Source organism: Citrobacter sp. Cpo103 (assembly GCF_030332605.1).
Taxonomy (GTDB): domain Bacteria; phylum Pseudomonadota; class Gammaproteobacteria; order Enterobacterales; family Enterobacteriaceae; genus Citrobacter; species Citrobacter portucalensis.
Genome location: NZ_JAOWHO010000019.1, coordinates 57,672 through 172,049 on the forward strand (window position 1 = coordinate 57,672; position 114,378 = coordinate 172,049).

At 52.4% G+C, this 114,378-nt stretch carries 111 protein-coding genes, 2 tRNA genes, 1 other RNA gene and 1 pseudogene (2 of these 115 running past the window's edge); 61 read left to right on the forward strand and 54 right to left on the reverse strand.

From position 1 onward, the window contains the following. From codB to gltB, 3 genes are all read right to left on the reverse strand, one after another. Positions 1 to 679 carry the 5' portion of a cytosine permease gene (gene codB / locus OGX89_RS01370; RefSeq protein ID WP_063941617.1) on the reverse strand. It extends 572 nt beyond the left edge of the window, so the window shows 679 of its 1,251 coding nt (coding positions 1-679); the start codon lies at positions 677 to 679; its stop codon lies beyond the left edge, outside the window. 247 nt (positions 680 to 926) lie between these two features. After that, the gene (locus tag OGX89_RS01375) at positions 927 to 2,345 is read right to left on the reverse strand and encodes a glutamate synthase small subunit (RefSeq protein ID WP_126956968.1); all 1,419 of its coding nucleotides are present in this window, start codon (positions 2,343 to 2,345) and stop codon (positions 927 to 929) included. A gap of 12 nt (positions 2,346 to 2,357) precedes the next feature. Next, positions 2,358 to 6,818 carry a glutamate synthase large subunit gene (gene gltB / locus OGX89_RS01380; RefSeq protein ID WP_126956970.1) on the reverse strand — a complete coding sequence of 1,487 codons (4,461 nt, stop codon included), beginning with the start codon at positions 6,816 to 6,818 and terminating at the stop codon, positions 2,358 to 2,360. A gap of 684 nt (positions 6,819 to 7,502) precedes the next feature. Between gltB and mnmL the strand changes: the two genes are divergently transcribed. The 4 genes from mnmL to mtgA all read left to right on the forward strand — a co-directional run bounded on the left by mnmL (position 7,503) and on the right by mtgA (position 12,563). Next, a complete protein-coding gene (gene mnmL / locus OGX89_RS01385) occupies positions 7,503 to 8,432 on the forward strand; it encodes a tRNA modification radical SAM protein MnmL/YtqA (protein WP_008785937.1) in 930 nt (309 codons plus the stop codon). Between the two features lie 195 nt (positions 8,433 to 8,627). After that, entirely contained in the window at positions 8,628 to 10,964 is a 2,337-nt protein-coding gene (gene arcB, locus OGX89_RS01390) for an aerobic respiration two-component sensor histidine kinase ArcB (protein ID WP_003828775.1), read from the forward strand. A gap of 229 nt (positions 10,965 to 11,193) precedes the next feature. Continuing rightward, positions 11,194 to 11,847 (forward strand): isoprenoid biosynthesis glyoxalase ElbB, encoded by a 654-nt coding sequence (elbB, locus tag OGX89_RS01395; RefSeq protein WP_003828774.1) that lies wholly within the window; start codon positions 11,194 to 11,196, stop codon positions 11,845 to 11,847. Continuing rightward, complete coding sequence (gene mtgA, locus OGX89_RS01400) at positions 11,844 to 12,563, forward strand: monofunctional biosynthetic peptidoglycan transglycosylase (RefSeq protein WP_003828772.1); 720 nt, start codon at positions 11,844 to 11,846, stop codon at positions 12,561 to 12,563. The genes elbB and mtgA overlap by 4 nt, the downstream gene beginning before the upstream one ends. A gap of 66 nt (positions 12,564 to 12,629) precedes the next feature. Here mtgA and npr read toward each other — a convergent pair whose 3' ends face one another. From npr to OGX89_RS01455, 11 genes are all read right to left on the reverse strand, one after another. Then, entirely contained in the window at positions 12,630 to 12,902 is a 273-nt protein-coding gene (gene npr, locus OGX89_RS01405) for a PTS phosphocarrier protein NPr (protein ID WP_003828770.1), read from the reverse strand. Then, positions 12,899 to 13,753, reverse strand: coding sequence for an RNase adapter RapZ (gene rapZ, locus OGX89_RS01410; RefSeq protein ID WP_003025085.1), 855 nt, complete (start codon positions 13,751 to 13,753; stop codon positions 12,899 to 12,901). Before rapZ ends, npr begins: the two co-directional genes overlap by 4 nt. A gap of 45 nt (positions 13,754 to 13,798) precedes the next feature. Further along, the gene (gene ptsN / locus OGX89_RS01415) at positions 13,799 to 14,290 is read right to left on the reverse strand and encodes a PTS IIA-like nitrogen regulatory protein PtsN (protein WP_003025083.1); all 492 of its coding nucleotides are present in this window, start codon (positions 14,288 to 14,290) and stop codon (positions 13,799 to 13,801) included. A gap of 83 nt (positions 14,291 to 14,373) precedes the next feature. Further along, the gene (gene hpf, locus OGX89_RS01420) at positions 14,374 to 14,661 is read right to left on the reverse strand and encodes a ribosome hibernation promoting factor (RefSeq protein WP_003025078.1); all 288 of its coding nucleotides are present in this window, start codon (positions 14,659 to 14,661) and stop codon (positions 14,374 to 14,376) included. A gap of 22 nt (positions 14,662 to 14,683) precedes the next feature. After that, positions 14,684 to 16,117, reverse strand: coding sequence for an RNA polymerase factor sigma-54 (gene rpoN, locus OGX89_RS01425; protein ID WP_032934192.1), 1,434 nt, complete (start codon positions 16,115 to 16,117; stop codon positions 14,684 to 14,686). Positions 16,118 to 16,163: 46 nt separating this feature from the next. Next, positions 16,164 to 16,889: an LPS export ABC transporter ATP-binding protein gene (gene lptB, locus OGX89_RS01430; protein WP_003828761.1), complete on the reverse strand. Its 726-nt coding sequence runs from the start codon at positions 16,887 to 16,889 to the stop codon at positions 16,164 to 16,166. Positions 16,890 to 16,895: 6 nt separating this feature from the next. Further along, positions 16,896 to 17,444 carry a lipopolysaccharide ABC transporter substrate-binding protein LptA gene (lptA, locus tag OGX89_RS01435; protein ID WP_003828759.1) on the reverse strand — a complete coding sequence of 183 codons (549 nt, stop codon included), beginning with the start codon at positions 17,442 to 17,444 and terminating at the stop codon, positions 16,896 to 16,898. Further along, positions 17,413 to 17,988, reverse strand: coding sequence for an LPS export ABC transporter periplasmic protein LptC (gene lptC / locus OGX89_RS01440; protein ID WP_003828757.1), 576 nt, complete (start codon positions 17,986 to 17,988; stop codon positions 17,413 to 17,415). Before lptC ends, lptA begins: the two co-directional genes overlap by 32 nt. Next, entirely contained in the window at positions 17,985 to 18,551 is a 567-nt protein-coding gene (kdsC, locus tag OGX89_RS01445; protein ID WP_003828755.1) for a 3-deoxy-manno-octulosonate-8-phosphatase KdsC, read from the reverse strand. Before kdsC ends, lptC begins: the two co-directional genes overlap by 4 nt. 20 nt (positions 18,552 to 18,571) lie before the next feature. Next, positions 18,572 to 19,558 (reverse strand): arabinose-5-phosphate isomerase KdsD, encoded by a 987-nt coding sequence (kdsD, locus tag OGX89_RS01450; RefSeq protein WP_126956972.1) that lies wholly within the window; start codon positions 19,556 to 19,558, stop codon positions 18,572 to 18,574. Between the two features lie 13 nt (positions 19,559 to 19,571). Then, positions 19,572 to 20,549: a calcium/sodium antiporter gene (locus OGX89_RS01455; RefSeq protein WP_003828751.1), complete on the reverse strand. Its 978-nt coding sequence runs from the start codon at positions 20,547 to 20,549 to the stop codon at positions 19,572 to 19,574. A gap of 215 nt (positions 20,550 to 20,764) precedes the next feature. Between OGX89_RS01455 and mlaF the strand changes: the two genes are divergently transcribed. The 7 genes from mlaF (at position 20,765) to murA (ending at position 25,613) form a co-directional block, all read left to right on the forward strand. Further along, entirely contained in the window at positions 20,765 to 21,577 is an 813-nt protein-coding gene (gene mlaF / locus OGX89_RS01460; protein ID WP_003828749.1) for a phospholipid ABC transporter ATP-binding protein MlaF, read from the forward strand. A gap of 7 nt (positions 21,578 to 21,584) precedes the next feature. Continuing rightward, the gene (gene mlaE, locus OGX89_RS01465) at positions 21,585 to 22,367 is read left to right on the forward strand and encodes a lipid asymmetry maintenance ABC transporter permease subunit MlaE (protein ID WP_003025053.1); all 783 of its coding nucleotides are present in this window, start codon (positions 21,585 to 21,587) and stop codon (positions 22,365 to 22,367) included. A 4-nt stretch (positions 22,368 to 22,371) separates the two neighbouring features. Continuing rightward, a complete protein-coding gene (gene mlaD, locus OGX89_RS01470; RefSeq protein WP_003828747.1) occupies positions 22,372 to 22,929 on the forward strand; it encodes an outer membrane lipid asymmetry maintenance protein MlaD in 558 nt (185 codons plus the stop codon). 18 nt (positions 22,930 to 22,947) lie between these two features. After that, positions 22,948 to 23,583, forward strand: coding sequence for a phospholipid-binding protein MlaC (gene mlaC / locus OGX89_RS01475; protein ID WP_003025047.1), 636 nt, complete (start codon positions 22,948 to 22,950; stop codon positions 23,581 to 23,583). Then, a complete protein-coding gene (gene mlaB, locus OGX89_RS01480; RefSeq protein ID WP_003828745.1) occupies positions 23,583 to 23,876 on the forward strand; it encodes a lipid asymmetry maintenance protein MlaB in 294 nt (97 codons plus the stop codon). Before mlaC ends, mlaB begins: the two co-directional genes overlap by 1 nt. 169 nt (positions 23,877 to 24,045) lie before the next feature. Beyond that, positions 24,046 to 24,300: a BolA family iron metabolism protein IbaG gene (ibaG, locus tag OGX89_RS01485; protein WP_003025040.1), complete on the forward strand. Its 255-nt coding sequence runs from the start codon at positions 24,046 to 24,048 to the stop codon at positions 24,298 to 24,300. 53 nt (positions 24,301 to 24,353) lie between these two features. Continuing rightward, on the forward strand, positions 24,354 to 25,613 hold the full coding sequence (murA, locus tag OGX89_RS01490) for a UDP-N-acetylglucosamine 1-carboxyvinyltransferase (protein WP_003828741.1): 1,260 nt from the start codon (positions 24,354 to 24,356) through the stop codon (positions 25,611 to 25,613). A gap of 56 nt (positions 25,614 to 25,669) precedes the next feature. Here murA and sfsB read toward each other — a convergent pair whose 3' ends face one another. Then, positions 25,670 to 25,954, reverse strand: a complete 285-nt coding sequence (sfsB, locus tag OGX89_RS01495; RefSeq protein ID WP_079938265.1) for a DNA-binding transcriptional regulator SfsB — start codon at positions 25,952 to 25,954, stop codon at positions 25,670 to 25,672. A gap of 220 nt (positions 25,955 to 26,174) precedes the next feature. After that, complete coding sequence (gene ispB / locus OGX89_RS01500) at positions 26,175 to 27,146, reverse strand: octaprenyl diphosphate synthase (protein ID WP_003839953.1); 972 nt, start codon at positions 27,144 to 27,146, stop codon at positions 26,175 to 26,177. Positions 27,147 to 27,404: 258 nt separating this feature from the next. Here ispB and rplU point away from each other — a divergent pair, with 258 nt between their 5' ends. From rplU to cgtA, 4 genes are all read left to right on the forward strand, one after another. Beyond that, complete coding sequence (gene rplU / locus OGX89_RS01505) at positions 27,405 to 27,716, forward strand: 50S ribosomal protein L21 (RefSeq protein WP_003025032.1); 312 nt, start codon at positions 27,405 to 27,407, stop codon at positions 27,714 to 27,716. A gap of 19 nt (positions 27,717 to 27,735) precedes the next feature. Continuing rightward, positions 27,736 to 27,993, forward strand: coding sequence for a 50S ribosomal protein L27 (gene rpmA / locus OGX89_RS01510; protein WP_003025030.1), 258 nt, complete (start codon positions 27,736 to 27,738; stop codon positions 27,991 to 27,993). 125 nt (positions 27,994 to 28,118) lie between these two features. Continuing rightward, on the forward strand, positions 28,119 to 29,084 hold the full coding sequence (locus OGX89_RS01515; RefSeq protein ID WP_032945110.1) for a DMT family transporter: 966 nt from the start codon (positions 28,119 to 28,121) through the stop codon (positions 29,082 to 29,084). A gap of 15 nt (positions 29,085 to 29,099) precedes the next feature. Further along, on the forward strand, positions 29,100 to 30,272 hold the full coding sequence (gene cgtA, locus OGX89_RS01520) for an Obg family GTPase CgtA (protein WP_126956974.1): 1,173 nt from the start codon (positions 29,100 to 29,102) through the stop codon (positions 30,270 to 30,272). Between the two features lie 105 nt (positions 30,273 to 30,377). Here the strand turns inward: cgtA and dacB are convergent, their stop codons facing one another. Continuing rightward, a complete protein-coding gene (gene dacB / locus OGX89_RS01525) occupies positions 30,378 to 31,811 on the reverse strand; it encodes a serine-type D-Ala-D-Ala carboxypeptidase (RefSeq protein WP_032945109.1) in 1,434 nt (477 codons plus the stop codon). Between the two features lie 248 nt (positions 31,812 to 32,059). Here dacB and greA point away from each other — a divergent pair, with 248 nt between their 5' ends. Beyond that, positions 32,060 to 32,536 carry a transcription elongation factor GreA gene (greA, locus tag OGX89_RS01530; RefSeq protein WP_003025019.1) on the forward strand — a complete coding sequence of 159 codons (477 nt, stop codon included), beginning with the start codon at positions 32,060 to 32,062 and terminating at the stop codon, positions 32,534 to 32,536. Between the two features lie 153 nt (positions 32,537 to 32,689). Here the strand turns inward: greA and yhbY are convergent, their stop codons facing one another. Next, complete coding sequence (gene yhbY / locus OGX89_RS01535) at positions 32,690 to 32,983, reverse strand: ribosome assembly RNA-binding protein YhbY (RefSeq protein WP_003025016.1); 294 nt, start codon at positions 32,981 to 32,983, stop codon at positions 32,690 to 32,692. Between the two features lie 125 nt (positions 32,984 to 33,108). Here yhbY and rlmE point away from each other — a divergent pair, with 125 nt between their 5' ends. The 4 genes from rlmE to glmM all read left to right on the forward strand — a co-directional run bounded on the left by rlmE (position 33,109) and on the right by glmM (position 38,049). Further along, positions 33,109 to 33,738, forward strand: a complete 630-nt coding sequence (gene rlmE, locus OGX89_RS01540; protein ID WP_003025015.1) for a 23S rRNA (uridine(2552)-2'-O)-methyltransferase RlmE — start codon at positions 33,109 to 33,111, stop codon at positions 33,736 to 33,738. A 99-nt stretch (positions 33,739 to 33,837) separates the two neighbouring features. Beyond that, positions 33,838 to 35,772: an ATP-dependent zinc metalloprotease FtsH gene (ftsH, locus tag OGX89_RS01545; RefSeq protein WP_003025013.1), complete on the forward strand. Its 1,935-nt coding sequence runs from the start codon at positions 33,838 to 33,840 to the stop codon at positions 35,770 to 35,772. A gap of 98 nt (positions 35,773 to 35,870) precedes the next feature. Further along, entirely contained in the window at positions 35,871 to 36,719 is an 849-nt protein-coding gene (gene folP / locus OGX89_RS01550) for a dihydropteroate synthase (protein WP_048225717.1), read from the forward strand. Then, on the forward strand, positions 36,712 to 38,049 hold the full coding sequence (glmM, locus tag OGX89_RS01555) for a phosphoglucosamine mutase (protein WP_008785919.1): 1,338 nt from the start codon (positions 36,712 to 36,714) through the stop codon (positions 38,047 to 38,049). The genes folP and glmM overlap by 8 nt, the downstream gene beginning before the upstream one ends. Positions 38,050 to 38,094: 45 nt before the next feature. Here the strand turns inward: glmM and dcuC are convergent, their stop codons facing one another. After that, complete coding sequence (dcuC, locus tag OGX89_RS01560; RefSeq protein ID WP_126956976.1) at positions 38,095 to 39,561, reverse strand: C4-dicarboxylate transporter DcuC; 1,467 nt, start codon at positions 39,559 to 39,561, stop codon at positions 38,095 to 38,097. 10 nt (positions 39,562 to 39,571) lie between these two features. Beyond that, entirely contained in the window at positions 39,572 to 40,705 is a 1,134-nt protein-coding gene (iadA, locus tag OGX89_RS01565) for a beta-aspartyl-peptidase (protein WP_003828718.1), read from the reverse strand. Positions 40,706 to 40,853: 148 nt separating this feature from the next. Here iadA and OGX89_RS01570 point away from each other — a divergent pair, with 148 nt between their 5' ends. The 3 genes from OGX89_RS01570 (at position 40,854) to OGX89_RS01580 (ending at position 42,343) form a co-directional block, all read left to right on the forward strand. Further along, positions 40,854 to 41,747 (forward strand): LysR family transcriptional regulator, encoded by an 894-nt coding sequence (locus OGX89_RS01570; protein ID WP_003828716.1) that lies wholly within the window; start codon positions 40,854 to 40,856, stop codon positions 41,745 to 41,747. Positions 41,748 to 41,914: 167 nt separating this feature from the next. Continuing rightward, positions 41,915 to 42,247: a preprotein translocase subunit SecG gene (secG, locus tag OGX89_RS01575; RefSeq protein WP_003025000.1), complete on the forward strand. Its 333-nt coding sequence runs from the start codon at positions 41,915 to 41,917 to the stop codon at positions 42,245 to 42,247. Positions 42,248 to 42,256: 9 nt separating this feature from the next. After that, positions 42,257 to 42,343, forward strand: a tRNA-Leu gene (locus OGX89_RS01580). A 196-nt stretch (positions 42,344 to 42,539) separates the two neighbouring features. Here OGX89_RS01580 and argG read toward each other — a convergent pair. Continuing rightward, positions 42,540 to 43,883, reverse strand: a complete 1,344-nt coding sequence (gene argG, locus OGX89_RS01585) for an argininosuccinate synthase (protein WP_003828714.1) — start codon at positions 43,881 to 43,883, stop codon at positions 42,540 to 42,542. 334 nt (positions 43,884 to 44,217) lie between these two features. On the opposite strand from argG, the gene OGX89_RS01590 reads away from it, so the two are divergent. From OGX89_RS01590 to mtr, 12 genes are all read left to right on the forward strand, one after another. Beyond that, positions 44,218 to 44,294 (forward strand) — tRNA-Met (locus tag OGX89_RS01590). Between the two features lie 207 nt (positions 44,295 to 44,501). After that, positions 44,502 to 44,954: a ribosome maturation factor RimP gene (rimP, locus tag OGX89_RS01595; RefSeq protein ID WP_003024996.1), complete on the forward strand. Its 453-nt coding sequence runs from the start codon at positions 44,502 to 44,504 to the stop codon at positions 44,952 to 44,954. Between the two features lie 28 nt (positions 44,955 to 44,982). After that, positions 44,983 to 46,470 (forward strand): transcription termination factor NusA, encoded by a 1,488-nt coding sequence (gene nusA / locus OGX89_RS01600; RefSeq protein WP_003024992.1) that lies wholly within the window; start codon positions 44,983 to 44,985, stop codon positions 46,468 to 46,470. A 24-nt stretch (positions 46,471 to 46,494) separates the two neighbouring features. Then, positions 46,495 to 49,185 carry a translation initiation factor IF-2 gene (infB, locus tag OGX89_RS01605; RefSeq protein ID WP_126956978.1) on the forward strand — a complete coding sequence of 897 codons (2,691 nt, stop codon included), beginning with the start codon at positions 46,495 to 46,497 and terminating at the stop codon, positions 49,183 to 49,185. Between the two features lie 149 nt (positions 49,186 to 49,334). Then, positions 49,335 to 49,739, forward strand: a complete 405-nt coding sequence (gene rbfA / locus OGX89_RS01610; protein WP_003024988.1) for a 30S ribosome-binding factor RbfA — start codon at positions 49,335 to 49,337, stop codon at positions 49,737 to 49,739. Then, a complete protein-coding gene (gene truB, locus OGX89_RS01615; protein ID WP_003828704.1) occupies positions 49,739 to 50,683 on the forward strand; it encodes a tRNA pseudouridine(55) synthase TruB in 945 nt (314 codons plus the stop codon). The genes rbfA and truB overlap by 1 nt, the downstream gene beginning before the upstream one ends. Before the next feature lie 273 nt (positions 50,684 to 50,956). Then, a complete protein-coding gene (gene rpsO, locus OGX89_RS01620) occupies positions 50,957 to 51,226 on the forward strand; it encodes a 30S ribosomal protein S15 (protein WP_000059465.1) in 270 nt (89 codons plus the stop codon). 246 nt (positions 51,227 to 51,472) lie between these two features. Further along, positions 51,473 to 53,605: a polyribonucleotide nucleotidyltransferase gene (gene pnp, locus OGX89_RS01625; protein ID WP_008785911.1), complete on the forward strand. Its 2,133-nt coding sequence runs from the start codon at positions 51,473 to 51,475 to the stop codon at positions 53,603 to 53,605. Positions 53,606 to 53,714: 109 nt separating this feature from the next. Then, complete coding sequence (gene nlpI, locus OGX89_RS01630; protein ID WP_003024982.1) at positions 53,715 to 54,599, forward strand: lipoprotein NlpI; 885 nt, start codon at positions 53,715 to 53,717, stop codon at positions 54,597 to 54,599. 106 nt (positions 54,600 to 54,705) lie between these two features. Then, entirely contained in the window at positions 54,706 to 54,786 is an 81-nt protein-coding gene (yrbN, locus tag OGX89_RS01635) for a protein YrbN (protein WP_010723222.1), read from the forward strand. After that, the gene (locus tag OGX89_RS01640) at positions 54,779 to 56,707 is read left to right on the forward strand and encodes a DEAD/DEAH family ATP-dependent RNA helicase (RefSeq protein ID WP_003828643.1); all 1,929 of its coding nucleotides are present in this window, start codon (positions 54,779 to 54,781) and stop codon (positions 56,705 to 56,707) included. The genes yrbN and OGX89_RS01640 overlap by 8 nt, the downstream gene beginning before the upstream one ends. A gap of 146 nt (positions 56,708 to 56,853) precedes the next feature. Further along, positions 56,854 to 58,098, forward strand: coding sequence for a tryptophan permease (gene mtr / locus OGX89_RS01645; RefSeq protein ID WP_003828642.1), 1,245 nt, complete (start codon positions 56,854 to 56,856; stop codon positions 58,096 to 58,098). An 87-nt stretch (positions 58,099 to 58,185) separates the two neighbouring features. Here the strand turns inward: mtr and OGX89_RS01650 are convergent, their stop codons facing one another. The 3 genes from OGX89_RS01650 to ubiU all read right to left on the reverse strand — a co-directional run bounded on the left by OGX89_RS01650 (position 58,186) and on the right by ubiU (position 61,254). Then, positions 58,186 to 59,193: a luciferase-like monooxygenase gene (locus OGX89_RS01650; protein ID WP_126956980.1), complete on the reverse strand. Its 1,008-nt coding sequence runs from the start codon at positions 59,191 to 59,193 to the stop codon at positions 58,186 to 58,188. A 178-nt stretch (positions 59,194 to 59,371) separates the two neighbouring features. Continuing rightward, positions 59,372 to 60,250 (reverse strand): U32 family peptidase, encoded by an 879-nt coding sequence (locus OGX89_RS01655; RefSeq protein ID WP_412098584.1) that lies wholly within the window; start codon positions 60,248 to 60,250, stop codon positions 59,372 to 59,374. 8 nt (positions 60,251 to 60,258) lie between these two features. Next, positions 60,259 to 61,254: a ubiquinone anaerobic biosynthesis protein UbiU gene (gene ubiU / locus OGX89_RS01660; RefSeq protein WP_003024971.1), complete on the reverse strand. Its 996-nt coding sequence runs from the start codon at positions 61,252 to 61,254 to the stop codon at positions 60,259 to 60,261. A gap of 220 nt (positions 61,255 to 61,474) precedes the next feature. Between ubiU and ubiT the strand changes: the two genes are divergently transcribed. Further along, positions 61,475 to 61,999 (forward strand): ubiquinone anaerobic biosynthesis accessory factor UbiT, encoded by a 525-nt coding sequence (ubiT, locus tag OGX89_RS01665; RefSeq protein ID WP_286559802.1) that lies wholly within the window; start codon positions 61,475 to 61,477, stop codon positions 61,997 to 61,999. Next, the gene (locus OGX89_RS01670; protein ID WP_003024966.1) at positions 61,993 to 62,496 is read left to right on the forward strand and encodes a GNAT family N-acetyltransferase; all 504 of its coding nucleotides are present in this window, start codon (positions 61,993 to 61,995) and stop codon (positions 62,494 to 62,496) included. Before ubiT ends, OGX89_RS01670 begins: the two co-directional genes overlap by 7 nt. Here the strand turns inward: OGX89_RS01670 and OGX89_RS01675 are convergent. Further along, on the reverse strand, positions 62,483 to 62,782 hold the full coding sequence (locus tag OGX89_RS01675; RefSeq protein WP_003828636.1) for a GIY-YIG nuclease family protein: 300 nt from the start codon (positions 62,780 to 62,782) through the stop codon (positions 62,483 to 62,485). The two genes, OGX89_RS01670 and OGX89_RS01675, sit on opposite strands and share 14 nt — an antisense overlap. A gap of 52 nt (positions 62,783 to 62,834) precedes the next feature. Between OGX89_RS01675 and OGX89_RS01680 the strand changes: the two genes are divergently transcribed. Together OGX89_RS01680 and OGX89_RS01685 are read left to right on the forward strand one after the other, a co-directional pair. Next, positions 62,835 to 63,263, forward strand: a complete 429-nt coding sequence (locus tag OGX89_RS01680) for a YhbP family protein (protein ID WP_126956982.1) — start codon at positions 62,835 to 62,837, stop codon at positions 63,261 to 63,263. Between the two features lie 37 nt (positions 63,264 to 63,300). Beyond that, positions 63,301 to 63,936 carry an NAD(P)H-binding protein gene (locus OGX89_RS01685; RefSeq protein ID WP_003828632.1) on the forward strand — a complete coding sequence of 212 codons (636 nt, stop codon included), beginning with the start codon at positions 63,301 to 63,303 and terminating at the stop codon, positions 63,934 to 63,936. Positions 63,937 to 64,019: 83 nt separating this feature from the next. Here the strand turns inward: OGX89_RS01685 and dolP are convergent, their stop codons facing one another. The 4 genes from dolP to OGX89_RS01705 are packed head-to-tail and all read right to left on the reverse strand — an operon-like array spanning position 64,020 to position 67,634. Then, positions 64,020 to 64,595 (reverse strand): division/outer membrane stress-associated lipid-binding lipoprotein, encoded by a 576-nt coding sequence (dolP, locus tag OGX89_RS01690; RefSeq protein WP_003024954.1) that lies wholly within the window; start codon positions 64,593 to 64,595, stop codon positions 64,020 to 64,022. 9 nt (positions 64,596 to 64,604) lie between these two features. Beyond that, positions 64,605 to 65,195 (reverse strand): DnaA initiator-associating protein DiaA, encoded by a 591-nt coding sequence (diaA, locus tag OGX89_RS01695; protein WP_003024948.1) that lies wholly within the window; start codon positions 65,193 to 65,195, stop codon positions 64,605 to 64,607. A gap of 34 nt (positions 65,196 to 65,229) precedes the next feature. Continuing rightward, on the reverse strand, positions 65,230 to 65,625 hold the full coding sequence (locus tag OGX89_RS01700; RefSeq protein WP_003828625.1) for a YraN family protein: 396 nt from the start codon (positions 65,623 to 65,625) through the stop codon (positions 65,230 to 65,232). After that, positions 65,583 to 67,634 carry a penicillin-binding protein activator gene (locus tag OGX89_RS01705; protein WP_126956984.1) on the reverse strand — a complete coding sequence of 684 codons (2,052 nt, stop codon included), beginning with the start codon at positions 67,632 to 67,634 and terminating at the stop codon, positions 65,583 to 65,585. The genes OGX89_RS01700 and OGX89_RS01705 overlap by 43 nt, the downstream gene beginning before the upstream one ends. Positions 67,635 to 67,697: 63 nt before the next feature. Here OGX89_RS01705 and rsmI point away from each other — a divergent pair, with 63 nt between their 5' ends. From rsmI to OGX89_RS01720, 3 genes and pseudogenes are all read left to right on the forward strand, one after another. Next, positions 67,698 to 68,561, forward strand: coding sequence for a 16S rRNA (cytidine(1402)-2'-O)-methyltransferase (gene rsmI / locus OGX89_RS01710; RefSeq protein WP_003024942.1), 864 nt, complete (start codon positions 67,698 to 67,700; stop codon positions 68,559 to 68,561). Between the two features lie 2 nt (positions 68,562 to 68,563). Then, positions 68,564 to 68,677: pseudogene (locus tag OGX89_RS23815) on the forward strand (Fic family protein); the annotation flags it as partial. A 52-nt stretch (positions 68,678 to 68,729) separates the two neighbouring features. Continuing rightward, complete coding sequence (locus OGX89_RS01720; protein WP_232397729.1) at positions 68,730 to 68,921, forward strand: winged helix-turn-helix transcriptional regulator; 192 nt, start codon at positions 68,730 to 68,732, stop codon at positions 68,919 to 68,921. 1 nt (position 68,922) lies between these two features. Here the strand turns inward: OGX89_RS01720 and OGX89_RS01725 are convergent, their stop codons facing one another. The 8 genes from OGX89_RS01725 to garD all read right to left on the reverse strand — a co-directional run bounded on the left by OGX89_RS01725 (position 68,923) and on the right by garD (position 77,076). Further along, positions 68,923 to 69,696: a DeoR/GlpR family DNA-binding transcription regulator gene (locus tag OGX89_RS01725; RefSeq protein WP_003828620.1), complete on the reverse strand. Its 774-nt coding sequence runs from the start codon at positions 69,694 to 69,696 to the stop codon at positions 68,923 to 68,925. Between the two features lie 111 nt (positions 69,697 to 69,807). Then, positions 69,808 to 70,851, reverse strand: a complete 1,044-nt coding sequence (gatD, locus tag OGX89_RS01730; RefSeq protein WP_126956986.1) for a galactitol-1-phosphate 5-dehydrogenase — start codon at positions 70,849 to 70,851, stop codon at positions 69,808 to 69,810. A gap of 44 nt (positions 70,852 to 70,895) precedes the next feature. Continuing rightward, positions 70,896 to 72,269 carry a galactitol-specific PTS transporter subunit IIC gene (locus OGX89_RS01735; RefSeq protein WP_003828618.1) on the reverse strand — a complete coding sequence of 458 codons (1,374 nt, stop codon included), beginning with the start codon at positions 72,267 to 72,269 and terminating at the stop codon, positions 70,896 to 70,898. Positions 72,270 to 72,273: 4 nt separating this feature from the next. Beyond that, entirely contained in the window at positions 72,274 to 72,558 is a 285-nt protein-coding gene (gene gatB, locus OGX89_RS01740; protein WP_003828616.1) for a PTS galactitol transporter subunit IIB, read from the reverse strand. A 29-nt stretch (positions 72,559 to 72,587) separates the two neighbouring features. Then, positions 72,588 to 73,052, reverse strand: coding sequence for a PTS galactitol transporter subunit IIA (gatA, locus tag OGX89_RS01745; protein WP_003828615.1), 465 nt, complete (start codon positions 73,050 to 73,052; stop codon positions 72,588 to 72,590). A 14-nt stretch (positions 73,053 to 73,066) separates the two neighbouring features. Then, entirely contained in the window at positions 73,067 to 74,338 is a 1,272-nt protein-coding gene (gene gatZ, locus OGX89_RS01750) for a tagatose-bisphosphate aldolase subunit GatZ (RefSeq protein WP_003828612.1), read from the reverse strand. A gap of 133 nt (positions 74,339 to 74,471) precedes the next feature. Further along, positions 74,472 to 75,326 (reverse strand): tagatose bisphosphate family class II aldolase, encoded by an 855-nt coding sequence (locus OGX89_RS01755; protein ID WP_063941601.1) that lies wholly within the window; start codon positions 75,324 to 75,326, stop codon positions 74,472 to 74,474. 178 nt (positions 75,327 to 75,504) lie between these two features. Next, positions 75,505 to 77,076 carry a galactarate dehydratase gene (garD, locus tag OGX89_RS01760; RefSeq protein WP_126956988.1) on the reverse strand — a complete coding sequence of 524 codons (1,572 nt, stop codon included), beginning with the start codon at positions 77,074 to 77,076 and terminating at the stop codon, positions 75,505 to 75,507. Positions 77,077 to 77,481: 405 nt separating this feature from the next. Here garD and garP point away from each other — a divergent pair, with 405 nt between their 5' ends. The 14 genes from garP (at position 77,482) to OGX89_RS01830 (ending at position 95,677) form a co-directional block, all read left to right on the forward strand. Next, complete coding sequence (gene garP / locus OGX89_RS01765; protein WP_003828604.1) at positions 77,482 to 78,816, forward strand: galactarate/glucarate/glycerate transporter GarP; 1,335 nt, start codon at positions 77,482 to 77,484, stop codon at positions 78,814 to 78,816. A 15-nt stretch (positions 78,817 to 78,831) separates the two neighbouring features. After that, entirely contained in the window at positions 78,832 to 79,602 is a 771-nt protein-coding gene (gene garL, locus OGX89_RS01770; RefSeq protein WP_063941599.1) for a 2-dehydro-3-deoxyglucarate aldolase, read from the forward strand. Positions 79,603 to 79,632: 30 nt separating this feature from the next. Then, entirely contained in the window at positions 79,633 to 80,523 is an 891-nt protein-coding gene (garR, locus tag OGX89_RS01775; protein WP_003828600.1) for a 2-hydroxy-3-oxopropionate reductase, read from the forward strand. Positions 80,524 to 80,588: 65 nt separating this feature from the next. After that, entirely contained in the window at positions 80,589 to 81,734 is a 1,146-nt protein-coding gene (gene garK / locus OGX89_RS01780) for a glycerate 2-kinase (protein ID WP_032934186.1), read from the forward strand. Between the two features lie 32 nt (positions 81,735 to 81,766). Next, positions 81,767 to 82,143, forward strand: an RNA gene (rnpB, locus tag OGX89_RS01785) — RNase P RNA component class A. Positions 82,144 to 83,216: 1,073 nt separating this feature from the next. Then, on the forward strand, positions 83,217 to 84,155 hold the full coding sequence (gene tdcA / locus OGX89_RS01790; RefSeq protein ID WP_126956990.1) for a transcriptional regulator TdcA: 939 nt from the start codon (positions 83,217 to 83,219) through the stop codon (positions 84,153 to 84,155). Positions 84,156 to 84,253: 98 nt separating this feature from the next. Further along, the gene (tdcB, locus tag OGX89_RS01795; RefSeq protein WP_003828594.1) at positions 84,254 to 85,243 is read left to right on the forward strand and encodes a bifunctional threonine ammonia-lyase/L-serine ammonia-lyase TdcB; all 990 of its coding nucleotides are present in this window, start codon (positions 84,254 to 84,256) and stop codon (positions 85,241 to 85,243) included. A 22-nt stretch (positions 85,244 to 85,265) separates the two neighbouring features. Next, on the forward strand, positions 85,266 to 86,597 hold the full coding sequence (gene tdcC / locus OGX89_RS01800; protein ID WP_003828591.1) for a threonine/serine transporter TdcC: 1,332 nt from the start codon (positions 85,266 to 85,268) through the stop codon (positions 86,595 to 86,597). A gap of 31 nt (positions 86,598 to 86,628) precedes the next feature. Then, positions 86,629 to 87,837, forward strand: coding sequence for a propionate kinase (gene tdcD / locus OGX89_RS01805; protein ID WP_003828589.1), 1,209 nt, complete (start codon positions 86,629 to 86,631; stop codon positions 87,835 to 87,837). A gap of 28 nt (positions 87,838 to 87,865) precedes the next feature. Next, positions 87,866 to 90,160 carry a 2-ketobutyrate formate-lyase/pyruvate formate-lyase gene (gene tdcE, locus OGX89_RS01810; RefSeq protein ID WP_003828587.1) on the forward strand — a complete coding sequence of 765 codons (2,295 nt, stop codon included), beginning with the start codon at positions 87,866 to 87,868 and terminating at the stop codon, positions 90,158 to 90,160. A 13-nt stretch (positions 90,161 to 90,173) separates the two neighbouring features. Then, positions 90,174 to 90,569 carry an enamine/imine deaminase gene (locus tag OGX89_RS01815; protein ID WP_003828585.1) on the forward strand — a complete coding sequence of 132 codons (396 nt, stop codon included), beginning with the start codon at positions 90,174 to 90,176 and terminating at the stop codon, positions 90,567 to 90,569. Positions 90,570 to 90,656: 87 nt separating this feature from the next. Beyond that, on the forward strand, positions 90,657 to 92,021 hold the full coding sequence (gene tdcG, locus OGX89_RS01820; protein WP_003828583.1) for an L-serine ammonia-lyase: 1,365 nt from the start codon (positions 90,657 to 90,659) through the stop codon (positions 92,019 to 92,021). Positions 92,022 to 93,010: 989 nt separating this feature from the next. Then, positions 93,011 to 94,342: an SLC5/6 family protein gene (locus OGX89_RS01825; RefSeq protein WP_126956992.1), complete on the forward strand. Its 1,332-nt coding sequence runs from the start codon at positions 93,011 to 93,013 to the stop codon at positions 94,340 to 94,342. 24 nt (positions 94,343 to 94,366) lie between these two features. After that, a complete protein-coding gene (locus tag OGX89_RS01830) occupies positions 94,367 to 95,677 on the forward strand; it encodes an L-cysteine desulfidase family protein (RefSeq protein WP_126956994.1) in 1,311 nt (436 codons plus the stop codon). 54 nt (positions 95,678 to 95,731) lie between these two features. On the opposite strand, the gene OGX89_RS01835 is transcribed toward OGX89_RS01830, so the two are convergent. Together OGX89_RS01835 and OGX89_RS01840 are read right to left on the reverse strand one after the other, a co-directional pair. Then, the gene (locus OGX89_RS01835) at positions 95,732 to 95,881 is read right to left on the reverse strand and encodes a protein YhaL (RefSeq protein WP_003828578.1); all 150 of its coding nucleotides are present in this window, start codon (positions 95,879 to 95,881) and stop codon (positions 95,732 to 95,734) included. Between the two features lie 26 nt (positions 95,882 to 95,907). Beyond that, on the reverse strand, positions 95,908 to 96,609 hold the full coding sequence (locus OGX89_RS01840; RefSeq protein ID WP_003024860.1) for a pirin family protein: 702 nt from the start codon (positions 96,607 to 96,609) through the stop codon (positions 95,908 to 95,910). A gap of 104 nt (positions 96,610 to 96,713) precedes the next feature. Here OGX89_RS01840 and yhaJ point away from each other — a divergent pair, with 104 nt between their 5' ends. After that, positions 96,714 to 97,610 (forward strand): DNA-binding transcriptional regulator YhaJ, encoded by an 897-nt coding sequence (gene yhaJ, locus OGX89_RS01845; protein WP_003024855.1) that lies wholly within the window; start codon positions 96,714 to 96,716, stop codon positions 97,608 to 97,610. A gap of 64 nt (positions 97,611 to 97,674) precedes the next feature. Here yhaJ and OGX89_RS01850 read toward each other — a convergent pair whose 3' ends face one another. The 11 genes from OGX89_RS01850 to OGX89_RS01900 form a co-directional block, all read right to left on the reverse strand. Then, entirely contained in the window at positions 97,675 to 98,040 is a 366-nt protein-coding gene (locus OGX89_RS01850) for a DUF805 domain-containing protein (RefSeq protein ID WP_003828575.1), read from the reverse strand. Positions 98,041 to 98,165: 125 nt separating this feature from the next. Next, positions 98,166 to 99,152, reverse strand: a complete 987-nt coding sequence (gene yqjG / locus OGX89_RS01855; protein WP_003828572.1) for a glutathionyl-hydroquinone reductase YqjG — start codon at positions 99,150 to 99,152, stop codon at positions 98,166 to 98,168. 71 nt (positions 99,153 to 99,223) lie between these two features. Further along, on the reverse strand, positions 99,224 to 99,616 hold the full coding sequence (locus OGX89_RS01860) for a DoxX family protein (RefSeq protein ID WP_003024847.1): 393 nt from the start codon (positions 99,614 to 99,616) through the stop codon (positions 99,224 to 99,226). A gap of 173 nt (positions 99,617 to 99,789) precedes the next feature. Beyond that, a complete protein-coding gene (locus tag OGX89_RS01865; RefSeq protein ID WP_003828569.1) occupies positions 99,790 to 100,089 on the reverse strand; it encodes a YqjK-like family protein in 300 nt (99 codons plus the stop codon). Continuing rightward, positions 100,089 to 100,484, reverse strand: coding sequence for a phage holin family protein (locus tag OGX89_RS01870; RefSeq protein ID WP_003828567.1), 396 nt, complete (start codon positions 100,482 to 100,484; stop codon positions 100,089 to 100,091). The genes OGX89_RS01865 and OGX89_RS01870 overlap by 1 nt, the downstream gene beginning before the upstream one ends. Positions 100,485 to 100,486: 2 nt before the next feature. Then, positions 100,487 to 100,792, reverse strand: coding sequence for an ElaB/YgaM/YqjD family protein (locus OGX89_RS01875; RefSeq protein WP_003024832.1), 306 nt, complete (start codon positions 100,790 to 100,792; stop codon positions 100,487 to 100,489). A gap of 33 nt (positions 100,793 to 100,825) precedes the next feature. After that, positions 100,826 to 101,194 carry a DUF1090 domain-containing protein gene (locus OGX89_RS01880; protein WP_032934183.1) on the reverse strand — a complete coding sequence of 123 codons (369 nt, stop codon included), beginning with the start codon at positions 101,192 to 101,194 and terminating at the stop codon, positions 100,826 to 100,828. A 148-nt stretch (positions 101,195 to 101,342) separates the two neighbouring features. After that, positions 101,343 to 101,711 carry an EnvZ/OmpR regulon moderator MzrA gene (gene mzrA, locus OGX89_RS01885; RefSeq protein WP_162623447.1) on the reverse strand — a complete coding sequence of 123 codons (369 nt, stop codon included), beginning with the start codon at positions 101,709 to 101,711 and terminating at the stop codon, positions 101,343 to 101,345. An 18-nt stretch (positions 101,712 to 101,729) separates the two neighbouring features. Beyond that, positions 101,730 to 102,392 (reverse strand): DedA family general envelope maintenance protein YqjA, encoded by a 663-nt coding sequence (gene yqjA / locus OGX89_RS01890; RefSeq protein ID WP_003828561.1) that lies wholly within the window; start codon positions 102,390 to 102,392, stop codon positions 101,730 to 101,732. Positions 102,393 to 102,740: 348 nt separating this feature from the next. Further along, positions 102,741 to 103,517, reverse strand: a complete 777-nt coding sequence (gene exuR / locus OGX89_RS01895; RefSeq protein WP_003828559.1) for a transcriptional regulator ExuR — start codon at positions 103,515 to 103,517, stop codon at positions 102,741 to 102,743. A gap of 133 nt (positions 103,518 to 103,650) precedes the next feature. Continuing rightward, positions 103,651 to 104,952: an MFS transporter gene (locus OGX89_RS01900; protein ID WP_003828557.1), complete on the reverse strand. Its 1,302-nt coding sequence runs from the start codon at positions 104,950 to 104,952 to the stop codon at positions 103,651 to 103,653. A gap of 471 nt (positions 104,953 to 105,423) precedes the next feature. Here OGX89_RS01900 and uxaC point away from each other — a divergent pair, with 471 nt between their 5' ends. The 3 genes from uxaC (at position 105,424) to OGX89_RS01915 (ending at position 109,032) form a co-directional block, all read left to right on the forward strand. Next, on the forward strand, positions 105,424 to 106,836 hold the full coding sequence (gene uxaC, locus OGX89_RS01905) for a glucuronate isomerase (protein WP_003828556.1): 1,413 nt from the start codon (positions 105,424 to 105,426) through the stop codon (positions 106,834 to 106,836). A 15-nt stretch (positions 106,837 to 106,851) separates the two neighbouring features. Continuing rightward, positions 106,852 to 108,339: a UxaA family hydrolase gene (locus OGX89_RS01910; protein ID WP_279892605.1), complete on the forward strand. Its 1,488-nt coding sequence runs from the start codon at positions 106,852 to 106,854 to the stop codon at positions 108,337 to 108,339. Between the two features lie 138 nt (positions 108,340 to 108,477). Continuing rightward, positions 108,478 to 109,032, forward strand: coding sequence for a YgjV family protein (locus tag OGX89_RS01915; protein WP_063941813.1), 555 nt, complete (start codon positions 108,478 to 108,480; stop codon positions 109,030 to 109,032). Between the two features lie 16 nt (positions 109,033 to 109,048). Here the strand turns inward: OGX89_RS01915 and sstT are convergent, their stop codons facing one another. The 4 genes from sstT to OGX89_RS01935 form a co-directional block, all read right to left on the reverse strand. Next, the gene (gene sstT / locus OGX89_RS01920) at positions 109,049 to 110,293 is read right to left on the reverse strand and encodes a serine/threonine transporter SstT (protein WP_003828553.1); all 1,245 of its coding nucleotides are present in this window, start codon (positions 110,291 to 110,293) and stop codon (positions 109,049 to 109,051) included. A gap of 242 nt (positions 110,294 to 110,535) precedes the next feature. Continuing rightward, positions 110,536 to 111,504 (reverse strand): TerC family protein, encoded by a 969-nt coding sequence (locus OGX89_RS01925; protein WP_003828551.1) that lies wholly within the window; start codon positions 111,502 to 111,504, stop codon positions 110,536 to 110,538. Positions 111,505 to 111,774: 270 nt separating this feature from the next. Further along, positions 111,775 to 112,773 (reverse strand): Gfo/Idh/MocA family protein, encoded by a 999-nt coding sequence (locus OGX89_RS01930; RefSeq protein WP_126956998.1) that lies wholly within the window; start codon positions 112,771 to 112,773, stop codon positions 111,775 to 111,777. A gap of 72 nt (positions 112,774 to 112,845) precedes the next feature. After that, positions 112,846 to 113,346 (reverse strand): M48 metallopeptidase family protein, encoded by a 501-nt coding sequence (locus OGX89_RS01935; protein ID WP_126957000.1) that lies wholly within the window; start codon positions 113,344 to 113,346, stop codon positions 112,846 to 112,848. Between the two features lie 82 nt (positions 113,347 to 113,428). Between OGX89_RS01935 and rlmG the strand changes: the two genes are divergently transcribed. Next, positions 113,429 to 114,378 carry the 5' portion of a 23S rRNA (guanine(1835)-N(2))-methyltransferase RlmG gene (gene rlmG / locus OGX89_RS01940; protein WP_003828544.1) on the forward strand. It continues 187 nt past the right edge of the window, so 950 of the gene's 1,137 nt are visible here — the first part of the coding sequence; it begins with the start codon at positions 113,429 to 113,431; the stop codon falls past the right edge of the window.

A 114,378-nucleotide genomic window follows, 5' to 3' on the forward strand; every position in this document is an offset into this window, starting at 1 on the left:
TCAGCACCGCACCTTTGGCGTTGCGACCAAAACGGACGAAGTCAGCGGTTAACGTCCCTGCGCTGACAAACGAGCCGACTACCAGCGCCAGTGCGGTGGAGAAATCCAGCGGCGTTTGCGGCACTATCGCTTTTAAATGCTCCAAACCGCCGACATCGCTCACTGCCAGCCAGACAGAGTAGCTGCCAAGAATGACGATGGCAGGTACGGCGATGATAGATAAAATGGTCAGCGCTGAGATGCCAAAAAAGATGGTCAGGGTCATCAGCAGACCGGAAACCGCAATCAGGATATTGACGTCAATTCCCGTCGCTTTGCCAACCGGGATAGCAAACATGGCCACACCAACGCCAAACCAGCCTACCTGTGTGCCGCCTAACAGCAGAGAGGGAAGCCATGAACCTTTCACACCAAATGAGTAACGCGCCAGAAGGTGGGTTGAGAGCCCTGTTTTTGCGCCGATAAAACCGAGAAATGCAGTGTAAATACCGAGGAGAAGATTACCGAAGAGAACTGCCAGGAAGAAATCATTATAAGAAAGACCGGTACCGAGTGTGCCACCGGTCCACATACTGGCGGAAAAAAATGTGAGCCCCAACATCACAAATGTTAGTGGAACTACGCCTTTTCGCGCCGCCAGAGGGACGGGGCCCTGGCTATAATTGTTGTCTTGCGACACAACGCCTCCATGAATTTTGCCCAAAAAATCCGCCGCATAATATACAGTTCTCAACGTAAAGCAAACGTTTTCGTCTGATTTTTACATGGTTATTATTCATGATGTTGATGTGTTTGGGGTGTTAAGGTTATTTGCCCTGTTTACTAAAGGTGTTGTCAGACTGGCTTAATCGGCAGGTTTGGCGGTATTGCGGCAGGAATTTGGCATCTCACCCACCAGGGCAGATGAGATGCCTTAAGAGGCTGTATTACACTTCCAGGTAGTTCAGGATGCCGTCCGCCGCTTTACGACCTTCGGCAATCGCGGTGACTACCAGATCCGAACCGCGCACGATGTCACCACCGGCGAAGATTTTCGGGTTGCTAGTCTGGAAGGCGTTGTCGCTGCGCTCTGGAGCAATAATGCGGCCCTGAGAATCCAGTTCGACGCTGTGTTTTGCCAGCCACTCCATACTGTGCGGACGGAAGCCAAACGCCAGTACCACCGCATCTGCCGGAACAACGTGTTCGGAACCGGCGACGATCTCCGCACGGCGACGGCCCTTCGCATCCGGTTCACCCATTTCAGTACGCGCCATTTTCACACCGCATACCTTACCGTTGGCGTTCACTTCCACGCCTAAAGGCTGGACGTTGAACTGGAATTCGACGCCTTCTTCACGCGCATTTTTCACTTCGCGTTTGGAACCCGGCATGTTCTCTTCGTCACGACGATAAGCACAGATAACGTGTGCTGCGTTCTGGCGAACCGAGGTCCGCACGCAGTCCATCGCGGTATCGCCGCCGCCGAGAACGACGACGCGTTTGCCTTCCATGCTGATGTACGGCTCGTCGCTGTTTTCGCCAAAGCCCATCAACTGTTTGGTATTGGCGATCAGGAACGGCAGGGCATCAAATACGCCGGAAGCGTCTTCGTTTTCCAGCCCACCGCGCATAGACTGATAGGTACCTACGCCAAGGAACACGGTGTCATAATCTTTCAGCAGATCGTCAAGCTGTACATCGCGGCCCACTTCCACGTTCAATTTGAACTCAATGCCCATACCGGTGAAGATTTCACGACGGCGGGTCATCACCTCTTTTTCCAGTTTGAAGGCTGGAATACCGAAGGTCAGCAGACCGCCGATTTCCGGGTGGCGGTCAAATACCACCGCCTTCACGCCGTTGCGGGTCAGCACATCAGCACAGGCCAGGCCTGCCGGACCGGCACCGATGATCGCCACGCGCTTGTCGGTTTGACGCACGCCGGTCATATCCGGGCGCCAGCCCATTTCGAATGCTTTATCGTTGATATAGCGCTCGATGTTGCCGATAGTTACCGCGCCAAACTCATCGTTCAGTGTACAGGATCCTTCACACAGACGATCCTGCGGGCACACGCGGCCACAGACTTCCGGCAGAGTGTTGGTCTGGTGCGACAGTTCTGCTGCTTCAAAAATACGCCCCTCGTTCGCCAGTTTCAGCCAGTTCGGGATGTAGTTATGCACCGGGCACTTCCACTCGCAGTACGGGTTACCGCAGGACAGGCAGCGGTCTGCCTGTGCTTTGGCCTGGCCTTCGGAAAACGGCTCGTAGATCTCGATAAACTCGATCTTACGGATCTTCAGCGGCTTCTTAGGCGGATCAACGCGCTGCAGGTCGATAAATTGGTATACGTTCTGACTCATTGCTGCTACCCCTTACTGCGCCTGCACACGCAGCTCTGCTGCGCTACGACTACGGTGACCCAACAGTGCTTTCACATCACTGGATTTTGGTTTTACCAGCGCGAATTTCGCCGAGAATGCTGGCCAGTTAGCCAGGATCTCTTCGCCGTGTGAAGAGCCGGTATGCTGTACGTGCTCGGTAATCAAACCGCGCAGGTGTTCCTCGTGGATAGCCAGCGAGTCCACGCTCAGCACTTCTACCAGTTCCGGGTTCACGCGTTTGCGGAACTCACCGTCTTCGTCGAGCACGTAGGCAAATCCGCCCGTCATACCCGCTCCGAAGTTGACGCCCGTTTTTCCGAGAATACAGACGATGCCGCCGGTCATATATTCGCAGCCGTTGTCGCCAATACCTTCAACCACGGTGATTGCGCCGGAGTTACGTACTGCAAAGCGCTCACCCGCACGACCCGCGGCAAACAGGCGGCCACCGGTGGCGCCATACAGACAGGTGTTACCAATGATGCTCGCCTCATGGCTACGGAAAGCAGAGCCAACCGGAGGACGCACTGCCAGCAGACCGCCCGCCATACCTTTACCGACATAGTCGTTGGCATCACCGGTCAGATACAACTCCACGCCGCCCGCGTTCCACACGCCGAAGCTCTGGCCTGCGGTACCGCTGAAGTGCGCTTTGATTGGGTCAGACGCCAGCCCCTGATCGCCATGTGTTTGCGCGATATAGCCCGACAGCGACGCGCCAACAGAACGGTCGGTGTTGCGGATATCGAACCAGAAGGTTTTGCTCTGGCGCTCGTCGACAAACGGTTTCGCTTGCTGTAACAACTGAGCGTTCAGCACGCCGTTATCAAACGGCGGGTTGTTCTCGGTGCAATGCAGCGCTTTACCCGGATGCGGTTCGGCGGTTTCCAGCAGACGAGACAGTTCCAGTTTCTGTTGCTTAGCGGTAAACCCTTCCAGCTCTTTGAGCAGGTCGGTACGACCAATCAGATCCACCAGACGCTTCACACCCAGTTGCGCCATCAGCTCACGGACTTCGCGGGCGATAAATTCAAAGTAGTTAGTCACTTTGAACGGCAGGCCGTGATAGTGGTTCTTACGCAGTTTGTCATCCTGAGTCGCCACGCCGGTTGCGCAGTTGTTCAGGTGGCAAATACGCAGGTATTTACAGCCCAGCGCCACCATTGGACCGGTACCGAAGCCGAAGCTTTCCGCACCCAGAATCGCCGCTTTAATGATATCGACACCGGTTTTCAGACCGCCATCAACCTGCAGACGAATCTTGTGACGCAGACCGTTAGCGACCAGCGCCTGCTGGGTTTCCACCAGACCGAGTTCCCACGGGCAGCCCGCATATTTCACCGAGGAGAGCGGGCTTGCGCCGGTACCGCCATCGTAGCCAGCAATGGTGATCAGATCCGCATAGGCTTTTGCCACGCCTGTGGCGATAGTGCCGACACCCGGTTCGGAAACCAGCTTCACGGAGATCATCGCTTTCGGGTTGACCTGTTTGAGGTCGAAAATCAGCTGTGCTAAGTCTTCGATAGAGTAAATATCGTGGTGCGGCGGCGGGGAGATCAACGTCACGCCCGGTACCGAATAGCGCAGTTTAGCGATGTACGGGGTGACTTTATCACCCGGTAACTGACCGCCTTCGCCAGGCTTCGCGCCCTGAGCGACTTTAATCTGAATGACATCGGCATTGACCAGATACGCCGGGGTTACGCCAAAGCGACCGGAGGCAACCTGCTTAATGCGCGACACCTTGTTAGTGCCGTAGCGCGCCGGGTCTTCGCCGCCTTCACCGGAGTTCGAGTTGCCACCGATGCTGTTCATGGCTTCGGCCAGCGCTTCGTGTGCTTCGGGGCTTAATGCACCGATGGACATCGCCGCGGTATCAAAGCGTTTAAACAGTTCGGTTGCGGGTTCTACATCGCTAATGCTTACGGCTTCATCGCCAGGCGTAATCGCCAGCAGATCGCGCAGCGTGGCCGCCGGACGCTCATTGACCAGCTTGGCATATTCCAGATAGTCGCTGTACTCACCGCTTTGTACCGCCTGTTGCAGCGTGCGCACCACGTCCGGGTTGTAGGCATGGTATTCGCCGCCGTGGACGTATTTGAGCAAACCGCCCTGACTGATAGGCTTACGTGCCAGCCATGCATGTTTGGAGAGGTTCAGCAGATCCTGCTGGAAGTCGGTAAACCCTGCGCCGCTGATGCGGCTGACTACGCCCTGGAAGCACAGCGCCACGACATCATCATGCAGACCAACCGCTTCAAACAGCTTCGAGCAGCGGTAAGAGGCGATGGTCGAGATGCCCATTTTGGACATGATTTTGTACAGACCTTTGTTGATGCCGTTACGGTAGTTCAGCATCACGGTCCGGTAATCTTTGGCAATCGCCTGAGTGTCGATCAATCGTCCCAGCGTTTCATACGCAAGATACGGATAAATGGCCGTCGCGCCAAAGCCGAGCAGGACAGCAAAATGGTGCGGGTCACGGGCGCTGGCGGTTTCAACGATGATGTTGGCGTCGCAACGCAGACTTTGTTCTACCAGACGCGTTTGCACTGCGCCCACGGCCATCGGTGCCGGAACCGGCAAACGGTTTTTCGCGATGTTACGGTCAGAGAGCACCAGCAGCACCGTACCGTTACGCACCATCTGTTCGGCTTTATCGCACAATGCTTTGACGGTCTCTTCGAGCGTGGTTTCGGTCACGTCGAAGGTGATATCCAGGCGATCGGCGCGGTAATGTTCCTCTTTCATGGTGGTGAGCTGGGTGAAATCGGAGTACAGCAGGATCGGCGATTTAAAGCTCAGGCGGTGTGCCTGACCTTCGGCTTCGCAGAAGACGTTCATCTCACGACCAATGCTGGTGGCCAGCGACATAACGTGCGCTTCACGCAGCGGGTCGATCGGCGGGTTAGTCACCTGCGCGAACTGCTGGCGGAAGTAGTCATAAATGATGCGTGGCTGGCTTGAGAGCACCGCAAACGGGGTATCATCACCCATTGAGCCGACCGCTTCCTGACCGTTTTCACCGAGCACGCGGATCACGGAATCCAGCTCTTCGGCGCTGTAGTTAAACTGTTTCTGATAGCTGGCGAGCGTGTCATCGTCCAGTTCGCGGCTGCCGACCTGATCGTCTGCGAGGTCTTCGAACGGCACCAGACGGCGGACGTTCTTCTCCATCCACTCTTTGTACGGATGGCGGCTTTTCAGATCGTCATCGGTTTCGGCGGAGTGCAGAATGCGCCCGCTGCGGGTATCGATAACCATCAGCTCGCCTGGGCCGACGCGACCTTTCTCGACGACTTCATCCGGCTGATAATCCCAGATCCCGACTTCAGAGGCGCAGGTAATCAGCTTGTCTTTGGTGATGACATAGCGCGCCGGACGCAGGCCGTTACGGTCAAGGTTACAGGCGGCAAAGCGGCCGTCGGACATAACAATGCCCGCCGGGCCATCCCACGGCTCCATGTGCATGGAGTTAAAGTCAAAGAACGCGCGCAGCTCCGGGTCCATATCCGGGTTGTTCTGCCAGGCCGGCGGCACCAGTAAACGCATGGCGCGGATAATGTCCATCCCGCCAGCCAGCAGCAGTTCCAGCATGTTATCCATTGAGCTGGAGTCGGAGCCGGTTTCGTTAACGAACGGTGCGGCGTCGTGCAGGTCAGGGATCAGCGGTGTCTGGAATTTATAGGTACGTGCGCGTGCCCACTGGCGGTTGCCGGTGATGGTGTTAATTTCACCGTTATGCGCCAGGTAGCGGAACGGTTGCGCCAGCGGCCAGCGCGGTACGGTATTAGTGGAGAAGCGCTGGTGGAACAGGCAGATGGCCGATTCCAGACGCAGATCCGCCAGGTCCAGGTAAAAGCGCGGCAGATCCGCCGGCATACACAGACCTTTATAGATATTGACCAGGTTCGACAAGCTACAGACGTAGAAGTCTTTATCGTCCTGGAGGCGTTTTTCGATACGACGGCGCGCGATGAACAGGCGACGCTCCATATCACGCGGACGCCAGCCCGCAGGGGCGTTGACAAAAATTTGCTCGATACGAGGCAGGGAGGATAGGGCGATTTCACCGAGAACACCTTCGTTGGTCGGCACGTCGCGCCAGCCGACAATCGACAGGGTCTCCTGCTGTAATTCTTCTTCGACAATGCGACGAGAAGCCGCAGCCAGTTCAGCGTCTTTATTTAAAAAGATCATGCCGACGGCGTAGTTTTTAGCTAAACGCCAGCCGCGCTCTTGCGCCACGATGCGGAAAAAGCGGTCAGGTTTTTGTAACAGCAAACCGCAACCATCGCCGGTTTTACCATCGGCAAGAATTGCGCCACGGTGCTGCATGCGGGCCAGTGCGTGTATGGCGGTACGCACTACCTTGTGGCTAGGTTCGCCTTCTATGTGGGCGATCAGGCCGAAACCACAGTTATCCCTCTCAAGGGATTTATCGTACAACATATCAGTGAACCTCCCCAGGCTCTGCGGGATTCCCATCTGGACCGTTGCGCACGGGCACACCAAGAGCATGGCGACGGGGTTTGCGTGTCATACGCTTACCTCGCATTCGCCCTCTTTATCCTTTTCGCATAGGTCAAACAAGTTTGAGGACTTGCTTCAGAGGGAATCTCAATTACTGCATAAATATGATGAGCAGACTGCTCATCCAGAAAGCTTCCAGCGGATTTCCACGTTATCGGGAATCCACACACAGGTCAAATGGCAATCTTATTTATGCAAAAATGTGCTATAGGGCGATTAACTTTATGAATATATTGAAATTTAAGGCTTTTTTACATTGATTTAACGCAAGGGGAATGGAGTGCGAAGTGTGATCTGTCTCACTGTCAGAAAGGCTGTATATCCCCCGTCCTCCCTTTGTTTATCGCTATGCTTGGCATTTTATGCTGGTTTTTAGAGTTTTGGCGTCTTAAAGATACTGTTTTTATGCTGAGAGTATAAGAAGATAAAAAAAACAGTCGGATATAAGGAAAAGTAATTTCATTTTGAATGAATGAAATTTCGATTATTTTGATTCGTTATGCAATAAATAAAGGCACGCCAGGGCGATTGATCCAGGTCATCGCCGACTGGGGCAAAAAATGGCAGGCTTTGGCCTCTTTTCAAGGCGCGGTCTACCAGATTATGCAGTTACAGAAATTAGTCAATATGTTTGGTGGGGATCTTTCTCGCCGTTACGGGCAAAAGGTTCATAAACTCACGCTTCACGGCGGCTTTAGCTGTCCAAATCGTGATGGCACCATCGGACGTGGTGGATGTACTTTCTGCAATGTCGCCTCGTTTGCCGATGAAGCACAGCAGCACCATTCTATTGCCGAGCAGCTTGAGCATCAGGCGCATCTGGTCAATCGCGCGAAACGCTATCTGGCCTATTTCCAGGCCTATACCAGCACCTTTGCTGAAGTGCAGGTGCTGCGTTCGATGTATCAGCAGGCGGTCAGCCAGGCCAGTATCGTCGGGTTATGCGTTGGGACGCGCCCCGACTGCGTGCCGGATGCGGTACTTGATCTGCTTTGCGAGTATAAAGACCTCGGCTATGAGGTATGGCTGGAACTCGGTTTGCAAACTGCGCATGACAAAACCTTGCACCGTATTAACCGCGGCCATGATTTTGCCTGTTACCAACGCACTACGCGACTGGCACGCGAGCGCGGGCTGAAAGTGTGCTCACACCTGATTGTCGGTCTGCCGGGAGAAGGGCAGGCAGAATGCCTGCAAACCATGGAACGTGTGGTGGAGACGGGTGTTGATGGTATTAAGCTGCACCCGCTGCATATTGTGAAAGGCAGTACGATGGCGAAAGCCTGGGAAGCCGGGCGGCTGAACGGAATTGAACTGGACGACTATACGGTTACCGCCGGGGAGATGATCCGTCATACGCCGCCAGAGGTGATTTATCATCGAATTTCCGCCAGCGCGCGCCGCCCAACGCTGTTGGCACCTCTATGGTGTGAAAACCGCTGGACCGGCATGGTCGAACTGGATAAGTACCTTAACAAGTACGGTGTGCAAGGCTCGGCGCTCGGTACGCCATGGGTGCTGCCTGAGAACTAACTCTCCGTAGGCCGGATAAGGCAAAGCCGACATCCGGCAATCTGCGCCTACTTACCTGATGGCGCTTTGCTTATCAGGCCTACGATGGCCTCTCCGCGGTCATTTCACCGATAACCTCCGCATTTCTTGCACAATCTTCAACGTCACGCTGAGAATTGAGTATTATTGTGCCAAGTTGTCGTGAAGGAACCCTCTATGAAGCAAATCCGTATGCTGGCGCAATATTACGTCGACCTGATGATGAAGTTAGGTCTGGTGCGCTTTTCGCTGCTGTTGGCGCTGGCTCTGGTCGTGTTGGCAATTGTGGTGCAGATGGCTGTCACCATGGTGCTGCATGGCCAGGTAGAAAGCATTGATGTCATCCGCTCTATCTTTTTTGGTCTGTTAATTACCCCCTGGGCCGTCTATTTCTTGTCCGTGGTGGTGGAGCAACTTGAGGAGTCCCGGCAGCGCCTGTCACGACTGGTACAAAAGCTGGAAGAGATGCGCGAGCGCGATCTCAAGCTCAATGTGCAGCTGAAAGATAATATTGCCCAGCTCAATCAGGAAATTGTTGAGCGTGAAAAAGCCGAAGCAGAGCGCCAGGAAACATTCGAGCAACTGAAGGTTGAAATCAAAGAGCGCGAAGAGGCGCAGATCCAGCTTGAGCAACAGTCTTCCTTTTTACGCTCTTTCCTTGATGCCTCGCCGGATCTGGTTTTTTATCGCAATGAAGATAAGGAGTTTTCCGGCTGTAACCGTGCCATGGAGCTGCTGACTGGCAAAAGCGAAAAGCAGCTGGTGAACTTAAAACCGGCTGACGTTTACTCTCCTGAAGCGGCTGAAAAGGTGATTGAGACCGACGAGAAGGTGTTCCGTCATAATGTTTCGCTCACCTACGAACAGTGGCTGGACTACCCGGATGGGCGCAAAGCCTGCTTTGAAATTCGCAAAGTGCCTTACTATGACCGCGTAGGTAAGCGACATGGTCTGATGGGCTTTGGACGCGATATTACCGAGCGTAAGCGTTATCAGGATGCGCTTGAGCGCGCCAGCCGCGATAAGACCACCTTTATTTCTACCATCAGCCACGAGCTGCGCACCCCGCTTAACGGCATTGTAGGCTTAAGCCGGATCCTGCTGGATACGGATCTAACCGCGGAGCAGGAAAAATACCTGAAAACAATCCACGTCTCTGCTGTGACGCTGGGGAATATATTCAACGATATTATCGACATGGATAAGATGGAGCGACGTAAAGTCCAGCTCGATAACCAGCCGATCGATTTCACCAGTTTTATGGCGGATCTGGAAAACCTCTCTGGCCTACAGGCGCAGCAAAAGGGTCTGCGTTTTGTGCTTGAGCCGACGTTACCCCTGCCGCATAAGGTCATTACCGACGGAACGCGTCTGCGTCAGATCCTGTGGAATCTGATCAGCAACGCCGTGAAGTTTACCCAGCAGGGGCAGGTGACCGTGCGGGCGCGCTATGACCAGGGGAATATGCTGCATTTCGAAGTTGAAGATTCCGGCATCGGCATTCCGCAGGATGAGCAGGATAAAATCTTCGCTATGTATTATCAGGTGAAGGACAGTAACGGCGGTAAACCGGCAACGGGGACAGGGATTGGTTTGGCCGTGTCGAAGCGTCTGGCGAAAAACATGGGCGGTGATATTACGGTTTCCAGCCAGGCAGGAAAAGGGTCTATCTTTACGCTGACCGTGCATGCCCCTGCGGTAGCGGAAGAGATTGAAGACGCGTTTGAAGACGATGAACTGCCGCTGCCAGCCCTGAATGTGCTGCTGGTGGAAGACATTGAGCTGAACGTTATTGTTGCGCGCTCCGTGCTGGAAAAATTAGGCAACAGCGTGGATGTCGCGATGACCGGGAAAGCCGCGCTGGAAATGTTTACGCCGGGTGAATATGACCTGGTGTTGTTGGATATTCAGCTACCGGATATGACCGGTCTGGATATCTCGCGGGAGCTCACGCAAAAATACGCCCGTGAAGATCTGCCACCGCTGGTCGCACTCACCGCCAACGTACTGAAAGATAAAAAAGAGTATCTGGACGCAGGCATGGACGACGTGCTGAGTAAGCCGCTGTCGGTTCCGGCACTAACCGCCATGATCAAAAAATACTGGGATACCCGAAACGAAGAGGAGAGCACTGTGACATCTGAAGAAAGCAGTAAATCGCAAGCGCTGTTAGATATTCCTATGTTGGAACAATACCTCGAGCTGGTGGGACCGAAGTTAATTACCGACGGGCTGGCGGTGTTTGAGAAGATGATGCCGGGATATTTGAGCGTGCTGGAGTCCAATCTGACGGCACGGGATAAAAAAGGTGTTGTTGAGGAAGGCCATAAAATTAAAGGCGCAGCAGGTTCAGTGGGGCTGCGTCACCTGCAACAGCTAGGTCAGCAAATCCAGTCGCCGGATCTTCCTGCCTGGGAAGATAACGTTGCTGAATGGATTGAAGAGATGAAGCAGGAGTGGCAGCACGACGTGGCAGTATTAAAAGCCTGGGTGGCGAGCGTGGAAAAAAAATGACCCCGGCTTGACCGGGGTGCGCGAATACTGCGCCAACACCAGGGAAATCGTGGCTGCGCCGTAAATTATTATCATTGTTTACAAGGGCGCAGCCCTAATTTTCAGGCCGCACGCAGTTAAGATAGCAAATCTTAAATAATTTGTTACATGAATCAGTTAAATGTGTGAAGCGTAGCATTTAAATCATAATAACTAATATGTTTCAGCCAGTTGAGAAAGGAGTATCACGATGAAAAAAGTGGGTGTAGTGCTCAGCGGATGCGGCGTGTATGACGGTGCAGAGATCCATGAAACTGTTCTCACGCTTCTGGCCATTGCCCGCAACGGCGCTCAGGCTGTCTGTTTCGCACCAGATAAACAACAAGCGGATGTGATTAATCATCTGACCGGCGAGCCGATGCTGGAAACTCGCAATGTGCTGATTGAAGCCGCGCGCATCACACGTGGCGATATTCGCCCACTTGCGCAGGCAGTCTCATCGGAACTGGATGCGTTGATCGTGCCGGGTGGGTTTGGTGCGGCCAAAAATCTGAGCAATTTTGCCAGTCAGGGCAGCGAATGCCGGGTTGACAGCGATTTAGCCGCGCTGGCGGTGGCCATGCATCAGGCGGGTAAGCCGTTGGGATTTATGTGCATTGCGCCTGCCATGTTACCTAAAATTTTTGACTTCCCGCTGCGTCTGACCATCGGCACTGATATCGACACGGCAGAGGTGCTGGAAGAGATGGGCGCTGAGCATGTGCCTTGTCCGGTTGATGACATTGTCGTCGATGAAGACAACAAAATCGTCACCACGCCTGCCTATATGCTGGCGCAGGACATCGCTCAGGCTGCGAGTGGCATCGATAAACTGGTATCGCGTGTGTTGGTGCTGACTGAATGAGAAAAGGAGTAACCGCCTTTCTGCGACGTATTTTTCTGCGGGTGGTGGTTGTCCTCGCCGTATTCTGGGGCGGAGGTATCGCACTTTTCAGCGTGATGCCTGTGCCTTTCTCGGCGGTGATGGTCGAGCGACAGCTGGGCGCATGGCTGTCCGGTGATTTCGGCTATGTGGCGCACTCGGACTGGGTGAGTATGGATGAGATCTCACCGTGGATGGGACTGGCGGTGATTGCTGCGGAGGATCAGAAGTTTCCCGACCACTGGGGGTTTGACGTCACCGCCATAGAGAAAGCGCTGGCGCACAATGAACGCAATGAAAACCGCATTCGCGGGGCGTCGACGTTATCGCAACAGACGGCGAAAAACCTGTTTTTATGGGATGGACGCAGCTGGGTGCGTAAAGGTCTCGAAGCCGGGCTAACGCTGGGTATGGAAACCGTCTGGAGTAAGAAACGTATTCTGACCGTCTATTTGAATATCGCCGAGTTTGGCGATGGGATATTTGGCGTGGAGGCGGCGGCGCAACGGTATTTTCATAAACCGGCCAGTCGGTTGAGCCTGTCTGAAGCGGCCTTGCTGGCGGCAGTATTGCCCAATCCTTTGCGTTTTAAGGCGAATGCGCCTTCTGGTTATGTGCGTAACCGCCAGGCTTGGATTATGCGCCAAATGCGTCAGTTAGGTGGTGAGTCGTTTATGCGGGAAAATAAGCTGTATTAGCGTAGTTATTGCCGGATGCGGCGTAAACGCCTTATCCGGCCTACTGGCTACGTTCTGTGTACTCGATTAATCTTCATCAAACCCTGAATTAAACAGGGCAATCACTGCGGCCAGGGCTTCTACTTCCTGTGGTCCCGTGGCTTCGACTTCTATCTGACGCCCTTTGGCTGAATCCAGCATCAGCAGGGCGATAACGCTGTTGGCCTCGGCCTCCGTTCCTTCATCATTACGCAGCAAAACTTCTGCTTCGAAACCCTGCATCAATTCAAACAGTTTCATCGCTGGGCGGGCATGCATGCCCAGCTTATTGGTGATTTCAACGGTTTGCTTCACGGTCATGATTTACGTTTTTCCAGCGTACGATGGCGTGACTGCACGTTTTTACCGCGTGAGCGGAAGTAGTCTGCCAGCTGCTCTGCAATATACACCGAACGGTGTTTCCCGCCGGTACAGCCGATGGCTACGGTAAGGTAGCTACGGTTGTTGGTCTCCAGCATGGGTAACCATAGCTCGAGATAGCTGCGAGTCTGGTAGATAAAATTGTGTACTTCTGTGTGCCTGTCGAGGAATGCGGCGACAGGGCGGTCAAGACCGGTCATTGGGCGCAGCTTCGGATCCCAGTGTGGGTTAGGCAGGAAGCGCACGTCAAAGACGTAATCCGCATCAATCGGGATACCGTGTTTGAAACCAAAGGATTCGAATACCATCGTCAATTCACGTTCACGTTTACCCAGCAGTCGGGTACGTAACATTTCCGCCAGTTCGTGTACGGACATTTCGGAGGTATCAACGATCAGATCAGCGCGAGAGCGCAGAGGCTCCAGCAAATCGCTTTCCTTATCGATAGCGCTTTCCAGAGACAAGTTCTTGCTGGAGAGCGGGTGTAAACGGCGCGTGTCGCTGTAGCGACGAATCAGCGTGTTACGGTCTGCATCAAGGAACAGCAGCTGTGGTGAGAAACCCTCGGGCAGATTATTCATTGCCTGCTCGAAAATTTCCGGGGACTCAGGCATGTTGCGCACATCAATGCTGACGGCCGCAGAAATCTGGCGATCGGCCAGTGTACGAGCCAGATCGGGCAACAGCACTACGGGAAGGTTATCCACGCAGTAAAAACCCATATCTTCCAGCGCACGCAGGGCGACAGATTTACCTGACCCTGAACGGCCGCTGACGATCATCAGTACCATGTACTGTTTCTCCTCACAACGACAAAAAAGGATGCCATTGGGTTGTTATGCTTCATCCTGTCCACCTTCGGTGTCCGTGATGATTTGATACAACTCCTGGTCACTCTGCGCGGCGCGCAGACGACGACAGATGGTTTTATCTGCCAGACGTTTTGCGACCAGTGACAACGTATGCAAATGCGTCTTGGTTTGGTCTGCCGGGACCAGCAGGGCGAAAAGCAGATCGACAGGTTGATTATCAATGGCGTCGAAGGCGATGGGTGTTTCGAGTTGAACAAACACACCAACCGCGCGCATCGTGTCTTCTTCCAGCTTTCCGTGCGGGATAGCAATACCATTACCGATGCCGGTACTGCCCATTTTTTCACGCGTCAGAATGGCTTCAAATACCACCTGAGAAGGCAAGCTAAGCTGTTTTGCCGCAAGTTCGCTGATGATTTCCAGTGCGCGTTTCTTGCTTTGGCAGTGAACGCCTGCGCGCGTACATTCCTGGTTAAGAACAGTGCTCAGTTGTAGAGTCGTATCGTTATTTGTCATAATTTCACCTAAGCGCTAACTGTACAAATGGCCCGTTGTGCTACACAACAGGCCGTCCTGCACCCGCTAACTGCCCGGACAAGTTAGTGCTGTTTCAGTTTATCTTTATGTTTTGTTAACTGCCGAGCCAGTTTATCAATTAAACCGTCAATGGCGGCGTACATATCCTGACCTTCCGCGCTGGCATGAATTTCGCCACCGTTCACATGCAGTGTTGCATCCGAGATATGTGTAACCTTCTCCACTTTCAACACAATATAGACCTGATTAATCCGGTCGAAATATTGTTCGAGCTTGGCAAATTTTGTATTCACAAAATCGCGCAGGGCTTCGGTGATTTCGACGTTGTTTCCAGTGATGTTGAGCTGCATAGTGTCTTCCTTATCGGTTGGGTCACACCAGCTGTTTGCGCTGGTTAGACGGCGGAATGGATAAAGACTCTCGGTACTTCGCAACGGTGCGGCGTGCCACCATGATACCCTGTTCTGACAGCATAGAGGTTAACTTGCTGTCACTCAGCGGTTTCGCGGGGTTTTCCGCAGCAATTAATTTCTTCACCAGCGCACGGATAGCTGTGGATGAGGCTTCACCTCCGCCTTCAGTGTTAACGTGACTGGAAAAGAAATACTTCAATTCAAAAATGCCGCGCGGACTGTGCAGATACTTTTGCGTGGTCACACGGGAAATGGTCGATTCGTGCATCTCGACGGCCTGGGCGATATCCGCCAGTACCATCGGTTTCATATACTCTTCGCCTTGTTCAAAGAAAGCTTGCTGCTGCTCAACGATGCAGCGGCTGACGCGCAGCAACGTATCATTGCGGCTTTCCAGGCTTTTAATCAGCCACTTCGCATCTTGCAGATTGCTACGAATAAACTGGCTGTCGGCATCGTTGCGCGCGCTATTGCACATCGCGGCGTAGTGCTGGTTAATCTGTAAGCGCGGAATGCTGTCGCCGTTGAGTTCGACCACCCAGCGATCGTTATGCTTACGCACCAGCACATCCGGAATGACGTACTCCGGCTCGCCAGTCTGGATCGACTGCCCTGGGCGGGGATCAAGCGACTGGATGAGGTTGACGGCTTCTTTCAGCACGTCTTCTTTCAGTCGGGTCACGCGCATCAGCGTGCGGAAGTCATGGTTGGCTAACAGATCGAGATGATCGCTGATGATCAGGCGCGCTTCATCCAGCCACGGTGTGGCTTTATCAAACTGCGAAAGTTGGATCAGTAAGCAGTCACGGAGATCTTTGGCGGCCACGCCAACGGGATCAAAGCGCTGAACGCGTTTAAGCACGGCTTCGATTTCGTCCATACCGACGTCGTCATCGCCCATGCTTTCGAGAATATCGTCCAGGGTCACGGTGAGATAACCGGTTTCGTCTACCGCATCCACAATGGATGTCGCAATGGCGCGATCGGTATCCGAGAACGGGGTCAGTTCCACTTGCCACATCAGGTAATCCTGTAGTGATTGCGTGGTCTCACCCTGATAGACAGGCAGTTCGTCGTCGATGTAATCTCCGCTGGTGCCCGAAGGCGTCCCGGCGGTGTAAATTTCATCCCAACTGGCGTCAAGCGGCAACTCCTCAGGCATCTCTTTTTGTTCGAGTGCATCTGCGGTGTCGAGGGTTTCGCTGTCCTGTTTTTCCTGGGTATCAATTTCGTCGTGAAGATCGGTTTGCTCGAGCAGTGGGTTACTTTCCAGCGCTTGCTGAAGTTCTTGCTGAAGTTCCAGCGTGGACAACTGCAACAGACGGATAGCCTGTTGTAGCTGAGGCGTCATCGCCAGTTGTTGGCTAAGCCTGAGTTGCAAACCTTGCTTCATGTTCAGAGTTGTTTTCTCCTGCAGTGACGTGAAGTCTTCTACCCTATCAGAGTCTGAAGTCTTCCCCAAGGTATACGCGCTTAACGTGCTCATCCTGCAGTATTTCTGTTGGCGTGCCGTGCGCGATCAGGTGTCCCTGACTTACGATATAGGCGCGCTCACACACTGCCAGCGTTTCGCGGACGTTGTGGTCGGTAATCAGCACGCCAAGGCCGCTGTCGCGCAGGTGTTCGATGATCCGTTTGATATCAATAACGGAAATTGGGTCAACACCGGCAAACGGTTCATCCAGCAGGATAAATTTCGGATTGGCGGCCAGTGCGCGAGCGATCTCCACGCGGCGTCGTTCACCACCGGAGAGCGACTGACCTAAGCTGTCGCGCAGGTGCTCGATGTGGAATTCTTCCATCAGCTCGTTAGCGCGATCTTCCCGCTGCTCGCTGGTCAGATCGTCACGAATTTGCAGCACCGCCATCAGGTTATCAAACACGCTCAGGCGACGGAAAATCGATGCTTCCTGCGGTAAGTAGCCGATGCCGCGACGCGCGCGCGCATGCAGAGGCAGCAGACTGATGTCTTCGTCATCAATGATAATGTTACCCGCATCGCGCGGGACAATGCCGACTACCATGTAAAAGGTTGTTGTCTTGCCTGCACCGTTAGGACCGAGCAGACCGACGATCTCCCCGGAGTTGACGGTCAGACTGACATCTTCAACCACACGACGGCCTTTATAGGCTTTTGCAAGGTTCTTTGCAGTTAATGTTGCCATAACGAATCAGTTACCTTTTTTCTCTGCCGGAGCCTTGTTTTTGTCCTGCAACTGCGACGGAACCAGAACGGTGGTGACGCGTTTGCCTTTATCGCTGAAGGCCTGCATTTTCTGCTCTTTTACCAGATAAGTGATCTTATCGCCCGTGATGTTGCTATCGAGCTGTTCCAGATACGCCTTGCCGGTGAGAACGACAAAGTCTTTCGCCAGTTCATAGTGCATCTGAGAGGCGTGGCCTTTAACCGGTTTACCGTTGTCCTGCATCTGGTAAAACGTTGCTGGATTGCCATAGCCATCAATCACTTCTTTGCCGTCTTCACCGCCAGGACGGGTCACGACGACTTTATCGGCGTTAATTTTGATGGTGCCCTGAGTCACAATCACGTTGCCAGTAAACGTCACCACGTTGCCCTGCATATCCAGGGACTGCTGGTCCGATTCAATGTGAATCGGCTGCTCGGTATCGCCGGTGACGGCAAATGCCGGAATGCTGGCGGCCAGAAGTGAGCTGGCAAGTACAAGATTAAGGCTGAGTTTGTTTGTTTTGGATTTCATATGAGGTTCTAACCTTTTCAATCAGCTCGGCGTTCTTGCTGCGTAAGTTGCCGCGCATCTTCAGTCCGCTGGAGTTAAATGTTGTGCCATACAACGTCACCAGATCATCGGAAGTGACGTCTTGTGTCACCAGGTTAATCTGCGCGTTATCGGTCGTAATTCTGCGTAGTTGAGAGTCAGGCACCAGGGCGTTAACCTCAACATGGCCGTACAGATACAGCATCCGATCGTTGGTCAATTTGGCTTTATCGGCCTTGATCGTCCAGGTCGGTACTTTATCCTTATCAAACGTGGTTAATACCGGTTGAGTAAACCACGAAACCGCTTGTTCCGAATAATATTCAACGTGTTGTGCGATCAAGTGATAGCTCAGCGCGCCTTCCGGACTATACACGACGGTATCAGTATGTTCGCTCTTATAGGTTGGCTCGTTGTTATTGACGACGACCTGAGCGGTGTCATCTTTGTCTGCCAGATTAATACCAATCATCACAAGGACAGCCAGCGACAGTAGAATGATAACCCAACGTCTGGTTTTGCTCATATCGATTGCCCTTTGGCCTCGTCCAGTTTGCCCTGCGCCAGGAGTAATAAATCGCAGACTTCACGCACAGCGCCACGTCCCCCATCAATGCGGGTGACATAATCAGCTCGCGGGATCAGCAAAGGGTGGGCATCTGCCACCGCGACGCTTAATCCCACTTTAGCCATCACCGGCCAGTCGATCAGGTCATCGCCAACATAGGCGACATTCTCCGGCGCGATCGCCAGTTTGCTAAGGAGATCGCCAAAGGCAACCAGTTTGTCTGACTGCCCCTGATACAGGTGGGTGATCCCCAAAGTGGTACAGCGATCTTCTACAAGTTTAGCCTTTCGTCCGGTAATAATGGCAACCTCAATACCGGAAGTGAGCGCACAGCGAATTCCGTAACCATCACGGACGTTAAAAGCCTTCAGCTCTTCACCGTTGTTGCCCATATAAATCAGACCATCAGACAGTACGCCATCCACATCCAGGATCAGCAAACGGATGTTTTCTGCCCGGGTGATAACGTCTGCGCTGACGGGTCCATAACAGGTCGCAAGCGACGCACCTGCTTTACTCATTTTCGTTATCCTTGAGTTTCTTACACTACACCTGCACGCAGCAGATCATGCATATGTAACACACCGAGTAACTGGTCGCCATCAGCAACCATTACCGAGGTGATATGACGGGACTGCATTAAGTTCAGGGCATCGACGGCAAGAATGCCCGGACGCACGCGAATGCCTCCAGGGGTCATCACATCGGCAATGCCTAACTGGCGTACATCAACGCCCATATCGAAGACACGACGTAAATCGCCATCGGTGAAAATACCGTCAATCTTCATGGCATCATCGCAAATGACGGTCATGCCGAGATTTTTACGCGTGATCTCAAGTAAGGCGTCACGCAGGCTGGCGTTTTTGGTCACATGCGGGATCTCGTCGCCCGTATGCATAATATCGTTAACGCGCAGTAAAAGCTTACGGCCCAGTGCGCCACCGGGATGAGACAACGCAAAATCTTCCGCGGTAAAGCCGCGCGCTTTTAATAACGCCACCGCCAGGGCATCGCCCATCACCAATGTTGCTGTCGTACTGCTGGTCGGCGCCAGGCCTAACGGACAAGCTTCCTTGGGCACTTTAACACACAGATGCACATCTGCCGCACGCGCCATACTGCTTTCAGGACGACCGGTCATGCAGATAAGCGGTACATGAAGACGTTTTAATACCGGGATCAGCGCCGCTATCTCATTGGATTCACCGGAGTTAGAGATGGCGATGACCACATCCTGCGGCGAGACCATACCCAGATCGCCATGTGCGGCTTCGCCAGGATGTACGAAAAATGAGGGGGTACCGGTGCTGGCAAATGTGGCCGCCATTTTCCGTCCTATATGTCCTGATTTCCCCATCCCCATCACCACGACTTTGCCCGGGCAGCTGAATATTTTTTCGCATGCGAGAGTAAAATTTTGGTTGATGTACTGATCAAGCTCCGCCAGGCCTTCACGTTCAATTGCCAGGACTTCCTTGCCTGCTTGCTGAAAGTCAAAACCCGGTTGCAACTCTAAGTGCGACATAATGCGTTTCCAGTTATCCAACGAGAAGTGGCGATAACCAATACAGCATCGCCAGCCATATGATAAAACCGCCGGTCAGCAGCGCACCTGCGCCGCGACCAATCTGGCGCGGACGTCGCCAGCAGAGTAGTGCAAAAATCACGCTCACCAGCAGCATGACGCTATAGTCACGGGTGAAGGCCATTGGATTGACTTCACCCGGCGTAATCAGCGCCGGTAGCCCGAGGACGATAACGATATTAAAAATGTTTGCGCCGATAATGTTACCGACGGCAATATCGTTTTCACCTTTACGCAGACCCGCAATCGCTGTTGCCAGCTCCGGCAGGCTGGTACCAATGGCGACCACTGTTAGCCCGATAGTAAGTTCGCTCATGGCGAAATAGTTCGCCAGCACGGTAGCGTTATCCACCACCATACGTGTTGCCATTGGCATAATAATCAGCGCAATGCCCAGCCACAAAAACGCGACAGGTAACCCGCCTTCACGCGGTAGCTCAGCTATCTGCTCACGTGTCAGGCTGTCATTGCCTTGTCGCTCGGCCAGACGGGCGATTTTAACAATGAATAGCAGCCATAGCACGGCCAGAAGCAGAAGAAAGAAACCGTCGCTGCGGCTTAACTGTCCGTCATACAGGACGGATGCAGCTAAAATACTTACCAGCAACATTAGCGGTAATTCACGACGCAGAACATCAGAATGCACGGTAAAAGGATGAATCAGCGCCGACAGGCCTAAAATAAGCAGAATGTTGGTGATGTTAGAACCTATGGCGGTCCCGACAGCCAGATCGAGTTGCCCATTCATCGATGCGGCAACGGAGACAATTATTTCGGGTAACGACGTACCCATGCTGACCACGGTCATTCCGATGATAATGGGAGGAATACCGAAATTTCGACATAAAATGGATGCGGCAAATACCAGACGGTCGGCACCGTAGACCACCAGAAGTAAACCAATTATTAACAGCGCCGTCGCTAAAAGCATCTAAAGTCCTTTCTTCAGGTATACTCGCCGGTCCACTTGAAGGATCTTCTGGAAGCCGTAACGAAGTCTTAATTTTGACTTTATGCGGCTAAAAAGTAAAACAAATGCCAGCTTTCGCTAACCAGGACAGGCAATAATCTGTAAATATGTTGGGTTCAGGGCTAAATTGAGCGCCAAACTCTTCGATCAACGAGGCAATAGTAAAGGATGAATCAATGGGTCAGTCTGTGGCGAATCTAGTCGATATGCGCGATGTCAGCTTTTCCCGGGGTGACCGCTGCATCTTTGATAATATTTCCCTGACGGTACCGCGCGGTAAGGTGACGGCGATCATGGGGCCATCAGGCATCGGCAAAACGACGCTGTTGCGTCTGATTGGCGGACAGATCCCCCCGGATAAGGGCGAGATCCTGTTTGACGGTGAGAACGTCCCGGCCATGTCCCGTTCGCGTTTATTTACCGTGCGTAAGCGCATGAGTATGCTGTTTCAGTCTGGTGCGCTATTTACCGACATGAATGTTTTTGACAACGTCGCGTACCCTCTGCGCGAGCATACGACGTTGCCAGCGCCGTTGCTGAAGAGCACGGTGATGATGAAGCTCGAGGCCGTCGGCCTGCGGGGTGCGGCCAAATTAATGCCTTCTGAATTATCCGGTGGGATGGCGCGTCGCGCCGCGTTAGCACGTGCTATCGCGCTGGAGCCAGACCTCATCATGTTTGATGAGCCGTTCGTCGGCCAGGATCCCATCACCATGGGCGTTCTGGTGAAGCTGATTTCAGAACTGAACAGCGCGCTGGGCGTCACCTGTGTGGTGGTATCCCATGATGTGCCTGAGGTACTGAGTATTGCGGATTACGCCTATATAATGGCGGACAAAAAAATAGTGGCCTACGGTAGTGCTCAGGCGCTACAAGAAAATGCCGATCCGCGCGTACGCCAGTTCCTTGACGGCATTGCCGATGGACCGGTTCCGTTCCGTTACCCGGCGGGCGACTACCACATCGATTTACTCAAAACAGGGAGTTAAGCCACCCATGTTGTTAAATGCGCTGGCATCACTCGGACATCGGGGAATAAAAACCCTCAGGACGTTCGGGCGAGCCGGATTAATGTTGTTCAATGCGGTTGTCGGCAAGCCGGAGTTTCGCAAACATGCGCCGCTGCTGATACGCCAGCTCTATAATGTCGGTGTCTTATCGATGCTGATCATTATTGTTTCTGGCGTGTTCATCGGTATGGTGCTGGGGTTGCAGGGATACCTGGTGCTGACGACTTACAGCGCGGAAACCAGCCTCGGTATGCTGGTGGCACTGTCATTGTTACGTGAGCTGGGACCGGTTGTTGCGGCGCTGCTGTTTGCCGGGCGGGCCGGGTCGGCCTTAACCGCAGAAATTGGCCTGATGCGGGCGACCGAACAGCTTTCCAGTCTGGAAATGATGGCCGTCGATCCACTGCGCCGGGTGATTTCCCCACGTTTTTGGGCCGGTGTTATTTCATTGCCGCTGCTGACGATTATTTTTGTCGCAGTCGGGATCTGGGGTGGTTCACTGGTTGGCGTAAGCTGGAAGGGTATTGATGCGGGCTTTTTCTGGTCGGCTATGCAAAATGCCGTCGACTGGCGTCTGGACCTGGTCAACTGTCTGATTAAGAGCGTGGTGTTCGCCATTACGGTCACATGGATTGCATTGTTCAATGGTTATGATGCGATCCCGACCTCTGCCGGGATTAGCCGGGCAACGACACGCACCGTTGTGCACGCCTCTCTTGCCGTTCTGGGGCTGGATTTTGTGCTGACCGCACTGATGTTTGGGAATTGAGTTCATGCAAACGAAAAAAAATGAAATTTGGGTCGGGTTATTCTTGCTGGTTGCGCTGTTGGCAGCGCTGTTTGTGTGCCTGAAGGCAGCGAACGTCACCTCAATGCGTACTGAGCCGACTTACACGATTTATGCGACCTTTGATAATATCGGCGGCCTGAGAGAGCGTTCTCCGGTGCGGATTGGCGGGGTGGTAGTTGGACGCGTATCGGACATCTCGTTAGATCCGAAAACGTACCTGCCGCGCGTGACGCTGGAAATCGAATCGCGTTTTAACCATATTCCTGACACCAGTTCTCTGAGCATCCGTACTTCCGGTCTGCTGGGCGAACAGTATCTGGCATTGAACGTGGGTTTTGAAGATCCTGAGCTGGGAACGTCTATCCTCAAAGATGGCGGTACGATTCAGGACACGAAATCCGCGATGGTGCTGGAAGATATGATTGGTCAGTTCCTTTACAACAGCAACAGTAAAGGTGATGACAATAAGAATTCTGGCGATGCGCCAGCCGCAACTGACGGCAATAATGAAGCCACTACGCCTGCGGGCGCAACGAAATAATCTCAGGAGAATCGACGTATGTTTAAACGATTGATGATGGTGGCTATGCTGGTGATTGCTCCACTTAGCGCGGCAACCGCAGCAGACCAGACTAACCCGTACAAACTGATGGATGAGGCGGCGCAGAAGACCTTTGACCGTCTGAAAAACGAGCAACCAAAAATCCGTTCCAACCCCGATTACCTGCGTCAGGTCGTCGATCAGGAACTGCTGCCTTATGTGCAGGTTAAGTATGCCGGTGCGCTGGTGCTGGGCCGTTACTACAAAGATGCGACTCCTGCCCAACGTGAAGCCTATTTTGCCGCATTCCGTGAATATCTGAAGCAGGCTTACGGCCAGGCACTGGCGATGTACCACGGCCAGACCTATCAGATTGCCCCTGAACAACCGCTGGGTGATGCGACTATCGTACCTATCCGCGTAACCATCATCGATCCAAACGGTCGTCCTCCGGTACGTCTGGATTTCCAGTGGCGTAAAAACTCCCAGACCGGTAACTGGCAGGCGTATGACATGATCGCCGAAGGCGTAAGTATGATCACCACCAAACAAAATGAGTGGAGCGACCTGCTGCGTACCAAAGGTATTGATGGCCTGACGGCGCAGCTGAAATCTATTTCTCAGCAGAAAATCACGCTGGAAGAGAAAAAATAATGGCGCAGTCACTCACCTGGACGCGCGAAGGCGACAAGCTGGTGCTGGTGGGAGAGCTGGATCAGGACGTGTTAAATCCCTTATGGGATGCGCGAATTGAGGCGATGAAAGGGGTATCCTGCATCGACCTGAACCAGGTATCCCGGGTAGATACCGGCGGTTTGGCGTTACTGTTGCATCTGATTAATCAAGGCAAGCAGCAGGGAAATAGCGTTTCGCTCACTGGCGTTAACGATAAAGTGTACACGCTGGCGCAGCTTTACAATCTGCCTGACGACGTCCTTCCGCGTTAATTTTTCCAGGCCGGATAAGGTCTTGTGCCGCTATCCGGCAAAACCCCTGAGGGGGATCTGCCACTAAAGCCTTGTCTGATTTATCAGCGAGGCTTTTTGCTTATTTATGACAGCGCCACTTTGCTCTAAGATGTTGGGCTGTTTTCACTATCTGACGAATGAAGAGCCCATGGAAAATAATGAAATTCAGAGCGTGCTGATGAATGCACTCTCCCTCCAGGAAGTCCACGTTTCTGGCGACGGCAGTCACTTTCAGGTTATTGCCGTGGGTGAGATGTTTGAAGGCATGAGCCGGGTCAAGAAGCAGCAATCGGTCTATGGCCCGTTGATGGAGTACATTGCGGACAACCGCATTCATGCCGTGTCGATTAAGGCGTTTACCCCAGCGGAATGGGCGCGCGATCGCAAACTTAACGGTTTTTGAGCTACGGGTGATGTGCCGGTAGCGAAGATAAATTCTTAACAGAGAACAGAATAATGGATAAATTTCGTGTTCAGGGGCCAACCAAGCTCCAGGGCGAAGTCACAATTTCAGGCGCTAAAAATGCCGCACTGCCGATCCTGTTTGCGGCGCTGCTGGCTGAAGAACCAGTAGAGATCCAAAACGTCCCGAAACTGAAGGACGTTGACACCTCGATGAAGCTGCTGAGCCAGCTGGGTGCGAAAGTTGAGCGTAATGGTTCCGTGCACATTGATGCGCGTGATGTAAACGTCTTCTGTGCGCCGTACGATCTGGTGAAAACCATGCGTGCATCCATCTGGGCGCTCGGGCCGCTGGTTGCCCGCTTTGGTCAGGGCCAGGTATCACTGCCGGGCGGCTGCACCATCGGTGCGCGTCCGGTTGACCTGCACATTACCGGTCTGGAGCAGTTAGGCGCGACTATCAAGCTGGAAGAAGGCTATGTGAAGGCGTCCGTTGATGGCCGTCTGAAAGGCGCGCATATCGTCATGGACAAAGTGAGCGTCGGTGCGACGGTCACCATTATGTGCGCAGCAACGCTTGCCGAAGGCACCACCGTCATCGAAAACGCCGCGCGCGAGCCGGAGATTGTGGATACCGCGAACTTCCTGATTGCGCTGGGTGCGAAGATCACGGGTCAGGGCACCGACCGTATTACCATCGAAGGCGTTGAGCGTCTCGGCGGTGGTGTTTATCGCGTTCTGCCAGATCGTATCGAAACCGGTACCTTCCTGGTGGCGGCGGCAATTTCTCGCGGCAAAATTATCTGCCGTAATGCACAGCCGGACACGCTGGATGCCGTTCTGGCGAAGCTGCGTGATGCGGGTGCGGATATTGAAGTTGGCGACGACTGGATAAGCCTCGATATGCACGGTAAACGTCCGAAAGCGGTCAATGTGCGTACTGCACCGCATCCGGCATTCCCAACTGATATGCAGGCCCAGTTCACGCTGCTGAACCTGGTAGCTGAAGGAACCGGCTTCATCACGGAGACCGTGTTTGAGAACCGCTTTATGCACGTGCCTGAGCTGAGCCGTATGGGTGCTCACGCAGAAATCGAAAGCAATACCGTGATTTGCCACGGCGTGGAAACGCTCTCTGGCGCACAGGTTATGGCGACCGATCTGCGCGCATCTGCAAGCCTGGTGCTGGCAGGGTGTATTGCTGAAGGTACGACGGTAGTCGACCGTATTTATCACATCGATCGCGGCTATGAGCGCATCGAGGATAAACTGCGTGCGCTGGGCGCAAACATTGAGCGCGTGAAAGGCGAGTAATCGTCAACGTCTCTTGTAACCCCCAGTTCAGTTGGCCGGGGGTTACAGTTCAATGTTCATTCCGGATTCTTTTTCTCTCTGCGACTCCTCATCATCCGCGTTCTGTCGATGAACTCATGCGTTTTGGCATCGTGATAGCGTGACGGCCAAATCACCCAAGGGTCAGTTCCCAGTGCCTGGGCGATAATCAACTCACCTTTTGGCCATGGTCTCGTTAACGCATTGGCCAGCGTTGATGAACTCAATCCATTTTTACGTGATTCAGCGGCCATTGAGGTCCCTTTCTTGCGCAGTCCGGCGATGATGTCGGCCGGATGCCAGTCAATCAGCTTGCTTTCCATAAATTCATCTCTCCTTTGGTTAACGACTTACGGTTCCACGATCGGTTGTGGCGACACTATAACGCCCGAAGAGTGAATGTTCTAAAATGTTCATGTAAGTGTGTGTATATTCAGAATATGCCAAGGTTGTGCGTGATTTTCTGGAGAGGAGGAAATTCTTATTGGAACTTATAAGAAAATCCCGTGCAGGGCACGGGATGAGAGAGGATGCAGTAGGGAATTAACGGTCGCGCTGTACGGCAATATGTGCCAGACCAATCAGCGCTTCTCTCCACGGTGTATCAGGCAGCACCTGCAGCGCAGCGATAGCCTTATCAGCCTCTTCTTCTGCCCGCTGACGGGTCCATTCCAGAGAACCACATGCGTTCATCGCTTCCAGAACCGGCTCCAGAAGGTGACGACCATTACCTTGCTCAATGGCCTGGCGGATCATTAGCGCTTGTTCTGGGGTGCCGTGGCGCATGGCATGCAGCAGTGGCAGCGTTGGTTTACCCTCGTTGAGGTCATCACCGACGTTTTTACCCAGCTGCTCGCCATCTGCGCTGTAATCCAGCAAATCGTCAATTAACTGGAAAGCGGTACCGAGATAACGGCCATAATCCTGCAACCCTTTTTCTTGTTCTTCGCTACAGCCAGCCAGAATACCTGAACATTGGGCTGCCGCTTCAAACAAACGCGCGGTCTTACTGTAGATGACGCGCATATAGTTTTCTTCGGTGATGTCCGGGTCGTTGACGTTCATCAACTGCAAGACTTCACCTTCGGCAATGACGTTGACTGCTTTCGACATGACTTCCAGCACTTTCAACGAGCCAAGGCTGGTCATCATCTGAAATGCTCGGGTATAGATAAAATCGCCAACCAGTACGCTGGCCGCATTACCAAACGCCGCATTTGCTGTGGCTTTCCCACGGCGCATGTCTGACTCATCCACAACATCGTCGTGCAGCAGGGTCGCTGTGTGGATAAACTCGATGAGGGCCGCAATCGTAACGTGCGCATTTTCCTGGTAACCAACGGCCCGCGCGGCGAGGACGGCGATCATTGGGCGAATGCGTTTTCCGCCGCCGCTAACGATGTAGTACCCCAGTTGATTGATCAGCTGAACGTCGGAATTGAGCTGTTCAAGGATTGTCGCATTGACCCCCGCCATATCTTGCGCGGTTAACTCATTGATTTTTTCTAAATTCATCGCAAAAGCCGGGCTTCTCGCCCCGATTACCTTACTGTGTGGGAAGGTAACGTCGGGTTTAGGGTTATAAATATATGCTGATTGTACTGAAAAAACGCCGTAGATAAACGTTACCGTACGTGTTGTGTTTTTTTTCTTCATGTATTGACGGTAGCACTTGTCAAAGGCTCGCGTTTTGCGTAATATTCGCGCCCTATTGTGAATATTTATAGCGCACTCTGAATCATCAAAAAGGTGTGTGCGGAAGCGGAGTTTTTTATGTACGCGGTTTTCCAAAGTGGTGGTAAACAACACCGAGTAAGCGAAGGTCAGACCGTTCGCCTGGAAAAGCTGGACATCGCAACTGGCGAATCTGTTGAATTCGCAGAAGTTCTGATGATCGCAAACGGTGAAGAAGTCAAAATCGGCGTTCCTTTCGTTGATGGCGGCGTTATCAAAGCTGAAGTCGTTGCTCACGGTCGTGGCGAGAAAGTTAAAATTGTTAAGTTTCGTCGTCGTAAACACTACCGTAAGCAGCAGGGCCATCGTCAGTGGTTCACTGATGTGAAAATCACTGGCATCAGCGCTTAAGTTAAGGGGAGCAGATTAAATGGCACATAAAAAGGCTGGCGGCTCGACTCGTAACGGTCGCGATTCAGAAGCTAAACGTCTGGGCGTAAAACGCTTCGGCGGTGAAACAGTTCTGGCTGGTAGCATCATCGTTCGTCAACGTGGTACTAAATTCCACGCTGGCTCCAACGTTGGTTGCGGCAAAGACCACACTCTGTTTGCTAAAGCAGACGGTAAAGTGAAATTTGAAGTGAAAGGCCCGAAAAACCGTAAATTCATCAGCATCGTTGCTGAATAAGTTTTTCGCGTCCCGGTAACGGATAAAAGCCCCGCAACACGTTGCGGGGCTTTTTACATTCGACGGCCGGTAAATACGCTCGTCGCGCCGACAACCCGGAAACGAGCCCTTGCAGGGAATACGGCATGAAGCAGCAGGCAGGCATTGGTATTCTGTTAGCACTCACAACGGCAGTATGTTGGGGCGCTTTGCCAATAGCAATGAAGCAAGTGCTGGAGGTGATGGAGCCTCCTACCGTGGTATTCTACCGTTTTTTAATGGCAAGCGTTGGCCTTGGCGCTATTCTTGCGGTTAAAAAAAAGCTCCCTCCGCTGCGTATTTTTCGCAAAGCGCGCTGGCTGGTGTTGCTGGCTATCGCAACCGGTGGGCTGTTCGGTAACTTCATTCTGTTTAGTTCATCCTTGCAGTATTTGAGCCCAACGGCTTCGCAGGTTATCGGCCAGCTGTCACCGGTTGGTATGATGATCGCCAGCGTCTTTATCCTGAAAGAAAAGATGCGCGGCACGCAGGTTATTGGCGCCATTATGCTTCTGAGCGGCCTGGTTCTGTTTTTTAATACCAGTCTGATCGAAATTTTTACCCGACTCACCGATTACACCTGGGGCGTTATCTTTGGTGTCGGTGCGGCGATGGTCTGGGTGAGCTATGGGGTCGCGCAAAAGGTGTTATTGCGCCGCCTGGCATCACCGCAGATCCTGTTTTTACTGTACACTTTATGTACGATTGCGTTGTTGCCGCTGGCTAAACCTGGTGTCATCACGCAACTCAGCGACTGGCAGCTGGCATGCCTGGTATTCTGCGGCCTGAATACGCTGGTAGGATATGGCGCTCTCGCGGAAGCGATGGCGCGTTGGCAGGCGGCGCAGGTGAGCGCTCTTATCACGCTCACGCCGCTGTTTACATTGTTATTTTCAGATTTATTATCACTGGCCTGGCCCGATTTCTTCGCCAGACCGATGCTAAACCTATTAGGTTATCTCGGTGCGTTTATCGTGGTTGCGGGCGCGATGTATTCCGCCATTGGTCATCGAATTTGGGGCGGTTTACGTAAGCATGAAACGGTGGTTTCGCAACCCCGCTCAGGCGAATGATTTACGGAGAGTAAAATGAAGTTTGTTGATGAAGCATCGATTCTGGTCGTTGCAGGTGATGGCGGTAATGGTTGCGTCAGCTTCCGCCGCGAAAAGTACATCCCAAAAGGCGGTCCGGACGGTGGTGATGGTGGTGACGGTGGTGACGTTTGGCTGGAAGCCGACGAAAACCTGAACACGCTGATCGATTACCGTTTTGAAAAATCATTCCGTGCGGAACGTGGTCAGAATGGCGCGAGCCGTGATTGCACCGGTAAGCGTGGCAAAGACGTTACCATTAAAGTACCTGTTGGTACGCGTGTTATCGATCAGGGCACGGGCGAAACCATGGGCGACATGACCAAACACGGTCAGCGTCTGATGGTCGCTAAAGGTGGCTGGCACGGTCTGGGCAACACCCGTTTCAAATCCTCGGTTAACCGTACTCCGCGTCAGAAAACAATGGGTACGCCGGGTGATAAGCGCGATCTGATGCTGGAGCTGATGCTGCTGGCGGACGTGGGTATGCTGGGCATGCCAAACGCCGGGAAATCGACGTTTATCCGTGCGGTGTCCGCGGCGAAGCCGAAAGTCGCTGATTATCCGTTTACCACCCTGGTGCCGAGCCTGGGCGTGGTTCGTATGAACAACGAAAAGAGCTTCGTGGTTGCCGACATTCCGGGACTGATTGAAGGCGCGGCTGAAGGCGCAGGCCTGGGTATCCGCTTCCTGAAACACCTGGAACGTTGCCGTGTACTGCTTCACCTCATCGATATCGATCCGATTGATGGCTCTGATCCAGTTGAAAACGCCCGTATCATTATTGGCGAACTGGAAAAATACAGTCAGGATTTGGCATCTAAACCGCGCTGGTTAGTGTTCAACAAAATTGATTTGATGGACAAGGCTGAAGCGGAAGAGAAAGCGAAAGCGATCGCCGAAGCGTTGAGTTGGGAAGGTAAATATTACCTGATCTCTGCCGCCAGCCAGCTGGGCGTGAAAGATCTCTGCTGGGATGTGATGACCTTTATCATTGAGAACCCGATTGTTCAGGCTGAAGAAGCGAAACAGCCAGAGAAAGTTGAGTTCATGTGGGATGATTATCACCGCCAGCAGCTCGCTGAAGTCGAAGACGAAGCGGAAGATGACTGGGATGACGATTGGGACGAAGACGACGAAGAAGGCGTTGAGTTCATCTACAAGCGTTAATCGCATTAAAAACCCCGGCCATGTTACCGGGGTTTTTGTTTCCAGGCCTCTCTGTAGGCCGGATAAGGCACGTTAATGCCGCCATCCGACAATCAAATTACCCATTTAGTTGTTCTGATAAATATCCTTGTACAACCGGCTCTCGAAGCGCACCAACGGAATACGGCGATTACGCTGGTCAGCTGGCTCTACCGCATAACCAGATAAATACTGCACGAATGCCATGCGTTGGCCACTTGCCGTGGTGATGAAACCTGCGAGGTTATAAACCCCCTGCAGCGAGCCAGTCTTCGCCGATACTTTGCCATCCACACCAGCCTGATGCAGACCCGCACGGTATTGCAAGGAGCCGTCGTGGCCCGCCAGCGGCAGCATAGTGATAAAGTTCAGCTCGTTATCGTGTTGAGCGATATATTGCAGCACCTGCATCATGGTCGCTGGGGCAATCAGGTTATGGCGGGAGAGGCCAGAACCGTCGGCAATAATGGTGTTGCCGATATCAACGCCTGCCTGCTGACGTAAAATCTGGCGCACGGCATCAGAACCCGCCCGCCAGGTGCCCGGCACGTTAAACCGGGCATGACCAATCATACGGAAAACGGTATCGGCAATCATGTTGTCCGATTTTTTCAGCATAATCTTAAGCAGGTCATGTAGCGGCGCAGACTGTTTACTGGCGACCACCGTTCCCGGTTCGTTGACCAACGTCTGGCGCAGCAGCGTACCGCTGTAGGTGATACCTGCTTGTTTTAGCTCATCTTTGATAATTGCCCCGGCATAGCTGGCACCGTCCTGAATGGCGAACGCCAGCGGCAGCGGATCGGCTCGTTGTGGCAGGCATCCGGTCAGCGTATAGCGGTTGAGATCGCCGGGAACCACATCCAGTTCACAATATTGCGCTTCCGCAGAACCTCGGGCGAGGGTACGCACCTGACTGAACATGGTGACCGGGTAATAAGATGCCACGCGAATAAAGGCGAGATCGTTGGGTTTTTGCGCGCTGTAGAGTGAAACCGAGAAACAGTTTCTATCGACAATAGCCGCTGCGGGCGGTGCGCTAAAACACTGCGTCATATCGTTCCAGGGCCAACCGGGCGCTTTATCATGACTGGCAAAAATAGAGGTGTCGATCAGGACATTTCCGGCAATTTGCGTCACACCTGATTTTTTCAGGGTTGCCACCATATTGCGAATATCCTGGCGTTTTAGCGTCGGATCGGCACCAAATCGTGCCACTAAGTCACCTTTCAATACGCCGCCTTCCACGCTGCCTTTGGTCTCAAGCGTGGTGGTAAAACGAAAGTCAGGCCCGAGCTGAATCAATGCCGCCAGCGCGGTGATTACTTTCTGGGTGCTGGCGGGCAGCGCCATCTGCTGGCTATGAAAATCAATAGCGGGTGCAGGTGCGCCAACCTTCTGTACCATAAGGGCGAGGTTGGCCCCGGCAGGGAGCTGATTGATATACTCGTCGACGTTCGCAGCCTGAACGCTGAACGCTATACTGGCAGTCAATCCGATGGTAAATCTGGAAAATCGCATAATCTCGCGCTAACAACCTGGAAACAGGCCGTCATACTACGGCGCAACGCCCCAAAAAGTAAACGATGACCCATAAGGAACTCCAGGGTAAAATGATCATCAAATAGAGAATTGTAGCTGACCTGGGACCTTGAGCCCCGGGTCGGTATTTTTTTGCTTCTGACTCTGGCATGACACACGCCAGGGTGGGCTTAGCAGCCGGGGTGAGAGCAACTACCCCCTACAGGAATGTTCAAGAGGTATAACAAATGCAAGCTATCCCGATGACCTTACGTGGTGCTGAAAAACTGCGCGAAGAGCTGGATTTTCTGAAATCTGTGCGCCGTCCTGAAATTATTGCCGCTATCGCTGAAGCGCGTGAGCACGGTGACCTGAAAGAGAACGCGGAGTATCACGCGGCGCGCGAACAGCAGGGTTTCTGCGAAGGACGCATTAAAGATATCGAAGCTAAACTGTCCAACGCGCAGGTAATCGACGTTACTAAAATGCCGAACAATGGCCGCGTTGTTTTCGGTGCGACGGTTACCGTTCTGAATCTCGATAACGATGAAGAGCAGACATGGCGTATTGTCGGCGATGATGAAGCCGATTTTAAACAGAACCTGATTTCAGTGAACTCGCCTATCGCTCGTGGCCTTATCGGTAAAGAGCAGGATGACGTCGTGGTTATCAAAACGCCGGGCGGCGAAGTGGAATATGAAGTGACGAAGGTAGAATACCTGTAATTCGCATCTTGGTTAAGATGTTGATACATTGTAAAGAAAGGAAAAAGGCCGCATAGCGGCCTTTTATCAACGAAGAGAGCGTGGCATTTTGCTCTCCTGCTAGCGGAAAACCCCGCGTTTTACACAAACTTCGTGTGCAACTTTGGGATATTCTTAGCGTGGCAGCGAGATTTTACGTTCTTTAGTCGGGCGATACAGTACCAGCGTTTTGCCGATGACCTGTACATTGCAGGCGCCGGTTTCGCGTACGATAGCTTCCACGATCAAGGTTTTAGTATCGCGATCTTCCGAGGCGATTTTCACCTTGATAAGTTCATGGTGCTCTAACGCTTGTTCAATCTCGGCCAGTACCCCTTCGGTCAAACCATTGTTGCCAAGCATAACTACAGGCTTGAGCGGATGTGCCAGACCTTTCAGGTGCTGTTTTTGTTTAGTACTCAGATTCATCGTATATTTTTGCTTACGTTGGGATTGAAAACGGGTCATTCTACCGCCATCTCCCATATATCACCAAATAGCTGTGTAGAAATTTACACCATTGGTTACGATGAACTGCCCTTTGGGAATGTGAAATGACAGGTAAAAAGCGTTCTGCCAGCTCGAGTCGCTGGCTTCAGGAACACTTTAGCGATAAATATGTTCAACAGGCACAGAAAAAGGGGTTACGTTCCCGTGCCTGGTTTAAACTTGATGAAATACAGCAAAGTGACAAAATTTTTAAACCGGGGATGACGATAGTTGATCTCGGTGCTGCACCCGGTGGCTGGTCGCAATATGCAGTTACGCAGATCGGCAACACCGGCCGCATTATCGCTTGCGATCTTTTACCTATGGATCCAATCGTTGGTGTGGACTTCCTTCAGGGCGACTTTCGTGATGAATTAGTCCTGAAAGCGTTACTTGAACGCGTAGGTGACAGTAAAGTACAAGTTGTCATGTCTGATATGGCGCCAAATATGTGTGGAACACCGGCGGTGGATATTCCCCGGGCCATGTATCTGGTAGAGCTGGCGCTTGGAATGGCTCGTGATGTATTAGCGCCAGGTGGTAGTTTTGTAGTGAAGGTGTTCCAGGGCGAAGGCTTCGATGAGTATCTAAGAGAGATTCGCTCCCTGTTTACGAAGGTCAAAGTTCGTAAGCCGGACTCTTCTCGCGCCCGTTCGCGTGAAGTGTATATTGTAGCGACCGGGCGTAAACCATAACCGGCAGATTTCAAACGAAAGTTTGAAAGAAACTGGATATAGAGTATCCTGACGCTGTTTTTAACACAGTTGTAATATGAGGTTAATCCCTTGAGTGACATGGCGAAAAACCTAATTCTCTGGCTGGTCATTGCCGTTGTGCTGATGTCAGTATTCCAGAGCTTTGGGCCCAGCGAGTCTAATGGCCGTAAGGTTGATTACTCTACCTTCCTGCAAGAGGTCAATCAGGACCAGGTTCGTGAAGCGAAGATCAACGGACGTGAGATTAACGTTACCAAGAAAGATAGTAACCGTTACACGACCTACATCCCGGTTAACGATCCGAAGCTGCTTGATAACCTGCTGACCAAAAACGTCAAGGTTGTTGGCGAACCACCTGAAGAGCCGAGCCTGCTGGCTTCTATCTTCATTTCCTGGTTCCCAATGCTGCTGCTGATTGGTGTCTGGATCTTCTTCATGCGTCAGATGCAGGGCGGTGGTGGCAAAGGTGCCATGTCGTTCGGCAAGAGCAAAGCGCGCATGCTGACGGAAGATCAGATCAAAACGACTTTTGCTGACGTTGCGGGTTGTGACGAAGCAAAAGAAGAAGTCGCTGAGCTGGTTGAGTATCTGCGCGAACCGAGCCGTTTCCAGAAACTGGGCGGTAAAATCCCGAAAGGCGTCCTGATGGTTGGTCCTCCGGGTACGGGTAAAACCCTGCTGGCGAAAGCTATCGCAGGTGAAGCGAAGGTTCCATTCTTCACAATTTCCGGTTCTGATTTCGTGGAAATGTTCGTGGGTGTCGGTGCATCTCGTGTGCGTGACATGTTCGAACAAGCCAAGAAAGCGGCACCGTGCATCATCTTCATCGATGAAATCGACGCCGTAGGTCGCCAGCGTGGCGCAGGTCTGGGCGGTGGTCACGATGAACGTGAACAGACGCTGAACCAGATGCTGGTTGAGATGGACGGCTTCGAAGGTAACGAAGGTATTATCGTTATCGCAGCAACTAACCGTCCAGACGTTCTTGACCCTGCGCTGCTGCGTCCAGGCCGTTTCGACCGTCAGGTTGTGGTTGGTCTGCCAGACGTTCGCGGTCGTGAACAGATCCTGAAAGTGCATATGCGTCGCGTACCGCTGTCTCCGGATATCGATGCGGCAATCATTGCACGTGGCACGCCTGGCTTCTCCGGTGCGGACCTCGCGAACCTGGTGAACGAAGCGGCGCTGTTTGCTGCTCGTGGCAACAAGCGCGTAGTGTCGATGGTTGAGTTCGAAAAAGCGAAAGACAAAATCATGATGGGTGCGGAACGTCGCTCCATGGTGATGACGGAAGCGCAGAAAGAATCTACCGCGTATCACGAAGCTGGCCACGCGATTATCGGTCGCCTGGTACCGGAACACGATCCGGTGCACAAAGTAACGATTATCCCGCGCGGTCGTGCGCTGGGTGTGACCTTCTTCCTGCCTGAAGGCGACGCAATCAGCGCCAGCCGTCAGAAACTGGAAAGTCAGATCTCCACACTGTACGGTGGCCGTCTGGCGGAAGAGATCATCTACGGTGCTGAACATGTTTCTACCGGTGCGTCGAACGACATTAAAGTCGCGACTAACCTGGCGCGTAACATGGTTACTCAGTGGGGCTTCTCCGATAAACTCGGTCCGTTGCTGTACGCTGAAGAAGAAGGCGAAGTGTTCCTGGGACGTTCTGTAGCGAAAGCGAAACACATGTCCGATGAAACCGCTCGCATTATCGATCAGGAAGTTAAACTGCTGATTGAGCGTAACTATGACCGTGCACGTCGTTTGCTGAACGAAAACATGGACATTCTGCACTCGATGAAAGATGCGCTCATGAAATATGAGACTATCGATGCGCCGCAGATTGACGATCTGATGGCTCGCCGCGATGTGCGTCCGCCAGCGGGTTGGGAAGAACCGGGTTCTTCTAATAACAACTCTGGCAGCACCGGCAAGCCGAGTGCACCGCGTCCGGTTGATGAACCGCGTGCGCCGGACTCTGGCACTATGTCAGAGCAACTGGGCGACAAATAAGTTATCGTCGATGATGACCGTGTTTTAATTGAAAACCCTGGGGCTTGCTCCGGGGTTTTTCTTATCTGCATATTCAAGATTTTACCAGGGATAAAACTATGAAACTCTTTGCTCAGGGTTCTTCACTGGATCTCAGCCATCCGCACGTCATGGGGATTTTGAACGTCACGCCAGATTCTTTTTCCGATGGCGGAGCGCACAACTCTCTGGTTGAGGCGGTAAAACACGCAAACCTGATGATTAACGCCGGGGCGACTATCATTGATGTGGGCGGTGAGTCCACGCGTCCGGGCGCGGCTGATGTGAGTGTGGAAGAAGAGTTGCAGCGAGTGATCCCAGTGGTCGAGGCGATTGCTCAGCGTTTTGAAGTGTGGATTTCGGTCGATACCTCAAAACCCGAAGTGATTCGCGAATGCGCCAGAGTTGGCGCGCATATCATCAATGATATTCGCTCGCTCTCGGAGCCTGGAGCGCTGGAAGCCGCAGCGGAGACCGGATTGCCGGTTTGCCTGATGCATATGCAGGGGCAGCCGAAAACCATGCAGGAAGCGCCAAAGTATGAGGATGTTTTTGCTGAGGTAAACCGTTACTTTGTTGAGCAAATAGCACGTTGCGAGCGGGCTGGAATCACAAAAGATAAATTGTTGCTCGACCCCGGATTCGGATTCGGTAAAAATCTCACTCACAACTACACATTACTGGCACGTTTGTCTGAGTTTCATCATTTTAATCTGCCATTGCTGGTTGGGATGTCACGAAAATCAATGGTTGGCCAGTTACTGAATGTGGGGCCATCTGAACGCCTGAGCGGTAGCCTTGCGTGCGCGGTGATTGCCGCAATGCAGGGGGCGCAGATCGTTCGTGTCCATGACGTCAAAGAAACCGTAGAAGCGATGCGTGTGGTGGAAGCCACATTGTCTGCAAAGGAAAAAAAACGCTATGAGTAATCGTAAATATTTTGGCACTGATGGGATCCGCGGCCGCGTAGGCGATGCCCCAATTACTCCTGACTTTGTGCTCAAGCTGGGCTGGGCTGCAGGGAAAGTGCTTGCTCGTCATGGTTCACGTAAAATTATTATCGGTAAAGATACGCGTATTTCCGGCTATATGCTGGAGTCTGCGCTGGAAGCCGGTCTGGCTGCCGCCGGACTCTCAGCCTCATTCACAGGGCCAATGCCAACACCCGCCGTTGCGTATCTGACGCGCGCCTTCCGTGCTGAGGCCGGGATTGTTATCTCCGCTTCGCACAATCCGTACTATGACAACGGGATTAAATTCTTCTCTACCGACGGGACTAAACTGCCGGATGCAGTGGAAGAAGCCATTGAAGCCGAGATGGAAAAAGCGATCACCTGCGTGGATTCCGCTGAACTGGGTAAAGCCACACGTATCGTTGATGCTGCCGGTCGCTATATCGAGTTTTGCAAAGGCACCTTCCCGAACGAATTGAGCCTGAATGAGCTTAAAATTGTGGTGGATTGCGCTAACGGTGCGACGTACCACATTGCGCCAAATGTACTGCGTGAACTGGGTGCAAACGTGATTGCCATTGGCTGTGAGCCAAACGGTGTGAATATCAATGAAGAAGTCGGTGCCACCGACGTCCGTGCCCTGCAGGCGCGCGTGATTGCGGAAAAAGCCGATCTGGGTATTGCGCTGGATGGCGATGGCGACCGCGTCATTATGGTTGACCACGAAGGTAATAAGGTCGATGGCGATCAGATCATGTACATCATCGCCCGTGAAGCCCTGCGTCAGGGTCAGCTGCGCGGTGGCGCGGTAGGTACGCTGATGAGCAACATGGGCCTCGAGCTGGCGCTGAAACAGCTGGGTATTCCGTTTGCCCGTGCAAAAGTTGGCGACCGTTATGTGCTGGAAAAAATGCAGGAAAAAGGCTGGCGTATCGGTGCCGAAAACTCTGGTCATGTGATCCTGCTGGACAAAACCACCACTGGTGACGGCATCGTGGCGGGCCTGCAGGTGCTGGCGGCGATGGTGCGCAACCATATGAGCTTGCACGACCTGTGCAGCGGCATGAAAATGTTCCCACAGCTGCTGGTTAACGTACGATATACAGCAGGTAGCGGCGATCCGCTGGAACATGAAAACGTGAAAGCGGTGATGGCGGAAGTGGAAGCGGCGCTGGGTAACCGTGGACGCGTCCTGCTGCGTAAGTCTGGTACCGAACCGTTAATTCGTGTGATGGTTGAAGGTGAAGACGAAGCGCAGGTGACTGAATTCGCCCACCGTATTGCCGATGCTGTGAAAGCGGCGTAATTCCGAAGAAAGTGAAAGCCGGAGTCTGAGACTCCGGCTTTTTTTTTACTGTACGGCAAGCGGCTGTTTACGTCGGCGCTGCCAGAAGTAACCACCGACCATCAGTAGCACAAGGGCTGCCAGCCACGGCAGAACCGCCAGCAGATGCCCGGACCGGGCAAAGGTTAGCGCAATCATCAGTAGCCAACCGCCCAGCATCGGAATCGCGGTACGCTTAACAATATCCACAGGCGAGACACCTGCAATCCCTGCGATAGCAATGATTACGCCGGCGATGGGCGATAACGTACGACCAATACCCGCAGAGATCTGGATAGGCAACATCATGACAGCGATATCGCTGCCGATATGACGGCTGATGTCCGGCACCATGGGTGCGAAGGAGAAAAATGCCGCATTCCCGGAGCCCATCAGCGCTGAAATTGCGAAGGTGATCAGGGTCATCAGCAGGATAATAGAGGCGGCGCTGAGGCCAAATTCACCGGAAAGCGACAACAGTGCGTCAACGGCACCAATGGCTTTCAGTCCGGCGGAAAAGACTTCACCGGCGATAATCAGTGTCACGACGGTGGCAAAAACGCTGCCCATGCTGTCGAAAACCTTTTGTACGCCAGCCATCACCTCGCGCGCCTTGCGATGACGGCAGTACTCACAAACCAGCGTAATAGCGAGGCTTATCAGTACGGCGGTATCCAGGGTGATCTTGAGTGAGCTGAATACTAAATCGCTGCACACCAGCATCAATACCAGCGGCAGCATGGGCAGAAACAGCCAGGCGATAGGTGCGTCGGCTTCATCAGTCGCCGTTAATGTCTGCATTTGCTGAGTTGCATTGTCGCCACTTTCCCGACGGTCAAAAAAGCGTTGCACAACAATATGCAGTAGGGCGATGAAAAGAATGACGGGTACAACGATCGGCAACTGACCCTGCACGAAATAGTTCACGACCTCGATGCCTGCAGTTTTGGCGGCGAGAACAGAGTTGCCGGAACCGGGGCCAAACTCAACCGCACAGGTACTGGCGATAACGGCGGCAACCGCGGCGCGGCTACAGCCAAGACGGGTAAGCAATGGGTAAAGCGTCGCCATCAACAGCAGACCCAATCCGGTGGCGCTGCTGATAAACAGCGACAGGAATTGACCCAGTAGCAGTGCCAGCCCCAGCAGCAGATAAGGCGAGTTCAGGCGTTGCAAAGGACGAGATGTCACCCGAACCAGTACCTGGCTTGCGCCAATGGCCGACATATAGGTGGCAAAACCACCAATCAGCATAATTTGCAGACCGAGGCCGCCGAGACGCACGCTCAGGGTATCGCGAATAAACTCAAAGGCGTCAAAGGGGCCAAATCCAGTGCTCTTTTTCACCAGGCCACTGAGTGAGGTCATTCCGCTAAAATGCGCGATAAGCAACAGCACAATCCCGGTCAATAACAGTACCGACTGGGGGTGATATTTTTTGAGGATTAGACGTCCGGCAAAAATGATGGCGATTAGCGCCAGTAGTAACGACATTCTTGCCCCCTTACTCGAAGTTGCCGGTAACCAGGCACTCGCCATCCCGCAGCAACGGTTTACCCGCGGCAAACAGATGGGCCAGCGAGAGGTCATCATTGAGTACACAGATATCAGCACGTTCTCCGGCGCAGAGCACGCCCCCGGAAATACCCAGCGAGCGCGCAACGTTTGCCGTCAGCATCGCGATGGCCTGTTGCACCGGAATCCCGACATCAATCAGGCGAGGAAGCAGGTTAAGATTGCCTGCGACCGGTGCTGCGCTTAAACCTTCAACGATACCCTGAGCGTTAAAGCGCGGAACGCTGCCATTGCCGTCAGAACTGATCGTGATGCGCTCCGCCGGAACCTGTGCTTCGAGTGCGTGGAGAATCGCTTGCTCCTGAGGCATAAAACGACTGCCACCTGACGTAACATCGATATGGCCGCCGCGATGGGCAAAAGCAATTGCCTGTTCGAACAAGGGCTCAGTTCTCGCAACATGCGTCGGTGAAATATGGTGAATCGGAATACCCGCATCACACAGCTCAATAAGTTGCGACATCCCTTCCGGCAGATTCCCCAGGTGCACATGCAGCAAGCCTTTTTTCCCTGCCAGCAGGGAAGCGACGCGAATATCGCTCACTATCCTCAGCAACTCCTGGAAAGAGGGGTAAGAGCCACGGTGATCGGCGAGGGCGATTTTTACACCAAGAATTGCCGGAATGAAGGCCATATCATCGCGGATGGATCTCGTAATAGTTGGGCTGGGAACGGCGTAGGCTCCCGTGTGCATAAACGCGCGTAATCCCTCAAGGTTGAGAGACTGCATTTTAGCGTAGAGGTCTTTGGGTGAACGAGAAATGGCATCGGTGCCTAACACGCCAACCACCGTGGTAATACCTGCCTGAATCAGATCGCGCAGCTTGACGGCGGGCGTCCGACTGGCAAATCCGGCTTCACCACCGCCACCGGTAAGATGAACATGCTGATCGATGATACCAGGGATAACCCATTTACCCCGACAATCGATGACCTCGTTGATGCCATCAAACAATGAAATATCTTTTTCTACCGCCACAATTCGGTCGGCATGAATGAGCAGGGAGCAGAGGCCTAAATCCTCAGGAGAAAAAACACGGGCATTGGTCAATAAAGTAAACATAGCGGTCCTGTCAAACGTCGAGGGTGAGAGTCGGCAGGTGAAACGAAATATTGTTGTTATGATGCCCACCATAAAGCCATTACTATAACTATGACTATTACCGATTTGTTATTGGAGGATGCGGTTATGGCATGGCGGAGAGCACAACGTGGATTGTAAGTGGCTGGAAGATTTTCTGGCCTTGAGCCAGCATGGAAACTACTCTCAGGCCGCGGCGCAGCGGCATATTACTCAACCTGCGTTGAGTCGGCGTATAAAGGCGCTGGAAGAGGTGTTGGGCGTACCTTTGTTTGACCGGACAACGACCCCCGTCACGCTGACGCGCTATGGTGAACGCTTTGAGCCTTATGCCCGGCATGTCCTCAGCACGTTAACAGAGGCACGTCATGAGCTGTCGGCGATGACGCCAGCAACGGATAACACGCTGGTGATGGTCAGCCTGCATACGCTGTCGGTGAATATCCTGCCGGATATGATCAACTACCTGCGACAGAGTGAGCCGCAGTTAAACTTTACGGTAAACGCCAGTATCCAGGGGATAGACAACCACTTCAATGCCCTGATGAACCGGCAAATTGATTTGCTGGTGACCTACGATTTACCGTCCGCGCAGCCTGGGCTGGAGATCGCTGGAGGGTTAAAACGTTCCCTATGGCGGTATGAGCGATTTATACCGGTTATTTCAGCCCAGTTGGCTGATGCGCTTAATGATCCGCATGCTCCGATTCCGTGGCTATGCTACAGCGACTACACCTTTGTCAGACGTATTATTGAGTCGGCAGAACAACGCGTCCGCCCACGGCTAAAAAAAGTATTTGAGAGTGGTTTAAGCGAAACGATACGAGAAATGGTACTGCGCCATATGGGAGTGGCCTGGTTACCTGAATCGATGGTGGCGGAAGAGTTGGTGAATCAGCAAATTATTCACTGCTGGCCAGAAAATACAGACCTGATTTGTGAAATCCCCGTTGTGGTATGGGCGAATCTTGAAGATCAACGTGCCGTTATGCAGAGATGCTGGGAGAAGTTGCTTCGTTTTTGATTGATATGGCGATTTTTTCCGCAGTTGATACAATGCTAACAAATTGCCCTTGCGAAGGTTATTCGCTTTGGTTAGTATTCACACCCGCTTCAGTGGGAAACAGTAAATATTCCCGCTTTAATGGTCGAAGCATTGTACGCGGCAACTCCGCAAGGAACAGGTTGATTATGCACGAAGCTCTTTTAGTAGTTTTCCTTATTGTGGCAATTGGCCTGGTAGGCTTGATCATGCTGCAGCAAGGCAAAGGCGCTGATATGGGAGCCTCTTTTGGCGCAGGCGCTTCTGGTACTCTGTTTGGTTCAAGTGGTTCTGGTAACTTCATGACCCGTATGACAGCTGTATTGGGAACCTTGTTCTTCATCATCAGTCTGGTGTTGGGTAACATGAACAGCAATAAGACCAATAAAGGAAGTGAGTGGGAAAATCTGAGCGCACCGGCGAAAACCGAGCAAACTCAGCCAGCTGCTCCGGCTCAGCCGACCAGCGATATCCCACGCTAAGTATTCTGTACCGAGGTGGTGGAATTGGTAGACACGCTACCTTGAGGTGGTAGTGCCCTAACGGGCTTGTGGGTTCGAGTCCCATCCTCGGTACCAAATTCCAAAAAAAAGACGCTGCAAAGCGTCTTTTTTTTCGTCTGTTATTTATGGCTGTCTGTAGGTCGGATAAGCGTAGCATCATCAGGCGTTGTAATAATGTCGGATGGCGGCGTAAACGCCTTATCCGACCTACAGACACCCTCTATTCCGCGCATAAAAAAGGCCGCTTGCGCGGCCTTAAGATAGTGAATCTTTACTTCGCCTTATTTTCCAGATTCTCAACCTGCGGCAGGCCGGTTGCGGAAGAGGCGGTCAGCAAGCCAGATTGTGCATAACCAAACAGCTTCTCGCGGGTATCGGTGATATCCAGATTACGCATGGTCAACTGACCGATACGATCGTCCGGAGAGAATACGGAGTCGCCTTTTTCCATCGTCAGACGTTCTGGTTTGTACGTCAGATTGTCAGACACGGTGTTGAGGATTGAGTAGTCATTACCACGACGCAGTTCCAGCGTGACTTCGCCGGTAATCTGGCTGGCAACCCAACGCTGCAGACCGTCACGCAGCATCAGCGCCTGAGAGTCGAACCAGCGGCCCTGATACAGCAGACGACCAAGCTGGCGACCGTGCGCGTGATACTGCTCGATGGTATCCTCGTTGTGAATACCGGTCAGCAGACGTTCGTAGGCGATATGCAGCAATGCCATCCCCGGGGCTTCGTAGATGCCACGGCTCTTCGCTTCAATGATTCGGTTTTCAATCTGATCGCTCATACCCAGACCGTGACGGCCGCCGATACGGTTGGCTTCCAGCATCATCTCAACGTCGTCGCTGAAGGTTTTACCGTTCAGAGCAACCGGATGACCCTGTTCAAAACGAACGGTAACTTCTTCCGCAGGAATTTTGACGTTTTCGTCCCAGAATTTGACGCCCATAATCGGGTTAACAATCTTGACGCTGGAGTTCAGGAACTCAAGGTCTTTAGCTTCGTGGGTCGCACCGAGCATGTTGGAGTCAGTGGAGTAGGCTTTCTCAACGGACATTTTGTAGTCGAAACCACAGGCAATCATAAATTCGGACATCTCATGGCGACCGCCGAGTTCATCGATAAAATCGGTATCCAGCCATGGTTTGTAAATCTGCAGTTCGGCGTTGGTCAGCAGACCGTAACGATAGAAACGTTCAATATCGTTACCTTTATAGGTGCTACCGTCGCCCCAGATGTTTACACCATCTTCTTTCATTGCGGCAACCAGCATGGTGCCGGTCACGGCACGGCCCAGCGGGGTGGTATTGAAATAGGTCAGTCCGCCAGTGGTGTTGTGGAATGCACCGCACTGAATGGCAGCGATCCCTTCGGCAACCAGCTGCTTACGGCAATCTACCAGGCGAGCATTCTCAGCACCATATTCCATTGCACGGCGAGGAATGGCGTCATAGTCATCCTCATCCGGCTGACCCAAATTCGCAGTATATGCATATGGGACAGCCCCTTTTTGTCGCATCCACAGCAGTGCTGCACTGGTGTCCAGGCCGCCGGAAAAAGCGATACCAATACGTTGACCTACCGGGAGATGCTTGAGAATCGTCGTCATAAAATAAAACCCTGCTTGATAGACTGGTGAAGAGGTCGGCTTATTATACCAATTGCATTTTTATGCAAAATAAATGAGTTTTCATTTAATCATCTTTTCTGGATGACAGGAAGAGTTTAGTGATAATTTCGTTAAATAACGGCGTGGGCGGCATATTTATCTTGCTGGGTTAGCGCTGGGCAGCATTCATTGATTTGCATAGTCGTAACAAGGTTGACATAACGCATAGTGAATCAATATACTGTGCGCAGATTTTACGTCCCGTCCTCGGTACCAAATCCCAGCAGTATTTGCATTTTTTACCCAAAACGAGTAAAATTTGCCACGTTTCAGGCGCGGGGTGGAGCAGCCTGGTAGCTCGTCGGGCTCATAACCCGAAGGTCGTCGGTTCAAATCCGGCCCCCGCAACCACTTTCCCTTAGAGTTCTTTTTCAAATATACTGTGAAGACTTAGGCCTTCGTAGCTGGATTTGAAAAAAATTCTTTCGGAAGGTTCTCCGAACCGCAGGTGCGGTTATAGGGTTCAGTTATCTAAAGCCCCGATTTATCGGGGTTTTTTGTTATCTGACTACAGAATAACTGGGCTTTAGGCCCTTTTTTTATGTCTTGGGGGTGGGCTTGTCCACATTAGAGCAAAAATTAACAGAGATGATTACAGCGCCAGTTGAAGCCCTGGGCTACGAACTGGTCGGCATCGAATTTATTCGTGGTCGCACATCCACACTGCGCATCTATATTGATAGTGAAGATGGCATCAATGTTGATGATTGTGCTGATGTGAGCCATCAGGTAAGCGCCGTGATGGATGTCGAAGACCCAATCACCGTTGCCTATAACCTTGAAGTCTCCTCTCCGGGTCTCGACCGTCCTCTGTTCACAGCTGAACACTACGTGCGTTTCCTGGGTGAAGAAGTCACGCTGGTTCTTCGTATGGCGGTACAAAACCGTCGTAAATGGCAGGGCGTTATCAAAGCGGTGGACGGTGAGATGATCACGGTCACAGTCGAAGGCAAAGATGAAGTGTTCGCGCTGAGTAATATCCAGAAGGCGAACCTGGTTCCCCACTTTTAACAGTCTGGATTGAGGTGAAAAGCCCGCGATGAACAAAGAAATTTTGGCTGTTGTTGAAGCCGTATCCAACGAAAAAGCGCTGCCACGCGAGAAAATTTTTGAAGCGCTGGAAAGTGCGCTGGCTACAGCAACAAAGAAAAAATATGAGCAAGAGATCGACGTTCGCGTAGAAATCGATCGTAAAAGCGGTGATTTCGATACCTTCCGTCGTTGGGTAATCGTAGAAGAAGTTACTCAGCCGACCAAAGAAATTACGCTGGAAGCGGCACGCTTCGAAGACGAAAGTCTGAACGTGGGCGAATATGTTGAAGATCAGATTGAATCTGTCACCTTTGACCGTATCACTACCCAGACCGCGAAGCAGGTTATCGTACAGAAAGTACGTGAAGCTGAACGCGCAATGGTTGTTGATCAGTTCCGCGAACACGAAGGCGAAATCGTCACCGGTGTGGTGAAGAAAGTAAACCGCGACAACATTTCTCTGGATCTGGGCAGTAATGCTGAAGCTGTAATCCTGCGTGAAGACATGCTGCCGCGTGAAAACTTCCGCCCTGGTGACCGTATTCGTGGCGTTCTGTACTCAGTTCGCCCGGAAGCGCGCGGTGCACAGCTGTTCGTAACCCGTTCCAAGCCGGAAATGCTGATTGAGCTGTTCCGCATTGAAGTGCCGGAAATCGGCGAAGAAGTTATCGAAATTAAAGCGGCTGCTCGCGATCCGGGATCGCGTGCGAAAATCGCCGTTAAGACCAACGACAAGCGTATTGATCCGGTCGGCGCCTGTGTTGGTATGCGCGGTGCGCGCGTTCAGGCGGTTTCTACCGAACTGGGCGGCGAGCGTATCGATATCGTCCTGTGGGATGATAACCCGGCGCAGTTCGTGATTAACGCAATGGCGCCAGCAGACGTCGCTTCTATCGTGGTGGATGAAGACAAACACACCATGGATATCGCGGTTGAAGCCGGTAACCTGGCTCAGGCGATTGGACGTAATGGTCAGAACGTCCGCCTGGCTTCACAACTGAGCGGTTGGGAACTCAACGTGATGACCGTTGATGACCTGCAAGCGAAGCATCAGGCTGAAGCACATGCAGCCATCGATACCTTCACCAAATATCTCGATATCGATGAAGATTTCGCGACCGTTCTGGTGGAAGAAGGTTTTGCGACGCTGGAAGAACTGGCCTACGTGCCAATGAAAGAACTGCTGGAAATTGACGGCCTGGATGAACAGACCGTTGAAGCGCTGCGCGAGCGTGCTAAAAACGCACTGACCACTCTGGCACTGGCCCAGGAAGAAAGCCTCGGTGATAACAAACCGGCTGACGATCTGCTGAATCTGGAAGGATTGGATCGTGAGATGGCCTTCAAACTGGCGGCCCGTGGTGTTTGTACGCTGGAAGATCTCGCTGAACAGGGCATTGATGATCTGGCTGATATCGAAGGGTTGACCGACGAAAAAGCCGGTGAGCTGATTATGGCTGCCCGTAATATTTGCTGGTTCGGCGACGAAGCGTAATAAACTGTAGCAGGAAGGAACAGTATGACAGATGTAACCGTAAAAACGCTGGCTGCAGAGATACAGACTTCCGTAGATCGCCTGGTACAGCAATTTGCTGATGCCGGTATTCCGAAGTCTGCTGACGACTCTGTGTCCGCACAAGAGAAACAAACCTTACTGGCGCATTTGAACCGTGAAAACGGCTCAGCGCCGGATAAGTTGACATTGCAGCGTAAAACGCGCAGTACTCTCAATATTCCAGGTACCGGTGGAAAAAGCAAATCGGTACAAATCGAAGTCCGCAAGACACGCACCTTTGTGAAACGCGATCCGCAAGAGGCTGAACGCCTTGCCGCGGAAGAGCAGGCGCAGCGTGAAGCGGAAGAGCAAGCCCGTCGTGAGGCAGAAGAAGCTGCCAAACGCGAGGCGCAACAAAAAGCCGAACGTGAGGCCGCAGAACAAGCTAAGCGTGAAGCCGCTGATAAAGCGAAACGTGAAGCTGCGGAAAAAGACAAAGTGAGCAATCAACAGACCGACGATATGACTAAAACCGCCCAGGCCGAAAAAGCCCGCCGTGAAAATGAAGCCGCAGAACTGAAGCGTAAAGCGGAAGAAGAAGCACGTCGCAAGCTTGAAGAAGAAGCGCGCCGCGTAGCGGAAGAAGCTCGCCGTATGGCGGAAGAAAACGAGAAAAATGGTGTGAATAACGCTGAACCTGTCGAAGACACCAGTGATTATCACGTCACCACCTCTCAGCATGCTCGCCAGGCTGAAGACGAGAACGATCGTGAAGTTGAAGGCGGTCGTGGTCGTACTCGCAGCACTAAAGCAGCGCGTCCGGCGAAAAAAGGTAACAAACACGCTGAATCTAAAGCTGACCGTGAAGAAGCACGTGCAGCGGTTCGCGGCGGTAAAGGCGGTAAGCAGCGTAAAGGTTCCGCTCTGCAGCAGGGCTTCCAGAAGCCAGCTCAGGCCGTTAACCGTGACGTTGTGATCGGCGAAACCATCACCGTTGGCGATCTGGCGAACAAGATGGCGGTCAAAGGCTCTCAGGTCATCAAAGCGATGATGAAACTGGGCGCAATGGCGACCATCAACCAGGTCATCGACCAGGAAACCGCACAGCTGGTTGCCGAAGAGATGGGCCACAAAGTTATCCTGCGTCGTGAAAACGAGCTGGAAGAAGCAGTAATGAGCGACCGTGACACCGGCGCTGCGGCTGAACCGCGCGCACCGGTAGTGACCATCATGGGTCACGTTGACCACGGTAAAACGTCTCTGCTGGACTACATTCGTTCAACGAAAGTGGCCTCTGGCGAAGCGGGCGGCATTACTCAGCACATCGGTGCGTACCACGTTGAAACTGACAACGGTATGATCACCTTCCTGGACACCCCGGGTCACGCCGCGTTTACCTCCATGCGTGCTCGTGGTGCTCAGGCAACGGATATCGTTGTTCTGGTTGTTGCAGCAGACGACGGCGTGATGCCGCAGACTATCGAAGCTATCCAGCACGCGAAAGCGGCAGGTGTGCCGGTAGTTGTTGCAGTCAACAAAATCGATAAACCGGAAGCGGATCCAGATCGCGTTAAAAACGAACTGTCCCAGTACGGCATCATGCCGGAAGAGTGGGGCGGCGAGAGCCAGTTCGTTCACGTTTCTGCGAAAGCGGGTACCGGTATCGACGAACTGCTGGATGCTATCCTGCTGCAGGCCGAAGTTCTGGAACTGAAAGCTGTGCGTAAAGGTATGGCGAGCGGTGCAGTTATCGAATCCTTCCTGGATAAAGGTCGTGGCCCGGTTGCTACCGTCCTGGTTCGCGAAGGTACCCTGAACAAGGGCGATATCGTTCTGTGTGGTTTCGAATACGGCCGCGTTCGTGCGATGCGTAACGAACTGGGTCAGGAAGTACTGGAAGCAGGTCCGTCCATTCCGGTGGAAATCCTCGGTCTGTCCGGTGTTCCGGCTGCGGGTGACGAAGTTACTGTTGTTCGTGACGAGAAGAAAGCGCGTGAAGTTGCACTGTACCGTCAGGGCAAATTCCGTGAAGTTAAACTGGCTCGTCAGCAGAAATCTAAACTTGAGAACATGTTCGCCAACATGACCGAAGGCGAAGTTCACGAAGTGAACATCGTGCTGAAGGCTGACGTACAGGGTTCTGTAGAAGCGATTTCCGACTCTTTACTGAAACTGTCTACCGACGAAGTAAAAGTGAAGATCATCGGTTCTGGCGTAGGTGGTATCACCGAAACCGACGCGACCCTGGCTGCGGCATCCAACGCGATTCTGGTTGGCTTCAACGTACGTGCTGATGCCTCTGCACGTAAAATTATCGAATCAGAAAGCCTGGATCTGCGTTACTACTCCGTCATCTATCATCTGATCGACGAAGTGAAAGCTGCGATGAGCGGCATGCTGTCTCCGGAGCTGAAACAGCAGATCATTGGTCTGGCTGAAGTTCGTGATGTGTTCAAATCACCGAAATTCGGCGCTATCGCAGGCTGTATGGTTACCGAAGGCACGATTAAACGTCACAACCCAATCCGCGTACTGCGCGACAACGTGGTTATCTATGAAGGCGAGCTGGAATCCCTGCGCCGCTTCAAAGATGACGTTAACGAAGTCCGTAACGGTATGGAATGTGGTATCGGCGTTAAGAACTACAACGATGTTCGCGTTGGCGATATGATCGAAGTGTTCGAGATCATCGAGATCAAACGTACAATTGCTTAAGGTTGTTCGGGTGTAGGCCGGATAAGGCGTTTACGCCGACATCCGGCAATGTAATGCCTGATGGCTCTACGCTTATCAGGCCTACAGCCTAATCACCGAATTATTTTCAAAAGGGGCTGAATGCCCCTTTTTTGTCTGGAGAATTTATTATGGCGAAAGAATTTGGTCGCCCACAGCGTGTCGCGCAGGAGATGCAGAAAGAAATCGCACTCATCCTGCAACGCGAAATCAAAGACCCGCGTGTTGGCATGATGACCACCGTATCGGGTGTTGAGATGTCCCGTGATCTGGCATATGCCAAAGTATTCGTGACTTTCCTCAACGATCAGGACGAAGCTGCTGTGAAAAACGGCATTAAGGCACTGCAGGAAGCCTCTGGTTTTATCCGTTCTCTGCTGGGTAAAGCAATGCGTCTGCGTATCGTGCCTGAGCTGACCTTCTTCTACGACAACTCGTTGGTTGAAGGGATGCGCATGTCCAACCTGGTGACCAGCGTGGTGAAACATGACGATGAGCGTCGTGTGAACCCAGCGGACGACAGCAAGGAGGACTGATGAGTCGTCCTCGTCGTCGTGGTCGCGATATTCACGGTGTCCTGCTGCTGGATAAGCCGCAGGGCATGTCCAGCAATGACGTGCTGCAAAAAGTAAAGCGCATCTACAATGCCAACCGCGCGGGACATACCGGCGCGTTGGATCCGCTGGCGACAGGTATGCTGCCTATCTGCCTCGGTGAAGCGACAAAGTTTTCACAGTATTTGCTGGATTCTGACAAACGCTATCGCGTGGTTGCCCGTCTGGGCCAGCGTACTGACACTTCCGATGCCGATGGGCAGATCGTGCAGGAGCGTCCGGTAACCTTCACCGCAGAACAACTGGCGAGCGCGCTGGAGACTTTCCGCGGCGATATCGAGCAGATTCCGTCGATGTATTCGGCGCTGAAGTATCAGGGTAAGAAGCTGTACGAATATGCGCGTCAGGGCATTGAAGTGCCGCGTGAAGCGCGCCCGATTACCGTCTATGAGCTGCTGTTTATCCGTCACGAAGGTAACGAACTGGAGCTGGAAGTTCACTGCTCCAAAGGCACCTATATTCGTACCATCGTTGACGATCTCGGTGAGAAGCTGGGCTGCGGCGCGCACGTAACGTATCTGCGTCGTCTGACGGTCAGCAAGTATCCGGTGGATCGTATGGTCACGCTGGAACACCTGCGTGAGCTGGTCGAACAGGCAGAACAGCAGAACATTCCGGCGGCTCAGCTGCTTGATCCTTTGCTGATGCCAATGGACAGTCCGGCATCGGACTATCCTGTTGTTAATTTGCCTTTAACATCGTCGGTTTACTTTAAAAATGGTAATCCGGTACGGACGACAGGCGCCCCGCTGGAAGGGCTGGTACGCGTGACGGAAGGCGATGACGGCAAGTTTATTGGCATGGGGGAGATGGACGATGAAGGTCGTGTCGCCCCCCGCCGCCTGGTGGTTGAGTATCCTGCATAGCGCTCTCTGTCTTGCGATAAAAGGGCGCTGCGAGTAGAATACTGCCGCTTAACGTCGCGTAAATTGTTTAACAATCTGCGTGGCGTATACACAAAATCATTCGAGCTGCATTAAGGCGGCGCATCTGATAACCCTCAAGTGCTTACTTAGGTAAGTGACTGAGGTGAGCGGACGCAGCCAACGCAGAGTCAGTTTGAAGGATGATGTGTATACACTGGGATAGCTGAATTAGAGATCGGCATCCTTTCATTCTTATCACTTTGGAGTTTTAAAATGTCTCTAAGTACTGAAGCTACCGCTAAAATCGTTTCTGAGTTTGGTCGTGATGCAAACGACACCGGTTCTACCGATGTTCAGGTTGCTCTGTTGACTGCACAGATTAACCACCTGCAGGGCCACTTTGCAGAGCACAAAAAAGATCACCACAGCCGTCGTGGTCTGCTGCGCATGGTTTCTCAGCGTCGTAAACTGCTCGACTACCTGAAACGTAAAGATGTTGCACGTTACACCGCGCTGATCGAGCGTCTGGGCCTGCGTCGCTAATTCTTTCGAGTTTCAGAAAGAGGGGGCCTTCATGGCCCCTTTTTTCCAGCAGATGGCAGCAATTCGCTGGAAACTAATGTATTGTTGCTATGAATGATCTTCCGTTGCAGAGGTTCGCGCGGCTAATGAGAGGCTTTACTCATGCTTATGGGTTAGGGTTGTCATTAGTCGCGAGGATGCGCAGAAGATCGGGTATTAACGATGGCGCAAAAATGTGCCGTCAAAAAATAGAGAAAGGATATTATTTTGCTTAATCCGATCGTTCGTAAATTCCAGTACGGTCAGCATACCGTTACGCTGGAAACCGGCATGATGGCGCGTCAGGCGACTGCCGCTGTTATGGTTAGCATGGATGACACCGCGGTATTCGTTACCGTTGTTGGTCAGAAAAAAGCGAAACCAGGCCAGGACTTTTTCCCGCTGACCGTTAACTATCAGGAGCGTACCTACGCTGCTGGCCGTATCCCGGGTAGCTTCTTCCGTCGTGAAGGCCGTCCGAGCGAAGGCGAAACCCTGATCGCGCGTCTGATTGACCGCCCGGTTCGCCCGCTGTTCCCGGAAGGCTTCGTTAACGAAGTTCAGGTTATCGCGACCGTTGTTTCCGTTAACCCGCAGGTTAACCCGGACATCGTGGCAATGATTGGTGCATCTGCTGCGCTGACGCTGTCTGGTATCCCATTCAACGGCCCGATCGGTGCTGCACGTGTTGGTTACATCAATGACCAGTACGTACTGAACCCGACTCAGGACGAACTGAAAGAAAGCAAGCTGGACCTGGTTGTTGCAGGTACTGAAGCAGCCGTACTGATGGTTGAATCCGAAGCTGAACTGCTGAGCGAAGATCAGATGCTGGGCGCTGTTGTGTTCGGTCACGAACAGCAGCAGGTTGTGATTCAGGCGATCAACGAGCTGGCGAAAGAAGCTGGCAAACCGCGTTGGGACTGGCAGCCAGAAGCCGTCAACGAAGCGCTGAACGCGCGCGTTGCCGCACTGGCAGAAGCTCGTCTGAGCGATGCTTACCGTATCACTGACAAACAAGAGCGTTATGCTCAGGTTGACGTGATCAAATCTGAAACCATCGCGACTCTGGTGGCTGAAGACGAAACCCTGGACGCTAACGAACTGGGTGAAATCCTGCACGCTATCGAGAAAAACGTTGTTCGTAGCCGCGTACTGGCAGGCGAGCCGCGCATCGATGGCCGAGAAAAAGACATGATCCGTGGCCTGGACGTGCGTACTGGCGTTCTGCCGCGTACCCACGGTTCCGCACTGTTCACCCGTGGCGAAACTCAGGCGCTGGTTACTGCGACCCTGGGCACCACGCGTGATGCGCAGAACCTCGACGAACTGATGGGCGAGCGTACTGACAACTTCCTGTTCCACTACAACTTCCCTCCGTACTGCGTAGGTGAAACCGGTATGGTCGGTTCTCCGAAGCGTCGTGAGATTGGTCACGGCCGTCTGGCGAAGCGTGGCGTACTGGCAGTAATGCCGGAACTGGATAAATTCCCGTACACCGTGCGTGTGGTTTCTGAAATCACCGAATCTAACGGTTCTTCTTCCATGGCTTCCGTATGTGGTGCTTCCCTGGCGCTGATGGACGCAGGTGTGCCGATCAAAGCCGCCGTTGCGGGTATCGCGATGGGTCTGGTGAAAGAAGGCGACAACTTTGTTGTTCTGTCTGACATCCTGGGCGACGAAGACCACCTGGGCGATATGGACTTCAAAGTGGCGGGTTCCCGCGACGGTATCTCTGCACTGCAGATGGATATCAAAATTGAAGGTATCACCAAAGAAATCATGCAGGTTGCTCTGAACCAGGCTAAAGGTGCGCGTCTGCACATCCTGGGTGTGATGGAACAAGCGATCAACGCTCCGCGCGGCGACATTTCTCAGTTCGCTCCGCGTATCCACACCATCAAGATCAGCCCGGACAAGATCAAAGATGTTATCGGTAAAGGCGGTTCTGTTATCCGTGCTCTGACCGAAGAAACCGGCACCACCATTGAAATCGAAGATGATGGTACCGTGAAGATTGCTGCGACCGACGGTGAGAAAGCGAAATATGCTATCCGTCGTATCGAAGAGATCACCGCAGAGATCGAAGTTGGCCGTATCTACAATGGTAAAGTGACCCGTATCGTTGACTTTGGCGCGTTCGTTGCCATCGGTGGCGGTAAAGAAGGTCTGGTACACATCTCTCAGATCGCTGACAAGCGCGTAGAGAAAGTGACCGACTACCTGCAGATGGGCCAGGAAGTACCGGTCAAAGTTCTGGAAGTTGATCGCCAGGGCCGTGTACGTCTGAGCATTAAAGAAGCAACTGAGCAGTCTCAGCCTGCAGGCGAACCGGAAGCTCCGGCAAGTCAGGGCGAGTAAGGTTGCCATTGCCCTCCGTGAAAGCGGAGGGCCTTTAACCCGGCAGGATGCCTTGTTAGCAACCGGGGAACCTGGACGTTCATTCAATCGTTGTCTTCGGGAGTGGGAAATGAAGCCTTTTTTGCGCTGGTGTTTCGTTGCGACAGCACTCACGCTGGCTGGATGCAGTAATTCCGCCTGGCGAAAGAGTGAAGTCCTCGCAGTACCATTGCAACCGACTTTGCAGCAGGAAGTGATTCTGGCACGTATGGAACAAATTCTTGCCAGTCGGGCTTTAACCGATGACGAACGCGCACAGCTTTTATATGAGCGCGGAGTGTTGTATGATAGTCTCGGTCTGAGGGCACTGGCGCGAAATGATTTTTCACAAGCGCTGGCAATCCGACCAGATATGCCTGAAGTATTCAATTACTTAGGTATATATTTAACGCAGGCAGGCAATTTTGATGCTGCCTATGAAGCGTTTGATTCTGTACTTGAGCTTGATCCAACTTACAACTACGCGCACTTAAATCGCGGTATCGCATTGTATTACGGCGGTCGCGACAAGTTAGCGCAAGATGATCTGCTAGCGTTTTATCAAGACGATCCCAATGATCCTTTCCGTAGTCTGTGGCTTTATCTTGCCGAGCAGAAGCTCGATGAGAAGCAGGCTAAAGAAGCGTTGAAGCAACGCTTTGAAAAATCGGATAAAGAGCAATGGGGATGGAACATTGTCGAGTTCTACCTGGGCAACATTAGCGAAGCAACGCTGATGGAACGCCTGAAGGCGGACGCAACGGATAACACCTCGCTCGCTGAGCATCTCAGTGAAACCAACTTCTATTTAGGTAAGTACTACCTAAGTCTGGGGGATTTGGACAACGCTACGGCATTGTTCAAACTGGCGGTGGCTAACAACGTTCATAACTTTGTTGAGCACCGATACGCATTGTTGGAATTATCGCTCCTGGGCCAGGACCAAGATGACCTGGCAGAATCGGACCAGCAATAGCTGACGTACACATCAGCCCGTAATCTTTTTTGATTGCCATCACCTTCACGGGTGAGGGCGTTGTTGTTCGTTAATACACCTACTTTGAGCCGGTTCACACTTTTCAATGAAAATTGCAGATCAATTTCATGATGAGTTATGTAGACTGGCCGCCATTAATTTTGAGGCACACGTACTACATGGCTGAATTCGAAACCACTTTTGCAGATCTGGGCCTGAAGGCTCCTATCCTTGAAGCCCTTAACGATCTGGGTTACGAAAAACCATCTCCAATCCAGGCAGAGTGCATTCCGCATCTGCTGGGCGGCCGCGATGTTCTGGGTATGGCCCAGACAGGTAGCGGCAAAACTGCAGCGTTCTCTTTACCGCTGCTCAACAATCTTGATCCTGAGCTGAAGGCACCTCAGATTCTGGTGCTGGCACCGACCCGCGAACTGGCGGTTCAGGTAGCAGAAGCCATGACGGATTTCTCTAAACACATGCGCGGCGTGAACGTGGTTGCCCTGTACGGCGGCCAGCGTTATGACGTGCAATTACGTGCCCTGCGTCAGGGGCCACAGATCGTCGTCGGTACGCCGGGTCGTCTGCTGGATCACCTGAAGCGCGGTACTCTGGACCTCTCCAAACTGAGCGGTCTGGTACTGGACGAAGCTGACGAAATGCTGCGTATGGGCTTCATCGAAGACGTTGAAACCATCATGGCGCAGATCCCGGAAGGTCATCAGACCGCTCTGTTCTCTGCAACTATGCCGGAAGCGATTCGTCGTATTACCCGCCGCTTTATGAAAGAGCCGCAGGAAGTACGCATTCAGTCCAGCGTTACTACCCGTCCTGACATCAGCCAGAGCTACTGGACTGTGTGGGGCATGCGTAAAAATGAAGCGCTGGTGCGTTTCCTGGAAGCAGAAGACTTTGATGCGGCGATTATCTTCGTTCGTACCAAAAATGCGACCCTGGAAGTAGCAGAAGCGCTGGAGCGTAGCGGTTATAGCAGCGCTGCACTGAACGGCGACATGAACCAGTCCCTGCGTGAGCAGACTCTGGAGCGTCTGAAAGATGGTCGTCTGGATATTCTGATTGCCACCGACGTTGCGGCCCGTGGCCTGGACGTTGAGCGTATCAGCCTGGTTGTCAACTACGACATCCCGATGGATTCCGAGTCTTACGTTCACCGTATCGGCCGTACCGGTCGTGCGGGTCGTGCGGGTCGTGCGCTGCTGTTCGTTGAGAACCGCGAGCGTCGTCTGCTGCGTAACATCGAACGCACCATGAAGCTGACTATTCCGGAAGTAGAACTGCCGAACGCAGATCTGCTGGGCAAACGCCGTCTGGAAAAATTCGCCGCTAAAGTACAGCAGCAGCTGGAAAGTAGCGATCTGGATCAGTACCGTGCTCTGCTGGCGAAAATGCAGCCGGAAGAAGAGCTGGATATCGAAACGCTGGCAGCTGCACTGCTGAAAATGGCTCAGGGCGAACGTCCTCTGATCCTGCCGCCAGATGCGCCGATGCGTCCGAAACGCGAATTCCGCGACCGTGATGACCGTGGTCCGCGTGACCGCAACGATCGTGGCCCTCGTGACCGTAATGACCGTGGTGGTGAAGACCGTCCGCGTCGTGAACGTCGTGACGTTGGTGACATGCAGCTGTACCGCATTGAAGTGGGCCGTGATGACGGTGTTGAAGTTCGTCATATCGTTGGTGCGATTGCTAACGAAGGTGATATCAGCAGCCGTTACATCGGTAACATCAAGCTGTTTGCTTCCCACTCCACCATCGAACTGCCGAAAGGTATGCCGGGCGACGTGCTGCAGCACTTTACCCGTACTCGCATCCTGAACAAGCCGATGAACATGCAGCTGGTTGGCGATGCAGTTCCGCACACCGGTGGTGAGCGTCGTGGCGGTGGTCGTTTCAGCGGTGAGCGTCGTGAAGGCGGTCGCGGTGAAGGTCGTAACTTTAGCGGTGAACGTCGTGAAGGCGGTCGTGGCGATGGTCGTCGTTTCAGCGGCGAACGTCGTGAAGGCAACCGTGGTCCGCGTCGTGACGATTCTTCTGCTCCGCGCCGTGATGACTCTGCTGGTCGTCGTCGTTTCGGCGGTGATGCATAAGCTTTTTAGCTTTATAGCTGTAAAGTAAAATATACGGCCCCGATCTCAACAATCGGGGCTTTTTTTATTTCAATTGTACTCGTGTACTGGTACAGTGCAGCACATTGAGATGTAGTCACAAGATAAATGACCGGAGAGATGGCTAAATGGCAACACTAACCACCACCCAAACGTCACCTTCGCTGCTCGGCGGCGTGGTGATCATCGGCGGCACCATTATTGGCGCGGGGATGTTTTCTCTGCCAGTGGTCATGTCCGGGGCGTGGTTCTTCTGGTCAATGGCGGCGCTGATCTTTACCTGGTTCTGCATGCTGCACTCCGGGCTGATGATCCTTGAAGCTAACCTCAATTACCGCATTGGCTCCAGTTTTGACACCATCACGAAAGATCTGCTGGGCAAAGGCTGGAACGTGGTGAACGGCATCTCGATTGCTTTCGTTCTCTATATTCTGACCTACGCGTATATCTCGGCGAGCGGATCAATCCTGCACCACACCTTCTCGGAGATGTCGTTGAACGTTCCTGCACGTGCGGCAGGTCTTGGTTTTGCGCTGCTGGTGGCGTTTGTGGTGTGGTTAAGCACCAAAGCGGTGAGCCGCATGACGGCGATTGTGCTGGGTGCGAAGGTAATTACCTTTTTCCTGACTTTCGGCAGTTTATTAGGGCACGTTCAGCCCACAACGTTGTTTAACGTGGCGGAAAGCAACGCTTCGTATACGCCGTACCTGCTGATGACGCTGCCGTTCTGTCTGGCCTCATTCGGCTATCACGGCAATGTCCCGAGCCTGATGAAGTACTACGGCAAAGATCCGAAGACCATCGTTAAGTGTCTGGTTTACGGCACGCTGCTGGCGCTGGTGCTGTATACCGTGTGGTTACTGGGGACGATGGGTAATATCCCGCGTCCGGAATTTATTGGTATTGCACAGCAAGGCGGTAACATTGATGTGCTGGTACAGGCGCTGAGCGGTGTGTTAAATAGCCGCAGTCTGGATCTGCTGCTGGTGGTGTTCTCCAACTTTGCGGTGGCGAGTTCATTCCTCGGTGTTACGCTCGGTCTGTTTGACTATCTGGCGGATCTGTTTGGCTTTGATGACTCGGCAATGGGACGTTTCAAAACGGCATTGCTGACGTTTGTCCCGCCAATTATCGGTGGCTTGCTATGGCCGAACGGTTTCCTGTACGCCATTGGCTATGCAGGACTCGCGGCAACCATCTGGGCCGCCATTGTTCCGGCGCTGCTGGCCCGTAAATCTCGCGAGCGTTTCGGTAGCCCGAAATTCCGTGTCTGGGGCGGTAAGCCGATGATTGCGCTGATCCTGGTATTCGGTATCGGCAACGCGGTTATCCATATTCTGTCGAGCGTTAATTTGTTACCGGTTTATCAGTAAAACCGTTGCCCGGTGGCGCTACGCTTACCGGGCCTACATCACCGTGTAGGCCGGATAAGGCGTAGCCGCCATCCGGCACAAATAGTACTATCCCAATAATTCCTGCTTCACATCCATCGCCAAATCAAACGAATGTAGACGTGCCTGATGATCAAAAATCTGGCCGTTAACCATAATCTCATCAGCCTGGGTTTCACGCAAAATGGCGTCGAGACCATGTCGCACTTTTGCCTTATCACCGACCAGCGACATGCTCAGCGCCTGTTGTACGCCGTACTGCTCAGAAGCGGACCACAGCTGATGCATATTCTCTACCGGCGGCGGTAGCTGGCCGGTTTCGCCACGACGCAGCTTCACAAATGCCTGCTGCATGGAGGTGAAAAGAAACTCGGCGTCGCGATTGCTGTCGGCGGCTATGATGTTGATGCACACCATCGCATACGGTTTTTCCAGCCGCACTGAGGGCTTGAATTGGCTGCGATACAGATGCAATGCCTGGTGCAGCATATCCGGAGCAAAGTGCGAGGCGAAGGCAAACGGCAGACCAAGCTGGGCCGCCAGTTGTGCGCTGTACAGGCTAGAGCCTAATAACCAGACGGGGATCTGCTCGCCGTAGCCGGGAACCGGGCGTACATGGGGATTAGGATCGCGGGCGTCGAACCAGTCCACCAGTTCAGCGACATCGCGTGGGAAGTTATCGATATCACCGCTCATATGGCGGCGCAGTGCGCGCATGGTTGGCTGATCGCTGCCCGGTGCGCGACCAAGCCCGAGATCGATTCGTCCCGGATACAGCGTATTCAGGGTACCGAACTGCTCGGCGATCACCAGCGGCGAATGGTTAGGCAGCATCACGCCGCCAGATCCGAGATGCAGCGTGGTGGTATTAGCAGCCAGATAACCAATCAGCACTGAGGTAGCGGCGCTGGCGATGCCGGTCATGTTGTGATGTTCCGCCAGCCAATAGCGGTGGTAACCGCGTTTTTCGGCCAGTTGAGCGAGATCAAGCGAGTGTGTGAAGGCCTCTTTTGCCGAGGATCCTTCAGGGATCGGCGCCAGATCCAGCACCGAGAACGGAATAGTTTTGTCAGTCATAACGGCTCACTTTGTTACCGGTTAATCTTTTAATACTGCATTAAAGATTAGCGAATGTTGTTAACAAAGTGAGCTTTATACGGCGGGTACCGAATATAACATGCCCGATGGCGCTGCGCTTATCGGACCTACGGGATCGCTATTTGTAGGCCCGATAAGGCATTTATGCCGTATCCGGCTAGTCCTGCAGCTCCAGTCCAGCCAGTCGCTTCCAGTAGCCGTTACAGTCACTGTGGGCAGCAAGCGGTAATGGGGCACTGCCATTTTCATTGGCGCGGAAGGCGTCGAGCATGGCGAATGTTTCAGTGCCTGAAGGGGACAGACGCACAATATCAACCAGCCCCTGCATCGATGTCAGTTCGTTGCCGAGGTTGTAAACATAGCCGCTCATGGTCTGGATCCCGTTGAGGACAAAGACCTGCTGATTCTCCTGCGACAGCACATTGCGCCCGTTCGGGTATTTTATGCAGCAGGTTTCACACTCGTCTTTTGGACGGTCTTCAGAGCGTGCGGTAAAGCAGCGGGCAGAGTACGCCAGCGGCAGATGCCCGTAGCTCAGCACCTCAACTTCAAACTGATTGCGAATACCCAGCTCATCACACTGGTTGAGCAGGTTTGCCAGCCAGTCGCGGGAAAGCTCTACCGGCATACACCAGCGCACCATGCCTTGTTTGAGCAGCATACGCAGGGTAACCGCGTTGTAGCAGTTGAGCGCATGCCCGGCGACAAACGGCAGCTTACGCTCGGCGCACATGTTTACCACTCCGAGATCGCTGGCTTCCAGCAGGAAGTCACCGTTTTCGACATAGCGCTTCAGCTCTCCCAGTTCAGAAGAGGCCTGCACCAGCGCCAGTGTTGACAGCACAACTTGTTTACCGCTGCCAGCGAGCGATTTCGCCATATCGAGCCAGTCGCCCACTTTGGTGGCGCGGCGTTTACTGCATACCGCTTCACCAAGATAGATAACGTCGGCCTGGCTTACGGCAGCCTGCTGATAAAAATCTTCCAGCGTTTCTTTCGGCCAGTACCACAGCACCGGCCCTAAGGAATATTTCATTGCTTCTCTCACTGCCATTTACGGTGATACGCGCCAAGCGTGGTCTGTGTGCCTTCGGACATTGAACCGAGCGTTTCCATCCACGCGGCCTGCGGGACGTAGTTTTGCGGGTCGGCCATACAGCGGTCGATCGCCTGACGCCACACTTTCGCCACCTGACTGACATAGGCCGGGCTGCGCTGACGTCCTTCGATTTTCACCGAGGCAATATTGGCTGCCAGCAGTTCCGGCAGCAGCTCCAGCGTGTTCAGGCTGGTGGGTTCTTCCAGCGCATGATAACGCTCGCCGTCAACCAGATAGCGACCTTTACATAGCGTCGGATAACCGGCGTTTTCTCCGTCCTGGTAGCGGTCGATCAGCACTTCATTAAGACGGGATTCCAGCCCTTGTTGGGTCTGTTGCCAGCGGACAAAACGGGCAGGCGAGCAGGCACCAACCGTGTTAGGAGACTCACCCGTCAGATAGGATGAAAGATAGCAACGGCCTTCCGCCATAATGCACAGGCTACCGAAGGCGAACACTTCCAGGGGAACTGGCGTGACGCGAGCAAGCTGTTTCACCTGATGAATAGACAGCACGCGCGGCAGTACCACACGGGCGACGTCAAAGTTGCGATGATAGAAATTAATTGCCTCTTCATTGGTTGCAGATGCCTGAACAGAGACATGGCGCTCAATATGCGGGTAGCGCTCTGCGGCATACTCAAGCATGGCGAGGTCGGCAAGGATCAGCGCATCTGCACCGAGTTGTGCTGCCATATCCACGGCACGTTGCCAGCGCGCGTAACCATCCGGGTGCGCAAAGGTGTTAATCGCAATGTGCAGCTTACGGCGGTGCTGATGGACAAAACTCACCGCTTCCTGCAATTTTTTCTCGGTAAAATTAAGGCCGGCGAAATGACGGGCGTTGGTATCATCTTTCAGCCCGATGTAGACAGCATCAGCGCCGTTCTCGATGGCCGCCTTAAGCGCCGGTAGGTTTCCGGCAGGGCAGAGCAGCTCCATAATTTATCCTGAACGTTGCGCCGTGATGGGCGCAGAAATGTTAACGAATGGGGATTTTAGTTAACCTTGCTGAGACAATTTTTGATTTGAGGCAGTTAAAGTCGTATTGGTGACACCAATAAAGAGGTAACAATTTCGCATCGAATTGTTGATTTATGCCGCTATGTCGTTTATTTGATATGGCAAAATAGCAGGACTATTGAAACAGGGAGTAAAGCTCGTGTTGGATAAACTGCGTTCACGCTTAGTACAATTTGGTCCTTCTCTGATGAGTGTACCAGTTAAACTGACGCCCTTTGCGCTGAAGCGCCAGGTTCTGGAGCAGGTCCTGAGCTGGCAGTTTAGTCAGGCGCTGGCCGATGGGGAGCTGGAGTTTCTCGAAGGTCGCTGGCTGAGCATTCATGTGCGTGACATTGACCTCAAATGGTATACCTCTGTTGAGAACGATAAACTTATCGTCAGCCAGAATGCAGATGCGGATGTGAGTTTTAGCGCCGATGCCAGCGATCTGCTGATGATCGTGGCCCGCAAGCAGGATCCGGATACGCTTTTCTTCCAGCGTCGTCTGGTGATTGAAGGTGATACAGAATTAGGGCTATACGTAAAAAATCTGATGGATGCCATCGAACTGGAGCAGATGCCTAAAGCGTTGCGCGTCATGTTGATGCAGTTGGCAGATTTTGTTGAGGCGGGGATGAAAACGTCGCCAGAAACCAAACAGACCTCGGTAAGTGAGCCATGCTGATTCGAGTTGAAATTCCCATTGATGCCCCAGGTATTGATGCGCTGCTGCGCCGTTCATTTGAGAGCGATGCGGAAGCGAAATTAGTGCACGACCTGCGTGAAGATGGTTTCTTAACGCTGGGTCTGGTTGCTACCGATGACGAAGGTCAGGTAGTGGGTTACGTCGCGTTCAGCCCAGTCGATGTTCAGGGTGAAGATCTGCAATGGGTCGGCATGGCGCCGCTCGCGGTGGATGAAAACTACCGGGGGCAGGGCCTGGCGCGTCAGCTGGTCTATGAAGGACTCGATTCACTGAACGAGTTTGGCTACGCAGCTGTGGTTACGCTGGGGGATCCGGCCCTGTACAGCCGCTTTGGCTTTGAGCTGGCGGCCCATCATGACCTGCGTTGCCGCTGGCCGGGCACCGAAAGCGCGTTCCAGGTTCATCGCCTGGCGGACGATGCGCTGGAAGGCGTGACGGGCCTTGTGGAATACCACGACCACTTCAATCGTTTTTAAGCTCCGGGGTTTGCAGGCTGCTCAGTAGCGCCTCAAGCCCTTCGCCTTCGACAAGGCGCTCTTTCTGCCGCTTGGTGAGCTGTTTGACGCGATACTCTATGCGCAGGGCCAGTGAACGGTCGCCAACCTGCGCCGCAAATGCCAACGTGAGTTCCCCCTTTCCGCGTAGCGCCTTCGCGCCTTTCCCACTTTGATGCTGCTTATAGCGGCGCTGCACATCGGTGGTTATTCCGGTGTATAAGGCGTTGTCAGCGGTACGGATCAGGTACAGATACCAGGGTGTCATTGTCACCATCGACGTGATAATTTTCAGGCCTACAGTATAAAAGAGAACAGAAATGGAAACACTGACTGCGGTGTCTCGCTGGCTGGCAAAACAGCACGTCGTGACCTGGTGCGTACACCATGAAGGTGAATTGTGGTGCGCCAATGCGTTTTACCTGTTTGATGCGCAGAAGATGGTGTTCTATGTGCTGACTGAAGAGAAAACGCGTCATGCGCAGATGTCCGGACCCCGCGCGCCGATTGCCGGTACAGTAAACGGTCAGCCTAAAACCGTCGCTCTGATTCGTGGCGTACAGTTTAAAGGGGAAATCCGGCGTCTTGAGGGGCAGGAGAGCGAAGACGCGCGTAAAGCCTACAACCGCCGTTTCCCCGTTGCCAGAGTGCTGCCAGCGCCCGTATGGGAGATTCGACTGGATGAAGTCAAATTTACGGACAACACGCTGGGCTTCGGTAAAAAGATGCACTGGCTGCGTGATCTATAGTTAGAAGAGTGATTGAAGACCCTGGGGAAGATAAGCGATGAGTCAGGTGTTAATAACGGGAGCCACGGGGCTGGTGGGCGGACATTTGCTGCGTATGCTGCTCAATGAACCCCGGGTCAATGCCATCACGGCACCAACGCGTCGACCGCTGGCTGATACGGTTGGTATCTATAACCCCCATGATCCGCAGCTAACCGATGCTCTGGCGCAGGTCACCGATCCGGTCGATATTGTCTTTTGTTGTTTGGGGACTACCCGGCGTGAAGCGGGCAGCAAAGAGGCGTTTATCCATGCTGACTATACGCTGGTGGTAGATACGGCCCTGACGGGACGTAGGTTAGGCGCCCAGCATATGCTGGTAGTGAGTTCGATGGGTGCCAATGCGAATTCACCGTTTTTTTATAATCGGGTGAAAGGTGAAATGGAGCAGGCGCTGATCGCGCAGAATTGGCCACGGCTGACGATTGTCCGGCCTTCAATGCTCCTGGGTGATAGGGACAAGCAGCGGACGAATGAGATGTTTTTAGCGCCGTTGTTCAGGCTGCTGCCGGGTAACTGGAAGTCGATTGAAGCGCGCGATGTTGCTCGGGCAATGCTGGCAGAAGCGCTGGCGCCTGGGCATGAAGGGGTTTCGATCCTGACCTCTTCCGAGCTACGCGAAAGGGCTAAATAAAAAATGCCGGATGGCGCTGACGCTTATCCGGCCTACAAACGATTACGTTCTGTAGGCCGGATAAGATGCCATCTACAGGCGTGTTACTTAATAAACGTAAAGGCTGTCGTGACGCGTTTCACGCCGCTTACCCGGCTGGCGATATCCGCCGCCGCCTTCGCTTCACGCTCGGTCACCAGACCTAACAGGAACACTTCCCCGTTCTCAGTCGTTACTTTCACGTTAGAGGATTTCACCTGATCGCTGGTCAGTAACTGGGAACGTACTTTGGTGGTTATCCAGGTATCGTTGGACGCATCGCCCAGACCAATTGGCTGGCCCTGACGGATCTCATTAAAGACCTCAGTCGTACCTTCTACGCCCATCGCAATCTGTTTTGCACGTGCAGACAGTTCGCTATTCGGCGACTGGCCGACCAGCAGCACTTTACCCTGATAAGCGCTCACGTTGATTCGCGCTTCTTTCTTGATTTGGGCATCTTTCGACAACGCCGTATTGACGCGTAATTCCAGGGTTCCGTCATCTACCTGAGTGCCGACGCTGCGAGGATCCGTCGCGGCTTTGGTGCCGACAGCAGCAGTTCCGACAACGGCAGCAGCGACACAGCCTTGCAGCAGCAGTGCAGCGATAATCACAGCAAGCGGCGAAAATGCCTTCATGTGTACTCCTTAATCATCCTGGTGAGGGAAAAGCGTGTTATCGATAAGATCGCAAAGGCAGTTGACCGTCAGCATGTGCATTTCCTGAACGCGGGCGCTGTGGTGTGAGGGAATACGGATTTCAACATCCTGTGGCCCCAGTAATCCGGCCAGTTCCCCTCCGTCATACCCGGTCAGCGCGACGATTGTCATGTCGCGTGTCACGGCGGCTTCAACGGCTTTTACGATATCGCGGCTATTACCACGCGTAGAGATTGCCAGCAGAACATCACCTGCATGTCCCAGCGCACGGACTTGTTTTGCATAAACTTCGTCGTGCAGGCGATCGTTGGCAATCGCAGTTAAGACCACATTATCAGTATTTAGTGCAATCGCAGGTAAACTTGGGCGTTCTGTTTCAAAACGATTGATCATGCTGGCAGCAAAATGCTGTGCGTTGGCAGCGGACGTCCCATTACCACAACAGAGAATTTTGTTGCCATTGAGCAGGGACTGAACCAGCGTCATGGCGGCACGGGAGATTGCATCCGGAAGTGCTTCAGCCGCAGCTATCTGAGTTTGAATGCTTTCTGTAAAGCAGACTTTAATTCTATCTAACACGCTAATCCTTAAGAACCAGGCTCTGAATCTTCAACTATGAGCGGTCGTTGAACGCGTCCTTAAACCACTCAACATCATTTCCGGTGAAGGCTAACACATCGAACCGGCAATCCACAGTATCAAAACTCCCATTGTGGCGCGCAAGCCACAAGCGGGCGGTCTGTAATAATTTGTGTTGTTTGCTCCGGGTCACACTCGCCGCCGCACCGCCGAACTGTGCTGAGCGTCGGTAGCGAACCTCAACAAATACGGTGGTGTTGCCTTCACGCATTATCAAGTCGATTTCGCCGCCACGTTCACGCACGTTGGCGGCGATAAAATGCAGTCCCTTGCTCAGCAGCCAGTCACGCGCGGTGGATTCCCACGCGTCACCGGTCTGTTTACTCGTTAACTGGCGGGGACGACTTGTCCTTGCTGGTATTTGAGCCATGATAACTTCCTGTTAATCACACAATCCTGCGTTGCGGTTAAGGCCCCGGTATTACCGTTAATTTCGAAACCCTGCACCTGACGCATTTGCGAGAAGTGGTTGGCAAGCGACCAGGCATCGACACCCATGGCATACATACGCGCCAGCGAGTAGTCGTTACGAACCGCGCCAAGCGCCTGCTGCATGAGAGGCGCGTTAGCGCCTGCCAGCATCGGAATTTCGCTGTACTGCAAGCCTTCCATCTCCAGACGGAAATCCGGGCCGGCAGTGCCCTGCGCACTACGAGAGCTGGCGTACAGTGTTGCTCCGCTCTGGCTGCCGTTGCGCATGGCGATCATCGGCTTAATAAATGCAATTTCTTCCGGCGTCGCCAGAATATACACGGCATCAACACGACCGCTACCGCCGGTGATTTGCGCATCGGTAGGTGCTGCCGGGATGGTCAGACCGCCAATCGTCACGCCGGGTTGGGCTGGCACAGAGGAGGCCACCGGGCTGCCTGTCAGGGAAATCCCTGAGCCGCCGTTGACGCCCATTTTAAGTTCAGCGGTGGAGCCGAACTTCTGCTGCAATACCACGCCGCCACCCAGTTTTTGCCATTCCTGTGCAAAGGCGTTGGCAACGCGATCGCCTAATGAACTCCGTGGAATCAACAACAGCGGCGTCTGTTTTCCCTGATCGCGGATGTGGCGTGCGGCGTCGCGCGCTTCATCTTCTGGCGACAGGGCGAAGTAGCAGACGTTCGGCAGATTTTTCACCGACTCCGGCTGGTTAAGCGCCAGGACGTTCAATGGCGTGTTGCTTTTCATCAGCTCTTCAACATTGTTCTTCAACAGCGGGCCAACCACGATGCTGGCGCCATCCTGCTGAACCTGAGTCAGGATCTGGTTCAGCGGCTGTGATGAAGTGTCGTAGATTTTCAGCTCAGCGGACGGATTCGCCGGTGCGCTGGCGGTTGTTGGCTGAGCGGGTGCTGCGGGCTGCACAGCAGGTGTTTCTGGCTGGGCCGGCGTCTCGTTGGTCAGATCGCTTACTGACGCCTGAGACGGGCTGGCAACGCCGTCAGTCGTTTGCGGCTGTTCCGTAGTAGTCGTAGCTGCTGGAACTGCGGCAGGTGCGACAGCAACAGGGGCTGCGACAGGTTGAGTGCCCATGTTTTTCGCAGCTTCAAAGCCTTGCTGAATAGTACGGCCAAATACAGCGGCCTGACCGTTCAGCGGCAGCAGCAGGGCGATTTTGCTGGTGGAGGCGGGCTTAAAGCTCTGCACGTTAACCAACTGTGTTGGCAACAGTTTTGCCCCTGGGTTTTGCGGATAACGTTTCTGCCAGTCCGCAATACCGGCTTTCATCATGTCCGGATCGTTACGGTTATCGAACCAGACGCGCTGAAGATCCAACCAGCCTTGCAGCACATTTTCATCAGCATTGATGACCAGCGCCTGCGCTTGCTCCTGGGTCATGGACGACAGCGCCTGCCAGGTGGCGTCCATATTTTTCTGCTTAGCATTCGCGGCCAGCAGCGGTTCCTGGGCGATCAGGGCGCGCAGCAGCGTCAGAGATGGGCGACCCTGGTTGATGTCGATTTGCGCCTGCCAGTAGCGTGCCTGTTGGTTTTGATCGAAATCGGCGGGAGTTAACTTATCCAGCAGGGCCTGTGCGCCAGCGACATCTTTCTGCGCGAGCTTAATCTCGACGGCCAGCAGTGACTGCTCACGCTGCTGGGTATCGCTTAGCTTCTGCGGTAGCTGGTTAAACAGTTCGATTGCCTGCTGGCTCTTGCCTTCTTTCAGCAGTGCACGAATGGCGAGTAATTGCCAGTTGGTCTTGCTATCATCTGAGCTTTGCTGCATTTGTTGCAGATAAAAGCCGGAATCAGCCTGCGCAGTGCCCTGCATATGGGCTGCACTCTGGTCTGGCGCCTGGGTGCCACAGCCTGCGAAAATCAGTGCTGCCAGAATGACTGGTAGCGCGCGTGCGGCTTTCAAACGAGAAAATGTTGAGGGTACCATACTGTATCCAGTGATATTTTTTTACTCAATGCTCAATATTAAATCGGCAATACGGACGACACAATGAAACAACACGAATCGGCGGATAATTCTCAAGGCCAACTCTTTATTGTACCTACTCCTATAGGAAATTTGGCTGATATTACCCAACGAGCGCTCGAAGTTTTACAAGCCGTTGATTTGATTGCCGCTGAAGACACTCGTCATACAGGATTATTGTTACAACACTTCGCGATTAACGCGCGTCTGTTCGCGCTACATGACCACAACGAGCAGCAAAAGGCCGAAACGCTGGTCGCGAAGCTCAAAGAAGGACAAAACATTGCGCTGGTTTCCGATGCCGGAACGCCGCTGATTAACGATCCTGGCTACCATCTGGTGCGTACCTGTCGCGAAGCGGGGATCCGCGTTGTTCCTCTGCCTGGTCCTTGTGCGGCGATTGCTGCCCTGAGCGCTGCAGGCCTGCCTTCAGACCGTTTTTGCTATGAAGGATTTCTGCCTGCCAAATCGAAAGGGCGTCGTGATGCGATGAAAGCCATTGAGGCCGAGCCGCGTACGCTTATTTTTTATGAATCTACCCACCGCTTGCTGGATAGCCTGGAAGACATGGTTGCCGTGTGGGGCGAATCCCGTTACGTGGTGCTGGCGCGCGAGCTGACCAAAACCTGGGAAACTATTCACGGTGCACCGGTCGGTGAATTGCTGGCGTGGGTCAAGGAAGATGAAAACCGTCGTAAAGGTGAAATGGTGCTGATTGTCGAAGGGCATAAAGCGCAGGAAGACGACCTTCCTGCCGATGCGCTGCGTACGTTGGCCTTATTGCAGGCAGAACTGCCGCTGAAAAAGGCCGCCGCGCTGGCTGCTGAAATCCATGGCGTGAAAAAAAATGCGTTGTATAAGCACGCGCTGGAACAGCAGGGAGAGTAAAAGTGAGCACCTACCAACCGCCTTTCGTGGTCACTCCATTGATCCTCATCCAGGTCATTGAAATTGGTGAGTTGATGGGGCATTGGGCTGCGATGGCTGGTAGGGCATCTCCTCTTTATCTCTGCTTTGCAGGAGGGATTGGGAAAACCATCAGCCTTGTCGGAAGAAATGTCGGCTGATTTACTGGATATAGACAAACGCATTCTACAAATATTGTCGAATCAGCCGAGCAGATCCGCCAAAGGTATCGCTAATGAGTGTGAAATCTCAGCCCGGACCGTAGAACGCTATCTGAAAGCGTTGCAGCTAAAAGGTAAACTGCAACGCGTTGGCGCGACAAAAGGGGGATGTGGCGGGTAATTTAAACGACCAGCAGTTCAACGCCTGTTTTGGCCAGCGCTGATTTATCCTGTTTGCTGATACTGTCGTCGGTTATTACGCAGTTAATCTTTTCCATTGGCAGCACCTGATTAAAACCACGTCGATTAAATTTTGTCGCGTCCAGTACGGCAATGACCTTATGTGCTGCCGCCGCCATCACGCTACTAATCGAATAACCTTCGTTGAAGGTCGTAATACCGTTAGTAGCATCAATCCCGTCAGCGCCCACGAACATCAGGTCAGCGCTTATTCCTTGTAGGGAACGTTCAGCGATAGTGCCATGCATTGAATGCGTTTTGTGGCGCACAGTGCCGCCGCAGACGACCAGCGTAATGTCTTTGTTTTCCGATAACGTGAACGCGGCAGGCAGGCTATTGGTAATAACGGTGATATTACTTTTTCGGTTTAGCGCTTCAGCAATCAATAAAGTGGTGCTTCCGCTATCCAGGATTACGGTCATTCCTTCCTCAACCATTGCCGTTGCGGCCTGGGCAATCCGTTTTTTGGGATCACTGGCAAGCTGATACCGATCTTCTAATAACACTTCCTGATTGTCACCTTCAGCCAGATGGCTTCCTGGTTTTGCCGCACCGCCGTGAAAACGGGTGACCAGACCCTTCTCTTCTAATAACCGTAGGTCGGCGCGAATGGTTACTTCAGAAATACCAAAGGTATTCGAAAGGTCCATTACCAGTACGCTGCCTTGCGTGTTAATCAGGTCGACAATTTTATTCCTTCTCTCAAATGAGTTCATATTGATTTGCCTGATAATTTAATTATCACTAGTTTAATCGAAGGATTGCGAAAGGTGAACGCTAAATTTCGAAAGTAAATGTGAGCCAGCGCAGGTTGCTGGCTCATGGGTTCAGGATAGTTTGAGTAGAATTTTTCCTTGCATCGGCGCGCCGTGGAGTGACTTGACGGCGCTGGCAAAGCTTTCGGCATCGCCAGTGTGAGCAATTAACGGCTCAAGCTGTAAGCGTTTTTCCGTCAATAAACGGGCAGCGGTTTCCCACTCTTCTCCAGGCCATGGGCTGGAATAGTTCATCCAACTGCCAAGAATGGTTAATTCTTTACGTAATATTTGCCCAAAGACACCTGAAGCAAGCGTCAGATCGTGATGCAATGTGCCGACTAACGCTAGTTGAGCACGAGGGCCTGCAATCTCAATCGACAGCGTCACAGTTTGCGGGGTTCCCGCTGTTTCCAGCACGAGTTGGTCAAACTGAATATTTTCCAGGCCCGCGTGGATCTCAGCCGCACTCATCTCACGACTATTAAACACATGGGTTGCCCCCAGTTCTTTTGCTAATGCCAGCTTTTGCGGGTTGATATCAATCGCCGTGATACTTTTTGCACCGAGTTCACGGGCACATTGCATTGCCAGCAAACCGATAGTACCAGCACCAACGATAATCACATTTTTCCCTTCGCATCCCTGAGCCAGATGAAAAGCATGCAGACCGACGGTAATCGGTTCAATGAATGCGCCATCATCAATCGGCATATCTGAAGGCAGGTGGAACAGGTTGGCGCGTTTTACAACCACATATTCTGCGTTCCCGCCTTCGCTTCGTGAACCGACAAACTGATATTGTTTACATAACGAGAAGTATCCCCGCTCGCACTGAGGGCAATGAAAGCAGGGAAGCAGCGGTACGCAGGCCACGGCATCACCGGGTTGTAAGTCGGTTACGCTTGCGCCGTAGGACTCAACATAACCACTGAACTCATGCCCGAGCGTGATTGGATAATAGTGCGCACCATGATTGAAGATACGGGGAATGTCTGAGCCGCAAAGCCCTGAACTGACCACTTTGACCAATACATCTTCATCAGTTTGCAGTTGTGGTATGGGACGTTCTTCAACGCGTACGTCGCCCTCAGCGTGAATAACCACTGATTTCATAAGTGTCTCCAGAAATGTGAAGGGGAGCAAATGCTCCCCAGAAATTAAGATGCGGTCTGGCTTTCCGTTATGGCTGCCGCTTTTTCAGCCGCCACGAAATTACGTGCCCGACGCCAGGTCAGCAATACACCCAACAGGTAAATAGCAGCGATGATGATGAAGCCCACCACGTTCTGCCAGGTGAAGAGCTGGATTAGCAGCCAGGTGATTGGGGAGCCGCCCTGATCCATTGAGGCCACCATGCCACCGGCTTTCAATGCGCCTGCATTAGCGGCAAGCTGGGTATGTAAACCAATAGTTTGTGTGGCTATCCACAGGGTGATACCCATAATGATGACGCCAGAGATCAGCGTGCGGAACAGGTTCCCCTGATGAACGGCTACCGCCATGGCGACAAAGAAACCAATGGTCGCGAGATCGCCGAATGGCAGAACCTGGTTTCCGGGTACCAGAACAGCAATCAGAATGGTCAGCGGGATAAAGATTAGACTGGCGGAAACCACCGACGTATGGCCGAGCAGTAGTGCAGGATCCAGACCGATTAAGAACTCCTGTCCGCCAAATTTTGCCTGCAGGCGTTTACGGGCATGTTTAGCAATAGGAGTCAGGCCATCCATAATCGGTTTAATGACACGCGGCATGAGCAACATAACGGCAGCCGTTTTCACCGCCAGTTGCAGCACAGCTTTAACGTCATATCCAGCCAGCATGCCGATCACTAATCCCATCACAAAACCGACGGTTACAGGTTCGCCGAAGGGTCCGAAGCGTTTTTGGACATCATCCGCGCTGAAATGAATGCGGTTCAGTCCGGGGATTTTTTCAATGATCGTATCAACCAGGACAGCTATCGGGCCCAGGTATGCCGAGGAACCGTGTGGAATGGCAATGCCTTCCAGGCCAAAAAAGTCGCGCGTGTCTTTGGCAAACCAGTCACCCAGTTTATAGACGAAGGCGGCATGAACAACCACGCCGAGAATGCCCAGCCAGTATGAGCCGGTCGCCAGATGCAACATGGCACCGGTAAATGTCATATGCCAGATATTCCAGATGTCGACGTTCACCACACGGGTCATGCGGGTAACCAGCATCAGGATATTCACCCCAATGGCGACTGGAATCGCAATTAACGCAATTTGCGAAGCCCAGGTCATTGGTGATGAGCCAGGCCAACCGACATCGATGACATGCAGGTTGATTTGAAATTGTTCTGCCATTGCTTTTGCGGCAGGGCCAATAGAGTCCAGCATCAGGCCGATCACCAGACCGATACCGACGAAGCCAATCCCGATATGCAAACCTGATTTAAAACAATCCCCGAGCTTCATTCCCAGCAATTTTGAGAAGATGATGATCACTAACGGCAGCATAACCGTTGGACCTAAGTCCAGGATATAACGCATTATTTCGCTAAACATGGCGTTACCCCACGAGGATAGTCAGTATTTTTTGCTGTAATGCTTCGATACCCACACCTGAAACAAAAGGCATGCCGTGGACCACTGGGATATCGCCAAACGTACGGTCAACGCGGGCGGTGGTACAGATAAGATCCGCTCCATCCATATAGGTTTCGATTTCTGTTACCCGACATTGAACCAGGTCGAGTTGGATATTGTTGGCTTCACAGAGTTCTTTAATTTCTTCTGCCGCCATTGTTGAAGTTGCTACAGCACCGCCACAGGCCACAATTACTTTACGTTTCATAGGGTATTCCTTTTATTATCAGTTTTTTATCAAGCCTGTGCGCAGGGCTCAGACTCAAGGATTTTTTCCCGAAAGAGCATGGCCAGTTCTGCATCAGGCGCATTCAGCAATGCTTCAATGGTGTTCGGGTTTTGTAGCTCACTAAACAGACGACGCAGGAGCTTCAGCTGCGCAGTCGGGTTCTCAACGATTAAGGCGATAATTAAAGAGACGGCTATCTCTTCGTCATCATCTGCTTGTTGAAAGTTGACCGGTGTATCCGGGCGAATCAGATAGATAGCAGGGGATATCGCATGCACAGCTTCACAATGTGGAATCGCAACGGCATGACGTTCCAGCGCTATTCCGGTTGGAAAAGTTGCTTCACGCTCAATCAGGGCCTGCGGATAGCTTTCATACACGACCCCTTTGGCCAGCATCTCCTCCCCAATATGTGTCAGCGCATGCTGACACGAGCTAAAGTTAATTCCTGTTCGAACAAAAAGTTGGCTCATATATTCTCCAGATTTCAGGCAATTACTGGTGCGCAACCAAAGCGATAGGCGCGCAGAACGTCCTGGATTTTGTCGATAATCAGATTGTGTGGTGTGGCGGTTAACGTCCCTTCAGTCAGGCGTTCAAATTGCACGGGCATAAACTGGCTAATGAGTCCCAGTGGTAAAGCGATGTCATTAAGGTTGGTGATTAATTTCTCTACACTTTGACGAATGCGGGGATGCGGCCAGTAGTAACGAATACGGTCGGAGAGGCTGAAGTGAATATCGACCATCGCCTGGCTCCAGGTTGGGCGATAATATTTTTTCCAGTAGTCCGGTTCATTCAACATTACTTCGTCAATTACTTCCAGAACCCGGCTCCGTTGTTCTGGGGAGATCAGTTCATTTTCCATTTGCGCAAGAGCAAAAATAGCTTCGCGCAGGGCAAAGGTGAGTGCCGGACCCACTTTCAATATTGCATAGTGATCGCGTACCAGAGCACGGTATGCCTGGCGGGTTTGATAATCGGTAGAATGCGCTTCGTAGACCATTGGTGTCTCTTTTATCCAGGCGGATAGCGCTTCTGCTGCTTGTGGTTGGTAGTGAATGATTTGGGTGTGATCGAACTCGACGCCGGGTTGAACCACAATGGCGATTACACGAGTTAACGCCTCTTCAAGCCCTAATGCGCGGAAGGCAACCTGATGGGTTTCCAGTGTCCGGGCGGCATCTTCTTCGCGTGTGACATGAACGGTGCCAATGGTGCTGGCTTCTCCGCCTGGTACGGGAACTTCTGTTCCAATAACGTAAGTCAGATGGTGTTTCTGTTCTTCGGTTGCCGTTGTTTCTGCGGCCTGGCAAAGTACGGCTGCTCGCTGGGCAACAACCATTGGATCTAACGGCGTTGGGTCGTCAGCACAGGACATCGAAGCATCAAGATGGATTTTGCTGAACCCTGCGGCAACGTAAGCTTTGATTAAGGCTACGGATTTTTCCATCGCTTCTGCCGCAGGTTCGTTTTGCCAGCAGTTAGGGCCGAGATGATCGCCACCCAGAATCAGCCTTTCGCGAGGAAAACCAACCGCTTGTGCGATGCTATAGACAAAGTCACGGAAATCAGCGGGTTTCATCCCGGTATAACCACCAAACTGATTAACCTGATTAGAGGTCGCTTCGATTAGAACTTTCGTGTTCGTATTGAGATCAAAACGTAATGCAGATTCAATAACCAGCGGATGGGCTGAACAAACAGAACAAATACCTAAATGCTCACCTGCTTTATGACGAGAGATTATTTCTTTCACTTCTATCTCCGATATCTTTTGTTTATCTTCATAATATTTTTGGATTGAAGGCAAAGGGTAAAAGCATCTTTCGTGATCCAGCTTTAAAAACAGACCTTTGTCAGAACCCGTACAATTCGAATTAATTAATCAATTACAACTTTCCTTCGCAGCCGCAGTCGGCAATCACCTTACGTACTACCTCTTTCATGGCCGCTTTTGCTGGCATCATGTAATGCCGTGGGTCGTTCGCATCGGTATGTGCGCTCAGGTAGGTTTTGAGTGCGCCGGCAAAGGCGATTTTAAGTTCGGTAGCGACGTTAACTTTGCAGACCCCTAAGGAGATTGCGCGCTTAATATCATGTGTAGGCAGGCCAGATGCGCCATGTAAAACCAGTGGGATATCAACGTGCTGACGAATCTCGGCTAGTCGATCGAAATCCAGTTTAGGTTCAGCGTTATACAGACCATGAGCTGTGCCAATCGCGACAGCCAGTGAGTCGATACCCGTTTTTTCCACGAACTCCCGAGCCTGTTCTGGGTGGGTATATAGCGCGTCTTTTCCGTCCACGATTAGGTCATCTTCTTGCCCACCCAGCCGTCCCAGCTCAGCTTCAACGCTAACGTCATAGCGGTGGCAGTAGTCTGTTACATGTTTAACTAATGCAATGTTGTCGGCAAACGGCAGATGGGAACCATCGATCATCACGGAGCGAATGCCTGTAGTGACTTTCGCTTCAATATCGGTGGCGCTTTCATGGTGATCGAGATGGACGGCGAGAGGATGGTTCCAGCTTCTTGCCAGTTCACTGGCGATTGCAACGATGTTACCGACCCCGGCATAACTAAAAGTGCCAGGTGTGCCGGCGACGATCAACGGAGAGCGTAGTTCGGCTGCTGTTTCCACGACAACCTGTAAGGTCTCCAGGTTGTGAATGTTAAACGCCGGTACGGCATAGCCTTCTTGCTGCGCCTTCTTCAGCATCATTTTGCTTGAGATGATAAACATACTTCCTCCGAAGTCTTTCGATTTCTTTCTTCGAAATAAAGTATAGGGTTTCGTAACGTTTTTTTGTGATTTCGATCTGATAAATGAAAGTTTCGAAAGAAATGGGAGGTTTACGAAAGGTTGCGGCGAAAAAAAAGCATGCCCGAAGGCATGCTCATTAAGAAAATACGGTAGATAATCAGGTCACTGGCGCCGGGTTAAACACCGCCAGCTGGTTATGCAGTCCCCACTGGTCCGAGAAGGTTTTCTTACGCCCGCTGGCGACGTCGAGAATAAATTCGAACAGTTTCAGACCCACATCTTCAATGGTTTCTTCTCCGGTGGCGATGGTACCTGCGTTAATGTCCATCAGGTCAAACCAACGGTTGGCCAGCTCGGTGCGTGTCGCCATTTTAATCACCGGCACGGCCATCAGGCCATACGGCGTACCGCGACCAGTGGTGAACACCTGCACGGTGATCCCGGAAGCGACCTGCTGTGTACCGCAAACAAAATCACTGGCGGGGGTTGCTGCGTAAATCAGGCCACGTTTGGTTGGACGCTGACCCGGCGACAATACTTCGACAATCGCGCTCTTGCCAGACTTGGCAATCGAACCTAGCGCCTTTTCCACCACGTTTGCCAGACCGCCTTTCTTGTTGCCCGGAGAAGGGTTGGCACTGCGATCCGTTTTGCCCATATCAAGGTAGTTATCGTACCAGGCCATCTCTTCGAGCAGGCGTTTACCGACTTCTTCGTTAATCGCACGTGGGGTCAGAAGGTGGATGGCATCGCGCACTTCTGTTACTTCAGAGAACATTACGGTCGCGCCGCAGCGTACTAACAGGTCGGAGGCATAGCCCACCGCCGGGTTGGCCGTCACGCCGGAAAACGCATCGCTACCGCCGCACTGCATGCCGACCACCAGTTCTGAAGCCGGGCAAGTTTCACGTTGGCGCTGATTGAGCTTTGCCAGATGATGTTCGGCCACTTGCAGAATATCGGTGACCATCGATTGAAAGCCGACGTGCTTTTCATCCTGCAGGCTGACGATACTGGCGCTGTCGACTGGAATACTTTTCACATCGTGCGTGCCTTCCAGCAGCCGCTCAGGCTGCAGTTTTTCGCAACCGAGGCCGATGACCATCACTTCACCGCCAAAATTCGGGTTAAGCGCAATATTGTGAATGGTGCGAATCGGCACGATGGCGGCTGGAGCATTGATCGCCACGCCGCAGCCGTACAGATGATTGAGCCCCACCACGCCGTCAACGTTCGGGTATTTAGGCAGCAGATCGCGCTCAATGATTTTCACCACATAATCCACCACACCCGCCACGCAGTGCACACTGGTGGAGATGCCGAGCAGATTTTTGGTACCTACGCTACCGTCAGCATTGCGGTAACCTTCAAAGGTATAACCCTCAAGAGGCGGCAGCGGCTCTGGCACTTTAGTTGCCAGCGGCAGCGTCTCCAGCGGCGGGGCTTTGGGCAGCTCAACCATTGATTCATCAATCCAGCTGCCACGTGGGATATGGCGAACGGCATAGCCTATCACTTCGCCATAGCGCACGATTTCGCCATGAACAGGAATATCCAATAGCGCCACTTTATGACCCTGGGGAATATGTTCAATGAGTTCCAGTCCGTCCGGAAAACGCGTTCCGGTTTTCAGACCATTGTCATTGACAATTATCGCCACATTATCTGTTTCGTGAACTTTAATATAAAACGCCGTTGGCGATTCTTGTCTGATTTCGATGTCGGCCATTGTCCAGTATTCTCCAACAAGGTGGTGATAATAGTGTGGATATTTATATTTTGAATCTAATTGTAAGTAATAAAGATTCGGTATCGTGAAATAAGAATGTCAGGAGTTTAACGTGAAGAATGTGATGATGATCACTTAAACTCAGCAAGGCCGCGTCGCCAGGGGTAGCAATACGTAAATGTGTGCATTAGCGCCCAGGCATATGTGCATATGCCCAAAACATTAATTAAATAACGCTAGTTTAATGAGCGTTTGAACAATGATTAACGTTGTGTTGATGATTATACTAAATCACGGTTTCATAACGCCTGATAAATTATTATCTATTTCTATTATCGGTAATTTATCACGAGAAATACCCACAAAATAATAATAAAAACCTTTTATGTGCCCGAGGTAAATAGAATGATATTGGATACAGTTGTCGAGAAAAAGAAAGGTACGCACACCCGTTATTTAATATTGCTGATAATATTTATTGTTACAGCCGTTAACTATGCGGACCGTGCGACGCTGTCTATTGCCGGAACTGAAGTGGCGAAAGAGTTACATCTCAGCGCCATCTCAATGGGTTACATTTTCTCCGCCTTCGGCTGGGCTTACCTGTTGATGCAAATCCCCGGCGGCTGGCTGCTGGATAAATTCGGCTCTAAGAAAGTCTACACCTACAGTTTGTTCTTCTGGTCACTGTTTACCTTCCTGCAGGGCTTTGTGGACATGTTCCCGCTGGCCTGGGCGGGTATTTCAATGTTCATCATGCGCTTTATGCTGGGCTTCTCGGAAGCGCCATCCTTCCCGGCTAATGCCCGTATCGTGGCGGCCTGGTTCCCAACGAAAGAGCGCGGTACGGCATCTGCGATTTTTAACTCTGCACAGTATTTCTCCCTGGCGCTGTTTTCCCCGCTGCTGGGCTGGCTGACCTTCGCCTGGGGCTGGGAGCACGTCTTTACCGTAATGGGCGTGATTGGTTTTGTGCTTACCGGACTGTGGGTAAAGTTTATTCATAACCCAACCGATCACCCGCGCATGTCGCAAGAAGAGTTGAAGTTTATCTCTGAAAACGGCGCGGTCGTGGATATGGACCATAAAAAGCCGGGCGATGTGAAGTCAGGTGGTCCTAAACTGCATTATATCAAGCAGTTGCTCACGAACCGTATGATGCTTGGTGTGTTCTTTGGCCAGTATTTTATCAACACAATTACCTGGTTTTTTCTCACCTGGTTCCCGATTTACCTGGTTCAGGAAAAAGGTATGTCGATCCTGAAAGTGGGCATGGTGGCTTCGATTCCGGCACTGTGCGGGTTTTTCGGTGGCGTGCTCGGCGGCGTGTTCTCTGATTATCTGATTAAACGTGGTTTCAGCATTACCCTGGCGCGAAAGCTGCCGATAGTGCTCGGCATGTTGCTCGCATCGACCATTATTCTGTGTAACTACACCGATAATACCGCTCTTGTGGTGGCGCTGATGGCGCTGGCTTTCTTCGGTAAAGGTTTCGGCGCGCTGGGTTGGCCGGTGATTTCCGATACCGCGCCGAAAGAGATTGTCGGTCTGTGCGGTGGGGTATTTAACGTATTTGGCAACGTGGCTTCCATCGTCACCCCGCTGGTGATTGGGTATCTGGTGAGCGAGCTGCACTCATTTAATGCTGCGCTGATGTTTGTAGGGTGCTCGGCGCTGATGGCAATGGTTTGCTACCTGTTTATTGTCGGTGACATTAAACGTATGGAATTGCAGAAATAAACAAAGGTATAGGCGATGAATAACACGATTTTCCCGAATAAGTTTAAAGCGGCCCTCGCGGCGCAACAAATTCAGATTGGCTGCTGGTCTGCATTGGCCAGCCCAATCAGTACCGAAGTTTTAGGCCTGGCAGGTTTTGACTGGCTGGTACTGGATGGCGAACATGCGCCGAATGATATCTCGACGTTTATTCCGCAATTAATGGCGCTGAAAGGCTGCGACAGCGCGGCGGTAGTGCGTGTACCAACCAACGAGCCAGTGATTATCAAGCGCCTGCTGGATATCGGGTTTTACAACTTCCTGATCCCGTTCGTTGAGACGGAAGAAGAAGCGGTTAACGCTGTGGCGTCGACCCGCTATCCGCCGGAAGGTATTCGTGGCGTGTCCGTATCCCATCGCGCCAATATGTTTGGCACCGTACCGGACTACTTTGCGCAGTCGAATAAGAACATCACCATCATCGTGCAGATCGAAAGTCAGCAGGGCGTTGATAACGTTGACGCAATCGCGGCGACAGAAGGCGTTGACGGTGTCTTCGTCGGACCAAGCGATCTGGCCGCGGCGCTAGGCCACCTCGGCAATGCGTCACATCCTGATGTGCAGAAAGCTATCCAGCACATTTTTGCCCGCGCGAAAGCACACGGCAAACCAAGCGGCATTCTGGCCCCGGTAGAGGCGGATGCGCGTCGTTATCTGGAGTGGGGCGCGACGTTTGTTGCCGTTGGCAGCGACCTTGGCGTGTTCCGTTCAGCCACGCAGAAACTGGCTGATTCTTTTAAGAAATAACCACCATCGACAGTAGAGAGAGATAAAGACATGACAATGAAAGTTGGTTTTATTGGCCTCGGTATTATGGGTAAACCAATGAGTAAAAACCTCCTCAAGGCAGGTTACTCGCTGGTGGTTGCTGATCGTAACCCGGAATCCATTGCGGAAGTAATTGCCGCAGGCGCTGAAACCGCCGCCACGGCGAAAGATATCGCTGAGCAGTGTGATGTGATCATCACCATGCTGCCGAACTCTCCGCATGTTAAGGAAGTGGCACTGGGTGAAGGCGGCATTATTGAAGGGGCGAAACCGGGCACAGTGCTTATCGACATGAGCTCCATCGCGCCGTTAGCCAGCCGTGAAATTAGCGATGCGCTGAAAGCGAAAGGCGTGGATATGCTGGATGCGCCGGTCAGCGGCGGCGAGCCAAAAGCGATTGACGGCACGTTGTCGGTGATGGTCGGCGGCGATAAAGCGATTTTCGACAAGTACTACGATCTGCTGAAAGCGATGGCAGGCTCCGTGGTACATACCGGTGAAATTGGCGCGGGTAACGTCACCAAGCTGGCGAATCAGGTGATTGTGGCGCTGAACATTGCCGCGATGTCTGAAGCGCTGACGCTAGCGACCAAAGCGGGTGTGAATCCGGATCTGGTGTATCAGGCGATCCGTGGCGGGCTGGCAGGCAGCACCGTGCTGGATGCGAAAGCGCCGATGGTGATGGATCGCAACTTTAAACCAGGTTTCCGTATTGACCTGCATATCAAAGACCTGGCGAACGCGCTGGATACCTCTCATGGCGTTGGCGCTCAGTTGCCGCTGACTGCAGCAGTCATGGAGATGATGCAGGCGCTACGCGCAGATGGATTGGGTACTGCCGATCACAGTGCGCTCGCATGCTACTACGAAAAACTGGCGAAAGTGGAAGTCACTCGCTAACAAGAAGGGCGCGGATGTGCGCCCTGTATTTCTTGCCTTGCGCGGCACAGTCAGGCTACATAACTATGAAAATCGTAATTGCCCCAGACTCTTATAAAGAAAGCCTTTCTGCCACCGAGGTAGCTCAGGCAATAGAAAAAGGATTTCGGGAAATTTTCCCCGATGCGCAATATGTTTCTGTTCCGGTTGCCGATGGCGGCGAAGGAACGGTTGAAGCCATGATTGCCGCGACGCAAGGGAGTGAACATTCAGCGCAAGTAACGGGGCCGCTGGGCGAAAAAGTGAATGCCTGCTGGGGCATGTCTGGAGATGGTAAAACCGCGTTTATCGAAATGGCGGCAGCCAGCGGTCTGGCGTTGGTGCCTCCTGAAAAGCGCAACCCTTTAGTCACTACGTCACGCGGTACCGGAGAGTTGATTTTGCAGGCGCTGGATAGCGGTGCGCAGAGCATCATTATTGGCATCGGCGGCAGTGCGACCAACGACGGTGGCGCGGGTATGGTGCAGGCACTGGGGGCAAAACTTTGCGACGCCAACGGGACAGAGATTGGCTACGGTGGTGGAAGCCTGATGAGTCTGAACTCCATCGATATCTCGGGTCTGGATCCGCGCTTAAAAACCTGTTCCATTCGCGTGGCCTGCGATGTGACTAATCCTCTCATCGGCGATTCTGGCGCTTCGCGCATTTTTGGCCCGCAGAAAGGGGCAACGGAAGAACGCATTCTCGAACTGGACCGTAATCTGTCTCATTATGCCGACATCATTAAAAAATCGCTGCGGGTCGATGTGAAAGATGTGCCAGGCTCCGGTGCGGCAGGCGGAATGGGCGCGGCGTTAATGGCTTTTTTAGGCGCCGAGCTGCGCAGCGGTATCGAGATTGTGACCCAGGCGCTCAATCTGGAAGAGCATATTCACGACTGTACGCTGGTGGTGACCGGAGAAGGGCGGATCGACAGCCAGAGCATTCACGGCAAAGTGCCGGTCGGCGTGGCGAATGTCGCGAAGAAGTACCACAAGCCGGTTATTGGTATTGGTGGTAGCCTGACGCGCGATGTGGAGGTAGTGCATCAATATGGTATCGATGCGGTGTTTAGCGTATTGACCAGCATCAGCACGCTGGAAGAGGCCTTCCGTGGGGCATTTGATAATATTTATCGCGCCTCAAGAAACATCGCTGCCACGTTAGCGATAGGAATGCGCAGTGCGGGGTGACATTGCCCCGCAAACCCTCTATACTGCGCGCCGAAGCTGACCAGACAGTCGCCGCTTCGTCGTCGTCCTCTTCGGGGGAGACGGGCGGAGGGGAGGAAAGTCCGGGCTCCATAGGGCAGGGTGCCAGGTAACGCCTGGGGGGGAAACCCACGACCAGTGCAACAGAGAGCAAACCGCCGATGGCCCACGCAAGTGGGATCAGGTAAGGGTGAAAGGGTGCGGTAAGAGCGCACCGCGCGGCTGGTAACAGTCCGTGGCACGGTAAACTCCACCCGGAGCAAGGCCAAATAGGGGTTCACAAGGTACGGCCCGTACTGAACCCGGGTAGGCTGCTTGAGCCAGTGAGCGATTGCTGGCCTAGATGAATGACTGTCCACGACAGAACCCGGCTTATCGGTCAGCTTCACTCTTTATAAAACCCCGCTTCGGCGGGGTTTTTGCTTTCTGGGTAAACCAGATGAATGACTGTCCACGACGCTATGCTCAAAAGAACGCGGCTTATCGTTCAGCTTCACTCTTTATAAAACCCCGCTTCGGCGGGGTTTTTGCTTTCTGGGTAAGCCAGATGAATGACTGTCCACGACGCTATGCTCAAAAGAACGCGGCTTATCGTTCAGCTTCACTCTTTATAAAACCTCACTTCGGTGAGGTTTTTGCTTTCTTGGCGGTTGCCATGCCTGATGGCGCTGTGCTTATCAGGCCTACTGGGGGAGAGACTGGTTTTGTAGGCCGGATAAGGTGTTTACACCGCCATCCGGCAGAGGTTTTACAGCGAGCATTGAGATTGGTTTTCGAGGATGCAGGCGCTTATTTCCTTCTTATCTAGTTTTTATATCCCTATTATTTATGCACCGAATTTATTTTATCTGAGGGGAATGTGTCGGTGGATATTTCTAATTTTGTGACGACCAACACAAAACGCTGCGCGATACGTTTTTATCGAGAATAATCGAACGCAATCGATCTCCATCACAAAATTACTTGCTAATAAATTGCACAAAATCAGTGTTAATATAATGTTACGTATGATAATTATTTGTATTTTTTAGATTGAATTTTAATAAATGTAATGTTTCTTTACAAACAAATATGGCGAAAAAATGTGATGCATAACGTTATTTAATCGCCATAATCATTAAAATATAATTAAATTTGATAAGTTGTTTATTAAATTTAAGCGCCATCTTGCCTGATAATTGTTCTGTAATTGATTGAAATATAGCCTTTCATGGTTTTAAAAAATAGTGGAAAAAATGGAGGTGTTATAGCCATAAAAAATCGTTATCCCCCCATCTTTTTTTGATTAAAGTCAGGATAAAGCGAGATCGATAATTCATATCTATATGATTATTAAGTGATTTAAATTTTAACGATAGTCTTACAAAATGTAAGTCAAGGGGATTTGTGAGGGGTAGCACATATCCTTGTTCGCTTAATTTGGTACACTTCCTGCCGTCAACAAAGTAATTAACGCAGGTCGATATGAATACTATTACACTCCCTAAAACACAGCACTTAGTGGTCTTTCAGGAAGTCATTAGAAGCGGTTCTATCGGCTCAGCTGCAAAAGAATTAGGTTTAACTCAACCCGCTGTCAGTAAAATCATCAATGATGTTGAGGCTTATTTTGGTATTGAGTTGGTAGTACGTAAAAATACTGGTGTGACATTGACTCAGGCAGGTCAGGTGATGCTCTCATGGTCTGAATCTATTACCCGTGAAATGAAAAACATGGTTGATGAGATGAACAGCATGACGAGCAACGCGGTCGTTGATGTGTCGTTTGGCTTTCCTTCACTGATTGCCTTCACCATCATGTCCGGCATGATTAAGAAATTCAAAGAAGTGTTCCCGAAGGCGCAGGTTTCTATGTATGAAGCTCAGCTCTCCTCCTTCTTACCGGCGATTCGTGACGGACGTCTGGATTTCGCCATCGGTACGCTGAGTGATGAGATGAAACTGTATGATCTGCACGTTGAGCCGCTCTTTGAGTCAGACTTTATCCTGGTTGCCAGCAAGTCCCGAACATGCACCGGCATCACCTCGCTGAGCGCGTTGAAAAACGAACAGTGGGTGTTGCCACAAACGAATATGGGGTACTACAGCGAACTTCTTACCACGTTACAGAATAATGGCATCAGCAGTGAAAACATCGTTAAAACAGACTCTGTCGTTACGATTTATAATCTTGTTCTCAATGCTGATTTCTTAACAGTAATTCCCTGCGATATGACCACACCGTTTGGCTCAAACCAGTTTATTACTATCCCGGTAGAAGAAACTTTACCCGTCGCGCGTTATGCCGCCGTGTGGTCGAAAAATTATCGAATTAAAAAAGCAGCATCTATTTTGGTGGAATTAGCCAAAGAGTATTCATCATATAATTGTCGGAGACGAAGGCAATTAATTGAAATTGATTAAAAATTGAATTTTTTTTAACACGAAATAAACGCCATCTGTCTATATCTGACAATGGTCACGGCTATCTATTTACTTTAATACCCAGGTAAGAGGTTCTAATGCACATTACATACGATCTCCCAGTTGCAATTGAAGATATCCTCGAAGCGAAAAAAAGACTTGCGGGGAAAATTTATAAAACGGGAATGCCTCGCTCTAACTATTTTAGTGAACGTTGCAAAGGGGAAATTTTCCTCAAATTTGAAAACATGCAGCGTACCGGTTCATTTAAAATCCGTGGTGCTTTTAACAAGCTCAGTTCATTAACCGAAGCTGAAAGATGTAAGGGCGTGGTGGCTTGCTCTGCAGGTAACCATGCGCAAGGCGTTTCTCTCTCCTGCGCTATGCTCGGAATCGACGGCAAAGTGGTGATGCCGAAAGGCGCACCGAAGTCTAAAGTAGCGGCAACCTGCGATTATTCTGCAGAAGTTGTACTGCACGGCGACAACTTCAACGACACCATCGCTAAGGTTAGCGAGATTGTGGAAACTGAAGGCCGTATCTTTATTCCACCCTATGATGACCCGAAAGTTATTGCTGGTCAGGGCACTATTGGTCTGGAAATTCTGGAAGATCTGTACGATGTCGATAACGTGATTGTGCCAATTGGCGGTGGCGGACTGATTGCTGGTATTGCGGTGGCAATTAAATCTATTAACCCGACCATTAAAATTATTGGCGTGCAGTCTGAAAACGTTCACGGCATGGCGGCTTCTTTCCACGCTGGAGAAATAACCACGCACCGAACGACCGGCACCCTGGCGGATGGTTGTGACGTTTCCCGCCCGGGTACTTTAACGTATGAAATTGTTCGTGAGTTGGTGGATGACATTGTCCTGGTCAGCGAAGACGAAATTCGCAACAGCATGGTGGCATTAATTCAGCGAAATAAAGTTGTGACTGAAGGTGCCGGCGCGCTGGCATGCGCAGCATTATTAAGCGGGAAATTAGATAGCTATATCCAGAACAGAAAAACAGTCAGCATTATTTCTGGCGGTAATATCGACCTTTCTCGTGTATCTCAAATTACTGGTTTAGTTGACGCTTAATATACTTCGTTGAGGATAGGATATGAGTACTACTGATAGCATTGTATCCAGCCAGACAAAACAGTCGTCCTGGCGCAAATCGGACACCACCTGGACACTGGGTTTATTTGGTACAGCCATCGGCGCTGGGGTGCTGTTCTTCCCTATCCGCGCAGGTTTTGGCGGACTGATCCCCATTCTGATCATGCTGGTGCTAGCATACCCCATCGCCTTCTATTGCCACCGTGCGCTGGCACGCCTGTGTCTTTCCGGTTCTAACCCTTCCGGCAACATCACAGAAACGGTTGAAGAGCATTTTGGTAAAACGGGTGGCGTGGTTATCACGTTCCTCTACTTCTTTGCGATTTGTCCGCTGCTGTGGATTTATGGCGTCACCATTACCAACACCTTTATGACCTTCTGGGAAAACCAGCTGCAGATGCCAGCGTTAAACCGTGGCTTCGTGGCACTCTTCCTGCTGCTGTTGATGGCATTCGTCATCTGGTTTGGTAAAGATCTGATGGTTAAAGTGATGAGCTACCTGGTATGGCCGTTCATTGCCAGCCTGGTGCTTATTTCTCTGTCCCTGATCCCATACTGGAACTCTGCGGTTATCGATCAGGTTGATCTCAGCAATATCGCACTGACCGGCCATGACGGTATCCTGGTTACCGTGTGGCTGGGTATTTCCATCATGGTGTTCTCTTTCAACTTCTCACCGATTGTTTCTTCCTTCGTGGTCTCCAAACGTGAAGAGTATGAGAAAGATTTTGGTCGCGAGTTCACCGAGCAGAAGTGTTCTAAAATCATCTCTCGCGCCAGTATGCTGATGGTTGCCGTGGTTATGTTCTTCGCCTTTAGCTGCCTGTTCACGCTGTCTCCGGCAAACATGGCGGATGCGAAAGCACAGAACATTCCAGTACTGTCTTACCTGGCAAACCACTTCGCTTCACTGTCCGGTACGAAGTCCACCTTCGCGACCGTTCTGGAGTACGGTGCTTCAATCATCGCCCTGGTTGCTATCTTCAAATCTTTCTTCGGCCACTATCTGGGCACGCTGGAAGGTCTGAACGGTCTGGTGCTGAAGTTTGGTTATAAAGGCGATAAAACGAAAGTTTCTGCCGGCAAACTTAATACCATCAGCATGATCTTCATCATGGGCTCCACCTGGGTTGTGGCTTACGCCAACCCGAACATCCTGGACCTGATTGAAGCAATGGGCGCGCCGATTATTGCCTCTCTGCTCTGCCTGCTGCCGATGTATGCCATCCGTAAAGCGCCATCACTGGCGAAATACCGTGGCCGTCTGGATAACGTGTTTGTTACCGTGATTGGTCTGCTGACCATCCTGAACATCGTCTACAAACTGTTTTAATCCTTAAGCTCAGGATGAGCGGAGTAGTGAAATGAATGAGTTTCCGGTAGTACTGGTTATTAACTGTGGTTCGTCTTCCATTAAATTCTCAGTGCTGGATGCAGCAAACTGTGAAGTTTTAATGGCGGGAATTGCAGACGGTATTAACTCTGAAAATGCGTTCATAGCAATTAATGGAGGAGAGCCAGCTAAGCTGGCTCACCACAGCTACGAAGACGCATTAAAAGCAATTGCCGTTGAACTGGAGAAACGTAATTTAATGGACAGCGTGGCCTTAATTGGCCACCGCATTGCCCACGGCGGAAATATCTTTACCGAATCAGCAATTATTACTGACGAAGTTATCGATAATATTCGCCGGGTATCACCATTAGCACCGCTACATAATTATGCGAACCTGAGTGGGATCGAATCCGCTCAGCACCTTTTCCCGGGTGTGCAGCAGGTTGCGGTATTTGATACCAGCTTCCACCAGACGATGGCTCCTGAGGCCTATCTGTACGGTTTACCGTGGAAATATTTTGAGGAGTTGGGCGTTCGTCGTTATGGCTTCCACGGCACGTCGCATCGCTATGTTTCTCAGCGAGCGCATGAGCTTCTCGACCTGCAGAGTGATGACTCCGGTCTGGTTGTGGCGCACCTGGGCAACGGCGCGTCAATCTGTGCGGTACGTAATGGACAGAGCGTTGATACCTCAATGGGCATGACGCCGCTGGAAGGGCTGATGATGGGCACACGCAGCGGCGACGTCGATTTCGGCGCCATGGCGTGGATTGCCAGCGAAACCAACCAGACGCTGAGCGACCTTGAGCGCGTAGTGAATAAAGAGTCCGGTTTACTGGGTATTTCCGGTTTGTCCTCTGACTTACGTACGTTAGAAAAAGCCTGGCACGAGGGACATGAGCGTGCGCAGCTGGCGATTAAAACGTTTGTGCATCGTATTTCACGCCATATCGCCGGACATGCCGCATCGCTGCATCGTCTTGATGGGATTATTTTCACCGGTGGAATAGGTGAGAACTCGGTATTAATTCGTCGTCTGGTTATTGAACACCTTGCCGTTTTAGGTGTGAATATCGACAGCGAGATGAATAGCCTGCCAAATTCCCATGGCGAAAGAATTATCTCTAATAAAGATGCTCGTGTTATTTGTGCGGTAATTCCCACAAATGAAGAGAAAATGATTGCACGTGATGCCATTGCCTTAGGCAAAATTAATACACCAGTAGAATTTGCATAATTAATTTTCAGCAGAGAGATTATTTTTCATGAAGGTAAATATCGATACCAGCGATATGCTGTATGCCGAGGCCTGGAATGGCTTTAAAGGTACGGACTGGAAAGAAGAAATTAATGTCCGTGATTTTATTCAGCACAACTATACGCCTTATGAAGGGGATGAATCTTTCCTCGCCGAAGCAACGCCTGCGACCACTGCATTGTGGGAAAAAGTTATGGCGGGCATCCGTATTGAAAACTCGACGCACGCGCCGGTTGATTTCGATACCAATATTGCTACCACGATAACCGCGCATGATGCGGGTTATATTGAACAAGAACTGGAAAAAATCGTCGGTCTGCAAACGGATAAGCCGCTCAAGCGCGCTCTGCATCCTTTTGGCGGCATCAACATGATCAAAAGCTCTTTTGATGCTTATGGTCGTGAGATGGATGCTGATTTTGAATACCAGTTTACTGAACTGCGTAAAACCCATAACCAGGGCGTCTTCGACGCCTACTCTCCGGATATGCTGCGCTGCCGTAAATCCGGGGTGCTGACCGGCCTGCCGGATGGTTACGGTCGTGGTCGTATCATCGGTGACTATCGCCGCGTCGCGCTGTACGGTATCCGCTATCTGGTGCGTGAGCGTGAACTGCAGTTTGCCGATCTCCAGTCGAACCTGGAGTGGGGCCAGAATCTTGAAGCCACGATTCGTCTGCGCGAAGAGCTGTCTGAACACCGTCGCGCCCTGCTGCAAATGCAGGAAATGGCGGCGAAATACGGCTGCGATATCTCCCGTCCGGCGCGTAATGCGCAGGAAGCGGTGCAGTGGGTGTACTTTGCTTACCTGGCTGCGGTGAAATCTCAGAACGGTGGCGCTATGTCGCTGGGCCGTACCGCATCGTTCCTCGATATTTATATTGAGCGCGATTTCAAAGCGGGCGTGTTAAATGAGCAGCAGGCGCAGGAGCTGATCGACCACTTCATTATGAAGATCCGTATGGTGCGCTTCCTGCGTACGCCGGAATTCGACACCTTGTTCTCAGGCGACCCTATCTGGGCGACCGAAGTTATCGGCGGTATGGGGTTGGATGGCCGCACGCTGGTGACGAAAAACTCGTTCCGCTATCTGCATACGCTGCACACCATGGGCCCGGCACCTGAGCCGAACCTGACGGTGCTTTGGTCTGAGCAGCTACCGATTGCCTTCAAAAAGTACGCCGCCCAGGTGTCTATCATCACTTCGTCTTTGCAGTATGAAAACGACGATCTGATGCGTGCCGACTTTGACAGCGATGACTATGCCATTGCCTGCTGCGTCAGCCCGATGGTTATCGGCAAGCAAATGCAGTTCTTCGGGGCGCGTGCCAACCTCGCCAAAACGTTGCTGTATGCAATCAACGGTGGCGTGGATGAGAAGCTGAAAATCCAGGTCGGGCCGAAAACGGCACCGCTGATGGATGACGTGTTGGACTACGACACCGTGATGGAGAGCCTGGACCACTTTATGGACTGGCTGGCGGTGCAGTACATCAGCGCGCTGAACATCATCCACTATATGCACGACAAGTACAGCTACGAAGCTTCGCTGATGGCGCTGCACGATCGTGATGTCTATCGCACGATGGCCTGTGGTATGGCGGGTCTGTCCGTGGCGGCGGATTCTCTGTCGGCTATCAAATACGCTCGCGTGAAACCGATTCGCGATGAAAATGGTCTGGCGGTTGATTTCGAAATCGAAGGCGACTATCCGCAATACGGTAACAACGACGAGCGCGTAGACAGCATTGCCTGCGACCTGGTCGAACGCTTTATGAAGAAAATTAAGGTGTTGCCAACCTACCGTAACGCGGTGCCGACGCAGTCCATTCTGACCATTACCTCCAACGTGGTGTACGGACAGAAAACCGGTAACACGCCGGATGGACGTCGCGCAGGTACGCCGTTTGCGCCAGGGGCGAACCCGATGCACGGCCGCGATCGCAAAGGTGCGGTAGCGTCGTTAACCTCGGTTGCCAAACTGCCGTTCACCTATGCCAAAGACGGTATCTCGTACACCTTCTCCATTGTGCCGGCAGCGCTGGGCAAAGAGGATGGAGTGCGTAAAACCAACCTGGTCGGTCTGCTGGACGGTTACTTCCACCATGAAGCACATGTGGAAGGTGGTCAGCATCTGAACGTTAACGTTATGAACCGTGAAATGTTGATGGATGCCATTGAGCACCCGGAAAACTATCCGAACCTGACGATCCGCGTGTCTGGCTATGCGGTGCGCTTCAACGCGCTGACCCGCGAACAGCAGCAGGATGTTATTTCACGTACTTTCACCCAGGCGCTTTGACGCTGGAGGGGCTATGAGAAAAGTAATTGCAACCGAATGTGCGCCAGGGGCGATTGGGCCTTACGTACAGGGTGTGGATCTGGGCAGCATGGTGTTGACGTCAGGTCAAATCCCGGTGTGTCCACAGACCGGTGAAGTGGCTGAAAACGTGGCGGATCAGGCACGTCAAAGCCTGGAGAACGTGAAAGCGATCGTCGAGTCTGCAGGTTTGAAAGTGAGCGATATCGTGAAGACGACCGTTTTCGTTTCTGACCTGAACGACTTCGCCACCATTAATCAGGTGTACCAGCAGTTCTTTGATGAGCATAAGGCAATCTACCCCACGCGCAGTTGCGTGCAGGTCGCCCGCTTACCAAAGGATGTGAAGCTGGAGATTGAAGCCATCGCCGTACGTGGCGACACGCTGTAATCCCTTGCGGGGCGATCTCAGGATCGCCCCGATCCTTAATGAGTGTGAAACCTGGTCTTCACTGAACGGCAATCCGAGGGTGTGGATATGATTAGCGCATTCGATATTTTTAAGATTGGCATTGGACCTTCCAGCTCCCATACCGTGGGGCCAATGAACGCAGGTAAAAGCTTTATCGATCTGTTGGTCAGCAGCGGGGAACTTCCCAAAGCTACGCATATTGTGGTCGATCTTTATGGATCGCTTTCCCTGACCGGAAAAGGTCATGCGACAGATGTCGCCATCATGATGGGACTGGCCGGTAACAGTCCGCAAAACGTTAATATAGATTCTATCGCTGGTTTTACTCAGGAAGTGGCCCGTACCGGACGTTTACCGGTTGCAGAGGGCACGCATATTGTCGATTTCTCCCCAGACAAAAATATCCTCTTTCACGCCGAAACGCTGCCGCGCCATGAAAATGGCATGCGTATCACCGCATGGAACGACACCGAGACGCTATTAAGCAAAACCTATTACTCCGTCGGCGGTGGTTTTATCGTTGAAGAGGAGCAATTTGGTCAGGCGCATGATGTTGAAGCACACGTGCCCTACAATTTTCATTCCGCCAGCGAACTGCTGAAATTGTGCGAGCGCAACGGGCTATCCGTTTCCGGCCTGATGATGCAGAACGAACTGGCGATGCGTAGCAAAGAAGAAATCGATGCTGGTTTTGCCGCCATCTGGGACGTCATGCACGCCGGAATCGAGCGCGGCATGAACACCGAAGGCGTCCTGCCGGGTCCATTGAACGTTCCGCGCCGCGCCGTGGCATTACGCCGGTTGCTGGTTTCCAGCGATAATCTGTCCAGCGACCCGATGAACGTTATCGACTGGATCAACATGTTCGCGCTGGCCGTGAGCGAAGAAAACGCCGCCGGATGCCGGGTTGTGACGGCACCGACCAACGGCGCATGTGGAATTATCCCTGCGGTCCTGGCCTATTACGACAAGTTCCGCCGTCCGGTGAATGCAAACTCCATTGCCCGCTACTTGCTGGCCGCGGGGGCGATAGGGGCGCTGTATAAGATGAACGCCTCTATTTCTGGTGCTGAAGTCGGCTGCCAGGGTGAAATTGGCGTAGCCTGTTCAATGGCGGCTGCCGGGCTGACCGAGTTGCTCGGCGGTAGCCCGTCGCAGGTTTGTATTGCGGCGGAAATCGCCATGGAGCATAACCTGGGGCTGACCTGCGATCCGGTTGCTGGACAGGTGCAAATACCGTGTATTGAACGCAATGCGATCAACGCGGTAAAAGCCGTCAACGCCGCACGTATGGCGCTACGTCGCACATCTGAGCCACGCGTTTCGCTCGATAAAGTGATCGAGACCATGTATGAAACGGGCAAAGATATGAACGACAAATACCGCGAAACGTCACGCGGTGGCCTGGCGATTAAAGTGGTTTGTACCTGAGATGAAAGGGTGCGTTTGTAGGCCGGATAAGGCGTAAGCGCCGCCATCCGGCAATGAATCAATCAACATCCACTGACCAGGATGATGAATCTGAGGCATTGTTCCGTTCACCTTATGTTCATTGCTTCTCTTATGTACCGGTTCCTGTGAACGTGTAAAGGGTGCTATCGCCGCACCCTTTACAATCCCGGCTCCCGGCAGGAAAATTGTTGCTGCGCAATACTCTCCGCTTATTCCTTCAGGCTACCGGGCCGGGCGCGAGGTAGCATCCATGCAAAGCGCGCCCTGAGCCAGCATCCATGCTGGCTCTCCCTGCCTTACGGAAACACGTCGGCAATTTTCAGCCGGACCAGCCCACACCTGACCATCTGCGTTTTTTTGTTTAAACAGCAAAACGGGTTTCACTGGAAGTCAGAGCATTGAAGCGATGACCCCGGTCCGGCTGAAAATCGATGAGGCGTTGACGGCTGACCGGGGCTGCCCGCAGGGATGCGGGCAGAGGGGATGGCCTGCAGGGATGCAGGCTCGGCCCCGACCCGACAGGCAGACGGCATAAGACGAATGAATCGCGCAGCGACGATTTTCCCGCCGGGAGCCTGGGTTGCAAGGGAGGCGGCGATGAGCCTCCCTTGCACGTTCACGGGTAACGGCGTTTCAGAGAAATGACACCGCTGAGGTGAACGGAATCCTGAACTAGAATCGCATGTTCTCGATAATGCTTAACTGACAAACATTAGCACTTTAGCGCACCTTTTTTTGTTGTGATCCGCTTCAAAAACAGAAATTTAATACATTTATCGGTATTTAAAGAGAAAATATTTCTTAACTTTTAGAAATTACAGGGGTTTGTTTGTGAAGTTTTTCTCTGATCCTGCGCGTATGATTTCTTCATTACTCCAATAGCTCACCTGCACCTAAGTACTGCGTATCGCATTGATGCAGTACGAAAAAAATATAAAAACCTCTACCTACAAATTGAGCGGAAAATTATGGAAACGGCAACGAATAGTAGCGTAATACTCGACGCATCTGCTCCGGCACGTCGGGCGGGAATGACCGAAAGCGAATGGCGCGAAGCTATTAAATTCGACAGCACGGATACCGGCTGGGTCATTATGAGTATCGGTATGGCAATTGGCGCGGGGATTGTTTTTCTTCCTGTCCAGGTAGGATTGATGGGGCTGTGGGTGTTCTTGCTCTCCTCTATCATCGGTTACCCAGCCATGTACCTGTTCCAGCGCCTGTTTATCAACACGCTGGCTGAGTCCCCAGAGTGTAAAGACTACCCGAGCGTGATCAGCGGCTATCTGGGTAAGAACTGGGGCATCCTGTTAGGTGCGTTGTATTTTGTGATGCTGGTTATCTGGATGTTCGTTTATTCCACCGCCATCACCAATGACAGCGCCTCTTATCTGCACACGTTTGGCGTGACGGAAGGTTTACTGTCCGACAGCCCGTTCTATGGCCTGGTACTGATTTGCATCCTGGTGGCTATCTCGTCACGCGGGGAACAAATGCTGTTTAAAATCTCCACCGGTATGGTACTGACCAAGCTGCTGGTTGTGGCAGCGCTTGGCGTGTCGATGGTAGGGATGTGGCATCTGCATAACGCAGGTTCACTGCCGCCGATGGCGCTGCTGATCAAAAATGCGATCATCACTCTGCCGTTTACGCTGACCTCGATTCTGTTTATTCAGACCTTAAGCCCGATGGTTATCTCATACCGTTCACGCAACAAATCCATCGAAGTGGCACGCCATAAAGCTCTGCGTGCCATGAACATCGCGTTCGGTATTCTGTTTGTTACCGTCTTTTTCTACGCTGTTTCCTTCACATTGGCGATGGGCCACGACGAAGCGGTTAAAGCTTATGAGCAGAACATTTCCGCTCTGGCGATTGCCGCGCAATTTATCAATGGTGCGGGTGCTGGCTGGGTGAAAATCGTCAGCGTTATTCTGAACATTTTCGCCGTTATGACCGCTTTCTTCGGCGTCTACTTAGGTTTCCGTGAAGCGACTCAAGGGATCGTGATGAACATTCTGCGCCGCTATGTGCCGGCTGAGAAAATCAACGAAACCTTTGTTCAGCGCGGCATTATGATTTTTGCCATCCTGCTGGCCTGGAGCGCAATTGTGCTCAACGCGCCGGTACTGAGCTTCACCTCTATTTGTAGCCCTATCTTCGGCATGGTGGGTTGTCTGATCCCGGCCTGGCTGGTCTACAAAGTTCCTGCACTGCACAAATACAAAGGCGCTTCCCTGTATCTGATTATTTTCACGGGCCTGCTGTTGTGCGTTTCTCCGTTCCTGGCATTTTCCTGAGATATTTGAGCAAAGGTTGTTGTTATGTTTGAGACTACATTGAATCCATTATGGGATAGTTTTATCCGCGCAGTGCAGGAAGAAGTTAAGCCTGCGTTGGGCTGTACAGAACCTATCTCTCTGGCTCTGGCGGCGGCGGTTGCCTCCTCTGAGCTGGACGGCGCGGTTGAACGCATTGACGCGTGGGTCTCACCGAACCTGATGAAAAACGGCATGGGCGTTACCGTGCCGGGTACCGGAATGGTCGGGTTACCTGTCGCGGCGGCGCTGGGTGTGCTGGGGGGAAATGCCCGTGCCGGTTTAGAGGTACTGAAAGATGCGTCGCCACAAGCGATCGCCGATGCGAAAGCGATGCTGAGCGCTGGCAAGGTTGCGGTGATGCTGCAGGAGCCTTGCGAGGACATCCTCTTTTCCCGCGCGAAGGTTTACAGCGCTGAAGGATGGGCGTGCGTGACGATTGTGGGCGGTCATACCAACATTGTGCACATCGAGACCAATAAGGGCGTAGTGTTCACCACAGAACAGAATGCTCAGGAAGAGGAACAGGAGTCGCCGCTGGCGGTACTGTCTCACACCTCGCTGGAAGAGATTCTGGAGTTCGTGAATGCGGTACCGTTTGAGTCAATCCGCTTTATCCTCGATGCGGCAAAACTGAACGGTGCGCTGTCTCAGGAAGGGCTGCGCGGTAACTGGGGTTTGCACATCGGAACCACGCTTGAGAAGCAGTGTGCGCGTGGCCTGCTGGCGAACGATCTCTCCACCTCTATTCTGATCCGTACCAGTGCGGCGTCGGATGCGCGAATGGGCGGGGCGACGCTGCCGGCCATGAGCAACTCCGGCTCCGGTAATCAGGGCATTACCGCGACTGTTCCGGTGATGGTGGTGGCCGAGCACTTTGGCGCGGATGAGGAGAAACTGGCACGTGCGCTAATGTTGTCTCATCTGAGCGCTATCTACATCCATCATCAACTTCCGCGTTTGTCTGCACTGTGTGCAGCAACCACGGCGGCGATGGGGGCAGCAGCGGGGATGGCATGGATCGTAGATGGTCGCTACAACACCATCGCGATGGCGATCAGCAGCATGATTGGCGACGTGAGCGGAATGATATGCGATGGCGCTTCAAACAGCTGCGCGATGAAAGTCTCAACCAGTGCTTCCGCGGCGTGGAAAGCGGTGCTGATGGCGCTGGATGATACTGCTGTAACCGGCAACGAAGGGATTGTGGCGCATAACGTGGAACAATCTATCGCTAACCTGTGTGCGCTGGCGTGTCGTTCAATGCAGGAAACCGACAAGCAGATTATTGAGATCATGGCCAGTAAGGCACATTAATCTATAGGCCGGGTAAGGCGTTGCCGCCACCCGGCATAAGTCTAAGCCGCCTGTTCAGGCGGCTTCTTCGTCTTCCAGCCGTAGTTCGGCATCGGCCACAATCGCTTCCAGCTCTGTCAGCATTTCTTCATAGCCGAAGGTAACTGTTTCCTGTTTTTTCGGCTCAACCTGAGGCTGGCGTTTTTTTGATGATTTCTTGCTCAATAGTCGTACTCCATTGTTTTCCCTGACTATACGGGCAAATCTATCAGCAAAGCGCGCAGCGGGGTATCGGCGACTAACGTTATGTTAGTTTCGTCACGAATAAATGCCCCATCGCCACAGGTGAGTGCTTCTTTTTCGGCGCCAGACGTCACCGCATGGAATCTGCCGTGAATCGACTGTAAATAAGCACGTGGCCCATGTAACTGAAAACTCAACGATTCACCTTGCTGCAGCTCAACGTGGTGCACCCATACCTGTTGGCGCAGATGCAGGCTGCCTTGTTCACCGTCCGGCGAGGCCAGCAACTGATGCTTACCGGTGCCCAGCGTGGCTTTCTGTACACAGGCGTTTTCACGCTGCGGGCAGGCGTCCAGCCAGAGCTGCATCCGGGTTAACGGTTTGTCTTTGCTGATATTGTGTTCGCTATAGCTAATCCCGGGCTGTGTCGCGAGCAGCAAAACTTCACCTGCTTTGGCCTTGATATGGTTGCCTTCGCTGTCTCGGTACTCCGCTTCCCCTTCGAGGATCAGATTGACGATATCCACCTTCGGATAGGTCCGTGGCTGGAAAGAGGCCCCCGGTGCCAGAACTTCCTGGTTCAGAACACGCAGCGAGGCATAACCCAGCAGTTTAGGATCAAAATAGTGTCCAAAGGAGAAGGTATAACGGGCCTGCAGCCAGCCGTAGTCTGCTTGCCCGCATTGTTTGGCTGTACGGGTAGTAATCATAGTTCTTGACCTCTCTTTACTTCCTTTTATGTTAAATGGCTAGACGCTGCATTGTTAGCCAGATATTCTGCCCGGTATGTTCAAATTTCCTGAATGAGAACGAGATGGCCAAAGAAAGGGCTTTAACGCTTGAAGCGTTACGCGTCATGGACGCAATAGACAGGCGCGGTAGTTTTGCTGCTGCGGCAGATGAACTGGGACGCGTTCCTTCCGCACTTAGCTATACCATGCAGAAGCTGGAGGAAGAGCTGGACGTGGTGCTGTTTGACCGTTCAGGCCACCGCACAAAATTCACTAACGTTGGGCGTATGCTGCTGGAGCGTGGGCGCGTACTGCTGGAAGCTGCGGATAAACTGACCACCGATGCCGAAGCATTGGCTCGCGGTTGGGAAACGCATCTGACCATCGTAACCGAAGCGCTGGTGCCGACGGCGGCGTTTTTCCCGCTGATCGACAGGCTTGCCGGGAAGGCCAATACCCAGCTTTCCGTTATTACCGAAGTTCTGGCCGGGGCGTGGGAGCGTCTTGAGCAGGGGCGGGCGGATATCGTGATTGCGCCGGATATGCATTTTCGCTCATCCTCAGAAATCAACTCGCGCAAGCTGTACTCGCTGATGAACGTCTATGTAGCGGCCCCGGATCATCCCATCCATCAGGAGCCGGAACCGTTATCGGAAGTCACCCGCGTTAAATACCGTGGGATCGCGGTGGCGGATACCGCCCGTGAACGTCCGGTGCTGACGGTTCAACTGCTGGATAAGCAGCCGCGTCTGACGGTGAGTACGATAGAAGATAAACGTCAGGCGCTGTTGGCCGGATTGGGCGTGGCGACGATGCCGTACCCGCTGGTGGAAGAGGATATTGCGGCTGGTCGGCTGCGGGTCGTTAGTCCGGAATCGACAAGCGAGATAGATATTATTATGGCCTGGCGTCGTGACAGCATGGGCGAGGCGAAATCCTGGTGTCTGCGGGAAATCCCCAAGCTGTTTGCGGGTAAATAGTCTGACTGTTCCGCCGGATGCGGTGCAATTGCACCTTATCCGGCCTACAAAAGGGTGTATGACGTCAGGATGGTTGTTTAGGGTCAGCGCCGAAGCGGTTGCTCCCTTGAGTCCCGTTTTGGCAGTTGAAAATGATGATCACCAGCCAGCCTACGATCGGGATCAGCAGCACCAGTAGCCACCAGGCTGAACGATCGGTGTCATGTAAACGCCGGAACTGTACCGCCCACCACGGAATAAAGACCAGAACCCCGTAAATCGTCGTTAATATGCCTTCTCCACCGGCGCGCTCCCAGCCAAACATTCTGTCCAGAATACCCAGCACGAACGTGAAGATGATGTTGACCAGCACAAACATCCAGTATTCTTTACGACGCGCGCGGCCACCAAAACCAAAGTAATTCTTTAATACGTTTAAATACCAATCCATTTTTGCCTCGTTCTGCATTCAATTACTTGTTTTTAAAGCAATCAAATTAAGAATAGCTGTGAATGAAATGATGGTAAATATTTGCGGTATTAATTATTTAGCCCCCAGATGGGGGCCAGTGTAAATCAGGCGAAACGCTCGTCACGCCCGTGGGGTTCGTTGAGGTCCTGCCACGGCCCAACAGAAATAATGCCGGTTGGGTTAATGGTTTTGTGGCTACGGAAGTAGTGATTGCGGATATGATCGAAATTGACGGTTTCCGCAATACCCGGCATCTGGTAGATATCACGCAGGAAACCGTACAGGTTCAGATAGTCGCTAATCCGGTGTTTGTCGCACTTGAAGTGGGTGACATACACGGGATCAAAGCGTACCAGCGTGGTCCACAGGCGAATGTCGGCCTCGGTTAACTGGTCGCCGGTCAGGTAACGATGTTGCCCAAGGATCTGCTCCAGTCGTGCCAGAGATTGAAAGACGTTATCCACGGCGTCGTCGTAGGCTTCCTGACTGGTGGCAAATCCGGCTTTATACACACCGTTATTAACGTTGTCATAAATCCAGCCGTTCAGCTCGTCGATTTTGCTTTGCAGGGCAGGGGGATAGTAATCTCCGGCTTTCGCGCCCAGCGCATCAAACGCGGTGTTAAACATGCGGATGATTTCTGCAGATTCGTTGCTGACAATAGTGTGGTTCTTTTTGTCCCACAGTACCGGAACGGTCACCCGACCGCTGTAGTGCGGATCGGCGTGTAAATAGAGCTGATAAAGAAATTCGTGCTGATACAGGGTATCGCCGGTTGCCGCCGGGAAGTTGTCGTCAAAGGTCCAGCCGTTTTCCAGCATCAGCGGATGCACAACAGAAACGGAAATAAACGGTTCCAGCCCTTTGAGTTTGCGCAAAATCAGCGTGCGATGCGCCCACGGACAGGCCAGAGAAACGTACAGATGATAGCGGTCTTTTTCGGCAGCAAAGCCACCTTCACCGGTCGGGCCAGGCGCGCCATCCGCGGAGAGCCAGTTACGGAAAGCCGATGCAGAACGTTGAAATTTTCCACCGGTTGATTTGGTATCGTACCAGGTGTCATGCCAGACGCCGTCAATCAGTTGTCCCATTTTATCGCCTCCTCAGATAGCAAAAGCGAGGAGATATCTCCTCGCTTTTTGATGTGTTCAGTATAGTTTGATTACCACTTTTTATTCAGTACGCGGTCAATACTAAATGCGCCTGGACCGGTGATAGCCAGCAACAGGAAACCGCCTGCGATGGTCAGGTTTTTCATGAACATCAGGGAGTTCACACCTTCCGCAAAGTTGCTGTGGAAGAGGAACGCTGTCAGCAATGTGAAGCCTGCGGTGAACAGCGCAGTTGTACGGGTCAGGAAACCGAACAGAATTGCCAGACCGCCGCCAAACTCAAGCAGAATCACCAGCGGCAGCATAAATCCTGGGACGCCCATGGCTTCCATGTACTGTTGGGTACCCGCATATCCGGTGATTTTTCCCCAACCTGCGGTAATAAACAGGATTGGCATCAGAATGCGCGCTACCAGTACACCAACATCTTCTAATTTCTTCATCATACTCTCCAGGAAACCACTCAGGCGGCTTATTGTGTTTTTTTGTGCATCGACGCTGCAGAGCACGTCGTTGCTGTCGATGGAGAGAATCATAAACGTGCTTAATGAGAATTGTTAGCAAGGAAAACTGTCAGTATTTTTCAAAAATTTTGAGGTTGGGGGTAAGTAAAGGATTAGCCGCGCAGTTGCTGCTGTCTGATGGTCGATTTCACCAGACGCCAGATACTCCAGACGCTAAAGCCGCGCTTAGCCCAGCGTACCAGCAGATTCGGGTTGCGGATGGTGCGAACCGCCATAATACTGCTCCCGACCAACACCCAGCCACGCAGGTTCAGTAGCGTCTTCCAGCCACGATCGTAGACCTCGGTGGCTTCCAGCCAGTCGCGGCGAGTCGCAGACAGATCCAGCCGTTGCTGCTGGATCTGTCCAAGCAGTTGCGCCTTACGCTTTTGACGTTCGACTTTGCTGCTCATTATGCATCATCCTCCAGGGCTTGCCTGTCATTAGCGAGTTCCTGGCGTGTATGGCGTAGCAGCGTTGTTTTACGTGCTTTACGCAGCGTCCATATCCCGCCAATCAGCGCTAACAGCAACAGCACAACGGTGGTGGCAATCATGGCGTTCAGGCGGTATTGAGGGTCAATGGCCCAGATGATAAGCACCATCAGGCTCATCAGGCCAAACGCCGCGAACAGCATAGTCAGCCCAAGCATCAGCAGGATCTGGATGAGATTGGCTTTTTCCTCTTCCAGCTCAACGACGGCCAGCCGCAGGCGTGTTTCTACGATCTCAACGAGAATCGTCAGGATCCGCTGTCCAATACCCAGTACGCCTTTGCCTGGACCTTGTGCGTGTTGAGAATCAGCCATTGTTAACGGCGCGACAGCAGTACACCAAGCACCACACCGACTGCAGCGCCAATGCCGACGCCTGTCCATGGGTTTTCGCGCACGTAGTTATCGGCTTTAGCCGCGGCCTCACGGGTCTGTTTGGCAATTACATCGCTGGTTTCACTCAGACGATGGCGGCTCTCGCGCAGCGCATGTTCGGCTTTGCTGCGAATTTTACTCATCTCTTCCTTCGACTTATCGCCAGAGGAGCTAAGTACTTCTTCAAGCGTATCCGCAAGAGATTTCAGCTCAGCGCGCAGGTTTTCCGTAGCATTATCTTTCGACATAGTTTTCTCCAGTTGAGTGGCTAGTTACCGTACTTAGTAATCGCGGGTCTCGAGTTCTTTTAGCTCTTGCTGAGCTTCAGCAAGCTTGTGTTCACGCTTTGCTACCTTCTCCGCATCGCCTTTTTGCTTAGCTTCGGCTAAGTCACGTTGACGCTCGGCAATCTCATTTTTCTGCTCGGCGATCTTTTTCTGATGGTTGGCGCGCAGTTTGCTGTCAGTACAGTTTGCTCTGACTTCGCTCAGCGCTTTGTTCAGCCCATTGATACGGCTCTGATTGTTGTGTTTTTCGGCATAGCTAATCTCCCGCTGAATGTCTTGTTCTTTTTCCTGACAGAGGGTGGTGGCGTAGCTGCCGGCACTGAGAGCGAAAAGGCTAATTGCCAAAGCGATGCGGTATTTCATTCTTGAACCTTCCATTGTGATTCGACCTCGTCGTTTAGGGTCGATGCTCCAGAATAATAAAACGTTGGGTCATAAACCCAGTTTATTAATCATAGGCGCTAAACGGTGAAATCACCAAAGTGAGTGATCTAATTCAGATTCCTGGAAATTAACCAAAACGGTGTGGGGTCTCACGTAAGCGGGATAACCACTGAACCGCCTGATTATTATCATCCTGCTGAGCGATAACGAAACCGTGCGGTAACGTTCGATCCAGTACGACCTTTGCCGCTGCGCTCTGTGCACTGGAATCAAAGGTAATCAGCAGGGCGTCATTTTGCGGAGTGATGCTTTTAAAGCGAATGCCGTTGGCATCCAGGTGATGCCAGATAGAGAAGCCATCAGGCATGCTGGCTCCCTGGTTTACGGCACGAATGGCAAGCGTTGACTCCTGCTGGCGAATGACCGACCAGGTCAGGAGCAACGCGCCGATGAACAACATAAAAGTGGTGGACCAGGCAAGTCGTCGGAGCGTTATGCATGATTTCAGCATAATTTACCCTCGGTTCCCGTATTTCTTTTTCCAAAGAACAACCAGTGAACCTGCCAGACCAAACACCAGTAACACCACAGGAAGCAGCATCAGGCAAGACATCAGCTGATCTTCATATTTGAGAAACACCGGTGTTTTGCCCAGCAGATAGCCCAGCGATGTGAGAATAAGGACCCAAAGCAGTCCGCTCATCCAGTTGAAGAACTGAAAGCGCGCATTGTTCAGGCCGGACAATCCTGCGATGGTCGGCAGTAATGTTCTGACAAACGCGATAAAGCGGCCGACCAGCAGCGCAGACAAGCCATGCTTATGGAACAGATGATGCGCACGCTGATGATAATGTGCAGGAAGATGAGATAACCAGTTTTGCACGGTGCGGGTATTACCCAACCATCGACCTTGTATATAGCTGAGCCAGCAACCAAGGCTGGCTGCGGTTGTGAGCAGCAGTACCGTTTGCGGAAAACCCATTGCGCCTTTGGCAATAAGTACGCCGACCAGTACCAGCAAGCTGTCGCCAGGTAAAAAGGCTGCTGGCAGCAGTCCGTTTTCCAGAAACAAAATCGTAAAGAGTACAAAATAGAGCATGCCAATCATGGAAGGATTGGCCAGCGTTTCAAAATCCTGAGCCCATAAAGCATTTAGTAATTGAGTCAGTAGTTCCATTCAATATTCCTGGAGAATCGGTTGTCGTCATGCCGGTTTTCTGGATTTTGTAACACCACGATTTTATTAATATTTTTTACATGACTTGTGGTCTGTTACAAACTCACGGCCTGAACTATTCCCTGTAAAGTTGTGAAGTTAGCAAGCTCTTAAACACAAAAATTCAAACAGCATCTAATTGTAACAAAGGTCAACGTAGTCCGTTATAGAAATTACGGTTGTTGAACTGTGATTTTGCTTATCGCAATGGAGGGAGGCGAGAGGATTTACACAGGCTGACACTTTATACCTAACGCTTACCAAGTGTCAGAAACAGGCGCGTGGTCGCGCCTGCATTGATAAGATTGTTTATTTTGCGCTGTTAGCAGCTGTATCGAGGTGAACGACCGGATTTTCGGTAAATAGATAACGGTCCGCATTGAACTCAAAATCATCGCTGGTTTCGTTAAACAGCATCTGCTTCGTGTTCTCAAGATGCTGCCACATCGCCAGTTTGGCGGCATGAGGATCTTTGCGAATCAGCGCCCGAAGGATCTGGTCATGGTCATCACACCAGTTATCAACCGTGCGCAGGTCGATGTGGTCGTGCAATTTCTTCCAGTAGGGGTTGTGAATACGCTGAGTCCACATTTTTTCAACAATAGCGGCCAGAGCCGAGTTCTGCGTTGCCAGGGCGACCTGCACATGGAACTGGAGATCCCACTCGGAGTCACGAAAGCTTTTTTCGTTACGTGATTTCTCCTGAATCTCCATCAGCTTCATGATGTCCTGTTTGGTCACCTGGGTGGCGGCAAACTCGGCAATGTTACTCTCAATGAGCTGACGCGCCTGGAGCAGCTCGAAAGGACCGTAGCTGGCAAATTCCAGGTTTTCATCTGGCGCAACATAATGTCTGGGTTGGTTGGAAATGACGTGGATCCCCGATCCTTTGCGCACCTCAACGTAGCCCTCAACCTCAAGCATGATAATTGCTTCACGAACCACGGTACGGCTGACATTTTTTTCATCGGCGATAAAGCGCTCGGCGGGGAGTTTGTCACCCACCAGATAGACGCCCTGCTCAATGCGTTCTTTCAGATCAGCAGCAAGTTGTTGGTACAAACGTCGTGGTTCGGTGATTTCCATATGCGCTCCAGGCATGATACGGCAGACTATATTTGTTATACCACTTTTGCGATTACTGCTCCACTCGCGCGATAAAAAAGCCGCCAGATAACTGGCGGCTTCGCATTATATACCCTTGATGAACAACAGCGGGTTAATTTTGCGGAGCGGGATCGCCTGTCTGTGAGCCCGAATCGACTTCGCTGGCCGATTTGTTTTGCAAGACCGTCCAGATAACGAGTGCGCCGAGCAGATCGAATACCGCCAGTACGGCGAACAGCGGGCTAAAGCCGATAGTGTCAGCCAGTGCGCCAACAACCAGTGCAAACAGCGTACTTGCAAGCCAGGCGGACATACCGGTCAGGCCGTTTGCCGTTGCCACTTCATTACGACCAAATACGTCAGAAGAAAGCGTAATCAGCGCACCGGATAGCGCCTGGTGAGCAAAGCCGCCGACGCACAGCAGGGCGATAGCAATGTACGGGCTGGTGAACAGACCAATCATCCCTGGGCCAATCATCAGCAATGCGCCCATGGTAACGACCATTTTACGTGAAACGATCAGGTTAACGCCGAACCAGCGCTGGAACAGAGGCGGTAAGTAGCCCCCAACGATACAGCCCAGGTCAGCAAACAGCATCGGCATCCATGCAAACATCGCAATCTCTTTCAGGTTAAAGCCGTAGACTTTAAACATGAACAGCGGGATCCAGGCGTTGAAGGTACCCCAGGCCGGCTCAGCCAGGAAACGCGGCAGCGCGATGCCCCAGAACTGGCGGTTACGCAGGATCTGACCGAGCGACATTTTTTTCGAGGTCGCGTTTTTATGCTGTGATTCCTGACCATTCAGAATGTAATCACGTTCTTCATCAGACAGTTTTTTCTGGTCGCGCGGGTGTTTGTAGAACACAAGCCAGCACATCGCCCAGATGAAGCTCAACGCACCGGAAATAATGAATGCCATCTGCCAGCTGTGCATGACGATTGCCCAGACGACCAGCGGCGGAGCAATCATCGCACCGATTGAAGAGCCGACGTTAAAGTACCCCACGGCAATTGAACGTTCTTTTGCCGGGAACCACTCAGAACTGGCTTTCAGACCCGCAGGGATCATTGCGGCTTCAGCGGCACCTACTGCGCCACGCGCCAGTGCCAGTCCACCCCAACTGCCAGCCAGTGCGGTCGCGCCACAGAAGACGGCCCACAGAACGGCGAACATCGCGTAACCAACTTTTGTGCCGAGCACATCAAGCACGTAGCCGGCAACGGGTTGCATTACGGTGTAAGCAGCAGAATACGCTGCGATGATATAGGAATACTGTTGAGTGGAGATGTGTAACTCTTCCATCAGAGTTGGCGCAGCTGCCGCCACAGTGTTACGTGTCAGGTAACCCAGCACGGTGCCAAGCGTCACCAGTGCAATCATGTACCAACGTAACCCTTTAATTTTACGCATGTAAAACCTCATCGTTTTGTTATGTCCGCGAACGAGCGGTCATCTTCCAGTTCAGGGCGGAGGATGTTCTTTTACGAGGGGGGACCGAAAAAAAGCCGGTACTCCCCGAACTTTGCCATGTCAATAATTGTGCTAATTCGGTTTCCGTACCGGTCAATCCGATGGTTATACATCGGTAATTTGCATTCCGTCGGCTTATGTATCGCGACGGCCAAAAGATAACTTGTCATACAGCTTTAAAAGGTGAGTGCCATCACAAAAGTGTGAATCTTCGTGTGGTCATTATTTCGATTCAGCAAAGCCAGCACTGGCGCGGCTTGACGCGTGATTTACCTCTTTGAGAGTAATTTTTTTGTCACCATTTGTTGATCTAACTCACGAAAATATCTTCAGCGTATGGAAATTGGTGTGATAACTTTGTCAACATCAAAACATAAGCAATCTGACGCACTCGTTGAGAGGAAGACGATAATGACCCCGTTTATGACTGAAGATTTCCTGCTGGACACCGAATTTGCCCGCCGTCTGTACCATGATTACGCCAAAGACCAGCCGATCTTCGATTACCACTGCCATTTACCACCGCAACAAATCGCTGAAAACTACCGTTTTAGTAACCTGTATGACATCTGGCTGAAGGGTGATCACTACAAATGGCGTGCGATGCGTACCAATGGCGTCGCTGAGCGCTTGTGTACCGGCGATGCGTCCGATCGCGAGAAGTTTGACGCATGGGCCGCTACGGTTCCGCACACTATCGGTAACCCGCTGTACCACTGGACCCACCTCGAATTACGTCGCCCGTTTGGTATTACAGGTAAGCTGCTTTCTCCTGCGACTGCTGATGAAATCTGGAACCAATGCAACGAGCTGCTGGCGCAGGATAAATTCTCCGCGCGCGGCATCATGCAGCAGATGAATGTGAAAATGGTCGGCACTACCGATGACCCGATCGACTCTCTGGAGCATCATGCGGCCGTTGCTAAAGACGGTACCTTTGATGTGAAAGTGCTGCCGAGCTGGCGTCCGGATAAAGCCTTTAACATTGAGCTGGCGACCTTTAATGACTACATGGCGAAGCTCGGTGAAGTGTCTGACACGGATATCCGCCGCTTCAGCGATCTGCAAGCTGCACTGACCAAACGTCTGGATCACTTCGCGGCTCACGGCTGTAAGGTTTCTGACCACGCGCTGGACGTGGTGCTGTTTGCCGAATCTAACGAATCTGAACTGGATAGCATTCTGGCGCGTCGCCTGGCGGGTGAAACCCTGAGTGAGCATGAAGTTGCCCAGTTTAAAACCGCCGTGCTGGTGTTCCTTGGTGCGGAATATGCTCGTCGCGAATGGGTACAGCAGTACCACATCGGTGCGCTGCGTAATAACAACCTGCGTCAGTTCAAACTGTTGGGCGCGGATGTTGGCTTCGACTCCATCAATGACCGTCCGATGGCTGAAGAACTGTCCAAACTGCTGAGCAAGCAGAACGAACAGAACCTGCTGCCGAAAACCATTCTCTACTGCCTGAACCCGCGTGATAACGAAGTGCTGGGCACCATGATCGGCAACTTCCAGGGCGAAGGTATGCCGGGCAAGATGCAGTTCGGTTCCGGCTGGTGGTTCAACGATCAGAAAGACGGGATGGAACGTCAGATGACGCAGCTGGCCCAGCTCGGCCTGCTGAGCCGTTTCGTCGGCATGCTGACCGATAGCCGTAGCTTCTTGTCATACACGCGCCATGAATACTTCCGTCGCATTCTGTGCCAGATGATTGGCCGTTGGGTTGCTGCAGGTGAAGCACCGGCAGATATCCAGTTGCTGGGTGAAATGGTCAGAAATATTTGCTTTAACAATGCGCGTGATTACTTCGCCATTGAACTGAACTAAGGCCCGGGTGAAGGTATGCAATACATCAAGATCCATGCGCTGGATAACGTCGCGGTAGGGCTCGCTGATTTGGCTGAAGGAACCGAAGTCACCGTTGATGGGCAGGCGGTAATCCTGCGTCAGGCGGTCTCTCGTGGCCATAAATTCGCTTTACGTGATATTGCGAAAGGCGAAAACGTCATTAAATACGGTTTGCCAATTGGCCATACGCTGGTGGACGTTGCGGCGGGTGAGCATATTCATGCTCACAACACGCGCACCAATCTGAGCGACCTGGACACGTATAGCTACCACCCTGATTTTCAGGCGGAAGTTGCACAACCGGCGGATCGCGATGTGCAGATCTACCGTCGTGCCAACGGCGATGTTGGCGTGCGCAACGAACTGTGGATCCTACCGACGGTAGGCTGTGTTAACGCCATGGCGCGCCAGATGCAGAACCGTTTTCTGAAAGAGACTAACGACGCCGAAGGAATCGACGGCGTGCATCTCTTCAGCCACACCTACGGCTGTTCACAGCTCGGCGACGACCACATTAACACCCGCACCATGCTGCAAAACATGGTGCGTCACCCGAATGCGGGTGCGGTGCTGGTGGTTGGCCTTGGTTGTGAAAACAACCAGGTTGATGCCTTCCGCGAAACTTTAGGCGAGTACGATCCTGAGCGCGTTCACTTCATGGTCTGCCAACATCAGGAAGACGAAGTGGAAGCGGGGATTGAACATCTTCACCAGTTGTACAACGTGATGCGTAACGATAAGCGTGAACCGGGTAAGCTGGGCGAGCTGAAGTTTGGTCTGGAATGCGGCGGCTCTGACGGCCTGTCCGGTATTACCGCCAACCCGATGCTGGGGCGTTTTTCTGACTACGTGATTGCTAACGGCGGCACCACCGTACTGACCGAAGTACCGGAAATGTTCGGCGCCGAGCAGCTGCTGATGGACCACTGCCGCGATGAAGAAACGTTTGGCAAGCTGGTCACCATGGTCAATGACTTCAAGCAGTACTTCATTGCTCACGACCAGCCGATCTACGAGAACCCATCGCCGGGCAACAAAGCGGGCGGTATCACCACGCTGGAAGATAAATCTCTCGGCTGCACGCAAAAAGCAGGCTCCAGCCAGGTGGTGGACGTACTGCGCTACGGCGAACGCCTGAAGACGCATGGTCTGAACCTGCTGAGCGCACCGGGTAACGATGCGGTGGCGACCAGTGCCCTGGCGGGCGCGGGCTGTCATATGGTGCTGTTCAGTACCGGTCGCGGTACACCTTACGGTGGTTTTGTGCCGACGGTGAAAATTGCCACCAACAGCGAGCTGGCGGCGAAGAAAAAGCACTGGATCGATTTTGACGCTGGACAGTTGATCCATGGTAAAGCGATGCCTCAGTTGCTGGAAGAATTTGTCGATACCATCGTCGAGTTCGCCAACGGCAAGCAAACCTGCAACGAGCGGAATGATTTTAGAGAGTTAGCGATATTTAAAAGCGGCGTAACGTTGTAGTAAATACCTGATGGTACCTGCATGCAGGTCTGCGCAAACCGTAGGCCTGATAAGCGCAGCGCCATCAGGCACAAACCGTTGCCGGATGGTGGCGAACTCGCCTTATCCGGCCTACGAGATAGAATTGGGGTTGCTTGCATGACCGCGTATTGGCTGGCCCAGGGCGTAGGTGTCATCGCCTTTCTGATCGGTATTACCACCTTTTTCAATCGCGATGAGCGCCGGTTCCGGCTGCAACTCGCTGTCTATAGCGCCACCATCGGCGTGCATTTTTTCCTGATGGGTGCCTGGCCTGCGGGAATGAGCGCAGAACTCAACACCATCCGCACACTTGTCTCAATGCATACCCGCAAACTGTGGGTAATGACCGTTTTTATTGTCCTCACCCTGGTTCTCGGGCTGGCGAAATTACAGCATGCGATGGAGCTATTGCCAATAATTGGCACGCTGGCCAGCACCTGGGCGCTGTTTCGCTGCAAAGGGTTAACCGTGCGCTGCGTCATGTGGTGCGCAACCGCCTGTTGGGTTATCCATAATTTCTGGCTAGGGTCGATTGGTGGGACGATGATCGAAGGGAGTTTTCTGGTAATGAACGGCCTGAACATTATTCGTTTCCGGCGGATGCAAAAACGCGGAATTGATCCGTTCAAAATTGAAAAAAGCGCACAAGAAGAGAACCCCTCCGCCCGATGACGGAGGGGAACAGCGATTAGCCGCGCAGGGCGTTATTTGCCAGACGCTCGTCTTCTGCCTGGCAGGCTGCAGCGGTAAACAGGACGTCTGTAGAAGAGTTCAACGCCGTTTCACATGAGTCCTGCAATACGCCGATGATAAAGCCAACGGCAACAACCTGCATGGCGATGTCATTCGGGATACCGAACATGTTGCACGCCAGCGGGATCAGCAGCAGAGAACCGCCCGCCACGCCCGATGCACCACAGGCACACAGCGAAGCCACCACGCTCAGTAACAGCGCTGTCGGTAAATCGACCGGAATACCCAGCGTATTCACCGCCGCCAGCGTCAGTACGGTAATGGTGATCGCCGCGCCCGCCATATTGATGGTGGCTCCCAGCGGAATAGACACCGAATAGGTATCACGATCCAGATTCAGCTTCTCACACAGTGCCATGTTCACCGGAATATTTGCCGCCGAACTGCGGGTAAAGAAGGCATACACGCCACTTTCACGCAGACAGGCCAGCACCAGCGGGTACGGGTTACGGCGAATTTTCCAGAAGACCAGCAGCGGGTTGACCACAAATGCCACCAGCAGCATACAGCCTACCAGTACGGTCAGCAGTTGGGCGTAGCCCCAAAGCGTTGCGAAACCGGTGGTTGCCAGCGTGGAGGAGACCAGACCAAAGATACCGATTGGCGCGAAACGAATCACCAGTTTCACCATAAAGGTGACGGCGTTGGACATATCATTGACCAGATTTTTGGTCGTTTCATTACCGTGGCGCAGTGCAAAGCCCAGACCAACGGCCCATACCAGAATACCGATATAGTTAGCGTTAAGCAGAGCATCAACTGGGTTAGAAACCATGCTCATCAGAAGGCTGCGCATCACTTCAACAATCCCGGACGGCGGTACGATATCCCCCGCGCTGCTGGAAAGATGCAATGTTGATGGGAAAGCAAAGCTGAAGACAACGGCGGTTAATGCCGCTGAAAATGTTCCGAGCAGGTAGAGGAACAGAATAGGGCGGATATTGGTTTTTTGCCCGTGCTGGTGGTTGGCGATAGAAGCCATCACCAGCATCAGAACCAGAATTGGCGCGACGGCTTTTAATGCGCCGACGAACAGCGTACCCAGCAAACCAGCGGCTTCAGCCGCTGGTTTTGACACCAGTGCCAGTAAAATCCCCAGTACCAAACCGATCAAAATTTGTTTAACCAGGCTCCCTTGCGCCAAACGCGAGAGTAGCCCCGATGAACGTTGCGTAGTCATGTCGTGATCCTTTCATTGTGTTGTTGCCTTACCTTTGTGCGTTCTGTTGACGCATCTTTCTGGATGGGGCAAATGTTTGCTTGGCTGAGTATAAGGAAAGAACGGGGTTCTGGAAGCGAAATATCCTGGATTCCGCGTTGAGATCATATTTTATAACTTTAACTTAACATTATTTTGACATGATAAACAAAAAGCCCGACGCACGCAGTGTGCTGTCGGGCTTTTCAGCTAGCAGATGAAACTTACTGTATTTGCTGTTTTTTATCGTGCTGGTGGTTGACCCACGCGTTAACAATCAGCGTCACAAACAGAATGCCAAATACCACGCCTAACGAGATAGCGATCGGGATATGGTAGAAATCGACGATCAGCATCTTAATACCGATAAACACCAGAATGACCGACAAGCCGTACTTCAGCATGGAGAAACGCTCCGCCACGCCCGCCAGCAGGAAGTACATCGCACGCAGACCCAAAATAGCAAACAGGTTCGAGGTCAGCACGATGAACGGGTCGGTGGTCACGGCAAAGATAGCCGGAATACTGTCGACGGCAAAAATCACATCGCTCAGCTCAACCAGAATCAACACCAGCATCAGCGGCGTAACAAACAGCAGGCCGTTTTTACGCACAAAGAATTTTTCATCTTCGATGGTATCGGTCATGCGCAAATGACCGCGCAGCCAGCGTACTAACGGTCTGTCGCCAATACCGGAGGCATCTTCTTTCGCCAGCGCCATCTTCACGCCGGTAAACAGCAGGAACGCGCCGAACACGTACAACAGCCACTCAAACTGGGTGATAAGCCAGCTGCCCGCGAAGATCATGATCGTACGCAGCACAATCGCACCCAGCACGCCATACACCAGTACCCGACGCTGCAACGCAGGCGGCACGGAGAAGTAGCTGAAGAGCATCAACCAGACAAAGACGTTATCTACTGCCAGTGATTTTTCGATCAAATAGCCGGTAAGGAACGCCAGCGCCTGTGGGTCGGCAACGGCGCGCCCCTGGGTTTCTGCCAGGTACCACCAGAAGGCGGCGTTAAACAGTAACGACAGCGTTACCCAGACGATTGACCAGGCCGCAGCCTGCTTCATTGACATCGTATGTGCGCCACGACGACCCTGCAACAGCAGGTCGATGGCCAGCATAATTACCACTACGACAGCGAAGCCACCCCATAACAACGGTGTGCCGACAGTATTCATTGTATTTCCCCATGCATAAAAAAACGGCCAACGCCGAATGGCATTAGCCGCTGCTTTTTATGCATAGACCTTGCCATTCGGCAAGGTCTCACTTACAACAACAAAGGAATACGGTGGCGTATTCCTTTGTTATCGCCCGGCGACCGGATGTGGTTTTTCACACATCGTAATGACGATCAACCGACAACGAAGTTACTCCCCTTTGCGGGTTACAAAATATTACAGGCCATGCATTCAGTCAATGGCCTGCAACATTCGTTTTACACACCTTTACGCAGTCAGCGATGTTTCCGCTTCGTCTGCCGGGAAAAACACGCCGGTCTGGCGGCGAATCTCCGTTTGCAGTTTGGCGGTGATACGGCTGACGGCCAGTGCCGGGTGATCCACTTCGCCGGATTCAACCAAATGGGCAAAAGCCTCTGCCTCATACAGCATAGTATTGATGTGCTGAGGCGTCGTCAGATCCTGCGTTTTCCCCCCACGTGGAACGAAGCACACTTTCTGACACTCGGAGATATGCTCGATGACCAGCGATCCCGATTCGCCCTGAATTTCACTGGCTAATACCGAGTCGCTTACTTTTGAGTGCTGGAGCGTAACGCTGAAATCACCGTAATTCAGCACCACCACGCCGTGGGCATCTACGCCGCTTTCTAGCAGGCTGGCGCTGGCCTGAACGCTCTGCGGTTCGCCCCACAGCGCAACCGCTGAGGCCAGGCAGTAAAAACCGATATCCATAATCGAGCCATTGGAGAACGCCGGATTAAACGTGTTCGGGTTTTCACCGTCCAGATAGCGCTGATAGCGCGAGGAGTACTGGCAGTAATTGATAAACGCTTTCCTGATTTTTCCAACTTTTGGGAGCGATTGCTGTAACAGCAGGAAGTTAGGCAGGTAGGCGGTTTTAAACGCTTCAAATAGCACGACCTGATTTTGACGCGCGCAGGTGATAGCGGCTTCAGCTTGCGCCAGGTTGGAGGCCAGCGGCTTTTCGCAAATAACATGCTTTTTGTGCCGCAAAAACAGCTCAGTCTGCGGGAAATGCAAAGAGTTTGGACTGGCGATGTAGACGGCGTCGATCGCCTCGCTTTGCGCCATCGCTTCCAGCGAGGTAAACAGATGTTCGACTGGGTAATCGTTGGCGAAGGTCTGCGCCTGCTCAAGGCTACGAGAATAGACTGCGGTTAACTTATATTTGCCGGTTTCATGGGCGGCATCGACAAACTGGCGGGTGATCCAGTTTGTGCCAATTACTGCGAAACGTATCATAAAGGCCTTCAGGCTGCGAAAAGGGATTCTTTCGTCAATTTAGCATGCCCTGAAGACAAAGCCAGTGCGCGACTACGCAGTTTGCTTTAACGATTGTTGCGTTAACCACAGGCGGGTATCGAACTCCAGTTGGTGATACTGAGGCTCCATATGACAGCACAGCTGGTAAAACGCTTTGTCGTGCTCTTTTTCCTTCAGATGCGCCAGTTCATGAACGACGATCATACGCAAAAAGGGTTCGGGGGCATTGCGAAACACGGTGGCGACGCGGATCTCCGCTTTGGCTTTGAGCTTACCGCCCTGCACGCGAGAGACGGCGGTATGCAGCCCCAACGCATTATTCAGAACGTGGATCTTGCTGTCATACATGACTTTATTTAGCGGCGGGGCGTTACGCAGAAACTGATTTTTCAGATCCTGAGTATATTGCCAGAGCGATTTGTCGGTCGCGAAGTCATGCGTACCCGGATAGCGCTTCTCCAGCACAGCGCCCAGGCGCTGCTCAGCAATCAGCGTTCTCACTTGAGAAAGCAAATGTTCCGGGTAGCCCTGGAGGTAAGTTAGTTGGTTCATTCATGTCCACGCAAATCATAAAAGTGTATACTCACGCACCCTTTTCAGGGATACGCCGAAATTTTACCATTCAGGAGGGCCGATGAGCCACATAGACAACGGTTTCCGTTCGCTGTCACTTAAACGTTTCCCGGAAACGGATGACGTTAACCCGCTGCTGGCGTGGGAAGCTGCAGATGAATATCTGCTGCAACAGCTGGACGATACCGAGATTAGCGGCCCGGTGCTGATCCTGAATGATACCTTCGGCGCGCTGGGCTGTGCGCTGGCGGAACATACGCCGTACAGCATCGGCGATTCCTATCTCAGCGAGCTTGCCACACGCGAGAACCTGCGTCATAACGATATTGCCGAGTCGAGCGTCAAGTTCCTCGACAGTACCGCTGACTATCCGCAGGCGCCGGGCGTGGTGCTGATTAAGCTGCCAAAAACCATGGCGCTGCTGGAGCAGCAACTGCGTGCGCTGCGCGAAGTGGTAACGCCAGAAACGCGCATCATCGCCGGGGCAAAAGCGCGTGATGTACATACCTCGACGCTGGAACTGTTTGAAAAAGTGCTGGGTCCAACCACCACTACGCTGGCGTGGAAAAAAGCGCGTTTGATCAACTGTACGTTCAGCAAACCTGAGCTGGCCGCTGCCTCACAAACGCTAAGCTGGAAGCTGGAAGGTACCGACTGGACTATCCATAACCACGCCAACGTCTTCTCCCGTACCGGACTGGATATCGGCGCGCGCTTTTTTATCGAGCATCTGCCGGAAAACCTCGAAGGGGAGATTGTTGATCTCGGCTGCGGTAACGGTGTTATCGGTATGACGCTGCTGGCGAAGAACCCGGAAGCCAGCGTGGTATTTGTTGATGAATCGCCGATGGCGGTGGCTTCAAGCCGTTTGAACGTGGAAAGCAACATGCCTGAAGCGCTGGATCGCTGCGAGTTTATGATTAACAACGCGCTGTCTGGCGTCGAACCTTTCCGCTTTAACGCCGTGCTGTGCAATCCACCGTTCCACCAGAAGCATGCGCTGACGGATAA

Excerpts from the sequence above, each read along its gene's own strand:
- mlaC (WP_003025047.1), top strand. The coding sequence starts at position 22,948 with ATGTTTAAACGATTGATGATGGTGGCTATGCTGGTGATTGCTCCACTT.
- dacB (WP_032945109.1), bottom strand. The coding sequence starts at position 31,811 with ATGCGATTTTCCAGATTTACCATCGGATTGACTGCCAGTATAGCGTTC.
- elbB (WP_003828774.1), top strand. The coding sequence starts at position 11,194 with ATGAAAAAAGTGGGTGTAGTGCTCAGCGGATGCGGCGTGTATGACGGT.
- greA (WP_003025019.1), top strand. The coding sequence starts at position 32,060 with ATGCAAGCTATCCCGATGACCTTACGTGGTGCTGAAAAACTGCGCGAA.
- npr (WP_003828770.1), bottom strand. The coding sequence starts at position 12,902 with ATGACCGTGAAGCAAACCGTTGAAATCACCAATAAGCTGGGCATGCAT.
- folP (WP_048225717.1), top strand. The coding sequence starts at position 35,871 with ATGAAACTCTTTGCTCAGGGTTCTTCACTGGATCTCAGCCATCCGCAC.
- ftsH (WP_003025013.1), top strand. The coding sequence starts at position 33,838 with ATGGCGAAAAACCTAATTCTCTGGCTGGTCATTGCCGTTGTGCTGATG.
- ibaG (WP_003025040.1), top strand. The coding sequence starts at position 24,046 with ATGGAAAATAATGAAATTCAGAGCGTGCTGATGAATGCACTCTCCCTC.
- iadA (WP_003828718.1), bottom strand. The coding sequence starts at position 40,705 with ATGTTTACTTTATTGACCAATGCCCGTGTTTTTTCTCCTGAGGATTTA.
- ubiU (WP_003024971.1), bottom strand. The coding sequence starts at position 61,254 with ATGGAGCTGCTCTGCCCTGCCGGAAACCTACCGGCGCTTAAGGCGGCC.
- gatD (WP_126956986.1), bottom strand. The coding sequence starts at position 70,851 with ATGAAATCAGTGGTTATTCACGCTGAGGGCGACGTACGCGTTGAAGAA.
- OGX89_RS01515 (WP_032945110.1), top strand. The coding sequence starts at position 28,119 with ATGAAGCAGCAGGCAGGCATTGGTATTCTGTTAGCACTCACAACGGCA.
- rsmI (WP_003024942.1), top strand. The coding sequence starts at position 67,698 with ATGAAACAACACGAATCGGCGGATAATTCTCAAGGCCAACTCTTTATT.
- OGX89_RS01910 (WP_279892605.1), top strand. The coding sequence starts at position 106,852 with ATGCAATACATCAAGATCCATGCGCTGGATAACGTCGCGGTAGGGCTC.
- mlaE (WP_003025053.1), top strand. The coding sequence starts at position 21,585 with ATGTTGTTAAATGCGCTGGCATCACTCGGACATCGGGGAATAAAAACC.
- rlmE (WP_003025015.1), top strand. The coding sequence starts at position 33,109 with ATGACAGGTAAAAAGCGTTCTGCCAGCTCGAGTCGCTGGCTTCAGGAA.
- exuR (WP_003828559.1), bottom strand. The coding sequence starts at position 103,517 with ATGGAAATCACCGAACCACGACGTTTGTACCAACAACTTGCTGCTGAT.
- hpf (WP_003025078.1), bottom strand. The coding sequence starts at position 14,661 with ATGCAGCTCAACATCACTGGAAACAACGTCGAAATCACCGAAGCCCTG.
- mlaF (WP_003828749.1), top strand. The coding sequence starts at position 20,765 with ATGGGTCAGTCTGTGGCGAATCTAGTCGATATGCGCGATGTCAGCTTT.
- tdcE (WP_003828587.1), top strand. The coding sequence starts at position 87,866 with ATGAAGGTAAATATCGATACCAGCGATATGCTGTATGCCGAGGCCTGG.
- argG (WP_003828714.1), bottom strand. The coding sequence starts at position 43,883 with ATGACGACGATTCTCAAGCATCTCCCGGTAGGTCAACGTATTGGTATC.
- rpmA (WP_003025030.1), top strand. The coding sequence starts at position 27,736 with ATGGCACATAAAAAGGCTGGCGGCTCGACTCGTAACGGTCGCGATTCA.
- arcB (WP_003828775.1), top strand. The coding sequence starts at position 8,628 with ATGAAGCAAATCCGTATGCTGGCGCAATATTACGTCGACCTGATGATG.
- mtr (WP_003828642.1), top strand. The coding sequence starts at position 56,854 with ATGGCAACACTAACCACCACCCAAACGTCACCTTCGCTGCTCGGCGGC.
- nlpI (WP_003024982.1), top strand. The coding sequence starts at position 53,715 with ATGAAGCCTTTTTTGCGCTGGTGTTTCGTTGCGACAGCACTCACGCTG.
- OGX89_RS01925 (WP_003828551.1), bottom strand. The coding sequence starts at position 111,504 with ATGAATACTGTCGGCACACCGTTGTTATGGGGTGGCTTCGCTGTCGTA.
- tdcB (WP_003828594.1), top strand. The coding sequence starts at position 84,254 with ATGCACATTACATACGATCTCCCAGTTGCAATTGAAGATATCCTCGAA.
- dcuC (WP_126956976.1), bottom strand. The coding sequence starts at position 39,561 with ATGTCGTTACTACTGGCGCTAATCGCCATCATTTTTGCCGGACGTCTA.
- OGX89_RS01840 (WP_003024860.1), bottom strand. The coding sequence starts at position 96,609 with ATGATTACTACCCGTACAGCCAAACAATGCGGGCAAGCAGACTACGGC.
- murA (WP_003828741.1), top strand. The coding sequence starts at position 24,354 with ATGGATAAATTTCGTGTTCAGGGGCCAACCAAGCTCCAGGGCGAAGTC.
- OGX89_RS01930 (WP_126956998.1), bottom strand. The coding sequence starts at position 112,773 with ATGATACGTTTCGCAGTAATTGGCACAAACTGGATCACCCGCCAGTTT.
- OGX89_RS01860 (WP_003024847.1), bottom strand. The coding sequence starts at position 99,616 with ATGAAGAAATTAGAAGATGTTGGTGTACTGGTAGCGCGCATTCTGATG.
- OGX89_RS01650 (WP_126956980.1), bottom strand. The coding sequence starts at position 59,193 with ATGACTGACAAAACTATTCCGTTCTCGGTGCTGGATCTGGCGCCGATC.
- OGX89_RS01375 (WP_126956968.1), bottom strand. The coding sequence starts at position 2,345 with ATGAGTCAGAACGTATACCAATTTATCGACCTGCAGCGCGTTGATCCG.
- lptA (WP_003828759.1), bottom strand. The coding sequence starts at position 17,444 with ATGAAATCCAAAACAAACAAACTCAGCCTTAATCTTGTACTTGCCAGC.
- yqjG (WP_003828572.1), bottom strand. The coding sequence starts at position 99,152 with ATGGGACAACTGATTGACGGCGTCTGGCATGACACCTGGTACGATACC.
- cgtA (WP_126956974.1), top strand. The coding sequence starts at position 29,100 with ATGAAGTTTGTTGATGAAGCATCGATTCTGGTCGTTGCAGGTGATGGC.
- OGX89_RS01680 (WP_126956982.1), top strand. The coding sequence starts at position 62,835 with ATGGAAACACTGACTGCGGTGTCTCGCTGGCTGGCAAAACAGCACGTC.
- nusA (WP_003024992.1), top strand. The coding sequence starts at position 44,983 with ATGAACAAAGAAATTTTGGCTGTTGTTGAAGCCGTATCCAACGAAAAA.
- kdsC (WP_003828755.1), bottom strand. The coding sequence starts at position 18,551 with ATGAGTAAAGCAGGTGCGTCGCTTGCGACCTGTTATGGACCCGTCAGC.
- OGX89_RS01830 (WP_126956994.1), top strand. The coding sequence starts at position 94,367 with ATGTTTGAGACTACATTGAATCCATTATGGGATAGTTTTATCCGCGCA.
- OGX89_RS01720 (WP_232397729.1), top strand. The coding sequence starts at position 68,730 with ATGTCGGCTGATTTACTGGATATAGACAAACGCATTCTACAAATATTG.
- garR (WP_003828600.1), top strand. The coding sequence starts at position 79,633 with ATGACAATGAAAGTTGGTTTTATTGGCCTCGGTATTATGGGTAAACCA.
- OGX89_RS01685 (WP_003828632.1), top strand. The coding sequence starts at position 63,301 with ATGAGTCAGGTGTTAATAACGGGAGCCACGGGGCTGGTGGGCGGACAT.
- garL (WP_063941599.1), top strand. The coding sequence starts at position 78,832 with ATGAATAACACGATTTTCCCGAATAAGTTTAAAGCGGCCCTCGCGGCG.
- yrbN (WP_010723222.1), top strand. The coding sequence starts at position 54,706 with ATGAAAATTGCAGATCAATTTCATGATGAGTTATGTAGACTGGCCGCC.
- OGX89_RS01675 (WP_003828636.1), bottom strand. The coding sequence starts at position 62,782 with ATGACACCCTGGTATCTGTACCTGATCCGTACCGCTGACAACGCCTTA.
- OGX89_RS01850 (WP_003828575.1), bottom strand. The coding sequence starts at position 98,040 with ATGGATTGGTATTTAAACGTATTAAAGAATTACTTTGGTTTTGGTGGC.
- gltB (WP_126956970.1), bottom strand. The coding sequence starts at position 6,818 with ATGTTGTACGATAAATCCCTTGAGAGGGATAACTGTGGTTTCGGCCTG.
- gatA (WP_003828615.1), bottom strand. The coding sequence starts at position 73,052 with ATGAGCCAACTTTTTGTTCGAACAGGAATTAACTTTAGCTCGTGTCAG.
- sfsB (WP_079938265.1), bottom strand. The coding sequence starts at position 25,954 with ATGGAAAGCAAGCTGATTGACTGGCATCCGGCCGACATCATCGCCGGA.
- OGX89_RS01915 (WP_063941813.1), top strand. The coding sequence starts at position 108,478 with ATGACCGCGTATTGGCTGGCCCAGGGCGTAGGTGTCATCGCCTTTCTG.
- yhaJ (WP_003024855.1), top strand. The coding sequence starts at position 96,714 with ATGGCCAAAGAAAGGGCTTTAACGCTTGAAGCGTTACGCGTCATGGAC.
- OGX89_RS01670 (WP_003024966.1), top strand. The coding sequence starts at position 61,993 with ATGCTGATTCGAGTTGAAATTCCCATTGATGCCCCAGGTATTGATGCG.
- OGX89_RS01735 (WP_003828618.1), bottom strand. The coding sequence starts at position 72,269 with ATGTTTAGCGAAATAATGCGTTATATCCTGGACTTAGGTCCAACGGTT.
- rbfA (WP_003024988.1), top strand. The coding sequence starts at position 49,335 with ATGGCGAAAGAATTTGGTCGCCCACAGCGTGTCGCGCAGGAGATGCAG.
- OGX89_RS01705 (WP_126956984.1), bottom strand. The coding sequence starts at position 67,634 with ATGGTACCCTCAACATTTTCTCGTTTGAAAGCCGCACGCGCGCTACCA.
- OGX89_RS01455 (WP_003828751.1), bottom strand. The coding sequence starts at position 20,549 with ATGCTTTTAGCGACGGCGCTGTTAATAATTGGTTTACTTCTGGTGGTC.
- glmM (WP_008785919.1), top strand. The coding sequence starts at position 36,712 with ATGAGTAATCGTAAATATTTTGGCACTGATGGGATCCGCGGCCGCGTA.
- dolP (WP_003024954.1), bottom strand. The coding sequence starts at position 64,595 with ATGAAGGCATTTTCGCCGCTTGCTGTGATTATCGCTGCACTGCTGCTG.
- OGX89_RS01880 (WP_032934183.1), bottom strand. The coding sequence starts at position 101,194 with ATGAAATACCGCATCGCTTTGGCAATTAGCCTTTTCGCTCTCAGTGCC.
- rapZ (WP_003025085.1), bottom strand. The coding sequence starts at position 13,753 with ATGGTACTGATGATCGTCAGCGGCCGTTCAGGGTCAGGTAAATCTGTC.
- secG (WP_003025000.1), top strand. The coding sequence starts at position 41,915 with ATGCACGAAGCTCTTTTAGTAGTTTTCCTTATTGTGGCAATTGGCCTG.
- tdcD (WP_003828589.1), top strand. The coding sequence starts at position 86,629 with ATGAATGAGTTTCCGGTAGTACTGGTTATTAACTGTGGTTCGTCTTCC.
- OGX89_RS01700 (WP_003828625.1), bottom strand. The coding sequence starts at position 65,625 with ATGGCTCAAATACCAGCAAGGACAAGTCGTCCCCGCCAGTTAACGAGT.
- kdsD (WP_126956972.1), bottom strand. The coding sequence starts at position 19,558 with ATGTCGCACTTAGAGTTGCAACCGGGTTTTGACTTTCAGCAAGCAGGC.
- uxaC (WP_003828556.1), top strand. The coding sequence starts at position 105,424 with ATGACCCCGTTTATGACTGAAGATTTCCTGCTGGACACCGAATTTGCC.
- OGX89_RS01755 (WP_063941601.1), bottom strand. The coding sequence starts at position 75,326 with ATGTTTATCATCTCAAGCAAAATGATGCTGAAGAAGGCGCAGCAAGAA.
- ispB (WP_003839953.1), bottom strand. The coding sequence starts at position 27,146 with ATGAATTTAGAAAAAATCAATGAGTTAACCGCGCAAGATATGGCGGGG.
- garD (WP_126956988.1), bottom strand. The coding sequence starts at position 77,076 with ATGGCCGACATCGAAATCAGACAAGAATCGCCAACGGCGTTTTATATT.
- lptC (WP_003828757.1), bottom strand. The coding sequence starts at position 17,988 with ATGAGCAAAACCAGACGTTGGGTTATCATTCTACTGTCGCTGGCTGTC.
- OGX89_RS01875 (WP_003024832.1), bottom strand. The coding sequence starts at position 100,792 with ATGTCGAAAGATAATGCTACGGAAAACCTGCGCGCTGAGCTGAAATCT.
- sstT (WP_003828553.1), bottom strand. The coding sequence starts at position 110,293 with ATGACTACGCAACGTTCATCGGGGCTACTCTCGCGTTTGGCGCAAGGG.
- yqjA (WP_003828561.1), bottom strand. The coding sequence starts at position 102,392 with ATGGAACTACTGACTCAATTACTAAATGCTTTATGGGCTCAGGATTTT.
- OGX89_RS01725 (WP_003828620.1), bottom strand. The coding sequence starts at position 69,696 with ATGAACTCATTTGAGAGAAGGAATAAAATTGTCGACCTGATTAACACG.
- tdcG (WP_003828583.1), top strand. The coding sequence starts at position 90,657 with ATGATTAGCGCATTCGATATTTTTAAGATTGGCATTGGACCTTCCAGC.
- rpsO (WP_000059465.1), top strand. The coding sequence starts at position 50,957 with ATGTCTCTAAGTACTGAAGCTACCGCTAAAATCGTTTCTGAGTTTGGT.
- OGX89_RS01640 (WP_003828643.1), top strand. The coding sequence starts at position 54,779 with ATGGCTGAATTCGAAACCACTTTTGCAGATCTGGGCCTGAAGGCTCCT.
- OGX89_RS01825 (WP_126956992.1), top strand. The coding sequence starts at position 93,011 with ATGGAAACGGCAACGAATAGTAGCGTAATACTCGACGCATCTGCTCCG.
- ptsN (WP_003025083.1), bottom strand. The coding sequence starts at position 14,290 with ATGACAAATAACGATACGACTCTACAACTGAGCACTGTTCTTAACCAG.
- rpoN (WP_032934192.1), bottom strand. The coding sequence starts at position 16,117 with ATGAAGCAAGGTTTGCAACTCAGGCTTAGCCAACAACTGGCGATGACG.
- mnmL (WP_008785937.1), top strand. The coding sequence starts at position 7,503 with ATGCAGTTACAGAAATTAGTCAATATGTTTGGTGGGGATCTTTCTCGC.
- truB (WP_003828704.1), top strand. The coding sequence starts at position 49,739 with ATGAGTCGTCCTCGTCGTCGTGGTCGCGATATTCACGGTGTCCTGCTG.
- OGX89_RS01655 (WP_412098584.1), bottom strand. The coding sequence starts at position 60,250 with ATGAAATATTCCTTAGGGCCGGTGCTGTGGTACTGGCCGAAAGAAACG.
- mlaB (WP_003828745.1), top strand. The coding sequence starts at position 23,583 with ATGGCGCAGTCACTCACCTGGACGCGCGAAGGCGACAAGCTGGTGCTG.
- gatB (WP_003828616.1), bottom strand. The coding sequence starts at position 72,558 with ATGAAACGTAAAGTAATTGTGGCCTGTGGCGGTGCTGTAGCAACTTCA.
- lptB (WP_003828761.1), bottom strand. The coding sequence starts at position 16,889 with ATGGCAACATTAACTGCAAAGAACCTTGCAAAAGCCTATAAAGGCCGT.
- OGX89_RS01900 (WP_003828557.1), bottom strand. The coding sequence starts at position 104,952 with ATGCGTAAAATTAAAGGGTTACGTTGGTACATGATTGCACTGGTGACG.
- tdcA (WP_126956990.1), top strand. The coding sequence starts at position 83,217 with ATGAATACTATTACACTCCCTAAAACACAGCACTTAGTGGTCTTTCAG.
- yhbY (WP_003025016.1), bottom strand. The coding sequence starts at position 32,983 with ATGAATCTGAGTACTAAACAAAAACAGCACCTGAAAGGTCTGGCACAT.
- OGX89_RS01865 (WP_003828569.1), bottom strand. The coding sequence starts at position 100,089 with ATGAGCAGCAAAGTCGAACGTCAAAAGCGTAAGGCGCAACTGCTTGGA.
- tdcC (WP_003828591.1), top strand. The coding sequence starts at position 85,266 with ATGAGTACTACTGATAGCATTGTATCCAGCCAGACAAAACAGTCGTCC.
- garP (WP_003828604.1), top strand. The coding sequence starts at position 77,482 with ATGATATTGGATACAGTTGTCGAGAAAAAGAAAGGTACGCACACCCGT.
- mlaD (WP_003828747.1), top strand. The coding sequence starts at position 22,372 with ATGCAAACGAAAAAAAATGAAATTTGGGTCGGGTTATTCTTGCTGGTT.
- mtgA (WP_003828772.1), top strand. The coding sequence starts at position 11,844 with ATGAGAAAAGGAGTAACCGCCTTTCTGCGACGTATTTTTCTGCGGGTG.
- OGX89_RS01935 (WP_126957000.1), bottom strand. The coding sequence starts at position 113,346 with ATGAACCAACTAACTTACCTCCAGGGCTACCCGGAACATTTGCTTTCT.
- garK (WP_032934186.1), top strand. The coding sequence starts at position 80,589 with ATGAAAATCGTAATTGCCCCAGACTCTTATAAAGAAAGCCTTTCTGCC.
- rplU (WP_003025032.1), top strand. The coding sequence starts at position 27,405 with ATGTACGCGGTTTTCCAAAGTGGTGGTAAACAACACCGAGTAAGCGAA.
- infB (WP_126956978.1), top strand. The coding sequence starts at position 46,495 with ATGACAGATGTAACCGTAAAAACGCTGGCTGCAGAGATACAGACTTCC.
- OGX89_RS01815 (WP_003828585.1), top strand. The coding sequence starts at position 90,174 with ATGAGAAAAGTAATTGCAACCGAATGTGCGCCAGGGGCGATTGGGCCT.
- OGX89_RS01870 (WP_003828567.1), bottom strand. The coding sequence starts at position 100,484 with ATGGCTGATTCTCAACACGCACAAGGTCCAGGCAAAGGCGTACTGGGT.